General features: G+C 46.0%; 106 protein-coding genes and 1 pseudogene (2 of these 107 running past the window's edge). 84 read left to right on the forward strand and 23 right to left on the reverse strand.

Annotated elements, in window-relative coordinates; genetic code table 11:
* The 3 genes from cls to mscL form a co-directional block, all read left to right on the forward strand.
* On the forward strand, positions 1-832 hold the 3' portion of the coding sequence (cls, locus tag VJ374_RS03795) for a cardiolipin synthase (RefSeq protein ID WP_056059974.1). 620 nt of this gene lie to the left of the window's left edge; the window shows 832 of its 1452 coding nt (coding positions 621-1452); the start codon falls outside the window, past its left edge; the stop codon is at positions 830-832.
* 75 nt (positions 833-907) lie between these two features.
* Positions 908-1789, forward strand: a complete 882-nt coding sequence (locus VJ374_RS03800) for a Cof-type HAD-IIB family hydrolase (protein WP_329470211.1) — start codon at positions 908-910, stop codon at positions 1787-1789.
* A 12-nt stretch (positions 1790-1801) separates the two neighbouring features.
* Positions 1802-2194, forward strand: coding sequence for a large-conductance mechanosensitive channel protein MscL (mscL, locus tag VJ374_RS03805; RefSeq protein ID WP_035409394.1), 393 nt, complete (start codon positions 1802-1804; stop codon positions 2192-2194).
* Positions 2195-2245: 51 nt separating this feature from the next.
* Here the strand turns inward: mscL and VJ374_RS03810 are convergent, their stop codons facing one another.
* Positions 2246-4408, reverse strand: coding sequence for an ATP-dependent helicase (locus tag VJ374_RS03810; protein ID WP_329470213.1), 2163 nt, complete (start codon positions 4406-4408; stop codon positions 2246-2248).
* Positions 4409-4676: 268 nt separating this feature from the next.
* Here VJ374_RS03810 and VJ374_RS03815 point away from each other — a divergent pair, with 268 nt between their 5' ends.
* Complete coding sequence (locus VJ374_RS03815; RefSeq protein WP_290782421.1) at positions 4677-5153, forward strand: GNAT family N-acetyltransferase; 477 nt, start codon at positions 4677-4679, stop codon at positions 5151-5153.
* 49 nt (positions 5154-5202) lie between these two features.
* Here VJ374_RS03815 and VJ374_RS03820 read toward each other — a convergent pair whose 3' ends face one another.
* From VJ374_RS03820 to VJ374_RS03830, 3 genes are all read right to left on the reverse strand, one after another.
* Complete coding sequence (locus VJ374_RS03820) at positions 5203-6669, reverse strand: glycoside hydrolase family 32 protein (protein WP_056059984.1); 1467 nt, start codon at positions 6667-6669, stop codon at positions 5203-5205.
* Positions 6670-6755: 86 nt separating this feature from the next.
* Positions 6756-8339 (reverse strand): diguanylate cyclase domain-containing protein, encoded by a 1584-nt coding sequence (locus VJ374_RS03825; protein ID WP_035409390.1) that lies wholly within the window; start codon positions 8337-8339, stop codon positions 6756-6758.
* 26 nt (positions 8340-8365) lie between these two features.
* Positions 8366-8836, reverse strand: coding sequence for a GNAT family N-acetyltransferase (locus VJ374_RS03830; protein ID WP_052019076.1), 471 nt, complete (start codon positions 8834-8836; stop codon positions 8366-8368).
* A 152-nt stretch (positions 8837-8988) separates the two neighbouring features.
* Between VJ374_RS03830 and VJ374_RS03835 the strand changes: the two genes are divergently transcribed.
* Complete coding sequence (locus VJ374_RS03835) at positions 8989-9906, forward strand: ABC transporter ATP-binding protein (RefSeq protein WP_329470218.1); 918 nt, start codon at positions 8989-8991, stop codon at positions 9904-9906.
* Positions 9884-10627 carry an ABC transporter permease gene (locus tag VJ374_RS03840; protein WP_035409387.1) on the forward strand — a complete coding sequence of 248 codons (744 nt, stop codon included), beginning with the start codon at positions 9884-9886 and terminating at the stop codon, positions 10625-10627. Before VJ374_RS03835 ends, VJ374_RS03840 begins: the two co-directional genes overlap by 23 nt.
* Before the next feature lie 56 nt (positions 10628-10683).
* Here VJ374_RS03840 and VJ374_RS03845 read toward each other — a convergent pair whose 3' ends face one another.
* Positions 10684-11325: a YczE/YyaS/YitT family protein gene (locus VJ374_RS03845; RefSeq protein WP_329470219.1), complete on the reverse strand. Its 642-nt coding sequence runs from the start codon at positions 11323-11325 to the stop codon at positions 10684-10686.
* Between the two features lie 170 nt (positions 11326-11495).
* On the opposite strand from VJ374_RS03845, the gene VJ374_RS03850 reads away from it, so the two are divergent.
* From VJ374_RS03850 to VJ374_RS03915, 14 genes are all read left to right on the forward strand, one after another.
* Complete coding sequence (locus VJ374_RS03850; protein WP_290773549.1) at positions 11496-12059, forward strand: glycerol-3-phosphate responsive antiterminator; 564 nt, start codon at positions 11496-11498, stop codon at positions 12057-12059.
* A gap of 196 nt (positions 12060-12255) precedes the next feature.
* Entirely contained in the window at positions 12256-13080 is an 825-nt protein-coding gene (locus tag VJ374_RS03855; RefSeq protein ID WP_035409382.1) for an MIP/aquaporin family protein, read from the forward strand.
* Between the two features lie 30 nt (positions 13081-13110).
* Positions 13111-14601: a glycerol kinase GlpK gene (gene glpK, locus VJ374_RS03860; RefSeq protein ID WP_035409380.1), complete on the forward strand. Its 1491-nt coding sequence runs from the start codon at positions 13111-13113 to the stop codon at positions 14599-14601.
* A 133-nt stretch (positions 14602-14734) separates the two neighbouring features.
* Positions 14735-16390, forward strand: coding sequence for a glycerol-3-phosphate dehydrogenase/oxidase (locus tag VJ374_RS03865; RefSeq protein WP_329470221.1), 1656 nt, complete (start codon positions 14735-14737; stop codon positions 16388-16390).
* A gap of 146 nt (positions 16391-16536) precedes the next feature.
* Positions 16537-17217, forward strand: coding sequence for a DsbA family oxidoreductase (locus VJ374_RS03870; RefSeq protein WP_056059996.1), 681 nt, complete (start codon positions 16537-16539; stop codon positions 17215-17217).
* A 39-nt stretch (positions 17218-17256) separates the two neighbouring features.
* Complete coding sequence (locus VJ374_RS03875) at positions 17257-18246, forward strand: lipoate--protein ligase (protein ID WP_035409374.1); 990 nt, start codon at positions 17257-17259, stop codon at positions 18244-18246.
* 50 nt (positions 18247-18296) lie between these two features.
* Positions 18297-19184 (forward strand): glucose 1-dehydrogenase, encoded by an 888-nt coding sequence (locus tag VJ374_RS03880; RefSeq protein WP_035409372.1) that lies wholly within the window; start codon positions 18297-18299, stop codon positions 19182-19184.
* Between the two features lie 124 nt (positions 19185-19308).
* A complete protein-coding gene (locus VJ374_RS03885) occupies positions 19309-20856 on the forward strand; it encodes a fatty acid--CoA ligase family protein (protein ID WP_035409371.1) in 1548 nt (515 codons plus the stop codon).
* 66 nt (positions 20857-20922) lie between these two features.
* Positions 20923-21357, forward strand: a complete 435-nt coding sequence (gene mgsA / locus VJ374_RS03890) for a methylglyoxal synthase (RefSeq protein WP_029340960.1) — start codon at positions 20923-20925, stop codon at positions 21355-21357.
* 96 nt (positions 21358-21453) lie between these two features.
* On the forward strand, positions 21454-21609 hold the full coding sequence (locus VJ374_RS03895) for a hypothetical protein (RefSeq protein ID WP_290748659.1): 156 nt from the start codon (positions 21454-21456) through the stop codon (positions 21607-21609).
* A 134-nt stretch (positions 21610-21743) separates the two neighbouring features.
* Positions 21744-22406 (forward strand): response regulator transcription factor, encoded by a 663-nt coding sequence (locus tag VJ374_RS03900; protein WP_023467381.1) that lies wholly within the window; start codon positions 21744-21746, stop codon positions 22404-22406.
* A complete protein-coding gene (locus tag VJ374_RS03905; protein WP_035409370.1) occupies positions 22403-23785 on the forward strand; it encodes a sensor histidine kinase in 1383 nt (460 codons plus the stop codon). Before VJ374_RS03900 ends, VJ374_RS03905 begins: the two co-directional genes overlap by 4 nt.
* A gap of 110 nt (positions 23786-23895) precedes the next feature.
* Complete coding sequence (locus VJ374_RS03910) at positions 23896-24369, forward strand: competence protein ComK (RefSeq protein ID WP_035409368.1); 474 nt, start codon at positions 23896-23898, stop codon at positions 24367-24369.
* Positions 24370-24467: 98 nt separating this feature from the next.
* Positions 24468-24875, forward strand: a complete 408-nt coding sequence (locus VJ374_RS03915; RefSeq protein ID WP_023467385.1) for a hypothetical protein — start codon at positions 24468-24470, stop codon at positions 24873-24875.
* Positions 24876-24919: 44 nt separating this feature from the next.
* On the opposite strand, the gene VJ374_RS03920 is transcribed toward VJ374_RS03915, so the two are convergent.
* Complete coding sequence (locus tag VJ374_RS03920; RefSeq protein WP_029340963.1) at positions 24920-25261, reverse strand: hypothetical protein; 342 nt, start codon at positions 25259-25261, stop codon at positions 24920-24922.
* Between the two features lie 60 nt (positions 25262-25321).
* Positions 25322-25699, reverse strand: coding sequence for a truncated hemoglobin (locus VJ374_RS03925; RefSeq protein ID WP_329470227.1), 378 nt, complete (start codon positions 25697-25699; stop codon positions 25322-25324).
* A 138-nt stretch (positions 25700-25837) separates the two neighbouring features.
* Here VJ374_RS03925 and addB point away from each other — a divergent pair, with 138 nt between their 5' ends.
* The 9 genes from addB (at position 25838) to VJ374_RS03970 (ending at position 41388) form a co-directional block, all read left to right on the forward strand.
* Positions 25838-29269 carry a helicase-exonuclease AddAB subunit AddB gene (gene addB, locus VJ374_RS03930; protein WP_329470229.1) on the forward strand — a complete coding sequence of 1144 codons (3432 nt, stop codon included), beginning with the start codon at positions 25838-25840 and terminating at the stop codon, positions 29267-29269.
* Positions 29266-32817 (forward strand): helicase-exonuclease AddAB subunit AddA, encoded by a 3552-nt coding sequence (gene addA, locus VJ374_RS03935; RefSeq protein WP_329470231.1) that lies wholly within the window; start codon positions 29266-29268, stop codon positions 32815-32817. The genes addB and addA overlap by 4 nt, the downstream gene beginning before the upstream one ends.
* A gap of 198 nt (positions 32818-33015) precedes the next feature.
* Complete coding sequence (locus tag VJ374_RS03940; protein ID WP_035409361.1) at positions 33016-33393, forward strand: response regulator; 378 nt, start codon at positions 33016-33018, stop codon at positions 33391-33393.
* Positions 33374-35917, forward strand: coding sequence for a HAMP domain-containing sensor histidine kinase (locus tag VJ374_RS03945; RefSeq protein WP_329470234.1), 2544 nt, complete (start codon positions 33374-33376; stop codon positions 35915-35917). The genes VJ374_RS03940 and VJ374_RS03945 overlap by 20 nt, the downstream gene beginning before the upstream one ends.
* 84 nt (positions 35918-36001) lie before the next feature.
* Positions 36002-36382: a DUF1516 family protein gene (locus VJ374_RS03950; RefSeq protein WP_056060012.1), complete on the forward strand. Its 381-nt coding sequence runs from the start codon at positions 36002-36004 to the stop codon at positions 36380-36382.
* Positions 36383-36521: 139 nt separating this feature from the next.
* Positions 36522-37520, forward strand: a complete 999-nt coding sequence (locus VJ374_RS03955) for a class I SAM-dependent methyltransferase (protein WP_035409355.1) — start codon at positions 36522-36524, stop codon at positions 37518-37520.
* Positions 37521-37626: 106 nt separating this feature from the next.
* A complete protein-coding gene (locus VJ374_RS03960; RefSeq protein ID WP_035409353.1) occupies positions 37627-39117 on the forward strand; it encodes a phytoene desaturase family protein in 1491 nt (496 codons plus the stop codon).
* The gene (locus tag VJ374_RS03965; protein ID WP_035409351.1) at positions 39114-40595 is read left to right on the forward strand and encodes a phytoene desaturase family protein; all 1482 of its coding nucleotides are present in this window, start codon (positions 39114-39116) and stop codon (positions 40593-40595) included. Before VJ374_RS03960 ends, VJ374_RS03965 begins: the two co-directional genes overlap by 4 nt.
* Positions 40555-41388, forward strand: coding sequence for a phytoene/squalene synthase family protein (locus VJ374_RS03970; RefSeq protein ID WP_035409348.1), 834 nt, complete (start codon positions 40555-40557; stop codon positions 41386-41388). The genes VJ374_RS03965 and VJ374_RS03970 overlap by 41 nt, the downstream gene beginning before the upstream one ends.
* 421 nt (positions 41389-41809) lie before the next feature.
* Here the strand turns inward: VJ374_RS03970 and VJ374_RS03975 are convergent, their stop codons facing one another.
* From VJ374_RS03975 to VJ374_RS04005, 7 genes are all read right to left on the reverse strand, one after another.
* Positions 41810-43282, reverse strand: a complete 1473-nt coding sequence (locus VJ374_RS03975; protein ID WP_035409346.1) for a phytoene desaturase family protein — start codon at positions 43280-43282, stop codon at positions 41810-41812.
* Between the two features lie 15 nt (positions 43283-43297).
* Positions 43298-44374, reverse strand: a complete 1077-nt coding sequence (locus tag VJ374_RS03980; protein ID WP_056060018.1) for a glycosyltransferase family 2 protein — start codon at positions 44372-44374, stop codon at positions 43298-43300.
* Entirely contained in the window at positions 44371-45072 is a 702-nt protein-coding gene (locus VJ374_RS03985; protein ID WP_329470241.1) for a lysophospholipid acyltransferase family protein, read from the reverse strand. The genes VJ374_RS03980 and VJ374_RS03985 overlap by 4 nt, the downstream gene beginning before the upstream one ends.
* Positions 45041-45796, reverse strand: coding sequence for a carotenoid biosynthesis protein (locus VJ374_RS03990; RefSeq protein WP_035409339.1), 756 nt, complete (start codon positions 45794-45796; stop codon positions 45041-45043). The genes VJ374_RS03985 and VJ374_RS03990 overlap by 32 nt, the downstream gene beginning before the upstream one ends.
* A 136-nt stretch (positions 45797-45932) precedes the next feature.
* Positions 45933-46679 (reverse strand): CDP-diacylglycerol--serine O-phosphatidyltransferase, encoded by a 747-nt coding sequence (gene pssA / locus VJ374_RS03995; protein WP_174316042.1) that lies wholly within the window; start codon positions 46677-46679, stop codon positions 45933-45935.
* Positions 46680-46700: 21 nt separating this feature from the next.
* Complete coding sequence (gene ybaK / locus VJ374_RS04000; RefSeq protein WP_329470243.1) at positions 46701-47168, reverse strand: Cys-tRNA(Pro) deacylase; 468 nt, start codon at positions 47166-47168, stop codon at positions 46701-46703.
* Positions 47128-48510 carry an MATE family efflux transporter gene (locus tag VJ374_RS04005; RefSeq protein ID WP_035398439.1) on the reverse strand — a complete coding sequence of 461 codons (1383 nt, stop codon included), beginning with the start codon at positions 48508-48510 and terminating at the stop codon, positions 47128-47130. The genes ybaK and VJ374_RS04005 overlap by 41 nt, the downstream gene beginning before the upstream one ends.
* A 194-nt stretch (positions 48511-48704) precedes the next feature.
* On the opposite strand from VJ374_RS04005, the gene VJ374_RS04010 reads away from it, so the two are divergent.
* On the forward strand, positions 48705-49478 hold the full coding sequence (locus tag VJ374_RS04010) for an enoyl-CoA hydratase/isomerase family protein (RefSeq protein WP_329470244.1): 774 nt from the start codon (positions 48705-48707) through the stop codon (positions 49476-49478).
* Positions 49479-49546: 68 nt separating this feature from the next.
* Here VJ374_RS04010 and VJ374_RS04015 read toward each other — a convergent pair whose 3' ends face one another.
* Together VJ374_RS04015 and VJ374_RS04020 are read right to left on the reverse strand one after the other, a co-directional pair.
* Positions 49547-50698 carry a cation:proton antiporter gene (locus VJ374_RS04015; RefSeq protein WP_035409333.1) on the reverse strand — a complete coding sequence of 384 codons (1152 nt, stop codon included), beginning with the start codon at positions 50696-50698 and terminating at the stop codon, positions 49547-49549.
* Between the two features lie 140 nt (positions 50699-50838).
* Positions 50839-52626: a glycoside hydrolase family 13 protein gene (locus tag VJ374_RS04020; protein WP_290773507.1), complete on the reverse strand. Its 1788-nt coding sequence runs from the start codon at positions 52624-52626 to the stop codon at positions 50839-50841.
* 455 nt (positions 52627-53081) lie between these two features.
* Here VJ374_RS04020 and VJ374_RS04025 point away from each other — a divergent pair, with 455 nt between their 5' ends.
* The 7 genes from VJ374_RS04025 to VJ374_RS04055 all read left to right on the forward strand — a co-directional run bounded on the left by VJ374_RS04025 (position 53082) and on the right by VJ374_RS04055 (position 62832).
* Entirely contained in the window at positions 53082-54338 is a 1257-nt protein-coding gene (locus VJ374_RS04025; RefSeq protein ID WP_035409778.1) for an extracellular solute-binding protein, read from the forward strand.
* A gap of 126 nt (positions 54339-54464) precedes the next feature.
* Positions 54465-55820: a carbohydrate ABC transporter permease gene (locus tag VJ374_RS04030; RefSeq protein ID WP_035409329.1), complete on the forward strand. Its 1356-nt coding sequence runs from the start codon at positions 54465-54467 to the stop codon at positions 55818-55820.
* A 1-nt stretch (position 55821) separates the two neighbouring features.
* Positions 55822-56655, forward strand: coding sequence for a sugar ABC transporter permease (locus VJ374_RS04035; protein ID WP_035409327.1), 834 nt, complete (start codon positions 55822-55824; stop codon positions 56653-56655).
* Between the two features lie 22 nt (positions 56656-56677).
* Positions 56678-58201, forward strand: coding sequence for an alpha-amylase family glycosyl hydrolase (locus VJ374_RS04040; RefSeq protein WP_329470248.1), 1524 nt, complete (start codon positions 56678-56680; stop codon positions 58199-58201).
* 34 nt (positions 58202-58235) lie between these two features.
* Positions 58236-59267, forward strand: a complete 1032-nt coding sequence (locus VJ374_RS04045) for a LacI family DNA-binding transcriptional regulator (protein WP_056061891.1) — start codon at positions 58236-58238, stop codon at positions 59265-59267.
* A 225-nt stretch (positions 59268-59492) separates the two neighbouring features.
* Complete coding sequence (locus VJ374_RS04050; RefSeq protein ID WP_329470249.1) at positions 59493-61793, forward strand: glycoside hydrolase family 65 protein; 2301 nt, start codon at positions 59493-59495, stop codon at positions 61791-61793.
* A 187-nt stretch (positions 61794-61980) separates the two neighbouring features.
* Positions 61981-62832 (forward strand): YitT family protein, encoded by an 852-nt coding sequence (locus VJ374_RS04055; RefSeq protein WP_035409321.1) that lies wholly within the window; start codon positions 61981-61983, stop codon positions 62830-62832.
* Between the two features lie 51 nt (positions 62833-62883).
* Here the strand turns inward: VJ374_RS04055 and VJ374_RS04060 are convergent, their stop codons facing one another.
* Complete coding sequence (locus VJ374_RS04060) at positions 62884-63693, reverse strand: Cof-type HAD-IIB family hydrolase (protein ID WP_308101143.1); 810 nt, start codon at positions 63691-63693, stop codon at positions 62884-62886.
* 198 nt (positions 63694-63891) lie between these two features.
* On the opposite strand from VJ374_RS04060, the gene VJ374_RS04065 reads away from it, so the two are divergent.
* The 15 genes from VJ374_RS04065 (at position 63892) to VJ374_RS04135 (ending at position 76218) form a co-directional block, all read left to right on the forward strand.
* On the forward strand, positions 63892-64086 hold the full coding sequence (locus VJ374_RS04065; RefSeq protein ID WP_035409317.1) for a YjzD family protein: 195 nt from the start codon (positions 63892-63894) through the stop codon (positions 64084-64086).
* Between the two features lie 63 nt (positions 64087-64149).
* On the forward strand, positions 64150-65283 hold the full coding sequence (gene iadA, locus VJ374_RS04070) for a beta-aspartyl-peptidase (RefSeq protein ID WP_290786524.1): 1134 nt from the start codon (positions 64150-64152) through the stop codon (positions 65281-65283).
* Between the two features lie 13 nt (positions 65284-65296).
* A complete protein-coding gene (locus VJ374_RS04075; protein ID WP_035409313.1) occupies positions 65297-65785 on the forward strand; it encodes a thioredoxin family protein in 489 nt (162 codons plus the stop codon).
* Positions 65778-66557 (forward strand): phosphatidylserine decarboxylase, encoded by a 780-nt coding sequence (locus VJ374_RS04080; RefSeq protein ID WP_290753160.1) that lies wholly within the window; start codon positions 65778-65780, stop codon positions 66555-66557. Before VJ374_RS04075 ends, VJ374_RS04080 begins: the two co-directional genes overlap by 8 nt.
* A gap of 59 nt (positions 66558-66616) precedes the next feature.
* On the forward strand, positions 66617-67957 hold the full coding sequence (locus VJ374_RS04085; RefSeq protein WP_035409769.1) for an ArsB/NhaD family transporter: 1341 nt from the start codon (positions 66617-66619) through the stop codon (positions 67955-67957).
* 136 nt (positions 67958-68093) lie between these two features.
* Positions 68094-68678 (forward strand): YqeG family HAD IIIA-type phosphatase, encoded by a 585-nt coding sequence (locus VJ374_RS04090; protein WP_035409311.1) that lies wholly within the window; start codon positions 68094-68096, stop codon positions 68676-68678.
* A 143-nt stretch (positions 68679-68821) separates the two neighbouring features.
* Positions 68822-69931, forward strand: a complete 1110-nt coding sequence (gene yqeH, locus VJ374_RS04095) for a ribosome biogenesis GTPase YqeH (protein ID WP_023467421.1) — start codon at positions 68822-68824, stop codon at positions 69929-69931.
* Positions 69931-70719: a shikimate dehydrogenase gene (aroE, locus tag VJ374_RS04100; RefSeq protein WP_329470253.1), complete on the forward strand. Its 789-nt coding sequence runs from the start codon at positions 69931-69933 to the stop codon at positions 70717-70719. Before yqeH ends, aroE begins: the two co-directional genes overlap by 1 nt.
* A gap of 2 nt (positions 70720-70721) precedes the next feature.
* Entirely contained in the window at positions 70722-71015 is a 294-nt protein-coding gene (gene yhbY / locus VJ374_RS04105) for a ribosome assembly RNA-binding protein YhbY (protein WP_023467424.1), read from the forward strand.
* Positions 71012-71581 carry a nicotinate-nucleotide adenylyltransferase gene (gene nadD / locus VJ374_RS04110; RefSeq protein ID WP_290786518.1) on the forward strand — a complete coding sequence of 190 codons (570 nt, stop codon included), beginning with the start codon at positions 71012-71014 and terminating at the stop codon, positions 71579-71581. The genes yhbY and nadD overlap by 4 nt, the downstream gene beginning before the upstream one ends.
* A complete protein-coding gene (gene yqeK, locus VJ374_RS04115) occupies positions 71571-72146 on the forward strand; it encodes a bis(5'-nucleosyl)-tetraphosphatase (symmetrical) YqeK (RefSeq protein ID WP_056060051.1) in 576 nt (191 codons plus the stop codon). Before nadD ends, yqeK begins: the two co-directional genes overlap by 11 nt.
* Positions 72143-72490, forward strand: a complete 348-nt coding sequence (gene rsfS / locus VJ374_RS04120) for a ribosome silencing factor (RefSeq protein ID WP_023467427.1) — start codon at positions 72143-72145, stop codon at positions 72488-72490. The genes yqeK and rsfS overlap by 4 nt, the downstream gene beginning before the upstream one ends.
* Complete coding sequence (locus VJ374_RS04125; protein ID WP_035409303.1) at positions 72490-73218, forward strand: class I SAM-dependent DNA methyltransferase; 729 nt, start codon at positions 72490-72492, stop codon at positions 73216-73218. The genes rsfS and VJ374_RS04125 overlap by 1 nt, the downstream gene beginning before the upstream one ends.
* 229 nt (positions 73219-73447) lie before the next feature.
* A complete protein-coding gene (locus VJ374_RS04130) occupies positions 73448-74056 on the forward strand; it encodes a helix-hairpin-helix domain-containing protein (RefSeq protein ID WP_056060054.1) in 609 nt (202 codons plus the stop codon).
* Positions 74056-76218, forward strand: coding sequence for a DNA internalization-related competence protein ComEC/Rec2 (locus tag VJ374_RS04135; RefSeq protein ID WP_329470258.1), 2163 nt, complete (start codon positions 74056-74058; stop codon positions 76216-76218). Before VJ374_RS04130 ends, VJ374_RS04135 begins: the two co-directional genes overlap by 1 nt.
* A 36-nt stretch (positions 76219-76254) precedes the next feature.
* On the opposite strand, the gene VJ374_RS04140 is transcribed toward VJ374_RS04135, so the two are convergent.
* Complete coding sequence (locus VJ374_RS04140; protein WP_023467431.1) at positions 76255-76416, reverse strand: YqzM family protein; 162 nt, start codon at positions 76414-76416, stop codon at positions 76255-76257.
* Positions 76417-76516: 100 nt separating this feature from the next.
* Between VJ374_RS04140 and holA the strand changes: the two genes are divergently transcribed.
* Complete coding sequence (gene holA, locus VJ374_RS04145; protein ID WP_023467432.1) at positions 76517-77518, forward strand: DNA polymerase III subunit delta; 1002 nt, start codon at positions 76517-76519, stop codon at positions 77516-77518.
* A 12-nt stretch (positions 77519-77530) separates the two neighbouring features.
* Positions 77531-77974, forward strand: coding sequence for a GNAT family N-acetyltransferase (locus tag VJ374_RS04150; RefSeq protein ID WP_329470260.1), 444 nt, complete (start codon positions 77531-77533; stop codon positions 77972-77974).
* Positions 77975-78100: 126 nt separating this feature from the next.
* Here VJ374_RS04150 and rpsT read toward each other — a convergent pair whose 3' ends face one another.
* Entirely contained in the window at positions 78101-78361 is a 261-nt protein-coding gene (gene rpsT / locus VJ374_RS04155) for a 30S ribosomal protein S20 (RefSeq protein WP_023467434.1), read from the reverse strand.
* 232 nt (positions 78362-78593) lie between these two features.
* Between rpsT and lepA the strand changes: the two genes are divergently transcribed.
* From lepA to VJ374_RS04230, 15 genes are all read left to right on the forward strand, one after another.
* Positions 78594-80417, forward strand: a complete 1824-nt coding sequence (lepA, locus tag VJ374_RS04160) for a translation elongation factor 4 (RefSeq protein ID WP_056060060.1) — start codon at positions 78594-78596, stop codon at positions 80415-80417.
* A gap of 58 nt (positions 80418-80475) precedes the next feature.
* On the forward strand, positions 80476-81621 hold the full coding sequence (hemW, locus tag VJ374_RS04165; RefSeq protein WP_035409292.1) for a radical SAM family heme chaperone HemW: 1146 nt from the start codon (positions 80476-80478) through the stop codon (positions 81619-81621).
* A gap of 326 nt (positions 81622-81947) precedes the next feature.
* Positions 81948-82982 carry a heat-inducible transcriptional repressor HrcA gene (hrcA, locus tag VJ374_RS04170; RefSeq protein WP_035409289.1) on the forward strand — a complete coding sequence of 345 codons (1035 nt, stop codon included), beginning with the start codon at positions 81948-81950 and terminating at the stop codon, positions 82980-82982.
* A gap of 24 nt (positions 82983-83006) precedes the next feature.
* Complete coding sequence (grpE, locus tag VJ374_RS04175) at positions 83007-83564, forward strand: nucleotide exchange factor GrpE (RefSeq protein WP_023467440.1); 558 nt, start codon at positions 83007-83009, stop codon at positions 83562-83564.
* A 48-nt stretch (positions 83565-83612) separates the two neighbouring features.
* Complete coding sequence (dnaK, locus tag VJ374_RS04180; protein WP_056060063.1) at positions 83613-85439, forward strand: molecular chaperone DnaK; 1827 nt, start codon at positions 83613-83615, stop codon at positions 85437-85439.
* 132 nt (positions 85440-85571) lie between these two features.
* Positions 85572-86678, forward strand: coding sequence for a molecular chaperone DnaJ (dnaJ, locus tag VJ374_RS04185; protein ID WP_329470262.1), 1107 nt, complete (start codon positions 85572-85574; stop codon positions 86676-86678).
* 25 nt (positions 86679-86703) lie between these two features.
* Positions 86704-87651, forward strand: a complete 948-nt coding sequence (gene prmA, locus VJ374_RS04190; protein WP_056060066.1) for a 50S ribosomal protein L11 methyltransferase — start codon at positions 86704-86706, stop codon at positions 87649-87651.
* 4 nt (positions 87652-87655) lie between these two features.
* Positions 87656-88402, forward strand: coding sequence for a 16S rRNA (uracil(1498)-N(3))-methyltransferase (locus VJ374_RS04195; RefSeq protein WP_329470264.1), 747 nt, complete (start codon positions 87656-87658; stop codon positions 88400-88402).
* 5 nt (positions 88403-88407) lie between these two features.
* Positions 88408-89742, forward strand: coding sequence for a tRNA (N(6)-L-threonylcarbamoyladenosine(37)-C(2))-methylthiotransferase MtaB (gene mtaB / locus VJ374_RS04200; RefSeq protein ID WP_035409280.1), 1335 nt, complete (start codon positions 88408-88410; stop codon positions 89740-89742).
* A gap of 107 nt (positions 89743-89849) precedes the next feature.
* Complete coding sequence (gene rluF / locus VJ374_RS04205) at positions 89850-90545, forward strand: 23S rRNA pseudouridine(2604) synthase RluF (RefSeq protein WP_056060072.1); 696 nt, start codon at positions 89850-89852, stop codon at positions 90543-90545.
* A 47-nt stretch (positions 90546-90592) separates the two neighbouring features.
* Positions 90593-91474 (forward strand): EamA family transporter RarD, encoded by an 882-nt coding sequence (gene rarD / locus VJ374_RS04210; RefSeq protein ID WP_235513988.1) that lies wholly within the window; start codon positions 90593-90595, stop codon positions 91472-91474.
* Positions 91475-91490: 16 nt separating this feature from the next.
* Positions 91491-92375: an EamA family transporter RarD gene (gene rarD, locus VJ374_RS04215; protein WP_035409275.1), complete on the forward strand. Its 885-nt coding sequence runs from the start codon at positions 91491-91493 to the stop codon at positions 92373-92375.
* 75 nt (positions 92376-92450) lie between these two features.
* The gene (deoC, locus tag VJ374_RS04220) at positions 92451-93116 is read left to right on the forward strand and encodes a deoxyribose-phosphate aldolase (protein WP_035409273.1); all 666 of its coding nucleotides are present in this window, start codon (positions 92451-92453) and stop codon (positions 93114-93116) included.
* A gap of 137 nt (positions 93117-93253) precedes the next feature.
* Positions 93254-94228: a BMP family lipoprotein gene (locus tag VJ374_RS04225; protein WP_329470268.1), complete on the forward strand. Its 975-nt coding sequence runs from the start codon at positions 93254-93256 to the stop codon at positions 94226-94228.
* Positions 94225-95874, forward strand: a complete 1650-nt coding sequence (locus VJ374_RS04230; RefSeq protein ID WP_056060081.1) for a methyl-accepting chemotaxis protein — start codon at positions 94225-94227, stop codon at positions 95872-95874. The genes VJ374_RS04225 and VJ374_RS04230 overlap by 4 nt, the downstream gene beginning before the upstream one ends.
* Positions 95875-95937: 63 nt before the next feature.
* Here VJ374_RS04230 and VJ374_RS04235 read toward each other — a convergent pair whose 3' ends face one another.
* Both VJ374_RS04235 and VJ374_RS04240 read right to left on the reverse strand, forming a co-directional pair.
* Positions 95938-97146, reverse strand: coding sequence for a murein hydrolase activator EnvC family protein (locus VJ374_RS04235; RefSeq protein ID WP_329470269.1), 1209 nt, complete (start codon positions 97144-97146; stop codon positions 95938-95940).
* A gap of 373 nt (positions 97147-97519) precedes the next feature.
* The gene (locus tag VJ374_RS04240; protein ID WP_329471019.1) at positions 97520-98269 is read right to left on the reverse strand and encodes an SDR family NAD(P)-dependent oxidoreductase; all 750 of its coding nucleotides are present in this window, start codon (positions 98267-98269) and stop codon (positions 97520-97522) included.
* A 136-nt stretch (positions 98270-98405) separates the two neighbouring features.
* Between VJ374_RS04240 and VJ374_RS04245 the strand changes: the two genes are divergently transcribed.
* From VJ374_RS04245 to VJ374_RS04255, 3 genes are all read left to right on the forward strand, one after another.
* Positions 98406-98840, forward strand: coding sequence for a YkvA family protein (locus VJ374_RS04245; protein ID WP_035409261.1), 435 nt, complete (start codon positions 98406-98408; stop codon positions 98838-98840).
* 130 nt (positions 98841-98970) lie between these two features.
* Positions 98971-99534, forward strand: a complete 564-nt coding sequence (locus VJ374_RS04250; RefSeq protein WP_329470271.1) for a DedA family protein — start codon at positions 98971-98973, stop codon at positions 99532-99534.
* 13 nt (positions 99535-99547) lie between these two features.
* A complete protein-coding gene (locus VJ374_RS04255; RefSeq protein ID WP_056060084.1) occupies positions 99548-100180 on the forward strand; it encodes an HAD family hydrolase in 633 nt (210 codons plus the stop codon).
* 86 nt (positions 100181-100266) lie between these two features.
* Here the strand turns inward: VJ374_RS04255 and VJ374_RS04260 are convergent, their stop codons facing one another.
* Positions 100267-101325, reverse strand: coding sequence for a PTS sugar transporter subunit IIC (locus VJ374_RS04260; protein WP_056060085.1), 1059 nt, complete (start codon positions 101323-101325; stop codon positions 100267-100269).
* 187 nt (positions 101326-101512) lie between these two features.
* Between VJ374_RS04260 and VJ374_RS04265 the strand changes: the two genes are divergently transcribed.
* Positions 101513-102508, forward strand: a complete 996-nt coding sequence (locus VJ374_RS04265) for an NADP-dependent oxidoreductase (RefSeq protein ID WP_056060089.1) — start codon at positions 101513-101515, stop codon at positions 102506-102508.
* Positions 102509-102563: 55 nt separating this feature from the next.
* Here VJ374_RS04265 and VJ374_RS04270 read toward each other — a convergent pair whose 3' ends face one another.
* Positions 102564-102728, reverse strand: coding sequence for a hypothetical protein (locus VJ374_RS04270; protein ID WP_197026223.1), 165 nt, complete (start codon positions 102726-102728; stop codon positions 102564-102566).
* A gap of 287 nt (positions 102729-103015) precedes the next feature.
* Between VJ374_RS04270 and VJ374_RS04275 the strand changes: the two genes are divergently transcribed.
* The 11 genes and pseudogenes from VJ374_RS04275 to VJ374_RS04325 form a co-directional block, all read left to right on the forward strand.
* Positions 103016-105640 carry a glycosyltransferase gene (locus VJ374_RS04275; RefSeq protein ID WP_329470275.1) on the forward strand — a complete coding sequence of 875 codons (2625 nt, stop codon included), beginning with the start codon at positions 103016-103018 and terminating at the stop codon, positions 105638-105640.
* Positions 105637-106641: a class I SAM-dependent methyltransferase gene (locus VJ374_RS04280; protein WP_329470277.1), complete on the forward strand. Its 1005-nt coding sequence runs from the start codon at positions 105637-105639 to the stop codon at positions 106639-106641. The genes VJ374_RS04275 and VJ374_RS04280 overlap by 4 nt, the downstream gene beginning before the upstream one ends.
* On the forward strand, positions 106536-107852 hold the full coding sequence (locus tag VJ374_RS04285) for a glycosyltransferase family 4 protein (RefSeq protein ID WP_329470279.1): 1317 nt from the start codon (positions 106536-106538) through the stop codon (positions 107850-107852). Before VJ374_RS04280 ends, VJ374_RS04285 begins: the two co-directional genes overlap by 106 nt.
* A complete protein-coding gene (locus VJ374_RS04290; RefSeq protein WP_329470280.1) occupies positions 107849-109102 on the forward strand; it encodes a glycosyltransferase in 1254 nt (417 codons plus the stop codon). Before VJ374_RS04285 ends, VJ374_RS04290 begins: the two co-directional genes overlap by 4 nt.
* Before the next feature lie 278 nt (positions 109103-109380).
* Complete coding sequence (locus tag VJ374_RS04295) at positions 109381-110673, forward strand: nucleotide sugar dehydrogenase (RefSeq protein WP_329470281.1); 1293 nt, start codon at positions 109381-109383, stop codon at positions 110671-110673.
* Positions 110670-111470, forward strand: coding sequence for an ABC transporter permease (locus tag VJ374_RS04300; RefSeq protein ID WP_035409242.1), 801 nt, complete (start codon positions 110670-110672; stop codon positions 111468-111470). The genes VJ374_RS04295 and VJ374_RS04300 overlap by 4 nt, the downstream gene beginning before the upstream one ends.
* 11 nt (positions 111471-111481) lie before the next feature.
* Positions 111482-112222 (forward strand): annotated as a pseudogene (tagH, locus tag VJ374_RS04305) (teichoic acids export ABC transporter ATP-binding subunit TagH); the annotation flags it as partial.
* A gap of 115 nt (positions 112223-112337) precedes the next feature.
* A complete protein-coding gene (gene wecB, locus VJ374_RS04310) occupies positions 112338-113438 on the forward strand; it encodes a non-hydrolyzing UDP-N-acetylglucosamine 2-epimerase (RefSeq protein ID WP_035409238.1) in 1101 nt (366 codons plus the stop codon).
* Positions 113435-113920, forward strand: a complete 486-nt coding sequence (locus VJ374_RS04315; protein ID WP_035409236.1) for a hypothetical protein — start codon at positions 113435-113437, stop codon at positions 113918-113920. Before wecB ends, VJ374_RS04315 begins: the two co-directional genes overlap by 4 nt.
* Positions 113910-115298, forward strand: coding sequence for an MBOAT family O-acyltransferase (locus tag VJ374_RS04320; RefSeq protein ID WP_329470283.1), 1389 nt, complete (start codon positions 113910-113912; stop codon positions 115296-115298). The genes VJ374_RS04315 and VJ374_RS04320 overlap by 11 nt, the downstream gene beginning before the upstream one ends.
* A gap of 15 nt (positions 115299-115313) precedes the next feature.
* Positions 115314-115343 carry the 5' end (the start) of a DHHW family protein gene (locus tag VJ374_RS04325; protein ID WP_035409231.1) on the forward strand. 1143 nt of this gene lie beyond the right edge of the window, so only the first 30 of its 1173 coding nucleotides appear in the window; the start codon lies at positions 115314-115316; the stop codon falls past the right edge of the window.

Raw genomic sequence — 115343 nt, forward strand, 5'->3', positions numbered from 1 at the left:
TTTCCCGTCGACGATTGGTTTCGTTAATTTTCGCTTAAATAACCGCAATCACCGTAAATCCTGTATCATTGACGGTCGAATCGGCTACATTGGTGGATTTAACGTCGGTACGGAATATCTAGGTATCGATGAAAAGTTCGGCTACTGGCGGGATACGCATTTTCGCTTGAAAGGTGATGTCGTTCACGATCAGCTCGACCGTTTTATTCTTGACTGGAATCAAGCGAGTGACGTCTATACAGAAAAATCATTGTTCTACTACGGGACACACAGGGTTCAGAGTATATTACCGATGCAAATCGTCACGTCGGGTCCGGATTCCCGTTCAGAATATCTGAAGCTTGCTTTGATCAAGATGATCAATGAGGCAAAGCGGACGATTTACATTCAATCGCCTTATTTCATTCCAGACACGAGTTATTTAGATGCATGTAAGGCAGCTCTTCTGTCTGGAGTGGAGGTGCGCATCATGATTCCGAATAAGCCGGACCATCCATTCGTTTATTGGGCGACGACAGCTGCTGTAGGAGAGTTGTTGTCGTACGGAGCTAAAGTCTACACGTATGAACCTGGATTTTTACATGCGAAGACGATTGTTGTTGATGGAGAGATTGCTTCAGTCGGGACGACGAATATCGATGCACGAAGTTTCCGTTTAAATTTCGAAATGAATACAATCGTCTATGATCAGGAAGTAGCAATTGAACTAGAACGGCTCTTCTTAGCCGATTGTGATGTATCAAAGCTCATGACGGTCGAGTCGTATGTTGCGCGTTCAAGAATGATCAAATTCAAGGAAAGTATTTCGCGTTTGTTGTCACCGATTTTGTAAACCGTGTTTACGACCAGTCAAAATGTGAAAAATGGTATAGTGGTATGGAAATAGAAAAAGAGGAGAGTGAAGACGATGGCAAATCCAATTAAATTACTCGTATCAGACATGGATGGTACCGTTCTTTCGGGCAAACAACGAATAGAATCGGAGACGATTCAGGCAATTGAAGCAGCACGCGAACAAGGTGTCGAGTTTGCAATTGCAACAGGACGTAATTACTTAAATGCTAAAGAATTGACGGATGCCGCAGGAATTCATTGTCCGATCATTGCTTCAAACGGGGCACGTGTGATGACCGTCGATGGAGAAGAGTTGAGTGCGACGACTCTGACGACAGAACAAGCACAGCAAATTTACGGCATCATTAGCCAGTACGAAGTCTTCTTCGAGATGTTCTGTGATCAAGGACTCGTGACAGCGCAAGGAGCGACGATTGATGCAGCCTACGATTCGTTAAAAGAATTAAGTGAAGAAAGTGATCGGGCAAAACAAGTGCTTGATTTCTTCCACGATCGCTATTATGTCCACGAAGACGTCAAGATGATTGATGGATTCCGGTCATACATTCGTAATCAAGCGGGAAAAGTATTCAAGTTCATTTCGTTCTCATTTGATCAAGAATTGATGAAAACAATCTGGCAGGAAATCGAGCAGAAAGTCGAGGGTGTCTATGTCACGTCGTCAGGACACGATAACATCGAAGTCATGGCAGTCGGTGCCGATAAAGGAACGGCAGTTAAAATCCTCGCGGACCACCTTGGTGTGCCGATCGAACAAGTCGCTGTCATCGGTGATAATCTGAACGATCTTCCCATGTTTAAGGTTGCTGGAAAGGCGATCGCGATGGGGAATGGTCATGATGAAGCAAAAGCGATTGCGCATCATGTGACGAAAACAAACGATGAGCACGGCGTCGGATATGCGATTCAGCAATTGGCGTCCCGTGCTTGGTAAGGGGGACGTTTCATGTTTAAGGCATTTAAGGAGTTTGCTTTTCGAGGCAATGTGATCGATTTAGCGGTCGGAGTCATTCTCGGTGCTGCGTTCAGCGGGATTATCAAATCACTCGTCGACAGCGTCTTCATGCCGTTGATCGGTATCATCATCGGTGGTATTGATGTCAAAGGATTATCAATCATGGTCGGAAATGCAAAATTACAGTACGGTCAGTTCCTTCAGGCGAGTATCGAATTCTTATTGATTGCCTTTGCTTTGTTCATCTTCGTCAAAGGAATCACTTCGTTCCGGAAGAAGGAAGAAGTCGTCGAAGAAGAAGCGGTACCAACGACAGAAGAAAAGCTATTGACAGAAATCAGAGATGCCTTGATTCGTCAAAATGAGTCATCACCTAAAAACTGATATATACCAAAAGCCTGTCTCACATATTTATGTGAAACAGGCTTTTTTGGCTCATAAAATTTCGAGTAATGCATTTTCGGAGCAGACTTGTAACGAAAGCTGTTTTTTCATTCCTTGATCAAATGAAATTTCTAGCACGTCATCAACCAGGTGCAAGACGGTTCCGGGACCAAATGCTGTATGCGATACACGCATGTTCTCAGTGATCGGAAGTGGAGGAACTTTAGCTCGCGCTGCAATGGCAGGACGTTGGCGTTCTATTTTTCGTTTTGCGGAATCCGGTGTAACAAGACGATGAACGTCTTCGACGAATGGTGAGACATCGAACGATTTCGATTTAAAACGATAAGACAGGAGATGCAGTTCGTGTCGTGCCCGTGTCATCCCGACGTAAAACAAGCGTGCTGCTTCTTCCATATCATCGAGTTGTCCATTCTTGTACGCCTTGATCGTGTCAGCCGATGGAAGAATACCAGCAACGAGATCAATCATAAAGACGCGATCAAATTCAAGCCCCTTTGCACTGTGAAAGGTCGAAAGGGTGACCGCATTTTGATTTTTGTTTTGTTTCGCATCACGCATCAACTGTTCGAGATGCGCGATCCGCTCACGAAAGGCGAGTAACGTCGGTACATCACTTGCGATGTTATCGATCGTATTTAATGTCTCAAGCAGGTGATCGAGACTAAAACCGAGACTCTCACTCATTTTCCGCAAATTCTTTTCGTAGCCTAGTTCATGACGAATCAATGAGAGGGCAGCAGACGGTCGAACGGTCTGAATGGAAGCGAATGTGCGCTTCATTTGTTGAAGTTGTTTCTTTTGATAAAACTTCATCTCGATTTTGTTTATGAGTAGATCAAATACAGATTCACCCGAACCAAACTGTTGCAATTGAGCCAGTTGAGCTTTTGAGATATATCCGGCGAACTTCGTATGGATGGTTGCTAGAATCTCGATATCTGTTGGATCTTGTGCGAATGTCATGAAATTTAAAATATCCTTCAAAATCCAATGACTGAAGAATTTATGATCAACATCCTTAATGTAAAAAGGAATGTTTGCTTGATCTAACGCATTCATGACGTTGATCGAAGAAGCATTGTTGCGATATAAGATGGCGACTTCGCGGTAATTCGTTTCCGTCCGTAACTGATTCAATAAATAACGAGTCTGATCTTCATAAGTCGGTAGCGTCTCTAAGATAATTGGACGAACCGCAGCATTCTCCGTGAACATCTGTTTCGGATAACGTGCTTTATTACGTTGGATGAACTGATTGGCGACTGAGACGATGTCCTTTGATGAGCGATAATTTTGTTCCATGTAAAGAATCGTCGCATTCGGATACGTATCCTTGAAGTGGAGAATCTTGGATGCATCTGCGCCACGCCAACTGTAAAGCGTCTGGTCATCGTCCGCGACGACACAAAGGCGATTGTGGGGTAAGGCTAACTTTTCAACCAGTTGATGCTGAACGAGTGATGTATCTTGACTCTCATCTGTCAGAATATAATCGAAGCGACGTTGGTAATGTTGCAATAGACGACGGTCTTGTTCCAAAATCGTATTAGCATACGTCAACATATCATCGAAATCAAGTAACGGATGTAGAGGATCACGAGACTTGAATTGTTCATATGCGACGTAGATGTCAGGAAAGTGTTTGATCGTCGTCGGTACTGCCTTGATTTCTTTTAAAGAAAGAAGGCGATTTTTGACAAAGGAAATCATCCGTAACAACTCATCCATTTGATCATCGGTAATGACACTTCGATTAATTTCCTGGAAAATACGGCGCAGTAACATCCGTTTATGTGGCGCATTCGGATGTTGTTGATCCATCGGTCCTTCAATGATCGTATAGGAGAGGCGTTGTTGAGACGTATGGTCCCGGACGACTTGAAAAGCAAAACTGTGGATTGTCGAAAAAGCCGCTGTTGTTCCGATTAGTTCATGGAATAAATAATAAAATCGATCCGCCATCTCGCGAGCTGCCGCTTTACTGAAGGTTAGTCCAAGAATACGATGTGGTTCAATTTTTTTTTGTAAAATCAAATAGGCAATCTTAAAATTAAGGGTCGTTGTTTTTCCAGAGCCGGGTGAGGCGAGTAACAGCAACGGACCATGGTCATGTTCAATTGCCTGTTGTTGGACAGGATTCAATTGAATGCCGGTCAATCGCTCCATCTGTTCGAAAAAATCTTCATGCATGATACAGTTCACCTCGAGCGTTTAATTTCGTGTCCATTAAATCGAACTCTCCCTAGTGTAGCATTTTTAATGATCGGATTGGATTACTGAAAGACGAACCGTGGAATAAAGAGACAAAAGACTATTGGAAGCAATGTAAGAGGAGTGCCTTTAAAAGACTAGGCAAATGGACTCAAAAATATTAAAATGGGAATAGATGTAAGAGAGTACTCTCTTGTCCTGTACAAAGAGGGAAGGCGGAATGAGAATGTCTGTAGTGAAATTACACATGTATACAAATGAACATTATGAACAATGTGAGGCGTTCATTCTTCCGGAAGAACAAGTTCAGTTTACTTCTTTTCCAACGGATGTCGTTACGGATGCGGTTGCACATCCCGATAAGTTTCCGGTTGTTATTAAAAAAGACGAGCTCGTCGTCGGATTTTTTATTCTCCATCTCAATCCCCCTAAAACACACCGGACGGATGAACAAAGTGTCCTGTTACGTGCCTTTTCGATTGATGAACGGCATCAACATCAAGGATACGCGAAGGAAGCGATGATGCAGTTACCGGAGTTCGTTCATCATCATTTCCCGGAAGTCACATCGATTACACTTGCGGTCAATAAAAAGAATATCGCTGCAAAATCACTGTATTTCAAGACGGGATATGTCGATACGTTACAATCGGTCATGGGTCCAATCGGAGAGCAACATATTCTCGCCTTCGATTTAGAAAAGGAATCACGATTGAAGCAGTGAAGTAAAAAAGCATTTTCCTGATTATGTTCAGGAAAATGCTTTTTGTTATTTAAGATAAATCATAAATAGAGAGGTGGGCAGTCGCCTCACCAGAGAATCCGATACCTCGACTCGTTGCTTTTGGGAAAATACGTCCGCTTGCGACGGCTTCTCCATCATTGAGGAAAAGTTCGAACGAGGACCGGTCCACAAACAAACGTAATGTCTGCAAGTCTTTCGAAAGGACAGTCGATCGTGATGTACCAAATGATTCAGCAGGAACGTCCACACCCGAACGACTCCGGTCAATCGTAAATTGACGCGAAACGACATCATATTTAAATAGGGTTTCTTCTGTAGCGTCTTGACGAATTGAGAAGCGGAACGAATCCGACGACAGCTTCAAGTCTGTCATCACGAGTTCGAAAATCTCAGCTTCCGCAACCGTCACATCTTGCTCGAAAAGAATCGTTTCGTCAAATAAGGTTTCTTTTCGTAGCTGTGTCAGTTCATGGACAGGTCGTTGACGAAGTTGTCCCTGTTCGATCGTTAATTCACGTGGCAATGTCAAAGCATGTGCCCAGTTATAAATGTCAGAAGGATAACTAATGTCCGGTAAACCCATCCAACCAACAAGAATCCGTCGACCATCTGCCGCCTCAGTTGTTTGTGGCGCATAGAAGTCGAATCCGAAATCGAGTTCTTGGAAAGGTTCATGTGTGAATGTTAAGTTGGGTAAAGCTAACAGTTCCCCGATGAAGTAACCGGACTGGAAAATATTTTGATAGTTCGTACCATCTGGCTCAATCCCTTGAGGACTAAAGAGAAAGACGCCTTTTCCATTAAGCTCGAAATAATCAGGACATTCCCACATATAACCGAATGTCGGGTAGTTCGTCCGTAACTCACCGACAAACGTCCAGTGCTCTGCATCTTGAGACTGATAAATGACAGTACAACCTGTCAAGTCAGTGCGCTGTGCTCCAAGTATGCAGTACCAGATGCCCGATGCATCTTGAAAGACTTTCGGATCACGAAAATGTTCTGTATAGCCTTCAGGAACGGTTGGAATAGCAGGTGGTAAGTGTTTTTCAATCCGTCCATCCGAACGAAGGTGCCCAACGATTTGACTCGTATGGCGATTCCACTCTGCGTCCCGTTTGTTACCGGTGTACATGATGTGCACTTGATCATCTTTGATGAAGCCACTACCGGAATAAGCGCCGTGCGAATCAGGATCGTCATTTGGAATCAAGGCGGCCCCTTCATCGAACCAATGTACGAGGTCTTTTGATGTCATGTGATACCAGTACTTTAGACCATGAACAGGACCGAGTGGGAACCATTGATAAAATAAATGATAAAGACCGTCGTGGTAGACGAAGCCGTTCGGATCATTCAAAAGTCCGGTTGGAGGTTGGATATGGTAAGAAAATCGCCAAGGAGATGTTCTTACTTCTTCCTTCATCGCTTGGTATACGGTCGGATCGACATCCGAGAGGGGACGATATCGTGCTTCACGTGTCCATTGATTCATGCTGACAGCTCCTTGTTGAAAATTTATACGCTTCTCGTTCACCTTACGGAGGAGAACCGCGCTTGTCAATCCTCCGTTCCAAAAGGTCAATGAACGGACATACATCCTTTACCATCTTGCTTCGAACGATAGAGCGCTAAATCCGCATGGTGCATGACTTGCTCGAGCGATTCACCTGCTATCTGTTCAGCGAGTCCGATGCTCATTCCGATATGGACGGTCTGTTCTTCTAAATGATAAGGCATCGAGACATGGGCAATCCATTGTTCACCTAAGTGTTGTGCTTCTACTACAGACTGATGTGTTAAGACGATGATGAACTCATCGCCACCAAGACGAGCGACGAAGCCACCAGGTGGAAGTAACTGTTCGAGACGTTGACCGACCTCGATCAGGAGGAGATCACCAAGTGCGTGCCCATATGTGTCGTTAACTGCTTTAAAACCGTCTAAATCGAGACAAAGGTAGATGGAATGCGTTCCTATAGGTAATTGTTCGATGTATTGAGCAAGACCGTTTCGATTCGCAAGACCCGTGAGACTGTCACGTTGCGATAATCGTTCAAACGTCAGTTTTTCTTTTTCGGTATGCAGCAATCGACGAATCAGTTGCTGTAGGGCATCTGTCAATGTCTCGATTTCTCGGATTCCACGATGGTTCGGAAGTGATTTTGAAGGATCACCTTGCATTTGTTGTGCGGCATGCGTGATTTTTAAGAGTGGTCGAGTCAGCAGTTTCGCTAACATCCACCCAAGCAGAGCTGTAATGAGAGAGGCAATTAACCCAGCGATAAAAATCGTTTGGCGTAAAGCGTCGGCATCAGCGAAGGCAATCGATGTCGGTTGACGCACAAGAACCGTCCAACCTAGTCCATCATAGTCTTTGTAACCACGGCTCGTACTTTGGCCAGAGACGAATTCTTTCTCTTTCCAAAAAGCGGTCGCAGGAGCATTCGAAGTGAGCGTTACACTAGTAGGCAATGTCTTACCACTCCATCCGTTTGGTCCAAGCAAAATCGTCTTTCGATCTTGACTAACGATGAAGACATCGACTTTTTGGAGAGAAGAGGTAGCGCTCTGGAAACTTTGTTCAATCGCTTTAGCCCATTCGAAACTGAGATGTGTCGCGAGGACGCCGGAAAATCGTCCCTTATCATATAAAGGTGTACTTATATCGACAAATTGGAGTGGCTCACCACTTGGATTCGGCAATAATTTTGCGAGTAGGACGGCTTCATGAACATCACCGATGAATGGTTGCGATAATGCTTCTTGAAAAACAGGTCGTTCTTTGATCGATGTTCCTTCAAGAATCTGGTTCGTTGACGCAATGACTTTACCGTTCGCATCTAAACGACCAATCCAAGAAAAGTCGGGAATCTGTCGTTGTAACTCTTCTAGTGTCCGACGTGTTTCTACTTTTTGATCTGTTTGTTGAATCGTTGATAAAGAGCCGAGCAACTTCACTTCTGCATAGCGTGACCACATGTAATGATCGAGCTTGTCGGATAGTTGATGAGCAGTCGTTGACAGATTCATTCCGACTTCCGATTGGAGTCGGCTTGTCGCGTGTTGACTGATGAAGAAGGTCAACAACAGCGTCATGCTTAAAAATAATAGGGAAATCAATCCCGCTAACAGGATGTCAAAGCGAAGTGAGGGTCTGGACATTGTGTGATACTCCATTCATACGTTTCTCATTTGTTTTTGTTTGACTCATATACATAGACGTCTACTTGCTGTTTACGGTTCGAGATGCTCGTTCGTACATAGCGGAATCCATGTTTTTCCCAAAACCGTCGGGCTTTTACGTTATCAGGTAATACGGCGAGATGAATCTGTGACTCTCGACTTAAGAATTGATTGAAAAAGGCGGACAGTAACCGACTACCCGTTCCGGTGCCATGATGAGAAGCATCAAGTAAAAATAAACCAATCCACGTTGTACCGTCTTGCGGATGCTTTGGGAGGTAGTCAATCAGTAAGACAGGTTCTCCATCGATATACCCGATCAGCGATACAGTATCGGGATTCAAGAATTCCTCCTGTAAGATCGAATCAGAGAGTGGTAGCGCCCGTTCTTCTAGGCATGCATACTCTGGAACGCTTGCGTACAGTGATTGAACGATCGGAAAATGTTCACGTGTCATTTCTTCAAAAAGAATCATCTGAAGACTCCATTCCTTATTTAGTCTCAAATTTCTGCGTTAGCGGATTTTTATTTGGAATCAGATTACATATTTGTAAGAAAAGAAACTTTCGCAGGGAATTCACGTACACTATATAGCATAGACAAAATATGAATGAGGAGGAAGAGCAGATGTTAAAGATTGAAAATATCTCAAAGCGTCTCGGAAAAGAGCAAATTCTAAAAGACGTCAGTTTTGAGGTATCCCCAGGAGAAGTGTTCGGCTTCCTCGGACCAAATGGGGCAGGGAAGACGACAACGATTCGTATCATCACGGGTCTGCTTGAGCAGGATGCTGGGCGAGTCACGGTCAATGGCTATGATGTCGTAGAAGAGCGTTCGAAGGCATTGACGCAAATCGGAGCAATCGTTGAAAATCCAGCTTTTTATCCTTATTTAACAGGCAAACAAAACTTGATACATGCAAAAAACCTGATTCCAGGACTCGGACAAGTCGACTTTGACGCACTTGCTCGTCTCGTTGGTTTAGAAGGAAAGCTTTCGAAGAAAGTTGGAGAGTATTCACTCGGAATGAAGCAACGTCTTGGAATTGCTCGCGCGTTGTTACATAATCCGCGCGTCTTGATTTTAGATGAACCGACAAATGGTCTAGATCCGTCCGGGATCGCAGAACTTCGTGAGTATTTACGACAAATGGCGCGTGAGCAGGATATCGCAATTTTGATCTCAAGTCATATGCTGAGTGAAATGGAACAAATCAGTGATCGATATGCCATCATTGATCAAGGTGTCATCAAGTCGGTCGAATCGGTTCGTAACGAAACTGGAGCAAAGGTGGCACTTCGCGTCAATAAGGAAGCGATGACTGACGTACTTGAAGCCCTTCGCATCGCGAACTATCCATCAGAAGTACTTGATGAACAAATCATCATCACAGCACCAGAAAGTGAGTGTCCGGCGATTGCCCGACTTGTCGTGCCGATTGCTGACTTACATGAATTGACCGTCAAACGCTTGACGCTCGAAGAACAATTCCTGCAAGTAACGAAAAAAGAGGGGGATTCACATGCTTTCGCTCATACAAAATGAATGGATGAAATGGTGGACGACTAAAAAAGCGAAAATCGTCTTAGCGCTATATGTCGTCATTGCGGTTGGTATTATCATTGTGGCGAAGACAAATGATTTTGAGTTCACACGCTATGATTACTATTCCTTAACATTTGTGTTGTTGACCTCCTTATTAGGGATCATCACGATCGTCTTCACGGCAGAAGCTATCGGGAATGAAGTACGGTATGATACGATGAAACATCTATTAATGAGTCCATATTCACGAATGACGATTTATTTCTCGAAGCTGATCTTCTCGATCTTGATCATGTTATTCCAATTCGTGTTCATTGCTGCGATCGTCTACGCAGGCTCATTTGTGTTTTCAGAGGTAGGAGATCCGATCCTGTTCCGCGACACGATCGTTGAGGTCGTCAGTCCGATTTTTACGATATTTATGACGTTGTTCTTCTCATTATTATTCCGCTCGGTCGGTATGATCATTGGCTTTACCGTATTAGCGCAGTTCTTTACAAGCATTGCGGGAAGTCTATTGATCGGCTTTAAACCAGCGATTGCCAAATGGATCGTATTCATGCACTTGGACTGGTCGATGTATTTCAAGGATTCTGTTTCCTATGGTATCAGTGAAGCAATGGGAACATCTTTAACATTCTCCGTCTTGTTCGTAATGGCGCATATCATCGTCTTATTAGGCGCGTCAATTCTTGTTTTCCAAAGAAAATCCTACACGTAAAGAAAAGAGTTGCTCACGGACGAATTTGTCTGTGAGCAACTCTTTTCTTTGAGTATTTAAGAACTAGTTCGTTTAGGCGGACGAGCCGTAATCGGGAACAGTCGCTGAAACCATTCAATCAGCGGACCATTCAATATTAAGAAAATAAAAGTTCCGACTCCGATGCCGATCAATTGACGTTCAATCAGTGAAAAGAGACTGGCAATCAAAAAAGGAATCCCGAGACTAATCGTTGCTCCGATTGATGTACTTTTAAAGCGGGTGATGAGTGATTTCATCAAGTAATCTGGCGGCATCAACACGAAGCCGATCTGGAGATAAAGTGCAAGTCCAAGTGAAATCAACGGCATACCGATTAACATGTACAAGGCGCGCATCCATAGTCCTTGTGGTGTGTAGATCAATTGATGGATTGATAAGAAGAAATCAATTGCGGCGCCGAACAGTACGACGAGTGCGAAACTGAGGACGATCGTCCACCAACTGAAGCGGCTTCCAAGAGAAAGCGCTGCAATCAAGGCAAGCACATGTAAAACGATGATGGCCAGCCCGACAGTTAACGGTGAGATCGCCGCGACAGCTTCGCTTGCGGATGTCCAAGGTGCACTGCCGATCGAGGCGGTCACCATAAAGCTGTTACCTAGGGCATTAATTAAAATCGAGAATAAATAAATAGTGATCCGTTTTTGCTGACTCATTGACGTGCACAGACGGTAGGACTGCGCATTCACCTCCTGAAAATAAATCGTTTCGTTAAGCTATACCCTAATCGTAGCGCTCTTTTCACTTATTTTCATGAAAAGAGCATTGCCTAATACCTCAGTTTCACGACATACTTAGGACACATTACGAATCAGGGGGAGAACGCATGACATATTTTGGACAGAAGATCCTGCCTTCCGTTAGAAAATTAGAAGACTTTGAAAAGATGCTGAAGAGTCCATATGAGTATGGGGTCTTACTCGAAATGCACGTCTCGCGTTTAAAAGCAGTCTATGAGATGGCACATCGATACGATAAAAAAATGTTTTTGCATATGGATCTCGTCCAGGGGTTAAAAAATGATGAGTACGCGACGGAATATGTTTGCCAAGAACTGAAACCGTATGGCGTCATTTCGACGAAGGCGAGTGTCATCTTGAAGGCACGTCAAAAAAAGGTCAAGACGATGCAGCGTATGTTCTTACTCGATTCCAGTTCACTTGAAAAAAGTTATCAACTTATGGAACGCACACAACCTGATTACATCGAAGTATTACCAGGGTTGATGCCGAAGTATATTCAAGAAGTGAAGGAAAAGACAGGACGTCTCGTATTCGCAGGGGGACTGATTGATACAGTAGAAGAAGTCGAACAAGCGATTGAAGCGGGTGCCTCAAGCATTACGACATCGAATAAGGATTTATGGCGGCATTTTGAACCACACTCTTAATCGGATTGTGAGAAAAATCATTTGGAACGTTTGACAGCGTTTTCACCGATTGTTATAGTGATATCAAGTTGATACAAAGTGACGGAGAAAAGGGAGATTCACGTGTGAGTTCTACTTGAAGAAAATTCAAGTATGAGCTGACGTGGATCTCCTTTTTATGTTGCTTTTTTCACATAATAAAAAAGGAGGAACACTTATGTCACCTTTATTAGCAGAATTTTTAGGTACAGCCTTGCTAGTCGCGCTTGGAAATGGTGTTGGCGCAGGCGTTAGCTTAACGAAATCGTTCGCGAAGGACGCAGGATGGATCGTCATCACGTTTGCATGGGGATTTGCCGTAGCGATTGCCGCGTATGCCGTTGGTCAATTCAGTGGGGCACACCTTAATCCAGCAGTGACGCTTGGTTTAGCATTTGACGGCTCATTTGCATGGGCGGATGTACCAGGCTATATCGTCGCTCAAATCGCCGGCGGGATATTAGGTGCAAGTCTTGTTTTCGTGCACTACTTACCACATTGGGCGGAAACGAAGGATCCAGCAACGAAGCTTGGCGTCTTTGCAACGTCTCCAGCGATTCCATACACATTTGCTAATCTAATGAGTGAAATGATTGCGACGTTCTTACTTGTTATCGGGTTGTTATCAATCGGAGCGAATAAGTTCTCGGATGGTCTGAATCCTCTAATTGTCGGCTTCTTGATCGTCAGCCTCGGTATGTCATTCGGAGGTACGACAGGATATGCGATGAACCCGGCGCGGGACCTTGGTCCTCGTATTGCCCATTTCATCCTACCGATTCATGGAAAAGGATCATCGAATTGGGGTTACTCTTGGATTCCGGTTCTTGGACCAGTTCTTGGTGGAAGTCTTGGCGGATTGTTTTATCGTTCGGTCTTCACAGGAAAAGATACACCGGCTTTTTGGATTGTAGGACTTGTGACAATCATCATATTAGGCTTATGCTATAGATTCGGTGTTCGTCCGAACAAAACAACGTCAGTGAAGTCAAAGTCAGCTTAACTTATTTAGATACAAAAGGATGGGGAAGAGATGGAGAACTACATTTTGTCATTGGATCAGGGAACGACAAGTACACGTGCGATCCTGTTTAATCGTGCTGGTGAGATCGTACATTCAGCGCAACAGGAATTCACGCAGTATTTTCCAAAACCAGGTTGGGTCGAACACAACGCAAACGAGATTTGGGGAAGTGTCCTTGCGGTCGTGGCGACTTGTCTGACGGAAGCAAACATAAAACCGTCGCAGATTGCCGGCATCGGGATCACGAACCAACGTGAAACAGCCGTCGTCTGGGAAAAAGAAACAGGGAAACCGATTCACAATGCAGTCGTGTGGCAATCGAGACAAACGGCTGAAATTTGTGAAGCGCTTCGAGCAGCCGGTCATGCCGAGCTCTTCCGTGAGAAGACAGGTCTATTGATTGATGCTTATTTCTCTGGTACGAAAGTCAAATGGATTTTGGATCATGTCGAAGGAGCACGAGCGCGTGCTGAACGTGGTGAACTATTATTCGGGACGATCGATACGTGGCTCATCTGGAAATTATCTGGCGGAAAAGCACATGTGACCGACTATTCGAATGCGAGTCGTACGTTGATGTACAACATTCATGAATTAAAATGGGATGACGAATTACTCGACATCTTAGACGTCCCGAAAGCGATGCTTCCAGAAGTACGACCTTCTTCTGAAGTGTACGCAGAAACAGCAGGTTATCATTTCTTCGGAGAAGCGGTTCCGATCGCTGGTGCAGCGGGTGATCAACAAGCCGCCTTGTTTGGTCAAGCGTGTTTTGACACAGGAATGGCGAAAAACACATACGGTACAGGCTGCTTCATGTTGATGAACACAGGCGAAGAGGCTGTGAAATCAGATCATGGACTGCTCACAACGATTGCGTGGGGCGTCGATGGTAAAGTTGAGTATGCCTTAGAAGGAAGTATCTTTGTCGCAGGATCCGCAATCCAATGGTTACGAGACGGATTACGCATCATTGATGATGCAAAGGAATCAGAAGGATACGCAACGCGTGTCACGTCATCAGAAGGTGTCTACGTCGTACCGGCATTCGTTGGTCTTGGAACACCTTACTGGGATTCAGACGTTCGTGGTGCAGTCTTCGGTTTGACACGTGGTACGGAAAAAGAACACTTTATCCGCGCAACATTAGAATCACTCGCTTATCAAACACGTGACGTCTTATCTGCGATGGAGCAAGATTCAGGTATCGAGATGAAGACACTTCGTGTTGACGGTGGAGCGGTTAAAAATAACTTCTTAATGCAGTTCCAAGGTGACATCATTCAAGCGCCGGTCGAACGTCCGGAAATCAATGAGACGACGGCATTAGGTGCAGCCTACTTGGCAGGTCTTGCTGTCGGATTCTTTGAAAACCGTGAACAAATTGCTACACAATGGAAAAAAGAACGCCGTTTCGAGCCGAGTATGGCAAAAGAAGAGACGGATGCGCTTTATGGCGGATGGCAAAAAGCTATTCAAGCTACGATGTTGTTCAAATGATGTGATCTATGTTATAGTAAGGTCAAGTTAATAAACCGGTCGGAGAATATGGAGAGACCACAGCAACAGTTGACATAGTCAACGTGTTTGTTGTGGTCTCTTTTTTTTCGAACCTAAACAGGAGGAACTATTCATGGCTAACCAACCATTTTCAAGCAAAAACCGTGCAGATGTCTATAATCGATTAACACGTGAAGAACTCGATCTACTTGTCGTAGGTGGCGGGATCACAGGTGCGGGAATCGCCCTCGATGCGGCGTCACGCGGTATGAAGATTGGCCTCGTCGAAATGCAGGATTTCGCATCTGGTACATCTAGTCGTTCAACGAAATTAGTCCATGGTGGTCTACGTTATTTAAAACAATTCGAAGTTCAAATGGTCGCTGAAGTCGGTAAAGAACGTGCGATTGTTTACGAAAACGGCCCACACGTTACGACACCAGAGTGGATGTTACTTCCGATGCATAAGGGCGGTACATTCGGACCGTTCAGTACGTCAATCGGTCTTCGTGTCTATGACTTCTTAGCAGGTGTTAAACGTTCTGAATGGCGTACGATGTTATCTGCAAAAGAAACATTAGCAAAAGAACCACTCGTTAAACAACAAGGTCTTAAAGGTGGCGGTTACTACGTCGAGTACCGCACAGATGACGCTCGTCTAACGATTGAAGTCATGAAAGAAGCAGTCGAACATGGCGCACGTGTCGTCAACTATACAAAAGCAGAAGAAATCATCTACGATGCTGGAAAAGTCGTCGGGATGCGTGTGACAGACCTCTTGACAGGTGACGTGCATGAAATCCGTGCGAAAAAAGTCGTCAACGCGACAGGTCCATGGGTTGATGAATTACGTGAAAAAGATGGCTCGAAAGTCGGGAAACAACTTCGTTTGACAAAAGGTGTCCACGTTGTCATCGATCAATCGAAATTCCCACTCAAACAAGCGGTCTACTTTGATACACCAGACGGTCGTATGATTTTTGCGATTCCACGTGATGGAAAAGCATACGTTGGTACGACAGATACGTTCTTCGATAAAGATACAGCACATCCGAAGTTCACAGTCGAAGATCAAGACTACGTCCTAGACGCGATCCACTATATGTTCCCAGATGTTAAAGTAACAGCGGAAGATATAGAATCAAGCTGGGCTGGTGTACGTCCGTTGATCTATGAACAAGGAAAAGACCCTTCTGAAATCTCTCGTAAAGATGAAGTATGGCAATCTGAGTCAGGTCTCATCACGATTGCTGGTGGGAAATTGACTGGATACCGTAAAATGGGTGAGCACGTCGTTGATCTCGTTGCAAAACTCTTGAAAAAAGAAGAAAATGTTGCGTATGCACGTTGCTCGACGAAAAACATGCCAATGTCGGGTGGACATGTCGGCGGAGCAAAAGGATTTGCTGAATTCCTAAAAGCTCAAACAGCAACGAATGGTCTAACAACAGAGGAAGTTCAATTCTTAGCAAAACGCTACGGTTCGAACCTACCGAAAGTGCTTGAATATGCAACAGCATATGATGCTGCTACGACAGATCTTCCACGTTCTGTCTACGCACAACTTCACTATGGTATCGAACATGAAATGGTCGCTCGTCCGATCGACTTCTTCATCCGGCGTACAGGTGCTGTCTTCTTCGACATCGCTTGGGCTCGTGCTCACAAAGACGCGGTCATCGAAGAAATGAAAACTGTCTTGAACTGGACAGCAGAACAAACAGCTGCTTACACGAAAGAACTCGATATTGAGATCGAAGATGCAGCACACGCGCTTGTAACAGAATAAGCGATGAACGCACTAAAGAACCAAGATCAAAACGATCTTGGTTCTTTTTTCGCACATATTCGAATCGACCTGGGCGGAAAGATTGCAACTCTGTCTAGAGGCGACTATGCTTAATGTATGAAACTGCACAAAAGGAGAGAACACAGATGAAAGTAGAAGTATGGTCGGATTATGCATGTCCGTTTTGTTATATTGGGAAGCGTCGTTTAGAACAAGCAATTGCGAACGAAAAGTTGGATGTTGAGGTCGAATTCAAAAGCTTTGAACTTGACCCAGATGCACCAGCAGTGCCGACGCAAGGGTTATACGAAATTCTTGCTTCGAAATATGGGACGACTCTCGAACAAGCACGGAATATGTCGCAAGGTGTCGTTGATACGGCACGTCAGGAAGGCTTGCACTACGAGATGGATCGTGTCATCCCAGCCAATACATTCGAGGCTCATCGCCTGACTCAATTTGCAAAAAAACATGGTAAGATGAATGCAGTATCGGAAGCTTTGTTCACAGCTTATTTCATGAATGGAGAAGATTTGAATGACCCAGCCATTCTGACGCGGATCGCAGTAGAAGCAGGACTTGCTGAAGCAGATGTCACAGCGTTTCTCGCATCAAAAGAACTGGCGACAGATGTTCGAGAAGAAGAGGCGATGGCACAACAACTTGGTGTTCGTGGTGTACCGTTCTTCGTCTTCGACCGAAAATATGCTATTTCCGGCGCACAACCAGTAGAAGCATTCGAACAAGTCTTCACGAAGATCCGCCAAGAACAAACACTTGAAATCATCGCTGAAGGTGATGCGTGTGGTGTCGACGGCTGTAACTGATCACATTATGATTCCATCACAAAGGAGCACGAAACCCTTATGAAATTCATCTTCCATCCTGAGATTCGCGATGCGCGAATCAATCTCGCTGTCGAAGAATTCATCTTGAACAACCTGAACGTCAATGAAGAAGACTATTTCTTGTTTTATATCAACGGTCCATCCATCATCGTCGGAAAAAACCAGAACACGAATGAAGAAGTTAATTTGAAGTATGTCGAGGAAAACGGCATCCACGTCGTCCGTCGTCTTTCCGGCGGTGGCGCTGTTTATCATGATGAAGGAAACTTGAACTTCAGTTTCTTGACGAAAGATGACGGTGATTCGTTCAACAACTATAAAAAGTTCACGGAGCCGGTCGTGCAAGCGCTGCATAAACTCGGTGTCGAAGCGGAATTATCTGGACGAAACGATATTCATGTCGGAAGCCGGAAAATCAGCGGGAATGCCCAGTTCACGACAAAAGGACGGATGTTTAGTCATGGTACGCTGATGCTCGATTCGAACATCGAAGAAGTCGTCAATGCGCTTGTCGTCAGTGAAGAGAAGATGCGTTCCAAAGGCATTAAATCGGTTCGGAGTCGTGTCGCGAACATCTCGGAATTCCTGACAGAACCGTTGACGATGGAACAATTCGTCGATCATCTCCTTGCCTCGATCTATGAAGGGAAAGAGATTGAACGGTATATCTTAACTGAAGAAGACTGGGATAAAGTACGTGCCATCTCGGCAGAACGTTATGGCAACTGGGAATGGAATTTCGGAAAATCACCGAAATTCGATGTCATTCAAAAAAAACGTTTCCCGATCGGAACGATTGACTTCCGATTGAATGTCAAAAAAGGCATCATTGAAGAAGCGAAGATTTACGGTGACTTCTTTGGCGTCGAGGACGCGGAAGAAATCGCACGGGCGCTTGTAGGTACACGTTATGATCGCGCGTCTCTTCGCGAAGTGCTCGGTCGGTACGAATTGAAAAAATATTTCGGCGCCGTCGAACTTGATGAGGTGCTAGACGTTTTAGCGTAAGTCTTTATGGGAAAACTCCTTCTATCAACAGCATAGGGGGAGTTTTTTTCATGGGCTATAATAAAGATAACTTTTTAGAAGGTTCGTTGACGGACTTTATCGATTTTGAACAGATTTCAAAACAATTACCGAAGACGGAGGACGAACAACCGTTACCTTATTATGAGCGTGATGATTATAAGGCAGCAGGTAAGCTTGAAGGAAAGGTCGCAATCGTCACAGGCGGCAATTCTGGAATTGGTCGTGCTGTCTCGATTGCTTATGTCCGTGAAGGGGCAAAGGTCGTCATTGCTTTCTATGGCGATCAAGAGGGAGCAGAAGAAACGAAGGCGCGTCTTGAAGAATTAGGAGGCGAAGTCCTACTTTCTAAAGGAGATATTGGGGACGCAGACTACTGTGAAACACTTGTTCAAAAAACGATCGACCATTTCGGTCGCTTAGATATCGTCGTCAACAATGCAAGTATGCAAAAACCAGAAGATAGTCTGAAGGATATCACGGATGAGTCGATGGAGAAGACGTTCAAGACAAATATCTTCGGAATGATGCGTCTTGCCCGTGCCGCACTACCGCACCTTTCACTTGGTTCTGCCATCATCAATACAACATCTTCGACAGCATACGAGGGGAACGCATTATTGATCGACTACTCCGCTACTAAAGGAGCAATCGTTAGCTTCACGCGGAGTCTTTCAATGAATCTGGCAAAAGAGGGAATTCGTGTCAACGCCGTCGCGCCTGGTCCGATTTGGACACCACTCATCACGGAGACGTTCCCGGATGAATCAGTCAAGACGTTCGGTAAGAATACACCTATGGATCGCCCAGGGCAACCGGCCGAGATGGCATCTGCTTATGTCTTCCTCGCCTGTAACGATTCAAGTTATATGACAGGACAGGTCCTTCACTTAAATGGTGGTGTCATCGTTAACGGTTAAAAAGAAACTCGGTGAAAACGTTTCCAAAAAGTGTTACACTATCCATACGGTCGCTTTTGACTACGTATGGATTTTTTTTACGTAAAAAATGAATAGTCATTCATTCGAAAGGGGAATTTTGCTCATGCTTGGATTGATTCAATCCGTTGAGGAGACAGCTCGAACACATCCGGACACAACGGCGTATGTGTTTGAGGACACGCAAGTCAGCTATCGTGAGTTCGTCGAGAAGTTTCACCGGGCAGCCGGCGCGCTTGAAGCAAATGGAATTCGAAAGGGCGATCATGTTGCGCTTATCTTAGGGAACAGTCCATCCTTCCTAGTCGCGTACTATGCCATCATGAAACAAGGAGCTATTGCAATTCCAATCAATCCTACATACACGCCGGATGAAATCGGGTATATCCTGATGAACGGTGATGTGAAAGGGATTTTAGGCATTGCTCCGCTTGTCGAAGCTGCAAAAGATCGTCTCGTTCATTTACCGAACCTCAAGATTGTCGTCTCTGTTCCCTATGCGGATCAGGAAGGACCAAACGAAACACATCAACAAGTTACGTTCATCACGCTCGATCGCTGGCTCGAAATCGAACATCCATTGACAGACGTGACGAATGAACTGGATGACATCGCCGTCATTCTCTATACAAGTGGGACGACAGGAAAACCAAAAGGTGCGATGTTATCGCATCGTAATCTGACGTCAAATGCGCGCTCAATCGGAGATTATCTACACGTATCAAGTAAAGACCGGACACTTGCCGTATTACCAATGTTCCATGTCTTTTGTTTAACAGTCGTCATCAATGCTTCGCTCGCACATGGAGCCTCAATCATCATTGCTTCACGGTTTTCACCACAAGAGACGTTTGAGTTAGCGAAAAAAGAACAGGTGACGATTTTTGCAGGCGTACCAACGATGTATAATTTCTTACTGCAAACCGTGAAGGCACATCCGGAATACGCGACCTATTTTGAGTCAACCCGTCTATTCGTCTCAGGAGGAGCGAGTCTTCCAGTACCACTCCTTGAAGCGTTTGATCAGACATTCCAGTGTCATATCCTCGAAGGATACGGTTTATCGGAAGCATCGCCCGTCACTTGTTTCAATCCGGTCGATGGTGTTCAGAAACCAGGCTCGATCGGTACATCGATCGTCGATGTTGAAAACAAAGTTGTCGATGAACTCGGACAGGAATTACCAGACGGTCAGGTCGGAGAATTGATTGTTCGTGGACCAAACGTCATGACGGGTTATTACAAGATGCCAGAAGAGTCGCAAGCGACGTTACGCGATGGCTGGTTATATACGGGTGATTTGGCTCGTCGTGATGAAGATGGTTATTTCTATATCGTCGATCGCAAAAAAGATATGATCATCGTCGGTGGCTATAACGTCTACCCACGTGAGGTCGAAGAAGTGCTCTATCAGCATCCAAATATCATTGAAGCCGCTGTTATCGGCATACCGGACGAGGAGATGGGCGAAGCTGTCAAAGCATTCGTCGTTGTCCGTGAGACGATGACAGAAGAGGAGGCGCGGACATTCTGTGGCACATCACTCGCGAAATACAAATGTCCGACACAGATTGAGTTCATCGATCGATTACCTCGTAATACGACCGGAAAGATTTTACGGACCGTGTTGAAGAAGCAACCGACGAATTCATGAGTGTTTCAAGAACTTCAGGTTTCTGAAGTTCTTTTTCTGTGCATAGACAAGAAGGAGGGGATACGAATGAATATCGCATTGATCGCACATGATGAAAAAAAAGATGAGATGATGGGGTTTACACGAGCTTATGCTGCATTCTTCAAGAAAAATACATTGTATGCGACAGGAACGACCGGGCAACGGATCATGGAAGCGACAGATTTACATGTTCATCGCTGTAAATCTGGACCACTCGGCGGTGATCAAGAAATCGGAGCCCTCGTGGCGCAAGGAAAGATCGATATCGTGATTTTTTTACGCGATCCGCTAACGGCGCAACCGCATGAACCGGACGTCTCCGCACTCATTCGATTATGCGATGTGTACGATCTGCCGCTCGCAACGAATGTCGGAACTGCCGAAATTTTAATCAATGGACTTGAACAAGGACAATTCGATTGGAAGGAAATCATTCGAAAACGTCATGAACTAGAACAAAAAAAGTTTTTAGATGATTAATTTTGTGAGAACGCTTCTCATTTTCGTTTAAGCATGCTATAGTCAGTTTGAGGATGATACTGATTATCAATTGCGATGGAAAAGGTGGCGAAGAAAATGGAGATTCTATTAATGACGGGTGTAACAGTATTGCTAGGAGGCGGCGTTGGATTTTTAACGCACGTCGTGAAAATGGAACGACTTCAACAGGTGGCACCTGCGACTTCAAAGAACAAGCAAGTAGCGTATCCAGCGCTCCGTCTCGTCAAATAATAGAAAATTTATGACTTCGCCTTTCTTTTCTTTTGAAAAGAAAGGTTTTTTTGAATTATTATCCACTCTCCCATAATTTTGCGGAATTCCTTTGATACACTGAAACAAAGCACATTAGTCGAGGAGTGAGAGCCATGCATACAATCTATTTGGTTGATGATGAAGTGAACTTGAATCGTGTACTCGTAAAGTACTTGGAACAAGAAGGTTGGCAGGTTAAATCGTTTACATCTGGTGAGGCAGCTGCTTCTGCGATCGTAGAGAAGCCAGATTTGTGGATTTTAGATATCATGCTACCGGATATGGATGGTTTTCAATTGATTAAGCGAATCAAGGCGCATGATGAAACGACACCCGTCATTTTCATTTCGGCGCGTGATGAGGATATCGATAAGATCATTGGTCTTGAGATGGGATCGGACGATTATATTGCGAAGCCGTTCCTTCCGCGCGAACTGGTCATTCGTGTCAAAAAAATCTTAGCACGTACGTATGCGACACCGAAAAGTGGAGTCATTCAATACGGCGATTATATGATTTATCCTGAGAAACGAATCATCGAGGAGAACGGTCAAGAAATTGATCTAACCTCAAAAGAGTATGATCTACTGATTTTATTTGCGACACAAATCGGGACGCCGATGTCTCGCGAGCAGATTCTCGTCAGTGTCTGGGGTGACGATTATTTCGGTTCGGACCGCGTCGTCGATGATCTTGTCCGTCGTGTCCGTAAAAAATTATCGAAACTGGAACTCGAAACGATCTATGGTATTGGCTATCGCTTGGTGTCTGCATGAAAAATCGCAGTCTCGGATTTCAGATTTGGGCGATGTTTCTGCTCGTCATCGTCACATTATCTGCAGTCATTCTCCTTGTCATCCGCTCATCGATCGGAAATTTCATCGATGAACAGGTCTATTCGACGCTTGAGAATAGTGAGGTCTTCTTCTCGAAGGATGCCTCTGTCATCGAGATGCTACAAGATAATCCGATTGAATTCGATCGTCGAAAACAAGAATCTCGATCAGTTAATATCCTATTGCTATCTAAGAACGGAAAACTTTATTACGGTGGGGCACCGCAACAACTGATCAATCAGATGTACCGTGATGCAATTGATCAAAAAACAGTTACGGCAAAGTATACGACGCGTCTTGATAAAGAAGACGTTTATTATAGTATTCGTAAAATGGAAGAGAGCGGCGAAACCTACTATCGTGTCTCTTACGTCTGGGATGCTTATCGACAAGAACTGATTACACAACTGTTTTCAAAAATCGGCTTCGTCGTCATCATCGGTAGTATCTTTACGTTATTCATTGCCTTCTGGTTGGCGCGTCGTCTAACACATCCGCTCGTCGAAATCGAAAGAGCAGTCGGGAAAATCGCGGCTCAAAAGTGGGATACACCACTTCCGCTCGATCGTGGGGATGAAATCGGTCGACTGGCACGGTCTGTCGATGCGATGCGGATGGATCTTGAAAAGCAGGATAAGGCACAAAAATCGTTGCTTCAAAATATTTCACATGATTTGAAGACGCCAATCATGGTCATTCGAAGTTATGCTCAGTCCATTTCAGATGGGATCTATCCAGATGGTGATTTAACCGGCTCCGTATCGGTCATTGATGAGGAAGCGGAACGATTAGAGAAAAAAGTGGCGGCTCTTCTTTACGTCACGAAGCTCGACTATTTCGAGCTCGATCGTTCTACGTGGGATAATGTCGATATCGATCGGATGATACACCTGCTGAAAAATCGTTTTTCTGGAACGAAGTCACTCGAATGGCATGTTAGTGGAGAAGCGGGAATCGTCCTTGGTGAAGGGGAACAATTACGAGTTGCACTCGAAAACGTCATGGACAACGCGATTCGTTATGCTGAAACACAAATTGACATCCGACTGTCTGGGACAGCGGATCAGGTTCATATCGAAATTGAAAATGATGGACCGCCACTTGATGACTCTTCGCCCTTGTTTCATCAATTTTCACGGGGCAAAGAAGGGAAGTTTGGGCTTGGTCTTTACATTGTCAAAAGGATCGTTGAGCGTCATGATGGTACGGTAGCAATTGAGAATCGCCCTGCGGGAAATGGAGTCGGGAAAGTTTGTGTGATTTTTAATTTCCCACGTCACTTTATTGAACAAGAGGAAAAAAAGCCAGAAGAATTTTAAAAACGGGATCCTAGGATCTCGTTTTTTTCATTAGGAAATAATCGGTATACTCATGCAGAGTAGAAGGAAGTTTGATATAACCAATATAATTCAGGAAGGGAGTGAAGGAGATGTCATACCCAGTTACGGAAGAAACGTTAGCTTTGATTCCACGATATGGTCAATATGGTGAACCACAGACACTTGTCATCAAGGAGCATTCGGAAAGTATTTTAGAGGGTCATCCGATTAAGTTGATTGAAGAATCCTGTTTATATTTTGGTTCATCGATGCGTGGACGAATCGAAGCAGCGCGACATATTCTTGGTCCGAACCGAAAGACACCTGTTTTAGTAGATTGGCAGGCACAAACGATATTTTTTCCGACGACCGCAAAAGAAAAGGCGGAATGCATTTGGATCAATTTCAAGCAAATGAAGACTGTTCAAAAAAAGTCTGGAAAAGTACAGGTAGAGTTTCAGACAGGTCAATGTATTGATACGGACGCATCCGCATACAGCATCGAACGGCAACGAATCAAAACGTTGGAACTGGCGTATGAAATGCAACGGCGCTTCCAATTGCCGGAGTTTAAGAATCGATGAAAAGTGGAAACACATAACAGGAATCTTACTTATGTAAGGAGAAAGAAGTAGAGAGAGAAATCATAGGGAGGTGAAGCGGTAACTTTTACCGCGACACGATGAATGAATCATATGAATGGTTAAATCGCCGAAAATTGCAGCCTGGATTTGGTGCGACAGGTGGCAGACGCTTTATCAGTTCTCGCATCGTACGTCCGGAAAATACACCGGGTAAACGAATCAAAGGAATCAAACGCGCGCGACAACTAGTCGTCGATGATGCCGGAAATCGCCGTTGGGTCACGAAACGAATCGTTGTGACGGATGCTGCGAAGCATGTCACGATGAATCGTCGAACATCGATCGCCTTAAAAGAGACGAATGAATCGCGACTTGAACAAGTCAAACAAAAACTAGCATCTAATAAAAAAGTCTTACTTCCAATCTTGGCGGCAACAGGAATCGCTGTCGCAGGTGGCGTTCTTGCCTATGTCCTTCGTCGGAAGAAAAAACAATCCGATCAATAAAAAAGAAGCCGTTCTCCAGTTGGGAGGACGGCTTCTTTTATGTCTTAAAGGAATCGTTTCCGTAAAGAAGTCGAAAGTGCTTTGTCTGCGATTTCTTCTAGTTCCGTCAAGTTCGTCGGATCAAAGCTATCATTGTAGAACCGACCTACAAAGTCGACACGGTCGTAATCGAGTTCCTTGAAAATCAAGTGTTTATGATCGTCATAAAAAACGACACGGTAGTAATCAGAACCGCGTTCAAGGGTGACGAGACCTTTGATATGGTCCAATTTTTTTTGTTCTTCGGTTTGTTCTTCTTCGAGTGTATCGTCCTCGTTCGTCGATGCTTCTGCTTGCTCAATCGCATTCTTTACGAGTTCCGGTCGTTGTTCTTGTTCTTCCGTCATGTTATATCGCCTCCATTTATTATTTTACATGGAAATGGACAGATGAGAAAGAAAAATCCCTCAGTCCATCTGGTGTGCTTCGCAAACACGTAAGACATTCGTTGCGCCAATCCGTAATCGCTCGAGGAGTTGGAGTCGCGCTTCTTCATTTGGAATCGTATCAAGAGAAGCTATTTCCATCAGTTCCAACCAACGGATGGCATGCTCTTTTCGAATCGGCAATAGCCGGTGAATCATCGCTAAACTCGTCGGCGGTTGATTCGGATCGCGTGGACCTCCTGTCATTTGGGTCAAGAAGGCGAATTGTGCCTGTTCGACACGGTGTCGATCATCAGGGAATAACGGACGCAATAAGGAATCATGGTAGACTTGATGATAGAACGAATGAATCAAAGAGGTGAGTACTTGCTCGCCTCCAAGCATTTCATAGAGCGACAAAAATCATCACCTGCCTTACATTAGGATGTGTTCTGATTATAGCAAATCCATATCGAAAAGACATGCGTCGAAAACAGTACATTTGTTCTTATTTGTGCGATAATAATGATACATAAAAACGTAGAGGAGGTTTTCTTGATGAACCATATGCACATTGGTCGTGCTGGTAGTGGGAAAACGACACAATTGATTGAGCGCGTCGTACAAGAACTCGAGCAACGACCACTAGGCGAGAAGATGTATTTCATCGTTCCGGATCAGATGTCATTTGAAATGGAGCGTCGGATTGCGACAGATGAACGGATAGCAGGTCTTGTTCGTCTCGAAGTCATGAGTTTACGGCGCTTTGCGTTTCATATTTTACGCGATTACGGAAATCAAGCAATTCCATTTCTCGATGAGACAGGAACACAATTATTACTCCGACAGGTCGTCGAGGAATCAGAAGACGAGTTAAAGATTTTTAAGCGTACGAAAAATATGCCAGGATTTTTCCAAGGACTTGATGAACTCATCGCGTCGTTTAAACGCTCATTGATCGAGCCAGATATGTTGCGTCAAGTGAGTGATTGGTCTCTCGAACGGTCACCAAAATTGAACGACCTTGCGTTGATTTATGAGCGCTTTGCGGAACGAATCGTCGATAAGGCACTCCATGCGGATGATTATTATACGACGTTACTTGAGTTGCTTCCGAAAGCGCGACTGGATCAAGCGACGATCATCGTCGACGGATTTTATGAGTTTTCGCTTCAGGAACAACAAGTACTGCTTGCCTTGATGCAACAAGTGGCTGAAATGCATATTAGTTTTACAATGGACGCGGCGGATCCTTATGCAAAACAAACGTCTTTTGGTGTGTCCCAGCGTTGCTACATGCAGTTGATCGGGCAAATGCAGGAACAATCGATTCCGTACGAAGAAATCTTGTATGAACAGCCAATCAAATTTCAATCAGAAGGGCTACGGCATTTAGAGCAGGCCTTGTTAAAGCCAGGTTATCCATCTGTCGATCATGACGTTGACGGCTTTCAGATGACAGCTGCAGTCAACCGGCAAGTCGAAGCAGAATCAGCCGTGCGGAAAGCGATTCAACTTGTTCGACAAAAAGGGTATCGATTTCATGAAATGGCATTCGTCGTACGACATCTTGAACCGTATGCGGATCACTTGGAACGAGCCTTCCACATGTATGATGTTCCGTATTTCTTGGATCAACGTGAGTCGATGATCCATCATCCGCTCGTTGACTTGATTCAATCTGCTTTAGACATCGTGACATCGGGTTATCGGGAAGAAACGGTCTTTCGTTTACTGAAGACGGAGCTCTTACCGATTCCAGCAGAAGATGCGCGTCTAGCGCTCGATCGTTTCGAGACGTTCGTGCTCGAACGCGGCATCAAAGGGTCGATGTGGCAACAACCGTGGCAATTAAAGCGACGCTTAGCAGAGGAAGTTCGCTTAACGGAAGAGGAAATCGCGCAAGAAGAGGAATTGAATCATCTCCGTACGTTCGTCGTCGACTTGATTGAACCGTTACACCGTCGGTTAAAGCAGGCAAAGACGATGAGCGCGTATACGAAAGGTCTTTATCAATTCCTCGAAGAACAAAAAATTGCAGAACATTTAATGGAATGGCGCAAGCAAGCATTAGAGCAAGATCAGTTACTTGCTGCTCGGGAACATGATCAAGTGTATGAAGCGATTCTTCACCTATTCGAACAGCTAGAAGCTGCTGCGCCTGAGCATACTTTATCGACGGACTTGTTCGTCCAAATGGTCGAGACAGGACTTGAGAGTCTGCGTTTTGCACTTGTCCCCCCATCGCTTGATCAAGTCATTGCGACGGATTATGTGCGTGGACGATTGCAACGAGTGAAAGTCGTCTTTTTACTGGGAGCGAATGATGGTCTGATTCCGTTCGTCCAAGATCAATCGAAGTTACTGTCCGAAAATGATCATGACTTTTTACATGAACATGGTATTCCGGTCGGAAAAGCGTCCCTCGATGTGTTTGATGATGAACTATTTTATCTGTATCAAGGGATGATGGCTCCAAGTGAAGCATTGTATGTCAGTTATGCGCTTGTCGATGAAGAAGGAAAGGCGTTGCAGCCGGCGGCAATTACGAAACAATTGAAGCGGCAACTGTTGCTTGATCGTCCGATCAAAACACAGTTTGCGGAGGCTGGCGAACATGCACCGCAAGAACAACTCGATTTCGTGACGAGTCCCGATCGCGCGGCAGCAGCGACGGCGATTGAACTCCGCCGTTTGCAACGACGTTATCCGATTCAGCCAATTTGGTTTCAAGTATATAATTCACTTCTTGAAAACGGACAAGGACGCGAACGAATGGGTCTATTCTCAAGTGCCTTGTTCTATCAAAATCAAGCGGAAGCGTTACCGGAAGGGTTGGCGCATCGCTTATATGGCGAGTCTCTGCAAGCGAGCGTTTCGCGTTTTGAAACGTATAATGCTTGCTCGTATAAACATTTTGCTCGGTATGGACTTCGTTTACGCGAGCGAAAGCTCTATAAATTCGAAGCGCCGGACATCGGAAATCTGTTCCACGGCGCATTAAATGATCTGTCGCTCAGTATCAAAGCTTCCGGACGGCACTGGCGCGAGCTCGATAGTGAGACATGTGGAACACTTGCGAAGGAAGCTGTTGAAAAGGTGACACCAGAAATCCAGAATGCAATTTTGATGAGCTCAAGTCGATTTGGTTATATCAAGAAAAAGTTGACGGATGTCGTCGAACAGACCGCTAAGATGCTCGTCGAGCAGGCGAAGCGAACGGATTTTGAACCAGATCTATTTGAAATCAGTTTTGGGAATGCGACGTTTCCACCATTACGCTTTACGCTACCAGACGGAACGGAAATTGAATTCACAGGACGCATTGACCGTATTGATCAGGCGATGATCGGTGACCAGTTATACGTCCGTATCATAGATTATAAGTCGAGTGCACGAGGACTGGATTTTGCGGAAATCTATTACGGACTCGCCATACAGATGTTGCTGTATTTGAAAACAGTCGTGGAACAGTCAGAGTTGCTGTATCAACAGCAGGCAAAACCTGCTGGTGCGCTGTATTTCCATGTTAAAAATCCGATGCTACGAGGCGATTTATCTGCTGATGAAGCAGAACGTAATCGACTATTACTCGAGTCCTATCAGATGCAAGGCGTCATTCTCGAGAATGATGAGGTACTGCGAGCGATGGATCATATTGCATACGATGAACGAAAAAAATCCCCACTCGTCAAAGTGACCTTCACGAAAAATGGACTGCATAAATCACAGACGAAGGGTGTTGTACAAGAGGCAGATTTATCGGCACTGATGGATCATGCGTGGGAGGCATTAAAAGACAGCAGTCAAGATATCTATGATGGGGATATTGCAATCAATCCATTCGATTATCAGGAACGGACACCGTGTAGTTTCTGCGAATATCGTTCAGTCTGTCAATTCGATGAATCACTCGGAAATCAATATCGTCCATTAAAACCGATGTCTGAAAAAGAGGTACTGGAACGATTGAAGGAGGATGAAGAATGAGCGTGAGTTGGACGGAAGAACAACAACAAGCCATTTCAGCAAGGGGAGGACATATCTTAGTCTCAGCAGCTGCTGGATCAGGGAAAACAGCTGTCCTCGTCGAACGGCTGACGCAACGATTGATCGATCCCGAAGATGAGTTGTCAGCGGATCGGATTCTTGTTGCTACCTTTACGAATGCAGCAGCGCGTGAGATGAAAACGCGAGTCATTGAGGTCATGGATCAGCGTATCAAAGAGGCACCGGATGATCTGTATCTAAAAAAACAACGTCAATTAATGAACCGGGCACAAATTACGACGATCCATTCATTCTGTCTATCGATTCTACGTGAGAATTATTACCGGATCGGTTTGGATCCGGCGTTTCGGATTGCTGACGAATCTGAACTGTTATTACTGCAAGATGATGTCTTAGAAGCGGTCTTTGAGTCGTTCTATGCCTCTGAGGATCCGGGATTCTATGATTTGATCGATAGTTATACATCAGATCGGGACGATCAAGCGATGCTTTCGCTGATTTCAAATCTCTACCGTTTTTCTCGATCCTTACCTGATCCGGAAGCGTTTTATGCGCATTTAATCAATCAGTACGATCAACCAATCGATCCGGATGAGTCTCCGCTCATGCAACGATTGGTCGAACTGGAATGGGAGACGTTGTCGAATCTACTAGGACGTTATCGAGAACTTGCTTTTGAATTGGAACAGTCCGGATATACGGAAATGGGACAGATGATGCGACAGGATATCGCTCCTTTTGGAGTACTTGAAACGTCAGTACGGCAATGGTCGATGGTTGCTCTTGCGTTTCAAGCAGTAGAATTCGGTCGTTGGAAAAGTCCGCGCGGAGATGAAGGCATCAAACCGTTCCAGACAGAGCGGACACGACTCGTTGCAGAATTCAAGAAAATGAAAGAACTGTTTGTCCAAAAAACAGGTGTCGATTACTTGGAGGATTTACGATCACAGCTCCGACATGTAGAAACGATTGTTACACTCGTGCGTCAATTCGCAAATGATTATCTCGAAGCGAAACAACAACGTGGAATTGTTGATTTTTCGGATCTTGAACATTTTGCATTAGAGATCTTGACGGAAGAGGGACAACCGTCGGATGTGGCAAAACTTCTAAAAGAACGCTTCGTTGAGGTACTGGTCGACGAATACCAAGATACGAATGAAGTCCAGGAACGCATCATTCAACTGGTTTCGAAAACGGACGAGGCAACAGGGAATCTATTCATGGTCGGTGATGTCAAACAGTCCATTTACAAATTTCGACATGCAGAACCAGGATTGTTCCTGGAGAAATTCAAACGATTCCAGCAGACCGACGTCGGAACACGCATCGATTTAACAAAGAACTTCCGCAGTCGCCTCGAGGTGTTGGATGGAACGAATCAAATCTTCCGCCAAGTCATGGATGGGACAGTCGGAGAAATTGATTACGATGAAGCGGCGCACCTTCGACTCGGTAATTTAAGTTATTTAGAATCAGAGCAAGTCGACCCTGAATTACTCTTGATTGATCCGCTTGATAGTGAAAAAGAAGAAGTTGAAGCACGAGCGATTGCAACACGAATTCTAGAACTCGTCGACTCTAAACATCCACATCTGATTTACGATGCGAAATCGAACCGATTCCGGACATGCGAATACCGTGACATCGTCGTCTTGGCCCGTTCGCGCGGCAAGCGTGTTCAGGCACTCGTTGAAGTACTCGAACAGTATGAGATTCCGGTCTATGCAGATACGACGGGCGGATATTTCCAAGCGACGGAAATTCAAATCATGATGGCGTTACTCAAGACAATCGATAATCCACTTCAAGATATCCCGTTCGCCAGTCTGTTACGATCGCCGATTTTCGGTGTGGCGGATCGTGATCTAGGGCGGATTCGAGCAAAACAAAAAGAAGGAAGCTTTTATGAGGCGGCACTCGCGATGGCGACAGAGGAATCAGCACTTGGTATTCGAATAGACGAGATCATCCGTCAGATTCAAGCATGGCGAACCGAAGCACGTGGGAGTGCGCTTCCTGCCTTCATTCGATCATTGTTTGATCAGACTGGCTATTTTGAGTATGTCGGCTGTCTCGCTGGAGGCAGAAGTCGTCAAGCTAACTTAAATGCCTTATATGAGCGGGCAAAGCAATATGAGACGTCCGGTTATCGTGGGCTATATCGTTTTCTACGCCTGATCAATCGGTTGATCGAACGAGGAGAAGACTTCGCAGAAGCCCGTTCGCTTGGAGAAGACGAGGACGTCGTTCGAATCATGACGATCCACCAATCAAAAGGACTCGAGTTCCCCGTGACGATTGTCAGCCAATTGACGAAGCAATTCAACAAACAGGATCAAATGCAGGCCATTCAGTTGCATAAGACGTATGGCATTGCTCTAGACGCCATTGATCCGATTCGTCGTTTGCGATCTGGAACGCTATTGAAGGAAGTCATCCGTCGGGAAATGGATCGCGAGATGAAGGCAGAAGAGATGCGCGTCTTGTATGTTGCGATGACTCGAGCGAAGGAAAAATTGATTCTCGTCGGGACAGTCAAGGATTTAGAAGATCAAATGGTGGCCTGGCAGATGACGCCACTCGACGAAGTCTTACTACCTGAAAATGACCGGCGCCAAGCGAAGAGTTATGCGGAATGGGTCGTTCCCGCAGTCTTACGCAGTAGTTTACTACGTCCGGATGAGACGAACTGGTCGATTCGCATGATGTCTTTAGAGGAGTTAGCACCGTATCAAGAAATCTCAACACTCGTGGAGCAACTCGAACACGTCCAAAAGCTTGAAAAAATTGATGTGCCCGTCAATACGCACGTCAAAGAAATCGTTGAATCGGCATTTTCGTATCAGTATCCGCATCTACTCGCGACAGAGACGGCAGCGAAACAGACCGTTACGGAACTGAAGCGCGCGGAACAGTTGGAACGCGCAGCATTTGAAACGACGTATCGCCAGACGACGTATTACCGAACGCCACAATTCCTTGGACCTGTACTTAGTGGAGCGGAACGAGGAACGGTCCTACACCTAGCGATGCAATTATACAAACCGGATACAGCGATTTCAGAACAGATCGATCAATGGGAAACGATGGAACGAATCACACCTATCGAAGCGACGACGATGCGGGAAGCAACACCACAGTTGCAAGAGTTCCTAGACTCCGAGATCGGACAATTGTTCAGCGAACGACTACGGACAAACCACGTCTATCGAGAGTTACCGTTTACGTATAAAATCGGAGCATCACGTTTTCGGAAAGACTGGACGGGTCCAGTGGATGACGCAGTCATGCAGGGAATCGTCGACTGCTTGATTCAGGATGGGGAGTCATATATCTTACTCGACTATAAATCGGATCAAATCGTTACGACGGAAGTCGGACAGACACCTGCTGATGTGTTACGTGAACGGTATGCGACTCAATTGAATCTATACCAAGAAGCATTAGAAGCTATTCTTCATATTCGAATCTCGCGGAAAGTCATTTATGCTTTTGCTTTAGGAGAAACGATTGATTTAGTTTAATTTTACGACTGAGACCTCTCTTGTCCTCCTACTTCAGGTAGAGGCGAGGGAGGTTTTAGTATAGTTCGAAAGAGGGATGAGGAATAAAGGAATAAAATCAAGGTATGGAGTGATTTCCGTTTCTTATTGTGAAAAAACTGTGTAAAATAAAGAAGATATGTCACTTTAATGATGGATAATTTTGGGAGGTTTTAATAGATGGCACGTATTTTATTAGCAGAAGATGAAGATGTCTTACGTATGTTGGTACTTGATACACTAGAAGATGAAGGATATACGATTGATGAAGCGACGGACGGAGACGAGGCATATCAAAAAATCATGAACACGGAATATGACCTCGTTCTGTTGGATTACATGATGCCTGGGATGACAGGAATCGAAGTCATCGAAAAAGTTCGACAACATCCAGATAAGCAACACTTGAAAATTATGATGTTGACCGCTAAAAGTCAACAATCTGATCGAGAGCGCGCGGAAGAAATCGGTGCAAACTACTTCTTTTCGAAACCCTTTAGTCCTCTTGAGTTGATTGATGTAGTAGGAGGAATATTGAGTGATCACCAAGTGGATTAATCGAAAAATCGGACGCCAACTTATGGCATCCTTTTATGTCGTATTAGCTACATTGATGATTTCATCATTGATCGTCTACAACTACACGGATACGAAATTGCAAGCGACACGGGCGAAATTAGAAGACATCCGAGATCGCAGTGCACGCGCAGGGGCTCTATGGGAAGAATGGCAGGATGTTCAATTCAACATGCGTGGCTATGCCTTGATGGGAAATGAAGAATTGTATACCCAAGTTATGGCTCAACAAGATAAGATTGCTCAGCAAACGGATTGGTTCGAAAAAAATGCAATCTACGATCAAGGAAAGGCATTCGCCCAGTCCTCGAGAGAACTATATCAATACTATTTCGATGCAATCTTGCCGCTTGTTCAATCCTATGTCAAAGCGAAAGAGTCAGGAGATATTACAGAATCCTTCTTGAAAGGAACGACGCTAGCTGAATTGCCACTCGGTCAAAAGTTGTTAACTGAAGGAAAGATTCAGTTAGATAGTCAAGGAAACATCGATGTATTATCAGAGATTAATAAAAGTGAACTGGCACTCGGCGGTTATCGTGAATTTTTGGAAGATTGGGCACAACGGACAAGTGATCAATTGGAGCAGGAAATCCGAACGACGCAACTGATTTGGTTAGCGAATATCGTCGTTTTGATCGCTGTTTTGATCTTCTTCATCTATCCATTCATTCGTCGCATCACGATTGAATTATTGTCTCTCGTTAAGAACAGTCAACGGCTTGCGAATGGTGAAGATGTTTTAAGCGTCAAAGTACCGAATCGTAAAGATGAGATTGGTATTTTAGCACTATCGTTTAATCAGATGGCAAGTTCGATTTCTGAGAATAAACAGCATCTATTGGCAAAAAATGAAGAGTTGCAAGCCCAGCAGGAAGAATTACAAGCGCAGCAAGAAGAATTGCAAGCACAACAACAGGAACTTGAAGAAGCATTGGAACTGACGATGCGCAATGAACAACACCTTCAGTACCGGAATGATCTGACAGAGACGCTCGCGGCACGTGAATCGTTGACCGCTTATCCGGAAATCATCGAGAAGCTCGTCACGATCACGGATTCTGAAATTGGTGCATTAGTATTCGTCGATGAGGAAGAGAGTTATTCCGTCGTCACCTATGGTATGACGGATGAACTGGCAGAGCAGTTACTTCAAAACGATGCGTCACTGTTAAAACGAGCAGAATCACTCAAGACACCAGTTCACTCCTCTAAACAAGTCGTGAGCAATCATCCGTTACCGTACCCGTACTATATGTATGAAACGGCTGTGCCGATTCTCGATCCAACCGCAGATGATATCATCGCGTATATCTATCTGGTCCGTTACCGCGATCAGTTTACGAATGAACAGATGCGGGATGTCATGTCCTTCTCTCGTCAATTGTCGTTATCCCTTCTCCGGATGCGTTTGTTTGACGAGATGACGAGAGAAAAAACGAAAACGGAACGGATTCTCGATTCAATTCGTGAAGCGGTCATCTATCTTGAGCCAGGGAAAGAAGAGGTTTTCGTCAATCGACCACTGTACGATCTATTCCCGGAACTGCGATATGGTGTCCAGGCGGAACAAGAAACACTTCAAACATGCTTAGAAGTCATTCAATCCGTCGTCGATGAACCGGAAAACTTCAGTCGATATGTTGATTCAGTTCTTCGGGGAGAATTACCGACAGATAGTCTACAGTTCTCGATTAGAAACGAAACGGTATTCATTCAATTTTATGTCGAGGTGATTCACATTCATCAGGTGCATAAAGGAACGATGCTTGTCATGCGGGATGTGACGAAAGAAACCGAAATGGATCGTTTGAAATCAGAACTCGTTTCGACTGTATCTCATGAACTTCGAACACCGCTTTCTTCGATTTATGGTTTTACAGAGCTCATGCTCAATAGAGATATTGAAGAATCGCGCCAAGATCGATACTTACGGACGATCCATTCCGAAACAGAACGTCTTGCGAATCTCGTCAACGATTTCTTAGACGTCCAGCGCATGGAGTCAGGTACACAATCGTACAAAAAGACATCTGTGAACATTCATGCGATTGCTGAAGAAACGACACACTTTTATGCGGCTTCGACACAAGCCCACCGGATTACGTTCCGTCACGAAGGAAATCAGTTGCCTGTCATTGAAGCAGATGAAGAAAAAATCAGACAGTTACTCAATAATTTATTGAATAATGCGGTGAAATACTCACCATCTGGTGGTGCGATTGATGTCGTACTCACGACATCACGTGATCAAGTCATTCTTCAAGTTCGGGATGAGGGAATCGGGATTCCGAAACAATCACTCAGTCGTCTATTCGAAAAGTTTTACCGCGTCGATAACTCGGATAGTCGGAAAATCGGTGGTACGGGCCTTGGTCTAGCCATCTGTAAAGAAATCGTCACCGGTCATGGGGGAGAAATTCATGTGGAATCGGTCGTAAGAGAAGGGAGTCTTTTCACTGTCAAAATCCCACTCGTTCAGTCCACACATGTGACAATCTCCTGAATAAACCATATAGCAACAAAATAACACTAGGTGTTCGTACGGAAATCAGATACGATGAAATAGGAAAAGAAAGGAGGAAATGAAATGCCAATCACAGCATTCGTTCACACACACGTCTTACTTTGGGTACTTTTATTGGTTACGTTCTTCGTCGCGTTTTCGATGTACAAGAACAATAAGAAAGCCGCAAAAGGCATTCATATGGCGTTCCGTCTTCTGCTTTTATTGACGTTCGCGACAGGTCTTTACCTGTACATTAAAATCATGGGGGTGTCTGAAAATCCAGATCCACTCTACCATGCGAAGATCACAGCAGGTCTTTTGACGCTCATCTTCGGAGAATTGACACTCGTTCGTGTCAAAAAAGGAAAAGCCTATTCCGGTTTCGTCATCGGATTCATCGTGCTTGTCCTTGTGACAGTATTCCTTGGCTATTCGCTTCCATACGGTATGAAGTTTTTCTGATTTTATGCGAAATCAAAGAGTCCTTTTCGACCTTTTGGGTCGAAAGGACTCTTTTTGTCGTGTCTGCTAGTAATTTTTGTTTACAAGTGGTTGTTATTTGGGAAAAGGGATGTATTACACAGTAGAGAGGGGAACGCTTGTGGCACAGTTGAAGGAATGGACGAAGGTCTTCCGGGCACGGAAATGGATGAAACGCGCAGAACCGGTGTTACCACTCTGGCATGGATACATCGGTTATAAATATGGGTTATTCGATGCTCTTCAATCGGGAGCGACGCAGGCGGAAGCGCAACTACGGATGCGACGTCCGCTGACACAGGAAGCGTTATCCCGCTGGTTTGAGGTTGGCGTAGCTGTCGGTCATTTAAAGAAAAAAGATTTACGTTATACGGCGACGCGTCATGTATTGCCAGAACTTTCTCAATCAGACGATCGTAGTATCGGTTTTATGTTATCTGAGATGATGGAGCTACATTTACCCGCCTTGTTCTCTTATCCACAATTCCTAGAAGAGGGGCAACAGAAAGTCTTTAATGGAGAAGAACATGGCGACATCGTTGCCGAAACGTCGGCACTTGTCGAGACCGTTGCTTTCCCGGCTGTACGTCATATCATTCGAAGTCGCAATCTGACATCACTGCTCGATATCGGCTGTGCCTATGGCGGTTATCTTCGCAAAATTCATGAAGCGTTACCTGAATTGCGGCTCGCTGGAATCGATATTGAAGAGTCGGTCATCGCCGAAGCGAGACGACGAGATACGAGTGGAGAGATTGACTTCGTCGTCGGAGACATCAAAACGTTTGACGTAAAAGAAACGTATGATGGTGTCATGATGAATAATATTTTGTATTACTTCCCACAACCGGAACGTCTTGCTTTACTAAAAGGGGTACGCCGTTTTGTCAAAGATGATGGAACAGTCATTCTCGTCACTCCACTTCGTGACAGTTCACATGGTGCACCGTTCTCAGCAGCATTCAATGCCTTTATGACACTGCATGAGAATTTGTATCCATTACCAAGCCAGGAAGAATTGAAAGAAGATTTATCGAAAGCTGGGTTTGGAAATATTTCGATCACACCATTCTTAAAAGAAGGTGCTTGGTATATCGTGACTGCAAACGCCACTTCCTAAGCGAAGTCTGGCGTTTTTACAGTTGGAAGACAGTTCAAATTTGTCGCTCTTACTATGTGCTTAGTATAATAGTTGAAACGATGAGAGATAAAAAGGAGAGATTTGGGTGAAGCGACGCGTAGCAGTGATAGGAGCAGGACCAGGGGGACTTGCATGTGCCTTGTTATTAGCAGGAAAAGGAGTAGACGTCACCGTTTATGAAAAACAACCGCAAGTCGGTGGACGAACTTCTGCCGTCAAGCTAGGTGAATACACATTTGATCGAGGACCGACTTTTCTTAATATGCCGCATATTTTAGAAAACGTCTTTCACGAAGCCGGTCTACGGTTAGAAGATTATTTAGATCTAAAGGCACTTGATCCGATGTATACACTCTATTTCAAAGGTGGAACAGAACAGTTTACGATGACGACGGATCGGGACCGGATGAAAGAGACGATCGAGCGCCACTTTCCGGGAAATGGGGAAGGGTACGATCGATTCATGGCAGAGCAAGCGTTAAAGCTCGGTAAGTTGATGCCGATTCTACAGACACGTCATGACCGATTAACGGACTACTTGTCACCGCGTGTCTTAACAGCACTTCCGCGTCTCTCACTCGGGCGATCACTTTATGATGTCTTGTCCGACTATTTCACGAGCGAAGAACTGAAGTATGCCTTTACGTTCCAAGCGAAGTACTTAGGGATGTCGGCTTGGGAATGCCCAGGAGGTTTCTCCATCTTGTCTTACATGGAACATGCATACGGTGTCCATCATCCGATTGGTGGGATGCACCAGGTGCCACTTGCGATGCAACGTGCCATCGAAGAACTCGGTGGAACGGTTCAGTTAGGTACAGGCATCAAGCAATTGATCTTAAACGGCAAAGTCGTCGAAGGGGTCATCCTTGAGTCAGGTCAGCATGAGTTATTTGATGAAGTCATCGTCGGTGCTGATTTCGCACATGCGATGAATCACCTTGTACCGGAAGGAGTACTGAAAAAATGGTCCCGACCAAAAATTGATCGCAAAAAATTCTCGTGTTCGACGTTTATGTTGTATCTTGGCGTTAATCGGACATTCGATGCGCCACATCACACGATTTATTTTGCGGAAGACTACGAGAAAAACGTTCGCGAGATGACGCAGACTTTAGAATTATCCGATGATTTTTCATTTTATGTTCAAAATCCATCCGTTCTTGATCCGACACTAGCACCTGAAGGAAAGTCCGCCATGTATGTGCTAGTTCCGGTTCCGAACAACTACTCGGAACTCGATTGGTCGATCGAAGGACCAAAATTACGTCGACGTGTTCTGGATACGCTTGAAACGCGTTCACCGTATCAAGGGATTGAAGCGGCAATCGAAGTCGAAGAGATGTTCACGCCGGACGATTGGGAAGCGATGGGGATCCATCAAGGAGCGACGTTTAACCTTGGGCATCAGTTGACACAGATGATGTATTTCCGACCGCATAACCAGTTTGAAGAGCTGGATCACTTGTATCTTGTCGGGGGAGGCACACACCCAGGGAGCGGCTTACCAACGATCTTCGAATCCGCGCGTATTACGGCAGAACTCGTGCTCAAAAAAGAAGGGGTGCGGACATGAAAATAGGATTCGTAGGAGCAGGCGTCGGAACACTGCATGCAGCACTTTTGCTGACAGCAAGACATCCGGGAGTCGAGATTACGATTTTTGAAAAAGAAGCGCATGTCGGTGGTCGATTACGATCCGTCGATTTTGAATCCGGTGGACGCATCGATGAAGGTCCGACAATCGTCCTGATGCCAGGTAAGTTGAAAGAGCAGTTGGCAGAAGCAGGCGTGACGGGAGTAAAACTCGAACGGGTGGATCCATTGTATGACCTTCACTTCGACGACGGGACCGTCGTTACGAAAGTATCTGATGTCGTGGACCAAGCCATTGCGATCGAACGCCAATTCGGCGAAGGTCGTGGATTTTATGAATTCATGCATCAAAAAGAAAAGGATTATAAGACGAGTGTATCGAAATTTTTAGAACGTGGTTATCGTCGGAAAACGGAGCTGTTGCATCCAGAAATGATGCGTCCATTATTACAGATGCACGCTTTAGAGACAGCGCATGATCATTTGAAGCGATACTTCAAGAGTAAATATTTGCGCATGGCATACAGTTTCCCCACATTTTATATCGGAGGAAATCCGTATACGACACCATCCATCTATGGTTTGATTCCATACCGGGAACAAGCAGAAGGTGTCTGGTATGTAAAAGGCGGTTATTTCTCGCTTGCTGAACGCATGTATGACACATTAGTCGAACGAGGTGTCCGGTTCGTCTTCGAGGCACCCGTTGAACGAGTCGTCGTTGACCAAGGACAGGCGAAGGAAATCGTCTTACAAGGTGGAACACATGAAGCATTCGATCAAATCGTACTAAATGGAGAATTTCCATTAATGGAACGTCTTGTGGAAGGTAAACAACCTAAAACATATACTCCTTCAGGCGGGACGCTATTGCTGTATTTCAAGATGAAAGGGAAAGTTGACTTACCGGTGCATCGATTTTTGATGCCGAATGACTTGGAACCACTCATGACAAACATCTTTAAAAAAGGACGATTACCTGAACATCCGGCAGTCTATCTGTTCCATCCGAGTCAGATTGATCGTAGTTTAACAGGAACGGACGATAGCGTCGTCTATTCATTAATTCCTTCTCCTCGTGGCTATGGTGTGAAAGATTATGAAAAAGTAGACTTCGTCGAGACCGTACTCGAAAAAATCGAGCATCATCATCCGGGATTTCGGGAAAAGATACAAGAAATGAAGATTCGTACACCGAATGATGCACAGGCATTTGGACTATACGAAGGTGGCAGTTTTGGAATTGCTCCGACGATTCGTCAATCAGCTGCCTTAAAGACACAGGCAAAACCATATCCAGATATCGATCGACTATATGCCGTCGGTGCATCGGTGCATCCGTGTGGAGGAGTACCAGTCGTCATGATGGGCGCAACGATACTCGTAAACCGAATGGAACAAGAGATGGGGTGGAAACATGAATTCAGTGACGATCCAGAACGCGTATATCAAATGTGAGGAAGTCATTCAGTCCGGGTCTAAAACGTTCTATAAAGCCTTTTCACTCTTACCAAAAGCAGATCGACAAGCTGTTTATGCGATTTATACATTTTGCCGGTTCCTTGACGATACCGTCGACGAATCGGATACACCAAAAGAAAGTTTAATGGCTTTTTTGAATGAATTCAAACGATTCCGCAATGGTGAAGTACTAAATAAACCGTTATGGATTGCGTTAGCAGATGTATTTGAACGTTACGAAATGGATGAGACACCCTTTCTCGAGCTCGCGGAAGGTATGCGTTGGGACATCGAGAAAAATCGTTATCAGACGCTTGAGGAGACAGAGCAATACAGTTATTACGTAGCGAGTACTGTCGGTTTAATGTTATTGCCCATCCTTGCACCGCAACAGCCTGATCTCCGTAAGTCTGCTATTGATCTTGGAATCGCGATGCAATTAACGAATATTTTACGAGATGTTGGTGAAGATGCAAAACGCGGGCGCATCTACTTGCCTCATTCATGGATGGAGACATACGGTGTCACAGCGGAGTCGTTACTCGCTGGTCGCCCTTCAGGAGACTTTATCGGTCTCTGGGAAGAAGTTGCACTTCGAGCAGAGCATCTGTATGATGCGGCGATTCCATCGTTTGATTGGTATCCGCGGGAGAGCAGACGCGCTTTAAAGGCAGCTGCCTTCTTATACCGTGGTATCCTCGATGCGGCACGGGATAATCATTACGACGTCTTTACGAAACGGGCGTACGTCAGCCGTTGGCAAAAGATGAAGTTGCTCGCAACGATTTAATACAAGACCATAGAAAAAAGACCTTGGCGGGGACCAAGGTCTTTTTTCTATGGTCTGAGACCGGGGAGTCTCAGATTACTTCTACACCAGAGCGAACATCTGGACTACGAGATAGGTCTGTTTCGACCACGGGGATGGTCTTTTCTTTATCGAGCTATCTGTGGACCATTCGGATGAGACGATCTAAGGGGGAACGTCGTAAGTCATGCGAATGGACACACGATGAGTCACGTGATGAAATGGGTGGGTCCCATTTGATTTCGCTGGTTAGAAAAAGTAAGTTCTTCAACGCTCTTGACTCGGGGAAGTCACCTTGCGCTTGATTGAGGATGTGGGGTCAATCACTACCTCTTGAACTCGAAGTAATCGTATCAAATCTTAGTTGTCCGTACAAGTGATTGATATGCAATTCACATAACGTTCACAGGGTAGCGGCGACAGCAGAGACGATTCGTTCACTTGCTAGTTTTCCTGAAAGCGTAACCATTGGACTACCACCACCAGGATGCGTTGATCCACCGGCAAAAAACAAATTGTGAACATTCTTTGAACGGTTGCTCGGACGGAGGAAAGACGACCGGATGCCATTGGATGACAAGCCATACAACGAGCCGTGATAAGCAAAGAAGGTTTGTTCGATATCCTGTGGTGTGACCCGTTGTTCGTAGACGACATCTGATGAAATATCAATTCCAAACGACTGCAACCGTTGATTGATCAGTTGATCATACGTATCAAAATCAATCGCATGTCCAGTATCTGTCGCAGGCGCGTTGACGAGTACAAACAGATTGTCACCCGCTTGTCCCATTTCTGGGGCTGTGACGGAAGAATTGGAGATATAGATCGTTGGTTCCTCCGCATAACGTTTTTCATCAAAAAGTGCTTTGAACTCTGCTTCGTAATCTGAAGAGAAGAAGACGTTATGATGAGCCAGTCCTTCGATTCGACGTGAGAGACCGATGCAACGGACATAGGCAGAAATGGACGGTTCGACTTGAGCAGGCGTCGGGTTTTTAAAATCAGGTCGTGCGGTTTCTGAGATCAGACGTGGATATTGTGTCAACAAATCACCGTTCATGACGACGAAGTCGACGGGTAGATACTCTAAATGATTCAATTCGATTTCCGTTGCTTGTCCGTCGACGACTTCGATCTGTGTCACCTCATCTCCAAGTCGGAAGACGACACCGAGTTCTTTTGCACGTCGAGCGAATCCTTCTGCGATTGCTGTATTGCCCCCATTCGTGAAGTAGACGCCGTCATTCAATTCTAAATGAGCGATTAAACTGAAGGTAGCAGGTGTTTGATACGGACTGCTCCCGATATATGTCGCATAACGATCAAGTGCCTGAATTAACTCTTTATCCTTAAAGTAGTGTTTATGCAGTCCATGGAGACTTTGAAAGGGATGCACTTTTAGCATGTCACGCCAAAGGGAAGGGCGGACATATGAATCGATATTTGTGAAAAATTGTCGTTTGGCGATCGTATGCAACTTCGCGACTTCCTCTTGGTAACCGGTAATATCGTTTTTCGCCAATTGACCGTTCGTGAAACGATCTACTTCTGTTCGCATCGCTTCTCGCCCAGACGAAAAGGTTAACGTGCGTCCGTCTGAAAAGTGATTGATCGTATGGCGCTCGAGTTTCGTAAATGTAAAGTATTCATCGGGATCTGCTCCGGACTCGAGAATGACAGACTGAAAGACTTCCGGCATTGTGATCGTATTCGGTCCGAAGTCGAAGCGATGTCCTTCTGTGACGATCGGCATCATCTTGCCGCCAATATGTGCATTACGCTCGACGACAGTGACACGAAACCCTTTTGCCGCTAATGAAATGGCGGCGCTGAGTCCACCAAGACCGGCTCCGATGACAGCTATATGTTTCATACTATTGATTCCTCCTTATGAATAGGTTCGACCCTTCCATGTGATTTCCCGTTTCCTAAAGCTTCGAATCATCGCACTGGCTAGCAAGATGACATAAAGGAGTACCGCCAGTGGATGAAGCCACCAAACATGTCGGATTTGTGCCGCACGATCGATCCGGAATCTTGCTAAGTAAAGAAGAATCAGTGCGCCACCCATCTGCCAGGATGGGTGAAGGATGAGATAAGGTAGGACACTTGCTTGAATCAAGTAAAAGAGTAGAAAGTATGATCCGACGACGTAGGAATCGTTCATCCCACGAAAGACATTCTTTAGAAAACCTTGCCAGACCTCTTCATTCGTGGCGTACATGTCGCAAGAAACAACTGGGGCGACTTCGACAAGTGTCGTTGTCCATCCATGTCGTTTAAATGTACGACAAAGCTCTAGGTCGTCTACAAGAGCCGTTCGAATGCTGTCATGTCCACCGACTTGTTCGTAAGCATGTCGTTCGACGAGGACGACCATTCCGTTCGCAGCGGCAAAAGCCGGATGTTTCACCTTGCGAAACGGAATCGGAAGATGCTGTGCGATAAGAACATGTTGTATCGGAATCAAACACTTCCCGAGAAACGTCGGTACAGGAAATGACGGAAAACCAGAAAGGAAAACGGCTCGTTCTGTTCGTAACGTTCCGTATAAGCGACAAATTGCATCAGGTGTCAGTGTCACATCAGCATCGAGAAATAATAGATAGTCCTCTGTCGTTCGTCTCGCGAGTTGATGACACGCATGGACCTTTCCTGCCCAGCCTACTGGTAAGGGAAGACCATCAATCACCGTAAAACGATTGTCTTGACCAATCCGATCGAGCAATAACTCACGCGTCCGATCGGTCGAACGATCTTCATATAAGTAGACGTGCATACCTGATGTCAAAGCGGGTTCCAGTGCGTCTAATAATTTTCGTACATTGCGCTCCTCGTTACGTAACGGGATGCAGATTGCTAGACTATCTGGTTGAACGGCATCCGTTAATCGAGGTAAAAAAGCTAAATTGACCCATGTGTAGAGACAGACAGCTAGAGCGAGGAAAAAAAAGAACCAACTCATGACCGAAGTGCCCGTAACCAGCGCTCCGTTCGCGCAGGGAGTGGTTCCCTTCGTTTTGAGATACAGCGATACAAATCAACACGCTCTGCCATCGCATCTGCTCGTATGTCGTCATATAATGCTGTTAGCTCTACTGTCAGACGTTTTACTTGGACACTGGATCGTTCGTCAGACAATGGATAAAAGCGACGCGTCCTTACATAGACATCCGGTTGCTGTTCATGTCCGTACGAATAGTAGAAGGCGACGAGAGACACGGTATCCGCATGACGCATTAATTGCGTTGCTCCACTTGCTAAGTGCATCGGTCGTTCTTCTTGATGCCGTTCCTCACCTTGAGGAAACATCCAGACGCTGCTTCCGTTTTGGAGTCGTGCTTTTGCATATTGAAGGCTTTTCTTGATATCAGAGAACGATGTCCGGTCGACAGAGAAAGCTCCGAGACGGGAGAAGAACGGGAAACGAGCAAGCCCTGCTTGATCAATCATGACATAGGGGTCGTGATGGAAACAGGTCTGATCCAAATGAAAAAGAATCATACCGTCCCACCAAGAACTATGCGTAGCAAGCATGAGACCAGGGACGGGTAGATCGTCTGCTCGATATAAGACACGGTGGAAATGACGTCGGATCAAAGCATGATCAACATACGCATGAAATAAGGATTCAGCTAATTTGCTTTTGTTTGCTTCTTTCAACGATAACCCCTCGTTTCACAATGAAATAGACGATGAACGCACTTAAGCTGACCAAAGTGACGCCATAGAGACCAGCAACTCCTGCTGTTACACCGAATAAAGTGTGCAACATCAAAAAGAGATACTGATTGTTTTGTTCGAGTGCGGCATCCGTCGCTTTGACTTGATAGCGATTGATGAAAAAGGAAAAGACGAGCGCCGTTCCATACCACCCGAAGAAATTCTGTGTCGGAATATCGTAATACCAGCCACCGTCTTGCCAAAGCCAATACGATTTCACGTTAGCAGCAACAGGATCGATCGCTAAATCGAGCCAAACGGCAAACAATGGAACGAGAATCAGTGTACTATAGCGAAATGAGAACAAACGGGAGAAAGCGAGACTCGCACCCATGACCGACAACCATGCAGCCCCAATCGTAATCGGCACACCTAATAACTGGACACCGAAATCCGACTCGTAACGATATGTTCCGAACGGCCAACCGGTATGGACCCCAATCGACTCAATGATGATCGAACCAAAAAAGATGAAGGGGATGACAAGACGTCCCTTCGGTAAGACATGCCAAAAATAGAGAGCTGCGTATAAGCCGGAAGCGAATAAAAAGACGGCATTGGCCCACTCGAGCCAAGGGGGAAGTAACGAAAAACCGACTAAGATCAAGCCAATGGCGAACCAAATCGAAAAGAAAATCCAAAGACGTTTATGAAACTGCTCCATGCGTGACATTCCTCCATTTCCAAAATAGCTTCTGTCATAAGTATACCCATATATCTTGAAAACGAGCGAGGGAGAAGCGGTCTTATAAAAAAAGTGGTCCGGCTTCTCGCAAGAGAAACCGAACCACTTCCTATCATCATCCGTTTGAATGTTGTTTTTGCTTCTTCTTTTTGATAAATGAGAAAAGGAGAAACGCGATATACAAAGGAACAGCAACGAACCAAAACGTCGACCACTCATTGCTACGCGCAATCATGACATACGTCACGTACAGCAACGTAAAGGTGATGACGAACGTATGGCGCGGAACGGGAATGTCTTTAAAGCTTGGAATCTTGACACGACTGACCATCAAGAAGGCAAGACCTGTGAAGACAAGTGGGACCATCAAGTCGTTCATTCGTCCGCTAAACAACGTGACGACAGCCAAAATACCACCTGCCGCTGTAATCGGTACACCTGAAAAATAAGCAGATGCCACATTCGTTGCCGATAAATTAAACCGGGCAAGACGGAATGCGCCGAACAACGGGAACAGAGCAGAGATTAGTAAACCAACTTCTCCGAATTCATAGAAATACGTATAGTAGGCCATCATTGCAGGTGCGACACCGAATGTCACGATATCTGCTAATGAGTCCAGTTCTTTTCCGAAGTCGCCTGCTACACCAAGCATCCGAGCAAGACGTCCGTCCAGACTATCAAGCATCATCGCGATGACGATTAGTAAGGTGGCATTTTGAAAATCACCTTTTGCTGCCATGACGATGGCTAAAAAACCACAATACAGATTTCCGAACGTAAATAGGTTGGGTATTGAATTACGAACACGATCTTTCCACAAAATGATTCCTCCTGCCACTTCATCGATACTACTCATCATACCATAATTAGGAGATGGAATTCAGCCGTTCGTAAAGAGAATCCCCTGAGTGAAAGATAAAAAATCATGAGGATTCAATCGAACTTGATGTCCACGTTTTCCAGCGGATATGATGATGAATGGTTCATGGATAGCACGATCCGATAAAAGAACCGGAAAATTCTTCTTAGCACCGATGGCAGAGACACCACCTCGAATATAGCCAGTCAGGAATTCTAACTCCTTCATCGGAACAAGCGCGACTTTTTTCGAATGCAATGCTTTAGCCGCTGCCTTTAGAGAGAGTTCTTCTTCCCCCGAAATGACGACGAAGACATATTTATTTTCGACCATTTTCAAAACAAGGGTTTTAAAAATGGTCGAAAGGGGGTAATTAATCTTTCTAGCGGCGGCTTCAGCAGATAAATCATCAAGATCAACAGAATAAGTGAGGGATTCAAAGTCAATCTTAGACTGCTTCAGAAGCCTCTCGACGTTCGTTTTGCTCATGTGTTTCTCCTTTGACGAGTGAGTATTGAACCCATTTCCGTCCGTGCCAACGTTTCATGGCGAAAATGCCACGGAACCATTCGTCAGCAGAGAAGGCAATCCAGATTCCAAGTAAACCGAGACCGAAACCAAGACCAAGTGTATAACTTAGGACGACCGCGATTCCCCACATCGATAGAATACCGATGGCGACAGGGAAACGAACATCTCCTGCCGATTTAAGAGTTCCCATCAGTACGATGTTCATTGCGCGACCTGGTTCAAGAATGACACTTGCCCAGAGTAGTGGGATACCGATTGCAATGATTTCAGGACTCGATGTGAACGCTGATAGAATCGATGAACCGAATGAAGCAAGAGCGACAGCTGAGATGAAGCTTGCGAAAACAGCGATCTTCAATGTTTTCACAGCACGTCCGTATGCTTGTTCAAATTGTTGAGCACCAACTTGGCGTGCGACGAGTAATTGAGTTCCTTGAGCGATGGCAAGCGTAAATAGGAAACAAAGCATCGTGATGTTTGATACATAAACACGAGCAGACAACGCTGCTTCACCAATTGTTGCGATGAATCCTGTGATGATGAGTTGTGAGAATTGATACGAGATCCCTTCACCAGCAGATGGGATTCCGATGTTCATGATTCGTTTCACATCCTCACGATTGAAATGAATCAAGTCTTTTACTGTAAAACGTAAAGAAAGTTTGCGGTAAACGACAAAGAACAACACAAGGACAGCGATTGTCCGGGCGATGACGATCGACCAAGCGACACCAGCAACACCGAGAACGGGAATGCCGAAGAGTCCAAGAACAGCGATGACGTTACCAAAAGCACTAACGAAATTCATGAGTAGCGTGACGTACATAGCATTTTTAGTGAATCCATGACTCCGAAGAATCGCACCCAGTGTCAGTGAGATGGCTTCTAAGAAAAGGAACAAACCAACGATCTTAATGAACGTTTCGCCATAAACGAGGGTCTCTCCTTCTAATGAGAAAAATCCAAGAAGTTGTCTTCCGAACAAGACGACGGTCAGAGAAACGATGAGACCGGTATACAAGTTAATTGCAAAAGCGGATCGAGCAGTTTGGCGAGCATTTTGTGTCTTTCTTGCACCAAGATACTGACCAATGATGATCGTTGCACCGACCGATGTGATATTGAATAAAATGATGAAGATATTCAAAATTTGATTGGATACGCCGACTGCCGCAGCAGCGCTATCCGAGTAATAACTTAAAATCAACGTTGCAATGATTCCGAGACTCATATGCAGTGCGATTTCAATGAATAATGGCCACGTAATGTGGAATAAGCTTGGTTGCTTGACTGTTTTCATAAAATAAATCCCCTTTGTTTCATAAAACGAATAGTGTTTCTTTATCTTTTTGAAACTATACGCCTTCAATTTTCATAATGAAAGAGGGTTTTTTGTCTTTCATCGAAAAAATAGAGATTTAAAAGGATTTTCATAAAATATCACGAATACATCATAATGAACAATCATTCATTTTTAAAAGGTAGGGGAATCCGATGAAACGAGAACTGAATTATGTCGTCAAGGATCAGATTGCGACGTTAACGCTCGCTCGACCGAAACAATTGAATGCATTAACCTCGAATTTATTAGAAGAACTCGCAGACGCTTTAGAAGAAGCAAATCAAGATGAAGAAGTACGAGTCATCGTCTTGACTGGTGAAGGACGCGGTTTTTGCGCAGGACAAGACTTAAAAACTGTCTCTCCTGAGCTCGACCATGGTGAATATCTAAAGCAGTATTACCATCCTGTCGTTTGGGCAATCGCTAAATCGAAAAAACCGACGATTGCTGCCATCAATGGTGTAGCGGCAGGTGCCGGTTTATCATTGACGCTTGCCTGCGATTTCCGGCTCGTCCACGCTGAAGCGAAATTGTCGCTCGGATTCATCAATATCGGTCTTGTCCCGGATGCAGGAGCTCCGTATTTCTTACCTCGGCTAATCGGTGCAGCAAAAGCAACGGAGCTTGCGTTACTCGGTGATACGATATCAGCAGACGAAGCCGTTTCGCTCAATCTTGCGACACGAAGCATCGAATCAGAGAAATTTGGAGAAGAGGTCACAGCTTTTGCTCGTCAGCTAGCGAATCGTCCGACGAAAGTGATCGGGTACATTAAGCAGCTGCAAGCAGCGAGTTATGAAAATAATTTGGAGGAAATGCTCGCTCAAGAAATCGTCTACCAGTCACGTGCTGGAAAAACGGAAGACCATCGTCATGCTGTTGAATCCTTCATCGAAAAAAAACGCCCTGTTTTTGTCGGACGATGAATCGAAGAACATAGGAAGAACATATATAGAAGAAAGACGTCGGAAACGCACGATGCGCCGACGTCTTTTTAATTCAATTTCTTTTTGATTTTTCGTGCGGTCGCATGTGTACGGTTCGTCAATCCTGTAGAGATACGGAATAGTAAAATTCCAAGAAAAGCAGAAACAAAAATGTATATCCCAGTCAATGTCACGAATGCACCACTAGCGAGCGTGATGAAAAGTATCGAAAATTCACCACGTGGACCAAGACAGAAGCCAGATTCGATCGCATGATAATTCGATAAACCAAAGGACCTTCCGCCGAGGTAACCGACTAAGAATTTAGAGACGACTCCCCAAATGACAAGAGCGAAGAAAAATAGATCAATCGGTAATCCGTCAGTCAACTCAAATGACATTCCGAACGTGATAAAGAACAATGGTAATAATAAGTCTTGAAACGGAGTGACTAGTCGTCTAAGATAACGCGTCTCATCCAGTTCGGTTAACAGAATACCGATGATAAAGGCGCCAAGTACTTCTGACAATCCGAATAAAATACCGATACCGGAAAATAACAAGATTAACCCGATGATTCCGATGCCGGCATCAGGATGACGGTAGAGTGAATCGACGAGACGTTTCCGTCTTCGGATGAATAACGTCATGATGATTAAAGCAATGAAGAAGAAGGCGAACCCTAAAAAGATGATGCTGATTTTGGCAACCGAGAACGTCTCAGTCCCTAAAACGAACGGGGCCGTCGTCAGTAGGATCGGTGCCATCAAATCTTCGAAGACGAGTAAGGACAGCACGAAGCGATTCACATCCTGATGTTTATCCGGTTCCCGATCGAGCAGTCGAGCTGAAATCGAAGAACTCGTCGCATACAAGACACAGCCGATCAAAAACGATTCGGCGATGGAAAAACCGAACGATAAAGTCAACAGGATTGTTCCACCAAACGAAAGTAGAATATCGATGACTCCTGCTTTCCAAATGGAACGGAGCTGAATCAGCAAGTCCGCCACTGAAAATTTTAGGCCGAGTAAAAAGAACAGGACGATGATGCCCGCTTCTCCTCCGAGTTTCAGTTCTTCGGGAGGATCGTAATAAAATCCAAGGACGATTCCAATCAAGATGAAGGCCAGAATACTCGGGATGTGGAATCGTTCACTCAAGTAACTGATCGTAAACAAGCCAATGAGGATGAGACCGGCGTAAAAGAAAATTTCCATGGAGGATGTCCTCCTTTCTGTACCCTATACCCTAATTCGATGGCATTCATTAACTTGTTTTTATCTTGGAGAACGGATACAGAAAAAAGCCTGTACACAAAACTTCTTTTTAGAAGGTGGGTGTACAGGCTTTTAGGTGGTTATAAGACTTGAACGATCGTTCCAGAATACGCGGGGAGAGAAACATCAAGTGTCTGCTGGTGCGTGTTCGTCAATAAATCAAGTCCTCGACCAGCTTGTGGAGCGGTCAGCGAAACAGGAACATCTGAATTGTTGAAGTAGATATAATACAATCCTTCCGGGCTCATGCGACGCATGATGATCGTATTCGTCTCATCATTCGCATGAACGAAAGAAATGTGACCTTGGTTCGCAAGCGTCTTATGCTGCTTTCGAAGCTGTAACAAGTGTCGCGTATAGGCGAATAACTCCTGATCCTGCTCCTCTGGATCCCATGGCATGCATTTCCGACAGCCTGGATCTTGATCGCCATCGAGACCGATTTCATCACCATAATAGATGACGGGACTACCCGAGAACGTCAACATCGATAACAAGAGAAGACGAAGCTTTTGTTTGTTATTGCCAGCACGCGTCAACGCACGTGGTGTATCGTGTGAACCGATTAAATTAAAGGTCACTTCATTGACATTCATCGTGTTTGAGAACAATACATGCGACATATCGTTCGCATACGAAGTTGCTTTAGTCTTATCTAAAGCAAAGAAATTCAAAGCGGCATTCGTAAATGGATAGTTCATGACGGCGTCAAACTGGTCACCGAGCAACCATTCCTGTGAGTCATGCCAAATTTCACCAAGGATATACGTGTCAGGGTTGACTTCCTTAACGACTTGACGGAAATCACGCCAAAATGCGTGATCGACCTCGTTGGCGACGTCGAGTCGCCAGCCATCGATTCCGAATTCCTCGACCCAATAGCGGGCGACATGGAGTAAGTATGACTTTACTTCATCGTTCTCGGTATTGAATTTCGGCATCTCAGGTACGAAAGCAAATGTATCGTAGTTCGGTAGCGGTTCGGTCACGAGTGGGAAATCGCGCAAGTGGAACCATTCCTTATATGTCGAATGACTACCATGTTCACGGATATCAGCAAAGGCTTTATGGTGGAAGCCAGCGTGATTAAAGACGGCATCTAGCATGATGCGAATACCATGTGCATGTAACAAATCAACCATTTCCTTGAATTTTTCTTTAGTGCCGAACTGTGGATCAATTTCTAAGTAATCAATCGTATCGTATTTATGATTCGATTTCGCCAAGAAGATCGGACAGAAGTAAATGCCAGTAATACCGAGCTCAACAAGGTAGTCGATATGATCGATGACACCCTGGAAATCTCCACCGAAGAGATTCGTCGTCGTTGGTGCCGTGCTGTTCCATGGAAGTGTACCAGCCGGATCGTTCGTCGTATCGCCATTTGCGAAGCGGTCTGGGAAGATTTGATACCAGACCGTATCCTGGACCCAATCCGGTGCAGTGAATACATCGACTGCATTAAGGAAAGGAACGCAGAAATAATATCCAGTGTCATCGAGTGGTTTTTCGTCGAACCATCCACGTTCTGTAAAGACTTGACTTGTCGCACCGTCATGGAGACGGAAACCATATCGTAGACGACGGAAGGGTGGAACGACATCGATGAACCAATAATCATATAGTTCATCAGAGCCACTACGCTTCATCGGCGTTTCGAATGTATTCCAGTAGTTTGATTTCGAGGGATCGAAGTTCCAGTCGGCGGCATCTGGGTTTTCAGTATGCCAATCATACGGATCGCCCCAAATCAAATCGACGCGATCAACGTCATTTTTTTTTGTTTGTAAACGGATGTGGATCGTTCGCTCGTCATACTTATAGACGAAGGGAGACATCGCACGGTGAAACACAGCTTCTTTGAACATGGCAGTCACTCCTTAACGCAATCGCTTGCATCGTATTGATTATATCTTCGACCTAAGAATAGTAAAGCGCTTTCTTAAAGTCAATTGCAATCCCATGAAATCAAGGATTCCTGATAAAAGTCGAGAGTATGATGCAATCGTTTGCATCATGTTGTGCAAACGATAAAAATGAAAACGTTTTCTTTTTGTTTGCTTATCCAACCTAGCATTTGATTCAAATAATGAAATCAGAAATAAAAAGTTTTTGAAATGTAAGAAAATAATTGATTAAAAGGTCTTGTCAAAAGGATTTTAGATTGTATAATAAAAATGTAAAGGTGATGCAAACGTTTTCATAAAACGCTTACAACCATTTGGTTGTTATCATGGGAAAATGGTTGTGCCTTTATGCAAACGTTGTGCATTAAAACGTATCATTCATAAGTTAACTTGGGGAGGAAATTTCAATCATGGAAATGAAAAAATTCGTAGCAGGTCTTTCTGTATCTGTCATGGCAATGGGTGCACTTGCAGCATGTGGCGGTGGATCAGATTCTGATTCTTCATCTTCAGAATCAGGCAGTAAAAAACCATCTAAAATCGTCGTCTGGGAAGATACAGACAAAGCTGAAACGACAAAAGCGGCAGCTAAAGCGTTCGAAGAAAAAGAAGGCGTGAAAGTCGAAGTCAAAGAAGTCAAAATGACGGATCAGCAAAAGAAAGTAGCACTTGATGGACCAGCAGGTAAAGGACCAGACATCATGCTTCTTCCTCACGATCAAATTGGTACAGTCGTTGACCAAGGGTTGATTGCTGAACTTAAAGACGGAGAAAAAGCACTTGAGCCGTTCCTCGATACTGCAAAATCAGCAGTAACGTTTGACGGGAAAGTCTACGGATATCCGAAAGCCATTGAAACACCAATCCTCCTTTTCAATAAAGATGAACTAAAAGAAGCACCAACTTCGATGGATGACTTATACAAACTGTCTACTGAAAAGAAAAAAGATGGTAAGTACGGATTCCTTGCTCTGTGGGACAACTTCTACTTCGCATACGGTCCAATCGGTGGATACGGCGGTTATGTCTTCAAAGACAATGGTGGCAAATTGGATCCAGCAGATATCGGCTTGAACAATAAAGGTGCCGTCGAAGGAATGGATTACATCGGTAAATGGTATAAAGAGGGTCTCTTCCCGAAAGGTCTCATCGGTGGTGGCGGTGGTCAAGCCATGGACCAACTCTTCGGTGATAAAAAAGCCGCAGCTGTCATGAACGGACCATGGGCTGTTGCAAGTTATAAGGAAAAAGGTATCAACCTTGGAGCTTCGGAACTTCCAAAACTTCCAAACGGTGAACCGATCAAAACTTTCGTTGGTGTAAAAACATACGCAATTTCAGCATACTCAGAAAATGCTGAGTGGGCTGAAAAGTTCTTGGCTTCTCTCACTGGTAAAGATAACGCGAAAGCAATGTTCGAGAAATACAACGAGATCCCACCAGTCACTGAACTTCAAGAAGATGCAACAATCAAGGACAATGAAGTCGCAGCAGCAGTCTTCGCGCAAGCGAAAAACGGTGTACCTATGCCGAACATCGCTGAAATGGGTCAAGTTTGGGAGCCGATGGCAGCAGCACTTCAACTTGTTGCAACGAACAAACAAGACGCACAAAAATCAGCAGATGATGCTGTCAAACAAATCAAGCAACAAATCGAAGCAAACAATCAATAAGCGTAAGTGGAACGCATGAATCCATGACAAAGAGATAAAGAGAGGGGGATCTTGGATTCCCCCTCATCTTTATGGTTGGAAGAGAAGCCTGAGGTCAGACATGACCTTTGGAAAGGAGAACGGACGATGGCTGCGATTGCAACACCACACCCGACGAATCCAACGCCTGAAAAAAAGACGAACCACCGCAAGATTGCGGCGCTGATGTCGATCATTCCAGGAGTAGGACAACTATACAATAAACAATTCCTTAAAGGCGCGACATTTTTTATTGTCGTACTTTCATATTTCCTCGTTAACTTTGAACTGTTCTTCAAAGGAGCCGGAAATGGTCCTGGCGATCGCGGAGCGATCTGGGGCTTGATTACACTCGGTGAGGTACCAGGCGTAAGGGGGGATCACTCGATCTTTCTAATGGTCGAGGGCATCATTGCCTTGATTTTACTTGTCTTTGGTATCGCCATTTACGTCTGGAACTTTATCGATGCGTATCGAATCGGTAAGTTACGTGACATGAACCTCGAAGTACCTTCCTTGAAGATGCAACTACGGAACTTCCGCGATAACGGGTTCCCGTACGCGATGTTGATTCCTTCACTAGTACTTTTAGTGTTCACGGTCGTCTTACCGTTGATCTTTACATTCTTGATTGCGTTTACGAACTACAAATTCAACAACTCACCACCAGCGAAGCTGGTCGACTGGATCGGCATCCAAAACTTCCTGAACATTTTCACCGTCGATATTTTCCGTGATACGTTCGTGAGCGTTCTTGGTTGGACGCTTGTCTGGACCGTCGCTTCGACGACAGGGGTCATCGCAATTGGAATTGGCCTTGCAGTCTTGCTGAATCAAAAAGGACTCAAAGGAAAACGTTTCTTCCGTTCGATCTTGATTCTTTCATGGGCAGTACCAGCGTTCATCACGATTTTGATCTTCCGCTCGATGTTCAATGAAACTTTCGGTGTCTTCAATACGACATTGTTACCAGCGATCGGTCTTGAGAATGGTCTCGACTGGATGACGGATCCGACGTATACGAAGCTTGCCTTGATTGGTATTCAGTGGTGGTTAGGATTCCCATACATCATGACGCTGACGACAGGAATCTTACAGTCGATTCCTGAAGATCTTTATGAAGCGGCGACGATTGACGGAGCAACAGCAGGCGAGAAATTCCGCCTAATCACGTTACCGATGATTCTATTTGCAACGGCACCAATCTTAATCACGCAGTATACGTTCAACTTCAATAACTTCAATATCATTTATCTCTTCAACAATGGTGGACCGGCAGTACCGGGACAATCAGCAGGTGGAACGGATATCTTGATTTCATGGATTTACAAATTATCGCTCGGCTCAAATCCGCAGTACGGATTCGCAGCAGCCATCACGCTTGTGTTGTCGTTCTTCATCATGACGATTGCCGTCATTCAGTTCAAGCGTTCAAAATCATTCAAAGATGAGGATATGATCTAATATGAGAAAACAAAACCGAATTAATATGGCGTTGTCATATCTCATTTTGACGATCGCCTCCATCATTATCGTCTATCCACTTCTTTGGGTCGTGGGTACCTCACTGAACCCAGGGAAAAGCATTACATCGGATATCTTCCCAAGTAATCCGACATTAATTCACTATTTCGATTTGTTTGATCCAGCAAAAACGGATTACGGCATGTGGTACTTGAATACGATTAAGATCGCCGTCATCACGATGGTGGTATCCGTCGCTTTGATTACGTTAACAGGATATATTTTTTCACGTTATCGCTTTGTCGGTCGGAAAAATTCACTAATCCTATTCCTCGTGTTGCAGATGGTACCGCAATTCGTTGCAATCATTGCGATTTATGTCCTGCTTAATATGTTAGAATTATTTGATACGCATCTGGCGCTTATCTTACTCTATTCAGGTGGCGCGATTCCAATGAATACGTATCTTGCCAAAGGATATTTTGATACGATTCCAAAAGAACTTGATGAGGCGGCACGGATGGATGGTGCCGGTCACTTACGAATCTTCTGGCAAATCATCTTACCGCTCGCAAAGCCGATGGTCGCCGTCATCGCGTTGTTCAACTTCATGGCTCCATTTAACGATTTCATCTTAGCATCGCTTGTGCTGCGTTCTCCTGAGAAACAGACGCTTGCGGTCGGGTTGTATAACATGGTGTCAGAGCAGTTCGACAACAACTTTACGTTATTCGCGGCAGGTGCCGTATTATCAGCAGTTCCAATCGTTCTTCTTTTCTTCGCATTCCAGCGTTTCTTCGTTTCTGGTTTGACAGCTGGTGGAACGAAAGGATAATCATAAGGGGGAAATCAGCGGCATGAGACGAGGCATAATGCTTCTCCTCTTGCCGCTTCTCTTGTCTATCGGACTTCAACCGATGATCGGGGAAGCAGCAAGTTGGGAAAAAGAACGGATGTATTTCATCATGGTTGATCGGTTCGAGAACGGAGACCCGAGTAATGACCGAGAGGCGGATCCTGAGAATCCAAAAGCCTTCCAAGGTGGAGATTTAGCAGGGGTGACGAAACGTCTTGATTACATCAAGAAAAAAGGCTTCACATCAATTTGGTTAACACCAATCTTTAAGAACCGTCCAAATGGGTATCATGGATACTGGACGGATGATTATTACGAGATTGATCCGCATTTTGGAACAAAAGAAGAGTTCAAGCGTCTCGTCAAGGAAGCGCATGACCGAGATATCAAGGTCGTTCTCGATCTTGTCGTCAATCACTTAGGACCGAATCACCCAATGGTCAAAGAAAAACCGGACTGGTTCCATAAAAATCAACCCATCATGAACTGGAATAATGCGTCGGAAGTCGAAAATAATTGGTTATTTGATTTACCAGACTTCAACACGGAAAATCCTGAAGTTGTGAATTACTTAATTGATGTTGCGAACTACTGGGTCGATGAAACGGGTATAGACGGTTATCGACTGGATACGGTTCGCCATGTGCCAGCCGCATTTTGGAAAACATTCATTCCTGCAGTAAAGGAAAAGCATCCAAACTTATTCTTACTGGCTGAAGTGTTTGACGGAGATCCGCGAAAAATTGCCTCCTATTCAAAATTAGGCTTTGATTCCGTCACGAATTTCCCGTTTTATTATGGGGTTAAGGACCAGTTTGCCCGCAAAAATGGTTCAGCGGAAGAACTCGATTCAGTTTATAATCGAGATACTACGTTTAATCCGAATGCTAAAGGACTTGCAACTTTCGTTGACAATCATGATGTCAAACGTTTCATCACGGAAGCGAAGATTAGTGGCGCAAAAGAAGAGGAGCGTCAACTTCGATTAGCGCTGTTTGCACTCTATGCTGCTCCAGGTATGCCAATCGTCTACCAAGGAACAGAGGTAGCGATGCCAGGCGGTGAGGATCCCGGAAACCGGATGATGATGACATTTGATCAAAACAAGAAGATGCAACAGTACGTAAAAACGTTGAATGAGATGCGCGAGGACTACCCAGCGTTTGCCACAGGGAAGCAACGCTTGATCGCAAAAACGGATCATATGGCGGTCTACTCACGGGAAACCAAACAACAACAAGTCGTTTATGCGATTAATCTTGGGGAGAAAAAAACGAGCTTACGTGTATCTGCGAAAGAAATCGGTAATGATCAGCGTTTGAGAGGTCTTTTATTCTCAGACTTGGTGCGTCAAGATGGTGACGCGTATGAGATCACGCTCGATGCAAGTAGCGCAAATAGCTACGTCATCGAAAAATCACAAGTCAATTGGTGGTCGATCGTCGCAATCGGTGCAATCGCTCCAATTTTAGCGCTCATACTTCTTCTCGTTCACCGTAAACGGATGCAACGTCAAACGAAATAAAATACTTAAGTAGGGGAAATGTGAGGTGAAGGGGATGCAGGTAACAATCAAGGATGTAGCACGGGAGGCAAATGTCGCACCCTCGACGGTGTCACGCGTCATCGCGAACAGTTCGCGTATCAGTCAAAAGACGAAAGAACGGGTACGACAGGCGATGGATGAACTCGGATACTATCCGAACGTTCATGCGCGCAGTCTAGCGAATCGGACGACACAAGCGATTGGTCTCGTCATGCCGAGTGCCGCAACAAAAACGCTTCAAAATCCATTCTTTTCGGAAGTCATTCGAGGGATTAGTACAAAAGCGCATCAAAATGGATATTCGCTTTATATGACGACAGGTGTCTCGGAAGAAGAGGTTTACGAAGGTGTCGTCTCGATGGTTCAGGGTCGCCGCGTCGATGGTGTCGTCGTTCTTTATTCCCGAACGGATGATAAAGTCGTTCAATTTTTGCAAGACTCGAAGTTCCCGTTCGTCGTCGTCGGGAAACCATTCAGTGATTCGTCGCACGTCACGTATGTCGATACGGATAATTATCTGGCAGGTCGAGAGGTAACGAAGTATTTACATCAACTCGGACACGAGTGCATCGCATTCGTAGGTGGCGCACAGGACTTAGCCGTGACGCAAGAGCGTGTCGGCGGATACAAGACGGCTCTCATGGAAGAGGGCATTCCAATTCAAGAGTCTTATATTGTCAGCGCACCATTTATGACGACAGGAGGGGCTGAAGCAGTCAAACGACTAATGTCACTTGAACACCCACCGACCGCTGTCGTTGTCAGTGACGACATGATGGCACTTGGTGTCATGAGTACGCTCAATGAGATGGGCATCAGTGTACCAGATCAAATGGCTGTCGTCAGTTTCAATAACTTGTTCATCGCAGAATTCTCAAGTCCACCGTTGACTTCTGTCGAAATCAATATCTTTGGACTTGGCTTTGAAGCAACGAATTGTTTGATTGAACAAATCAATGAAGATGCGACGCCTTATGGGAAACGCGTCATTGTCCCACACTATCTTGTCGTCCGTCAGTCTTGTGGCGGAAAATCCGAAGCATGAAACGAAAGTCTATGTTTAAATCGACGGGTTTAATCATAGACTTTTTTTGATGCAAGAGACATCTATTCCTAGTAAAAGGAAGCGGTTGCAGAAAAAGAAATTTATTTTCGTGCAAACGATTGCATTGAAGCTTTTTATGTGTACAATAAAGAATGTAGAGTACAGATGAAACGCTTACATGATCAGGCTAGCTGACATGTTTAGCATAAAAGGAGCGACTTGACGATGAAACGACTTTTTGAGGTCAATGAGTGGAAAATTACAGAGCTTGGTTTTCATCCAGAAGATAATCGACTAGCAGAATCGATGACATCGATCGGAAACGGTCATATGGGAATGCGCGGTACATTTGAAGAAGAGTACACAGGTGACACACATCAAGGCATGTATGTCGCAGGTGTTTATTATCCAGATAAGACACGTGTTGGTTGGTGGAAAAATGGTTATCCGGAATACTTCGCGAAAGTACTCAATGCTGTCAATATCATGGGCTTAAAAGTATCCGTTAATGGAAAAGCAGTTGATTTGAACACGTGGGAAGTCGTCGACTTCAAACGCGAACTCGATATGCAACACGGTGTGTTGTCACGGACGATGCTGTTGAAACATGGGGAAGAGGAAATAAAAGTTGAATCCAAACGTTTCTTCTCGATTGTCGATAAAGAAATCGCAGCCTTGCAATATACGGTAACACCTGTCAATTTCGAAGCAGAGATCATCATTGAATCGTATCTCGATGCGGATGTTGAGAATGAAGACTCAAACTATGATGAGAAGTTCTGGCTTCCCGTTGAACACGGAATCGAAGAGCGTTTTGGTTACGTCACGTCGAAGACGAAAAAGCTTGATTGGCATGTGACAGCAGCTATGATCACGGATGTCGAAGGCGCACGTTGTGAAGTCGTTGACGGCAATACGCAGTATGTCGCGAATCGTTTTACGAAACAAGCAGTAGTCGGAGAAGGTGTCACTGTCGAGAAATTCGTTGCGCTCGTAACGAATCGTGACTATGACATCGACGCATTACTGGAACAAGCGATGAAACGGGTTCATACCGCTTTCGAATCCGGATTTGATACATTACTTGCGACACATGAAGCAGCGTGGTTGCATCACTGGGAAGAAGCAGACGTGAAGATTGAAGGAGATGTCGAAGCACAACAAGGGATTCGATTTAATATCTTCCATATGTTCCAGACATACACAGGCGAAGATTCACGCCTTAACATTGGACCGAAAGGATTCACGGGCGAAAAGTATGGCGGTGCGACGTATTGGGATACAGAAGCGTACTGCTTGAACTTCTACCTCGCGACGTCGAAGCCGGAAGTGGCTTGGAACCTACTCAAATATCGGCATAATCAATTACCGCAAGCAAAAGAAAACGCGGATAAGAATGTCGGGATGAAGGGTGCGCTTTATCCAATGGTGACGATGAATGGAGAAGAGTGCCACAACGAGTGGGAAATTACGCATGAGGAGATTCACAGGAACGGCGCGATCGCGCATGCGATTTATAATTACACGAACTACACGGGTGACACGTCGTATCTCGGACAATACGGATTTGAAGTGTTAGTCGAGATTGCTCGTTATTGGGCAAGCCGTGTCAATTATGTGGCGCATAAGGATGTCTACATGATTCTTGGGGTGACGGGACCAAATGAATACGAGAACAACGTGAACAACAACTGGTATACGAATCTGATCGCAGCATGGTGTCTCGAATATACACAGACCGTTCACCGTCATCTAGCACAAGAAGAACCAGAACGTTTGCAAGAACTCATGCATCAATTAGCGTTGACGGATGAGGAACTGGCGAAGTGGGCAGATATCGACGCGAAGATGTATTATCCAAAAGATGAAGCAGCTCCTGGTATCTTCATGCAACAGGATGGCTTCATGGATAAGGAACAAATTTTGGTCGCTGAACTCGATCCAAAACATCTTCCGCTGAACCAGAATTGGTCTTGGGACCGGATCCTTCGCTCTGTATTCATTAAACAGGCAGATGTCCTGCAAGGTCTCTACTTCTTGACGGATCGCTTCAGTCTAGAAGAGAAGAAAGCGAACTTCGATTTCTATGAACCACGTACGGTTCACGAATCATCATTATCTCCATGTATCTACTCGATCATTGCAGCGGAAGTCGGCTATGAGGAAAAGGCAGTTGAATTGTACCAACGTTCGGCGCGACTTGATCTCGATAACTACAACAATGATACAGAAGACGGATTACACATCACGTCGATGGTTGGATCTTGGATGTCGATCGTCCATGGATTCGCCGGATTACGGGTAGCGAACGATACGTTGTCCTTTAAGCCGATGTTGCCAAAAGGCTGGACGAGCTATGCGTTCCGGATGCAGTGGCGCGGTCATCATATCCATGTCCATGTTCAGCCAAACGCCGTCGAAATCACTCAGACGGAAGGCGAAGCAGTCAGCTTAAACGTTCATGGAACGACTGTAGAAGTTCCGGCAGGAGGAAAGATTACGGTGCCTGCTTCGATGACAGTATAAAACGATGAAAAAGAACCGATGCCAAGTCGGTTCTTTTTTTGTGTAACACGAATTAGAGGACACCTTTGTCACAAATGAAAACGCCATCATGAAAAAGAACATCAATCTTTGGAAATCTTGACTATCCGGCGACATTTGAATGTGCTAAAGTGTTTCAAGATAGTTATGAATGAGAGGAGAACGGCGTGTGACAGCTGTAGTAAAGGAAAGTATGTTAAAAGTGATCGTGGCTACGATTGGAGGATTCGTCATTGCCGTTGCCATGAACTGGTTTTTGATTCCAAGTGGTGTTTATTCGACTGGATTTACAGGACTTGCCCAAATCTTGACGCAAGTCCTTCAAAATACAGCGTTCGCGTTTGGTGAAAACGTTTGGTTCTTAGCGCTGAACTTACCTTTGATCGTGCTTGCATGGATCATGTTAGGTCGGAGTTTTACAATCGTCACGTTGATTTCGGTTCTGGCAACGACGATTTTTATTGGTCTTATTCCTCAATATGCTGTCATACCAGGTGATCAGACACTGAATGCAGTGTTTGGAGGGGTCTTGCTTGCGATTGGTACCGGTATCACGATTAAATTCGGTGCTTCAACGGGTGGGTTTGATATCGTCGCCCTCATCTTTGCCCGTTTCTCCGATCGCAGTGTCGGCTTATATCTGTTCGTCTTGAACTTTTTGATCGCATTATTGGCAGGTGCGTTGTTCGGCTGGTCGACTGCCTTATATACGATCGTCTTCATCTACGTGACTTCTAAGGTCGTCGATGAGATTCATACAAGTAACCAACGCTTGACGATTTTTATTGTCACGAATCATGCGGATGACATCACGACGGCTCTGCATCAGCACATCATTCGTGGAATCACGCAGATTCCTTCGATCGGTACGTATTCACGAGCTGAGAAAGCGACGTTGATGATGGTCATTGAGCGTCACGAATTGCGGGATATCGAACGGATTTGTCGGGAAGCGGACGAGACAGTATTCATCAACGTCGTCGCGACGGACTCGGTCGTTGGATACTTCCGAAAAGGATAATGAAAAAGGCACTTGCTCTGCGATATGCAGCAAGTGCCTTTTCGTATCTCTTCATGCGAGTCCTAAGACATGTTTTAAATAGTACGCGATACCATCGTCCTCGTTTCGCTTCGTCGTGCCATTTGCCAGGTGTTTTAAGGCAGGGATGGCGTTTCCCATTGCAACACCATGACCAGCATACTCGATCATTTCCAAATCATTTTCCTCATCACCAAACGCGACGATCTGTCGGGAATCAATCCCGAGATGATGCGCGATGTGAGCAAGACCGACCGCCTTACTTGTACCTTTTCGCATCACTTCGACCATGAATTCAGGTTTCACCCATTGACGATTAAGTACTGTCTCAGCATGGACACCGGATAGTTCGGAACGAATCTCATCGACATGTTCTCCTTTAGCATGAATCAAAAGTGACGTTGGTTCGTGAAGAAGTACTTTTCGTAAATCTCCCGTTGTGACCGACAAGGCGTGATCGGTATAAAATTCATAGATACCGACAGGATCATATTGAAAATAGACATGATCCGTGACTTCACAAACGATATTTTGTGTCTTTGTTTCAGCGACGGATTCCAAAATATGTTGGACGGTCTTGAGTGGAATTGGATGGTGCTGGACTTCAAAATGAACATTCTGCGGGTGATGGACGAGACCACCGTTAAAATTAACGATCGGTGTCGTCAAACCGAGCTGTTCGTAATATTTCCTGGCGTGACGAAATGGTCGTCCGGTTGCGATGACGACTTCGTGACCGTTTGCACGTGCACGTTGAAGCGCAGCGATGTTTGCCACACTGATCGTTTTATCATCCTTTAAAAGGGTGCCGTCGAGATCGACAGCAATTAAGTGACGAGTCATGATGAAATCCTCCGCTTTCTTTTCGTTAGTTCTACTGTAGCATACGAAGTGACAGTCGCCTGTATGAATTGATGAAGTTTTTCAAGGAAAAGAAAGCGTTTGAAAAAAACGGAGAAAGGCTGTTGCTTAGATTAAAAAATGGTATACTACAAATCGTAGGACAACACTATAGTACGTTATGGAAACGGAGGGGAAATCATGCGTTTTCTCGTTACATTCTTTTGGTCATTCTTACTCGTGAACACAGCCGTGTTCATCGTATCAGCGGTTGATGCAGTATCGTATAGCTTTGGATTCGCGACAGCGATGTCTGTCGTCACTTCACTTGTCGTCTTCGCACTCGATGCCGTCAATGAAGATTTAGGTCTTGGTCAAGGGACTAAGGCAGAATAAGGAAAAGCGAGATATCGTCACTTGGACGATAGGCTCGCTTTTTGTCTTAAGGAGGAATGAGCGATGATCGTTATCGAACAGGTCATGTGGCAACAGATGCCGCAAAATATCTACATAGCAGGAAATCAGATCATCGGAATCGGTTCCTATACCATAGATGAAGCACTGATTACACACCGGATTGATGGTCGCGGCAAACGGCTAGTTCCTGGTTTCATCGATGGACACTTACATCCAATTGGTGGAGGAGGGGAAGGCGGATTTGCGACACGAACGGCTCCGTTGACTGTTCGTGACATATTCGAAGGCGGTGTCACGACAGTCGTCGGATTGCTCGGAACAGATGGCTGGACGCGAACCGGAATTGATCTACTGGCACACATACGAGGATATGCCGCATCCGGTATTCGTCCATTTCTCTTGAGCGGAAGTTACATGGTGCCACCCGTCTTCCTGACACATTCGACAGGGCATGATATCGTCCTCATCAATGAAGTGATTGGCATCGGAGAGATTGCCATCAATGATCACCGATCGACACAGCCGACTGCCCATGAACTCGCGCGGTTAGCATCAGAGGCTCGAATCGCCGGCATGGTCAAAGGCGTGTCGGGAACGATGAACGTCCACATCGGAGACGGGAAACAAGGGCTTGATTTATTACATGAAGTGATTGAAACGACTGATATTCCAATAGGGCAATTTCTCCCGACGCATATCAATCGGAGTGAACGGATTTTTGAGGCGGGACTCGCTTGGGCGAAACAGGGCGGACGAATCGATTTCACGACGTGTACGACAGAAAGCTTCGTTGATGAAGGAGAGATTCCGGCAGGGCAGGCTGTTGCCCGTGCTCTAGCAGCGGGAATCCCACCCGAGCAGATCACGATGTCGAGCGACGCTGGTGCAAGTCTTCCGGCGTTTGATGATGCAGGTCGATTAGTGCGAATCGATACAGGAAAACCATCTTCCTTGATGCAAGCCGTGCGCGATGCAGTAGAGCATGGTGTTGCTTTTGATCAGGCAATTTCGACGATCACGCGACATGTCGCGGATGCATATGGCGTTCCGGGTGGGCAGGTAGCGACCGGAGAACGTGCTGATCTGTTACTGATTGATGACGCTTTGCAAATCGATACGATTCTTGCGAATGGTCATGCTATAATGATTCAGAAAAAATGGCTTATACCAGAATGACGGAGGGATAGACGTGTCAAAGAAGTCGAAACGAAAAAACACGAAAAAACCGCAATCCAAAGCGAACTGGATTACAGCGGGAGTCATTGCCTTGATCGTATTGGTTGGGGGATTACTGCTCGTCTTCACGGATCGTGATGATTCCGCATCGAAGAATGGCAATCTAACAGCTACACAAGTCTCGGATAAAGTAAAATCCGGTGACGAATTCTATACGTATTTCTATCAAACGGGATGCGTGCACTGCGAAAAAGTAAAACCATATCTTGTTCCGCTTGGTGAAAAACAAGACATTCCGTTCGAACAAATCGATCTTGCTTTCGAACAGTCAGCTTGGGACACGTTTGGCATCGAGGGTACACCGACGGTCGTTCATTTTAAGGACGGTAAGGAAGTCGGACGGGTAGCTGGTGAACAAACAGAAGACAGCTATAAAGAGTTCTTTGCTGGAAAAGAAGTAAAGGATTCAAAAGAAGAATCGTCCGGTGATCTCAATGATTAAAAAATGGTTCTACTCTCGCGTGTTCGAGTTAAATGGACACCCGCTTGTTGCCAAACAGCTGAAACGGTTTGCGATGAGCCGGGTCAGTCGTCCGTTCATCGGTCCGTTCGTTCGGGCATATGATTTGAATATGGCAGAAGCGACTCGGAATTTAGAAGCGTATTCGAGTTTACATGACGTTTTCATTCGTCATGTCAAACCGGAAATGCGACCAATTGATCAATCAGAAGGCGCATTCGTCAGTCCGTGTGACGGTATGTTGTCTGTCGTTGACGACTTGACGGCTGATAGCCGCTTTACCGTCAAAGGACAATCGTATACGGTATCAGAGTTACTCGGTTCCCATCACGAGGCGCAACAATATGTCGGGGGACGTGTGATGATCTTTTACTTGAGTCCGCAAAACTACCACCGTGTCCATGTACCGATGGACGGAACGATCCGGACCAGTTATACGCTCGGTCGGGATTCGGCACCGGTGAATGAGATCGGTCTCACACATGCGCTTCGTCCATTGACACGGAACTATCGTCGCGTGACACGTATCGTCCAAGGAAAACATGCACTTGAACATGTCATGGTCGGTGCACTCAACGTCAACTCAATCGTTCGGACAAACGAAGCAAAGGAACTTCGTCGAGGAGATGAGTTCGGATACTTTTCTTTCGGTTCAACGGTCGTCCTGATCTGTCCGAAAGATGCATTGACATTAGATACACAAGCGATTGGACCAGTTTTAATGGGGCAACGCCTCGGACAATGGCATTCATGAGAGCGAGGCGCCCGTTCGGGGCGTCTCCTTACGTTTAGGAGGAATGAATCATGCCGGCAATGGCATTAGCAGAAATCGGAAGTACACAGGTCCAGACATATATCGCACTTATCATTTTTTTAGTGACCTATGGCTTCATCATCAGTGAAAAAGTAAGCCGGGCGATCGTCGCTCTACTCGGAGCGCTCGCGATGGTCATCGTCGGCATTGTGGATCTCGAGACTGCATTATTTGAATACATCGAGTGGGGAACAATCGTCTTATTAATTGGGATGATGATTCTCGTTACGATTGCCAATCAATCTGGATTGTTTGAATATATTGCGATTCGTGCAGCGAAGACAACAAAAGGCGACCCAATCAAAGTGTTGATTCTATTATCCGCATTGACGGCACTTGGATCTGCCTTTTTGGATAACGTCACGACAGTCTTATTGATTGTCCCAATCACTTTCTCGATTACAAAGATACTTAAAATCGCACCGTTTCCGTTCTTGCTCGCCGAAGTATTATTTGCGAACATCGGTGGGACGGCGACCTTGATTGGCGATCCACCGAACATCATGATCGGTGCCGCGAATCCACACTTAACGTTCAATGCCTTTTTGCTGAATCTTGCACCGATCATCCTGATCATTACGGTCGTGACGATCGGCATTCTGTACTTCGTCTTCCGGAAGCAACTGCATGTCGAGGCAGAAGATCGACAAAAATTGATGGAAATCGATGAAAAGAGTTATATTGTCAGTCGAAAACTCGTCACGCGGAGTAGTGTCGTACTCGTTAGTACGATTGCACTCTTCGTATTGCATCCGATGCTTGATCGAATCGGACTCCATCTCGAAGCACCAGCGATCGCAATTCTTGGAGCGACCGTCCTGATGTTGCTAACAATTGAAAACGATCATCAGCTAGAAGGAATCTTTGCACGTGTTGAATGGACTACGATTTTTTTCTTCGCCGGACTATTTGTACTTGTTGGTGGAATTCAGGAAGCCGGTATCATTCGATATCTTGCGGAGAAGACGATTGATTTGACAGGCGGTGACATTCAGACGACAGCAACTGCTGTTCTTTGGTTGTCCGGTATCGCGAGTGCGACGATTGATAACATTCCGTTTGTCGCGACAATGATCCCGCTCATCAATGATGTCGCTGCTGGGATCGGACTTACACCAGCAGATGCGAAAGTGGATGTTTTATGGTGGTCCCTCGCACTCGGTGCATGTCTCGGTGGTAACGGGACATTGATCGGTGCATCGGCAAACGTCATTGTCGCGGGTCTTGCGACACGACAAGGTGAAAAATTCACCTATATGCGCTTTTTGATTTACGGAGCACCGATCACGATTGTGACGTTGATCCTATCCCAACTCTATTTGTGGATTCGGTATTATTAAGAAAACGGGAGGTTCGCCTTCCGTTTTCTTTTGTGCGTCGCTCTTGCTACCTGATTGTGCTATAATCGAACGATAAGAGCATAACTGTTTCTTAAACTTAACTATAGAGCTAGACCATTATCTGGAGGTTTTATTCTTGTTCAAACGACTTTATCCGAAACATTTCGTGGCTTCGATCTACGATATCGACCTTGAAATGCTCAAACGAAACGGTGTCAAAGCTATTTTGACCGATCTTGATAATACGCTCGTCGCATGGAATATCGCAGATGCTCCAGACGAATTGGTTGCTTGGCTGGATATGGTGAATAATCAATATGGTTTTGACGTCATCATCGTATCGAACAATAACGGAGACCGCGTTAAGAAGTTCGCGGATCCACTCGGACTGCATTATATTGCGCCTGCTCGAAAACCGCTTCCTATCGGGTTTAAACGGGCATTGACGGAATTCGGCTATCACGCGAAAGAAGTCGTCTTCTTAGGAGACCAACTCTTCACGGATGTACTCGGTGCAAACTCCGTTGGAATCGAAGTCATCCACGTTCAACCCGTCGTTAAGACGGACGGTGTCGTCACGAAATTCAATCGCCTGATGGAACGTGTCATTTTCCACCGGATGAAACGCAAAGGAATCTATAAATTGACACAACGCGTCAAGGAAGATCCTTCTGCACTGAAGCATCCGATCGAAACACTTCGTCAGGATAAGCAACAATAACCCTGTCAGATCGGTAGATGAAAGGGAAGGCAGTAGTCGCAACATGTACGGCGAGAGGTCGGAAGTTACGCTCTTGGAGTAGCGAGCAGGGCGCTACGGTGAAAAGAGAAGGGAAATCATTCCCGCATGCGGCTCAACATAATATGATCGAAGAAATCCACTGCGCTGGTTGTGGTGTCGCCATTCAAACGGAAGACACAAAAGCACCAGGATACGCACCTAAATCTGCACTTGATCGTGAAATGGTCATTTGCCAACGTTGTTTTAAATTAAAGCACTACAATCAAATTCAAGATGTATCTTTATCCGACGATGATTTCGTTAAAATCTTAGACGGAATTGGTCAAAAAGATGCACTTGTCGTTAAAATCGTTGATATCTTCGATTTTAATGGAAGCTGGTTACCGGGATTACATCGGTTTGTCGGAAAAAATGATGTCTTACTCGTCGGGAACAAAGCCGATTTATTACCGAAGTCATTGAATCCGAACCGTCTCATGAACTGGATGCGTCAAGCATCGAAAGAACTTGGATTACGTCCAGTTGACGTTCATCTGATCAGTGCGAAAAAAGGTCACGGGGTCGATGAACTCGCTGAGAAAATCGATTATTATCGAAAAGGACGCGACGTCTATGTCGTTGGTTGTACGAATGTCGGGAAATCGACCCTGATCAACCAAGTCATCAAACGTTTCGGTGAAGAGGATGAGGCCGTCATCACGGTCAGTCACTTCCCAGGAACGACACTAGATTTAATCGACATCCCACTTGACGATAACTGTAACCTGTATGATACACCGGGGATCATTAATCATCACCAAATGGCTCACTACGTTGATGCGAAGGACTTGAAGCTGATCACACCGAAAAAAGAGATCAAGCCGCAAGTCTTCCAAATCCATCCGCAACAGACGCTCTTCTTTGGAGGTCTTGCGCGATTGGACTATATGGAAGGGAACAAGCGTTCATTCGTCATCTATATGTCGAACGAATTGAAAGTTCACCGGACGAAGCTTGAAAAAGCAGACGATCTATATGCGAACCATAACGGTGAGCTGTTGTCTCCGCCGAACGAAAAGACGCGTGAGATGCTACCTCCGCTCGTCCGTCATGAATTCAGTCTTCGCGACAACATGAAGACGGATATCGTCTTCAGTGGACTCGGGTGGGTTGCGGTTCATGGAAAAGGTGGACGTGTCGCTGCTTATGCCCCGAAAGGTGTCGCTGTATCTTTACGTGAGGCGCTCGTCTGATGCGCTTTGCCGTCATCGGTCATCCGATTGCCCATTCACTTTCACCTGAGCTGCATACAGCTTGGCTGGAAGCGGCTGGGCTTTTCGGCTGTTATGACCTTATCGATGTAACGGAGCATGAATTGCCACGAATCATTACGAAATTACGTACACATCAGCTAGATGGAATCAATGTGACGATTCCCTATAAGACAGCAATCATTCCGTACCTGGATCGGCTGGAGCCGGCAGCTCAAAAAGCGGGTGCCGTCAACACGGTATACTGGAAGAATGGGCAGTTGATTGGTGCGAATACAGATGGAATCGGATTCGTCCGTGCGTTGACAGAACGTCGTCCGTCATTTCAAAAGACACTTGTCCTTGGTGCGGGCGGTGCAGCACGAGGAATCATTGCTGCGCTACCGGGAGATGTGACGCTCACGAACCGCACAGAAGAACGCTCTAAGGCGGTTGCCGATGAATTCGGAACACACGTTTTGCCATGGCACGAAACATTTGATTTAACGAGTTACGACGTCATCATCAATACGACCTCTGTCGGGATGGCGCCACATGTCGAAGCACGTCCGATTGAATTGACAGAGACGAACGCTTTGATTTGTGATATTATTTATCGACCGACGCCGACCCGTCTATTACGTGAAGCGACTGAAAAAGGTCTCGACACACTCGACGGCGTCCCGATGTTCGTCTTACAAGCGGCTGAAGCATTTGAACGTTTCACCGGACAAGCACCTGATCTCGCACTTGGCGAGCAGGTGATACGAAAGCAATTGGAGGAATTTTAATCATGTTAACAGGTAAACAAAAACGTTTTTTACGCGCGACAGCTCACGATTTAAACCCGATTTTCCAAGTCGGTAAAAATGGAGTCGGTGAAGCGATGTGCGCTGATTTGATGGATGCGCTCGAAAAGCGGGAGCTCTTGAAAGTACAAGTACTACAAAATTGTGCGGACGCACCAAAGGATGTCGCACAAGAACTCGTCGCAGGAACGAATGCTGAACTCGTTCAAGTCATCGGAAAAGTCATCGTTCTCTATAAAGAATCAAAAGAGAACAAGACGCTCGAATTGCCACGATGAAAATCGGACTGATGGGCGGAACGTTCGACCCTCCGCATATCGGTCATCTCCTGATTGCCGAACAAGCGCAGGAACAACTCGAACTTGATGCGGTCTGGTTTTTACCAGCGAATGTACCACCGCATAAACAACGTACTGTCACAGACGCAACTAAGCGTCTCCGTCTTGTAGAAGAAGCAATTGCATTGAACCCTGCCTTCTCTGTCTCTGCGATTGAATTTGAGCGAAAAGAACCTTCCTATACGTATGATACGATTCGTGCACTCAAGCACCGATACCCGGAGCATGAGTTTCTGTTTCTGATCGGCGCAGATTCACTCGTTAGTCTCGATACGTGGTATCAAGCTGAACGGTTATACGAGGAAGTCGTCTTTGGTGCCGTCGCTCGACCGGGAAGTCGGTATTTGATTCCGTGTGGTGCCCGTGTGAAAGCGGTCGATATGCCATTATTAGAAATTTCTTCGACGGATATCCGGCAACGGGTCGCGCGCGGACGGAGCATTCGCTACCTTGTACCGGAAGCCGTTCGACAACGGATTGAGGAGTGGAATCTATATGCGCCTTGAAGAAGCACGTCAAATCATTGAAAACACATTACCTGAGCGACGCTATGTGCATACGTTAGGTGTCGTCGAGACGGCACGACACTTGGCTCTTAAATATGGTGTTGACGAAGAAGAAGCAACACTTGCTGCCATGCTCCATGATTATGCAAAATACCGCGATACGAATGAGATGCGTTCGATTGCCGTTGAATTGAATCAACGGATCTTACTCGACTATGATGACGAACTACTTCATGCGCCAGTGGGTGCGGAGCTTGTGCGTCGAGAACTTGGTCTTGATTCAGACGTGATTTATCAGGCCATCGCGAATCATACAACAGGGGCACCTGGTATGCCGTTGCTTGATCAAATCATCTTCGTCGCGGATGCGATTGAGCCGAATCGTAGTTATTCGGGTGTCGAAGTGCTTCGTGAAGTAGCCGAACAGGATTTGACGGACGCCGTCATCGCAACACTCAGTCAGACGATTCATTTTTTATGTACAAAACAAGCTATCATCTTCCCGCGAACGATTGAGACCTATAATGCCTTCGTCGCGGCCAAACGAAAGGGGACCGTCCTATGACAGTCGAACAAGAATTACAATTAATCGTAAATGCCATCGACGATAAACGTGCTGAAGATATCGTCGTCCTGAATATGTCGAGCATCTCACCAGTTGCCGACTATTTCGTCATCTGTGAAGGAAATTCAGAAAAACAAGTACAGGCGATCGCGCGTGAACTCAAAGAAGTCGCGCACGAACATAACCTGCCGATCAAACGCCTCGAAGGATTCGATGCGGCACGTTGGGTGTTGGCGGATCTTGAAAACGTCGTTGTTCATGTCTTCCACCGTGACGATCGTGATTACTATAACCTCGAAAAACTATGGGCAGATGCTCCAAAGGTTGAAGTCGAGGTCAACTAATGGCATACGAACAGTTCGCCTACATCTATGATGAATTGATGCAAGACGTCCCTTACGATCAATGGGTTGACTGGGTCAAAGCATACGTTCCGATTGGAAGTACGATTGCTGATATCGGATGTGGAACGGGTACGGCGACGCTTGCATTAGCAGCCCACTATGAGATGCTCGGGATCGATTTATCTGAAGAGATGCTCGAAGTCGCGCAGGAAAAAGCGATGGAAGAAGGATTGACTATTCAATTCTGGGCGCAAGACATGCGCGAAATCGAATTGCCGACACCTGTCGATGCCGTGACGATCCTATGCGACTCCTTGAATTATCTCCAGACGGAAGAGGATGTCAAACAGACGTTTACGCATGTAGCAGCGATTCTAAAGGAGGGTGGACGTCTCTTATTTGATACACACTCCCCTTACAAAATGGAGACGCTGTTCAATGGGAAGACGTACGCGACACATGCGGAACAAAGCTCGTATATCTGGTTCGCGGATCCTGGTGAAGCGCCGCTTTCTGTCGTCCATGAACTGACATTCTTCATCGAGGAGGAGGATGGTCGCTATGAGCGTGTCGATGAAACGCATCATCAGCGGACGTATCCTCCGGCACAATACGTAACATGGTTACGCGAAGCCGGATTCCGGGTTCTCGCGGTCACAGGCGATTTTGGACCGGACGCTCCTTCTGAGACAGTCGAGCGGATCTTCTTCGTTGCCGAAAAAATGTAAAAGTGATTTCATCCGTCTTCTTTTAGCGATACACGTTCGTGTTGCTTGAAGGAGACGGATTTTTTTGTTCGTGAAACAGATGCTAATTCAAAGTAACGGTATGGATGGTAGGACTTTCATCCGACGAAACACCGCAGGATCGTGCTGTAAAGAATGGTTAGTGCGTATTCCTTCGTTTCCTGAAGTCTGTAGTGACCTGTTAGAGTCGTGGGAAAAGGAGGGATTCGTCTTGACCGTTCCACGTTTGCAACAGATAGCAGGTCTCGTCGTCGTCCTGCTGCTCATCATTTTATTGTTCGTACCATTACCCTCTTGTTCAAATGAAGCGATGGTCGATCAACCGTCCTTAACGGATAAACAACAAGAGGCAAAAGCAGAGCCAGCAGAAAAGGATACCTCGATTCGTGACAAACTCATCATGGTCGACGTAAAAGGAGCAGTAGAAGCGCCTGGACCTTATCAATTCCATTTGGGTGATCGAGTGAAGGATGCAATCGAAAAAGCAAAGACGACTGCGAAAGCTGACATTCGACAAATGAATCTCGCGGCACGTCTCATTGATGGACAGGAAGTCATCGTGCCGGTAAAAAAGACGAAAGATCAGTCGAAACCAACGAAACGCTCAAAAGCAGAGATACCGAAAGGATTGATTGACCTCAATGCGGCAACGGCGGAACAGTTGATGGAGGTTCCGGGAATTGGTCCCGCCAAAGCAGAAGCGATCTTAGCCTATCGTGAGGAGAAGGGGGGATTTGCGACATATGAATCACTCGGAGATGTGAAGGGCTTTGGGGAAAAGACGTTAGAATCGCTTAAATCCTACCTGATCGTCTACTGATGCCACTTCATGTGCTGTTCGTCCTCTTACTCATCGTTGCCATCAAAGAATCGATTTGGTGGTTAGTGCTCCTCATGCTCTTCGCTGTCTTGAAATCATGGTCTTTTTCAATCGGTCGTCTCTTTTTTCTGTTCATTCTGAGTTGCCTATTCATCGGAATGGGTCATCTGTCACCTGAACCGCATGACGTCTCGTCTGTTGACATCTTGTCAGGGAAGCGTAATGGGGATCGAATTCGTTATGAGGCAGAGAGTAACGGTCAATCGGTTCTATTGACGGCAACGATTACGGAAGAAGAAACAGGATACGAACGAATCGGGCACTCCTGTCGCGTAAATACGGAACCGCTCGATGTCCGCCAACAATCGAATGCTGGAGGGTTTGATGAACAGCAATTCATGCATACACATCGTTACGCTGGAAAGTGGGAAGTCCGTTCATTTGATTCCTGTCATCCGACACCTGGGTATGCGGCAGAAGGAAGACGGGTACGTGAAGTATGGTTAAAGCGGATCGAAGAATTGTTACCACAAAAGCAAGCATTCTACGTCGAAGCGCTTGTGTTTGGTGAGGATCGACTAATGGATCAAGTGACGCTCGAACGGTTTAAGAAATTCGGCTTATTACATGCAATCGTCATCTCAGGATCACATATCGCTTTTTTAGTATTTAGTCTGCTGTATGTCTTACGAAAAATCAGAATGACAAAAGAAAAACGACTCGATATCGTTCTTATCTTACTGCCGATTTACGGATGGTTGACGGAGTGGAGCCCTCCAGTCACACGAGCTGTTCTTGTCGCGATCATTCTGTTGCTCGGTCGTCGTTTCCACAAACCGTTAGATCCGGTGGAGGTCATTGCAGGGGTAGCGGCTTTTCAATTGGCGATTCAACCGACTGTCATTTACGATATCGGATTTCAATTGACGGTCGGACTGACGCTGTTTCTTGTGCTGTCGAGACGACTAATGGGTTCGGTTCGTCGTCCTTGGAACTGGCTGCTGATCAGTGCTTGGGCACAGTTTGGAACACTCCTCTTTTTGCAGGGTATTGAACAGACGACTGTTTCAATTTGGTCGCCATTGTTGAACCTATTGATTGGTAGCTGGATTGAATGGGTGATTCTGCCGGGATCGTTCATTCTCGCGACACTTCCGTTCTTACCGATTCGTTCAACGTTTCAGATCGCGCATCAGTATGCGATTCAATGGATGGATCAAGTGTTACGACTGGCGGAGGATTTACCGTTGGCGATGGTTGCCGTTCCGGCATTTTCTCCGATCGTCTTGACGATCGTCGTTGTCGGAATGGGAATCGCTTGGTTCATTGCTGAGCGGAGATGGTGGGGGCATGGTCTCCCGTTGATCCTTTTACTTGCGGCATGGGGCTACACGGAGTGGCGCGCACCTGAGCAAGTCACGTTTTTAGATGTTGGGCAAGGCGATAGTATCGTGCTTGAGAAAGCAGGAGAGACATTCGTCGTGGATAGCGGTGGCGTTTATCAACAAACGACGCATCCACTGCTCCGTCCGTTTGATCCAGGTAGTCATATCGTCGCTCCCTTTTTATTCACACGAGGAGAAGCCGAAATTGACGGTCTGATCGTGACACATGCTGATCACGATCACGTCGGTGGACTTCTAGGTGTACTGCGCCAAGTTCGCGTGAAAACCATTTATTTAGGTGCATATGACAACATGGATGAGAAGCGAAATGATTTGATTCGTTCCATCGAAGCCACTGGAACGCGTGTTGAGTTCGTTCAAAAGGGACAAACGATTCGTCCTTGGTTACAGGTACTTGCACCAACTGGACGAAAAGAAGAAGAAAACGATCGGTCTATCATATTACTCGCACAGATTGCCAAGCAACGTGTTTTACTGACAGGCGACGCTGGACTAGCAATCGAAGACGAGTTAAAGATTGGTCCGATCGATATTCTAAAAGCAGGTCATCATGGTTCGAACACGTCGACCGGTGAAGAACTCTTACGAAAGACGAATCCGAAGATTGTCATCTTGTCAGTCGGACGAAAAAATCGATACGGGCATCCACATCCGGACGTCCTCGAACGAATCGGGACAGATCGGATCGTCTTTCGAACGGATGAGGACGGGAGTGTAACTTGTTCTTCAGCGGGCTGTGAACCTATGATAAAATAAAAAAACAGCAACCCCCCAAGGTTGCTGTTTTACTGATTATAGACTTAAGAACTTAATTGCGACACCGATGATGAACAAGACTGCGAAGAAGCCGAATGATGCACCAAAACCAACGGCAGAGTCGAGCGCATCGTTGCGTTTTGATTGAATATCGTTCTCGAACGCGTTTTCACTTGGTGGGCGTACTGAATGTGCCATGCTGCATTCCCCCTTAATAGATTCCGCTTCTAGTATAGCGGAATAAAAGAGGATTATCTATGATGAAGTTAAGAACAAACTGTGAAATGTGGTGGGAATGATGAAAACTCCTTGGCTCGTCAACGGAAAATTAGCGAATTTATACTTATTATATGGAACGGAACGACATCTGTTAGAAGAATGGGAACGTGAAATCGTGAAAGCGGCTCTTCCGGACGGAGAACGCTTTGATTATATGAAAATCGATTTGAACGACCAACCGCTTGATGCGGTGCTTGATGAAGCAGAGACGGTGCCATTCTTGAGTGACTACCGTGTCGTCGTTGCAAAACCTGCAACGTTTCTGACAGGAGCAAAAGATAAAAAACAACATAACCTCGAACGGTTAGCAGATTATATCCTACAACCGGCAGACTATGCGGTCGTTGTCTTGATTGTCGAAGCAGAAAAGCTCGATGAACGAAAAACCGTCGTTAAACGATTGAAGGAGCGCGCGACGGTGCTGGAGGCGAAAAAACCGACGACCGAAGAGCTGTTCCGCTTCGTCCTGGATGCCGTCAATGACAAAGGGTACCGGATGGAACGTCCGGCGATCGAGCGGCTTATTTTCCTGACTGCTGAGATGTGGGGGACATTAGCGCACGAACTGGAGAAGTTGATGTTGTTCGCAGGAGATCGACCGACGATCGAAATCGAGGATGTCGATTTGTTGGTTCCGCGGACATTAGAGGACAACGTTTTTCAATTAACGGACTACTTGATGAAGCGTCAACTCGAACCAGCAATCCGTTTGATTCGCGACCTTGAAAAACAGGGACAGGAAGTGTTGGCCCTTCTTGGGCTGATGGCACGCCAATACCGGATGATGCTGTTATCGAAACGATTAGCAGAACAAGGATACGGAGAACGACAAATCGCATCGAAAGTCGGAGCCCATCCCTATGCGATCAAATTGGCATTACAATCTGCGAAGCGGTTTACCTTTGCGCAGCTCGAGCAAGCACTCATCGCCATCACGACCACGGATGAAGGCATGAAGACGGGGCGCGGTGATAAGAAGATTCTATTCGATGCGTTGATCGTTCGCTTAGCGACACTATAGAGGAGGAGAATGATGATGGAAGTCCAGCTCATAACAGCAGAAGAAGTCATCCCATTACGGCATGAAGTGTTGCGTCCGCATCAACCACGTGAAGCGTGTGTTTATCCAGACGATGCGCGTGCCTCGACGTTTCATCTCGGCGGGATAAAAGCACAACAAATTGTCGCGATCGGTAGTTTCTCGGAACAATCACATGCACAAGCGCCAGGAGCGACGTACCAACTTCGTGGCATGGCGTCGAGTGAACAAGTGCGTGGTGAAGGATATGGTCGGGCGCTGATCGAAGAAGCCCGTCGTCTCTTGAAAGAACGACAAGTGACAGCTTGGTGGTGTAACGCCCGCGTTACGGCCCTTCCTTTTTATGAGCGTCTTGGACTAGAACGTGTTGGAGAACCCTTCCTCATTGAAGGAATTGGTATTCACTATGTCATGATCGACCGTCTAGACGACAACTAAGACAGCAAATGGCGGACGAAGGAATCGTTTCACACGAGTCCTTCGTCCGCCATTTCAGATCATATAAAAAATCGCCACTGGAGATACCTCCTAGTGGCGACCCATCACCGTATTCTTCGGAAAGAATTAAAGTGCGTTTACGAGTTTAGCGAGACGTGATTTGTCACGACCAGCTTTGTTGCTGTGGATGAGACCTTTAGCAGCAGCTTTGTCGATTTTTTTAGAAGCTGTAGCGAAAGCAAGGACCGCTTGGTCTTTGTTACCTTCAGCTGCGAAAGTTTCGACTGCTTTAATCGCTGAACGCATTGCCGATTTACGTTGTACGTTAGCGACGCGGCGTTTTTCAGCTGTTTTAACGCGTTTGATTGCTGATTTAATGTTAGCCATGGATGATTCACCTCCAATAAAACTCATTCGAGATTTATATTCGCATATCTGCAGTTATCGTTCAACAGAACAAACACAATTGTAGCAAACGTTTTTCTTAAAAGCAATACGACGTCTAGGGAATCTTCACATTTTGTTTTTCGGGTAAAACAAAACGAGATAGTACAGTGAAGCGCTTTTTGGTATAATGAACCGTATGTACGTTTGAAAATAAGGTAAGGTGACTCTAAACATGACGAATGAAGACCGTTTAAAGCGGCAGAAGAGTATTCGTAACTTCTCGATCATTGCCCATATCGATCACGGGAAGTCGACACTCGCTGACCGAATTTTAGAAAAAACTGGCGCGTTGACATCGCGCGAAATGAAAGATCAGACACTTGATGCCATGGAGCTCGAACGTGAGCGTGGCATCACGATTAAACTCAACGCTGTTCAATTGAAGTATACAGCAAAAGACGGGGAAGATTACATTCTTCACCTCATTGATACACCGGGACACGTCGACTTCACATATGAAGTCTCGCGTTCACTGGCAGCTTGTGAAGGGGCTGTCCTCGTCGTCGATGCGGCGCAAGGAATCGAAGCGCAGACGCTTGCGAACGTTTACTTAGCACTCGACAACGATCTCGAAATCCTCCCGATCATCAACAAAATCGATTTGCCTTCTGCAGACGTCGAACGCGTCCGTCAAGAAATCGAAGATGTCATCGGACTTGATGCGTCTGAAGCCGTTCCGACATCCGCGAAAGCCGGAATCGGAATCGAAGAAATTCTCGAACAGATCGTCGAGAAAGTACCAGCTCCGACGGGTGATCCCTCTGCACCGCTTGAAGCATTGATCTTCGACTCGTACTATGATGCGTATCGTGGTGTCGTTGCCTCGATTCGAGTCGTCAACGGAACAGTTAAGGTTGGCGATAAAATCCGAATGATGTCGACAGGTAAGGATTTCGAAGTCCTTGAACTTGCTGTTGCAACACCAAAACCATTACGTCAGCAAGAATTGACAGTTGGTGATGTTGGAACGTTGTCGGCCTCGATCAAAACGGTCGGCGATGTACGTGTCGGGGATACGATTACGCTCGCGAAACAGCCGGCTGCTGAAGCACTGCCAGGATACCGAAAAATGAATCCGATGGTGTACTGTGGACTCTATCCGATCGATGCTGCGAAATACAATGATTTACGAGAAGCACTTGAAAAACTGCAACTCAGTGACGCGGCGCTCGAATTCGAACCAGAGACTTCACAAGCACTCGGATTCGGATTCCGTTGTGGATTCCTCGGGATGCTCCACATGGAAATCATTCAGGAGCGGATCGAACGTGAGTTCAACATCGATATGATCACGACGGCACCGTCCGTTATCTATCACGTGACGACGACAGCGGGTGAAGTCTTGCATGTTGATAACCCATCGAAGATGCCGGATCAGCAAAAAGTTGAATTCATTGAAGAGCCGTTCGTTAAGGCTGCTGTCATGACACCGAATGATTACGTTGGTGCAATCATGGAGTTGTGTCAGAAGAAACGCGGAACATTCGTCGATATGCAATACATCGATACGACACGTGTCAAAATCACCTATGAATTGCCGTTATCTGAGATCGTCTACGATTTCTTTGATCAGTTGAAATCGAGTACAAAAGGATATGCGTCACTTGATTATGAATTGATCGGCTATCAACAGTCGCGTCTCGTCAAGATGGATATCCTTCTTAATAACGAAAACGTCGATGCGCTCAGCTTCATCGTTCACCGTGACTTCGCGTACGAACGTGGAAAGGTCATCGTTGATAAGCTGAAGGAATTGATTCCGCGGATGCAGTTCGAAGTGCCGATTCAGGCAGCAGTCGGAACAAAGATTGTCGCGCGTTCGACGATTAAAGCATTACGGAAGAACGTTCTCGCGAAATGTTACGGGGGAGACATCTCTCGGAAACGGAAGTTGCTCGAGAAGCAAAAAGAAGGTAAGAAACGCATGAAGATGGTAGGCTCAGTAGAGGTACCGCAAGAAGCCTTCATGTCCGTTCTATCTATGGACGAAGATTAAACAGGTGGGGGGCGCTTGCGTCCCCTTTTTGGTTTTTATAGAGAAAGGATGAGGCGAAATGGGAATACGCGCCGCATATGTCCACATCCCTTTTTGTGAACATATTTGTTACTACTGTGATTTCAATAAAGTCTTTTTAAAGAATCAGCCCGTCGATGAATACCTCGATGCGCTTGAACGCGAAATCGAACTGACGCTGAAACAATATCCGACGGATCATCTCGAGACGATCTTCATTGGTGGTGGCACACCAACTGCTTTGAATGAACCACAGATGCAACGTTTAATGGAAATCATTCAAAAGCATTTGTTGCCACTAACAGGTGACGATTTAGAGTATACGGTCGAGTCGAATCCGGACGGTGTATCGGAAGAGAAACTTGATATCATGAAGACAGGTGGTGTCAATCGTGTCAGTTTCGGTGTCCAATCGTTTGACGATGGTTTGCTCGAACGCATCGGTCGAACGCACCGGGAAGCGAAAGTCGCGCAGACGCTCGATGCAGCAGCGAAACGATTTAATAACATCTCCGTCGACTTGATGTTCGGATTACCGAATCAGACACTCGATCAGGTCCGCTACGACGTTACTCGGGCGCTACAATTACCGATTACGCATATTTCATCCTATTCATTGATTTTAGAACCACACACGGTTTTTGCGATTCAAGAGCGAAAAGGAAAACTACCGCTACCGACGCAAGATCTCGAGGCAGAGATGTATCAAGTGATGATCGAAACGATTGAAGCAGGTGGTTATGCACAGTATGAGATCTCGAACTTCGCAGAAGTTGGAAAAGAGAGTCGGCATAATCGCGTCTACTGGGAAAACGATGAGTACTACGGATTTGGTGCAGGCTCACATAGCTATATCAATCAGACGCGTCGTGCGAACATCGCACCGATTCCGCACTATATCAAGGCGGAAGGGTTACCGGTTCGAAAAGAGACGCCGTTGACGAACGTTGAGCGGATGGAAGAAGAGATGTTCCTCGGTCTTCGAATGAAGGACGGCGTATCGCTCGAGCGTTTCCAGGAGAAGTATGGAGTAGCGTTTAAAGATGTATTTGGTGAAGTCATGAAACGGTTGTTGCCAAACGGTCTCGTCGAGCAGACGGAGACACATATCCGTTTGACGCCAGCCGGAATTCCGCTAGCGAACGAAGTCTTTGCAGAGTTCATTGGTGAAGCGCAAGTACAATGACATAAGAGTAGCTGAAATCAATGAAAATGAGAGAATCGGTGTTTCCCAAATGTGGAACACCGCTTCTCTCATTTTTTCGACTTCCTTAAAAAATACGCAGTCGTTCCGATGACCGCGATGAACAGCCAGACAAAGACTCCCGCCATTGCCAATAATTCAATCATCCGATTCATCCTTTCCGTTCTTTGTTTCACTGTATCGCAGAATGGGAAACTGTTCAAAGGGTCACGCAATTCGGTTGACATCGGGCGGACAATTCCTTATAGTAAAAGATGTAATTAGCACTCGTTAAAAGTGAGTGCTAACAAAATAAGGTGGTGAAGAAGGTGCTGACGGATCGTCAATTGTTGATTTTACGTGCAATCGTCGATGATTATATCAAGACTGCTCAACCCGTCGGCTCACGGACGCTCTCAAAACGAGACGACGTGACGTTCAGTTCCGCGACCATTCGTAACGAGATGGCGGACCTCGAAGAGATGGGTCTGATTGAAAAGCCACACACTTCCGCAGGACGGATTCCTTCCGAACTCGGATATCGTTTTTATGTCGACCATCTGATTCGTCCGGAAAACATCACACCAAAAGAAGCACAGGCATTGAAGTCACTCTTTGCCCATTCCGTGAATGAGAATGATCGGTTGATTCGGCACACAGCAGACCTGTTGAGTGATTTAACCCATTACACGACACTTGTACTTGGACCAAAAGAAGACGGACAACGACTGCATCATCTAGAATTAATTCCTCTTGCCGAGGGTCGTGTCGTCATCGTTCTCGTCACAGAGACGGGACATGTTGAACACAAGACATTGCAATTGAATCAAGCGTTGTCCCAGGAAGCAGCGAGCCGACTGATGGAACGTCTGAACCAGACGTTGCGCGGTACGCCGCTCTCAGCCTTACGCAGTCGTCTGCTTGAGGAAATCCGTCGCTTCCGTTCAGAGCATTCTGAGCAGACGGTATTGCTCTCGAAAGCACTTGATCTCGTCTTGACGGATCAAGAGGAGCGACCGTTCATTTATTTGGGCGGGAAAGCCAACATGTTCGATCAGCCTGAATTTCAGGACGTCGCAAAACTACGACCTGTTCTCGAACTGATCGAACAGCAAGAAGCTGTTCTCGATTTCCTACGACCGAATCTCGATAATCAAATCTTGATTACGATCGGGAGTGAGAACAATATGGATGCATTAAAAGATTGTAGCGTCATCCGGGCCCATTATTCGGTCGACGGTGTCTCAATTGGGACACTCGCATTGATCGGACCGAAACGGATGGATTACAACCGGGGAATCAACTCGATCATCCATCTACTTCAAGCATTCCAAACCGAATTGCATAAGAACAATTTGGATTGAATATAGAAAGGGGCTCGATTCAGAGTGGAAGAAAAAGAACAGAATCAAAACCTCCAACAAGAAGAAAACGTGACAGAGCCGACTGAAACCGTCGAAGTCACAGAAGAAGAAGTCATCCAAGCGGATCTCGTCGAAGACGAGAAGCCGGACTTCGAAGCACAACTCGCAGAAGCAAAAGCTTCAGAATTACGCCTCCGTGCGGATTTTGAGAACTTCAAGCGTCGTAACCGTGTCGAAGCAGAGAACCGCGCGAAGTATTCTTCACAAGCGATCGTCGAAAAGCTGTTGCCACTCGTCGATAACTTGGACCGGGCGCTCCAAATCGAGACGGAAAACGAGGAGACGAAATCTGTCTTGACGGGTGTCGAGATGGTAAAACGTCAACTCGTCGAAACGCTTCAAAATGAAGGCGTCGTCGAGATTCCAGCTGTCGGTGAAGCGTTCGATCCGAACTTACACCAAGCGGTCGTTCAAGAAGCGAGCGAAGAACACGAGTCAGGTGTCGTCATCGCTGAATTCCAAAAAGGGTACAAATTGCACGATCGTGTGATTCGTCCGAGTATGGTTAAAGTAGCTGAGTAATCAGCCTGTACTTCATTATTCCAATCATTGAAAGCGAGGAAATAGATCATGGCAAAAATCATCGGTATTGACTTAGGTACAACGAACTCATGTGTTGCAGTAATGGAAGGTGGCGAACCCGTCGTCATCGCTAACGCAGAAGGAAACCGTACGACACCATCTGTCGTCGCATTCAAAAACGGTGAGCGTCAAGTAGGGGAGGTTGCAAAACGTCAAGCAATCACGAACCCGAACACGATCATGTCGATCAAACGTCATATGGGTACAGACTATAAAGTAGAAGTTGAAGGCAAAGACTACACACCACAAGAAGTCTCTGCGATCATCCTTCAAAAATTAAAAGCGCAAGCAGAAGACTACCTCGGTGAAAAAGTCACAGAAGCTGTCATCACAGTACCGGCTTACTTCAACGATGCAGAACGCCAAGCGACAAAAGACGCTGGTACAATTGCTGGTCTTGATGTAAAACGGATTATCAACGAGCCTACAGCAGCAGCGCTCGCTTACGGTCTCGAAAAAGGCGAAGATCACACGATCCTCATCTATGACCTTGGTGGCGGTACGTTCGACGTGTCGATCCTTGAGCTCGGTGATGGCGTCTTTGAAGTAGTTTCAACTGCAGGTGACAGCCGTCTTGGTGGAGATGATTTCGACCAAAAAATCATCGATCATCTCGTAGCAGAATTCAAAAAAGAAAACGGCATCGATCTTGCTCAAGACAAGATGGCGCTTCAACGTTTAAAAGATGCAGCTGAAAAAGCGAAAAAAGATCTTTCAGGTGTTTCTTCAACACAAATCAGCCTTCCGTTCATCACAGCTGGCGCATCAGGTCCACTTCACTTGGAAATGACGCTTTCACGTGCGAAATTCGATGATCTCACAGCAGATCTTGTTGAACGTACGATGGAACCAACACGCCGTGCTATGAACGATGCAGGTCTGACACCAGACAAAATCGACAAAATCATCCTCGTTGGTGGTTCAACTCGTATTCCTGCAGTTCAAAAAGCAATCCAGGACTTCACTGGTAAAGAATCGTTCAAAGGAGTTAACCCGGATGAAGTCGTTGCCCTCGGTGCAGCGGTTCAAGGTGGCGTATTGACTGGAGACGTCAAAGACGTCGTTCTTCTCGACGTAACTCCACTCTCACTCGGTATCGAGACAATGGGTGGCGTGATGACGAAATTGATCGATCGTAACACGACGATCCCAACTTCAAAATCACAAGTCTTCTCAACTGCAGCAGACAGCCAACCAGCTGTTGATATCCACGTCCTTCAAGGGGAACGTCCAATGGCAGCAGATAACAAAACGCTCGGTCGCTTCCAGTTGACGGACATTCCACCAGCACCACGTGGCGTGCCACAAATCGAAGTTAAATTCGACATCGATGCGAACGGTATTGTTAACGTTTCTGCAAAAGATCTCGGAACAAACAAAGAACAGTCAATCACGATCCAATCATCAAGCGGCTTGACTGAAGCGGACATCGAGCAAATGGTCAAGGATGCAGAAGCAAATGCGGATGCAGACAACAAGCGTAAAGAAGAAGTTGAATTACGCAACGAAGCAGACCAACTCGTCTTCGCAACAGACAAAGCGATCAAAGATCTTGGTGAGCAAGTCGCTGACGCTGATAAAGAAAAAGCAGAAGCTGCAAAAGAAAAAGTAACAAAAGCTCTCGAAGGAACAGACATCGAAGCAATCCGTGCTGCAAAAGACGAATTGTCGACAGTCGTTCAAGAGTTGACACAAAAAGTCTACGAGAACATGGCACAGCAACAAGCTGGCGCTGAAGGCGCACAAGCTAGTGGTCAAGACGACAATGTCATGGACGCTGAGTTCGAAGAAGTTGACGAGAAAGACAACAAGTAATTCATCCGACCGATTTTTCGGGCGCTAGAGAGAGCCAAAGCGTATCCGCGCTTTGGCTCTTTCCATGTCGCACGAAGTTCGGTAAAATCAAACAGTATGAAATGAATCGGAATAGAGAGAGGAAGACTGCACGTGGAAAAACGCGATTATTATGAAGTACTAGGCGTCGCGCGCGATGCCTCATCAGCGGAAATCAAACGCGCCTACCGAAAGCTTGCCCGGACGTACCACCCGGACGTCAACAAGGAAGCCGATGCGGATGCAAAATTCAAGGAATTATCGGAAGCGTATGAAGTGTTGTCCGATGACAATAAACGAGCACGTTACGACCAATTTGGTCACCAAGATCCATCACAAGGTGGCGGTGGATTCAGTGGAGCTGAAGGATTTGGCGACATCTTCGACATGTTCTTCGGTGGCGGACGTCGTCAAGATCCAAATGCCCCACGTAAAGGACAGGACTTACAATACGTTGAGGAAATCGACTTCATGGAATCGGTCACAGGCGTCGAGAAGACGATCACGATCCCAGTCGAAGAAGATTGCAGTACATGTCATGGTTCGGGTGCTAAACCAGGAACACATCCAGAAACATGTAAACGATGCGGTGGTTCGGGGCACATCAACGTCGAACAAAACACGATGTTCGGTCGTGTCGTCAACCAAACAACGTGTTCGACATGTCATGGCCGTGGACAAATCGTCAAGGAGCCATGTGAAACATGTCGTGGAGCTGGTCGTGTCCGTAAAAACAAAGATGTCCGTGTCAAAATTCCAGCAGGGATCGACAATGGGCAACAAATTCGTTTAGCAGGCAAAGGGGAAGCCGGTGTCAACGGTGGACCAGCAGGTGACTTGTATGTCGTCGTCCGTGTCGCAGCACACGAACTGTTCGAACGCGTCGACGATCATATCGTCATGGATATGCCACTTACATTTGCGCAAGCAACACTCGGTGATGAGATCGAAGTGCCGACCGTTCATGGCAAGGTCAGTCTGAAGATTCCAGCGGGCACACAGACAGGATCACGTTTCCGTCTCCGCGGAAAAGGGATGCCGAACGTCCGGTCCGGTCACCATGGTGACCAATACGTCAACGTCGTCGTCATCACACCGAAGAATCTGACGGAACGTCAAAAAGAACTATTACGGGAATTCAATGAAATCAGCGATGAAAAAGGTGTCGAAGAGCAACACGAAGGTGTCTTCAGCCGGATCAAGACATTCTTTACAGGGTGATCACTACAGAGGAGCGTGACAAGAAATGAAATGGTCAGAGATCTGTGTCCATACGACACAAGAAGCCATCGAAGCAGTTTCAAACATCTTACATGAAGCGGGAGCAAGCGGAGTCGTCATCGAGGACGTCGAAGATTTCGAGATGATGTCCCACCGCGAAGATAACTTCGGTGAAATTTGGGATGAGACGAAACGAGATGAGTACCCGACTCAAGGTGTACTCGTGAAGGCATATCTTGCAGAAAGCAGCGATTTGACGGACACGATCAAAGGCATCGAACAGGACATCCAACAATTGACGAACTTCGGTCTGTCGATTGGCACGGGTGCTGTCACGCTGACTCAAGTAGATGAAGAAGACTGGGCACATTCATGGAAACAATTCTATAAACCGGTCAAGATCAGCCGCCACCTGACAGTCGTCCCGATGTGGGAAGACTACACGCCACAGCCGGGTGAAAAGATCATCGAGCTCGATCCAGGCATGGCGTTCGGAACGGGAACACACCCGACGACGGTTCTTTGCATTCAAGCAATCGAAAACTACTTGCAAGAGCAAGATCGTGTCGTCGATGTCGGTACAGGATCCGGTGTCTTAGCGATTGCAGCTGCGAAGCTTGGGGCAAAGGATGTCTTTGCACTCGATTTAGACGAAGTCGCTGTCAAATCAGCGACGGAAAACGTCGCTTTGAACAACGTCAGTGAGCAGATCACGGTCCGTCAAGGCGATTTGATGAAGGAATTGAGTGAGCCGGTCGAGTTGATCGTCGCGAATATCTTAGCGGAAGTCATCCTCCTCTTCGTCAAGGATGCCTATACGCTGACGTTACCAGGCGGGCATTTCATCGCTTCCGGTATCATTAGTCAGAAGAAAGATATGGTCGTACAAGCGATGCAAGAAGCAGGATTTACGATCGTCGAGACGACGAAGCTTGAGGACTGGGTCGCAATCATCGCGAAACGGGAGGCATAAGCGCATGCAACGGTATTTCGTCGAGCCTTCGATGCGTCAGGGAGATGTTTTTCATCTCCCGAAAGATGATGCACACCATATGAAAAACGTCATGCGGATGGAAGTCGGCGGAGAGATTCTCGTGCTCGATGGAACAGGTCTTTACCGGTGTCGCCTTGAAGCACTCGAGAAACAGGTAGCTTCTGCCCGTATCGAAGAGACGCTACCGATCGAGACGGAGCTACCGATTCGTGTGACGATCGCCCATGGATTGCCAAAAGGCGATAAGATCGAACTCGTTGCCCAAAAAGCAACGGAACTCGGGATCCATCATCTACGGATTTTCGAAGCCGACCGTTCCGTCTCGAAATGGGATCAGAAGAAGGTTCCGAAAAAGATTGAACGACTCGAAAAAATCGTCAAGGAAGCAGCGGAACAATCGTACCGTGCCCACTTGCCGACGGTCGACTTCGTGGCGTATGATGAAGTCTTACAGGATGCATCGAACTATACGGCTTGTCTGGTTGCCTATGAAGAATCAGCGAAACAAGGGGAGGCTTCCGTCCTCGCTACGACGCTTGCTGGACTGCAAGAGGGAGATTCCCTTCTTGTCGTCATCGGACCTGAAGGTGGGTTCGCTGAAGCAGAAATCGCACGTTTGACGGATGCCGGTTTTAAACAAGCCGCTCTAGGGCGCCGCATCTTACGGACGGAAACGGCACCATTTTATGTCCTTTCCGCCGTCTCGTATCATTTTGAATTGAAAGGGTGAACGAAATGGCAACTGTTGCCTTTCAAACGCTTGGCTGTAAAGTCAACCATTACGAAACAGAAGCTGTCTGGCAACTGTTCAAGGACGCTGGTTACGCACGCGTTGATTTTGCTGATCATGCGGACGTTTATGTCGTCAATACATGTACGGTCACGAATACCGGAGATAAGAAAAGTCGCCAAGTCATCCGACGGGCGATTCGCCAAAATCCGGATAGTGTCATCTGCGTAACGGGCTGTTATGCCCAAACATCTCCTGCTGAAATCATGGCGATTCCTGGCGTCGATGTCGTCGTCGGAACACAAGATCGGCATAAAATGATTGGATACATTGAACAATTCCGTGAAGAACGCATGCCAATCAATGCGGTCGGAAACATCATGAAAGCAAAAGTCTATGAAGAACTGGATGTACCGGCCTTTACGGACCGGACACGGGCTTCTCTGAAAATTCAGGAAGGCTGTAACAATTTCTGTACGTTCTGTATCATCCCATGGGCGCGTGGTCTCATGCGGTCTCGTCAACCAGAAGATGTCTTGAAGCAAGCACAACAGCTCGTTGATGCGGGTTATAAAGAAATCGTCTTGACGGGCATCCATACAGGTGGCTACGGAGAAGACTTAAAAGACTACAACTTAGCGAAATTACTTAAAGCACTCGAATCCGTCAATGGACTCGAACGTTTGCGGATTTCGTCGATCGAAGCTAGTCAAATCACGGACGAGGTACTTGATGTCCTGAAGGATTCACCGATTGTCGTTCGTCACTTGCACGTTCCGATCCAGTCGGCTTCCGATACGGTCCTTCGCCGGATGCGCCGGAAGTATACGATGGCAGAATTCGGGGAACGGATTACGCGTTTGAAGGAAGTCCTGCCTGACTGTGCGATTACGTCAGATGTCATCGTCGGTTTCCCAGGTGAGACGGAAGAAGAGTTCATGGAAACGTTCAACTTTATCAACGATCATAAGTTCAGTGAGTTGCATGTCTTCCCGTACTCAAAACGGACAGGAACACCCGCTGCGATGATGGATGATCAAGTCGAGGAATCAATCAAAGAAGAACGCGTCGCGCGTTTGATCGCTTTATCGGATCAACTCGCAAAGGAATATGCTTCGAAATACGAAGGGGAACTGCTTGAGATCATTCCGGAAGAATTCTCGGAAGAAGCAGGCGGTCGTCTCGTCGGTTACACAGATAACTATTTGCGTGTCGCAATCGAAGGCGATGAGTCGATGATCGGACAACTCGTTCGTGTCAAAATCACGAAAGCCGGTTATCCGATGAACGATGGTCAATTCGTTCGCATCATGCAGACACTTAAAGACGCTGTAGTCTAATCGAAAGGGCAAAGGGAACCTCTGGTTTTCTTTGCCACTTTTTTTGTTTTCATTTCAGGAATGCGCTACACTGAATACAGTTCAATTAAGGAAAGAGGATATTATTCATGCGAATCAACAAATTCATTAGTGAAACGGGCTTTTGCTCAAGGCGTGCTGCCGATAAATTAGTCGACGCAGGTCGTGTGACGATCAACGGTCTGACGGCAGAACTCGGCTCGCAAGCTGAAGAGACGGACGTCGTCGAAATCGACGGTCAGCCACTCCAAACGAAACCAAAACCCGTCTACATCGTCTTAAATAAACCGGTCGGCATTACGTGTACGACGGAGCTTGATATCGAAGGAAATATCATCGATTTCGTTAATCATCCGAAGCGGATTTTCCCGATCGGTCGTCTCGACAAGGATTCAGACGGCTTGATTCTTTTGACGAATGACGGTGATGTCGTCAACCGGATTCTCCGGGCAGAAAACAATCACGATAAGGAATATATCGTGACTGTCGATGCCCCGATCACGGACACATTCATTCAAGGAATGGCGAGTGGTGTTGACATTCTTGGTACAACGACGAAGGAATGTATCGTTGAACCACTTGAGACACGGACATTTCGCATCATTTTAACGCAAGGGTTAAATCGTCAGATTCGTCGAATGTGTAAAGAGTTCGGCTACCGGGTCAAACGGCTGCAGCGCGTCCGGATCATGAACATCGAGCTTGGCGATTTACCGATTGGTTCTTGGCGTGATTTGACGGAAGAGGAATTACGCGAATTGTTTAAGACGCTTGACGCACAATAAGGTTCAATGAAAGTCGCCACTGGCGGCTTTCTTCATACATAAGGGGGATGACCGTGGATAAACGGGGTATGAGTGCGACATTCGTCGCCTACGTGATTGGTGGACTGTTGCCAATCTACAAAGTGTTTGCTGCTGGAATTCCAGCATGGACGGTCGTTTCAATCCGGATTTTAAGTGCGTTCATCTTCGTGACACTATTGTTACGCTTGACGAAGAAGTTTCAATTCGTTCGTCACCTGTGGCAAAACAAACGCCAACGTTATACCGTGCTTGCGGCAGGTCTCGTATTAGGTGGGAACTGGTCACTCTATCTGTATGCCATCGGAGAAGGGTATATCGTCGAGTCGTCGCTCGGGTATTATATCAATCCGCTCGTCAGCGTCTTGTTCGGTTTGATCTTTTTTAAGGAACGATTAACGCGTCCACAAATCATCGCGATTGTATCAGCAATCACTGGTGTGATGATTTTAACGCTCGGTTATGGTCAATTTCCGATCATTGCCTTTTCACTTGCCATCTCGTTCGCATTTTACGGTGTGCTGAAGAAAAAGGCGGCAGCCGAGCCATTATCGGGATTATTTTTAGAGACGCTCGTCACGCTCCCGTTCGCTCTCTTGACGCTAGGCGTGACGGATAGTCAACCGCTTGCGATGCCGACGAGTGCACTGCTTGCAATCATCATGCTCGGAATCGCAACAGCAGTTCAATTGATGTTATTTGGATACGGGATGCCGAAAATCCCGTTCGTTTACGTCGGAATTCTGCAGTACATTGCACCAACGTTAACGCTACTCCTTGGAATTTATCTATTTAATGACGTCTTTACGACGATTCACTTCATCGCTTTCCTGTTCATTTGGATTGCCGTTGCTTTGTTTACGATCAGCGGTTTATCAGCAGGAAAGATACGGATGAAGAAGGTATCATAACGAAAGAAGGGATTATGTGAATCTACCGGGATTTTTTGCGACGCTTGTCGCATATATCATTTGGGGGCTCTTACCGCTTTACTGGAAGATGCTCGCTAATGTACCGAGTGAAGAGATACTAGCGCACCGGATCATCTGGTCGTTTCTATTTCTACTCATCTTACTGTCGTTTCAAAAAGCACTTGGAAAATGGAAGACGGCATTGCGTGATCCGTTCACGCGCCGACTCTTTTTCTTAAATGGACTGATCATCAGCTTGAATTGGTTCATCTACATCTGGGCTGTCAATCATCAATTTATCGTTGAGGCGTCGCTCGGCTATTACATCAATCCGCTCGTCAGCATCGTCTTTGGTGTCTTCTTCTTTCAAGAAAAGCTCTCACGGATTGAATGGATCTCGATTGTCCTTGCGACGATCGGTGTTCTGATTTTAACGATTGGCTACGGCGAATTTCCATGGATCTCGATTGCGCTTGCCTTAAGCTTCGGTTTTTACGGCGTCGTCAAAAAACGTCGTCCGCTTGAATCAACGGTCAGTCTGACACTTGAGACGATGGCGCCGCTTCCACTGGCTTTGATCTTCCTCGGATATTGGCAAGTACAGGGAACGTCTTCGATAACCGAATCTGTCGGTACGATGACTGGACTCATCTTAACGGGGATCGTCACCGCTGTGCCACTTTTGTTATTTGGATTCGGGGCACAACGAATTCCATTCACATGGGTTGGATTCTTGCAATTCGTTGCACCAACCTTATCACTTGGACTCGGTGTTTTGCTCTATCATGAACCGTTTACTAAAACACATATGGTGGCGTTTACATGTATTTGGACAGCAGCGATTGTCTTTACGCTCAATGGAGTCTGGATTCGAAAAAAACAGCTTCGAAAAGTCGCGTAAAAAGATAGAAGTCAGACCTCTTGCGTGATAGAATAATATCAGAGTCAAAGGGAAGCCTTAAGGAGGATAACAATCATGAATTTAGCAGGAATGATCGACCATACGGCACTGAAGCCAGAAACATCACGTGCTCAAATCGAAACACTCTGTAAAGAAGCATTAGAATACAAATTCGCAAGCGTCTGCGTTAACCCGACATACGTCGCGTTAGCATCAGAACTCTTAAAGTCAGATGATGACGTGAAAGTATGTACAGTCATCGGGTTCCCACTTGGAGCAAACACGCCAGAAGTAAAAGCATTCGAAACAAAGGATGCCATTCAAAACGGTGCAACAGAAATCGATATGGTTTTAAACATCGGCGCACTAAAAGATGGAAATCTTGAGTTAGTAGAACGTGATATTCGTGCAGTTGTCGAAGCGGCGAACGGTACGCTCGTTAAAGTCATCTTTGAAAACTGTCTTCTTACAAAAGAAGAAATCAAAACAGCTGCTGAACTTTCAGTTAAAGCAGGTGCTAACTTTGTGAAAACATCAACTGGTTTCTCAACAGGTGGTGCAACAGTCGAAGATATCCGTCTCATGCGTGAGACAGTCGGTCCTGATATCGGTGTTAAAGCGTCTGGTGGCGTTCGTGACTTCGAAGGTGCAAAAGCAATGATCGATGCAGGTGCATCACGCATTGGTGCTTCAGCAGGAATCGCAATCGTTACTGGTGGTACGTCTGATAGCGACTACTAAGAATATGTCACATGTCCCTCTTTTTTAGAGGGGCATGTTTTTTTGTTGTGGGATTATTCTGAATTTGGATTTTGTATTAAAAAGTCAGACATCGCTTCCGATAATCAGATGTAGAATGTCGGAAGGGTGTGGAATGAATGAAACGATGGAGTGGAATCATACTGGCATCGACACTAAGCCTTGCAGGATGCGGTAGTGTCATCGATGATCCAGAACGGGCAGTCAAGGAGCGAAAGGAAATGGCGGTCGTCTTATCGGATGTTGGTCTTGGCGATCAATCATTCAGCGATGCAGCGATGAGCGGTATGGCGTTGTTACGGGAGAAGGAAGGCTGGTCGATCGATTACCGGGAATTAAACGAAACGAAGACCTATAAAACAGCATTTGAAGCGTTAGCGAAAAAGAAGCCGACCGTTATCGTCGGACTCGGCTACATGGGGCAGACAGATCTTGAGACCGTTGCTAAAAAATATCCGAAACAACAATTCGCCTTGATTGATGCCGTCTCGACGTTACCGAACGTACTCTCGGTTACGTTCAAAGAGGACGAAGGAAGCTACTTAGCGGGTGCCGCTGCAGGAATCCAAACCAAGACGAATACGATTGGTTTCGTCGGTGGGATGAAGTCGCCTTTGATTGAGAAGTTCGAAAAAGGATACATAGCTGGCGCTAAAGCCGTCAATCCGAAAACAAAGGTACTCATCGAATATGCGGAGGACTTTGCGGCGCCCGAAAAGGGACGGACGCTTGCAAACGAAATGATGCAGAAAAAGGCAGACGTGTTATATGCAGCTGCTGGATTAACAGGGAGCGGCGTCCTTGAGGCAGCGCAAACGAAGGGGAAAAAAGCTATCGGTGTTGATAGCGATCAGACCCCGATCGCGCCTGACGCCGTCATGACGTCGATGCTAAAACAAGTTGATCTTGCGATTACGAAAATCGGACAAGATGTGGATGCAAAAGGACTCCAATCTGGACAAGTCGTCCTTGGTGTCAAAGAAGGGGCAATCCAGTTGGCTCCAATCCGTAATACGAACTTTACGGACGGGGAACGAAAAAAATTAGAGCAGCTGCAACAAGATGTGCTCGAAGGTAAGGTGACGATCCAATGACGTTACGGAAACGATTTTTACTCTCAACATTAGTGACGATTTTGAGTGTCGTCATCTTGATGGGATGGACCTTGTTCCAACTCCGTCAAATTCAATCCTATAACGAAGACTACGGGAAACAACTCGTTGAAATTTCAGAACTCGAAACGAAGCTCTTATATGAACAGGCAGCATGGAACCGACTGGCAAGCCAACCGTCTGAGAGTCAGGCGGAGCAGGTTCAGGCTCTTAGTAGGAAGAACGAGCAAGCTTTGAATCAGCTACAGAAGACATATTTGATTCCAGCGTTTCAAGAAGAGTTGAACCGGGCGGATATGAAGTATAAGACGCTCGCTGCAAAACGGACGGAACTGACGGACGCGGTGAATCCGATTGACATTCGCTCCCATGCCGCACGAATTGAAGGTGTCCTCAGTGATCTCTATACGTTACATACGAAAAATGGGGAGTTTTATGATGTCTTACAACGTGAGGCAAAAGACGAGACATTGAATTTGACGCGGACCGTCCTAATCGCGACATTCCTCCTCTTGATTGGTCTAGCGTTATACAATTGGTACTTCGCACGTAGTATCACGCGACCGATCAGCCGTGTCGTCCGGACAGCAGAGCAAATTTCGGATGGAGACTTGTCACAGGAACTGGTCGTATCCGGTCGAAAAGATGAGATTGGTCGACTCGAGACGGCTGTTGCGCAGATGCAAGGAACTTTACATGAGGTCATCGGAACGATCAGTCGTTCGTCGAACACGATTCGTCAAATGAGTACGGAAGCGACGACAGAGAACGCGAACATCGTCGAAGTTTCTGGTAACATGACCCATGCGATTAATGAGATGGCGAGCGGTACACAAACGGTGTCGGATGATATCCAGACAACGGTCAGTACGATGGCTGATATGCAACAACTCTTCGAGGAGAGCGAACAACGCGCACAAACCGCTTATGCAGAAGGACAGGCGGCAGATCACGTGATGGTTCAAAGTAGTTCTGTCATGGAACAACAGGCTACTTCATTACGCGCGTCAACAGAACAAAATCGTGAACTCGGTCAGAAATTAGAAGGTTTCCTTGAGCAAACGCAACAAATCGAACAGATGGCGCAACTCGTCGCTGGAGTCTCTGCGCAGACGAACTTATTGTCACTCAATGCGGCAATCGAAGCGGCGCGAGCAGGGGAAGCCGGTCGTGGATTTGCCGTCGTGGCGAGTGAAGTTAAAAAGTTAGCAGATGAGACACACGAAGCGACGCGTTCGATCTTCTCACTCGTCCGTTCGATTCGCCAAGACGGCGCTGTTTTACAAGAAGCACTCGTGCAAGCGGAGCGGGAACAGACGAACCAGGTCGAGAATTTTACACACGTCCAACAAGCATTCGGTGAGACGCGTCAAAAAGTAGCGAGTGTGACCGAAACACTCGATTATGTGACGAAACAACTCGTACATTCGAAACAACAAGCCCGCCATGTCGTTGGTCAAGTCAGTACAGTTAGTGGTGTCATGGAAGAACTTGCAGCCGGAAATGAAGAAATCGCTGCTTCGATGCGCGATCAACAGGCATCGTTCGAACAGATTCATCAATTGATGCAAGAACTCGAGTCGACGACGACGTCGCTTGACAGTCAGACACATCAATTCAAAATTTAATGAACACAGCAAAAGTGCACGCATTCTCAGGAAGAGAAGGCGTGCACTTTTTCTTGAATCGACTTAGAAGAAGCTTTCTGGATCGAGCTCATTCGTCCGTCCATTCGCATCATACTGGTATCCACCATCGTGGATTTCAAAATGCAAGTGTGGACCAGTCGAGTTACCGGTGCTTCCGAGAACACCGATTTGCTGTCCTTGTTTGACTTGTTGTCCCTGTTTAACGTTCAAGGCATTCATATGGGCATACACGGTCGTATACGTTTTTCCGTCGATATTATGAGAGATATAGACGTGGTTGCCGTAAGGACCACCGGAACTTGCTAAGATGACTGTTCCATTTGCAGACGCAACGATTGGCGAGTTGAGTGGACCAGCGAAGTCGGTTCCATTGTGGTACGCATAACCATTACTTCCGCTTGCTGCACCCATTCCTTGCGAAACAGAGCCTTGAGCAGGTTTGATGAATTTACCTTTTGCTTTTGAGATGACTTTCGTGCTGGCCTTGCTAACAGATGCTGGCACTGCCGATTGTTTTGCAGCTTTTGCTGCAGCTGCTTTCGCGGCACGTGCTGCAGCTTTTTCTGCCTCTTCCTGTGCCTTCAGTTGGGCCGATGCCTCTTTCAGGCTAAGGATACTGGATTCGATTTTTTTCTTTTGCGACGTCAGACGTTTCAGAAGTGCTGTTCGCTTTTGTTTTTCTTGTTTTAATTCACGTTGTTTCTTTTTTAAAACATTACGATCTTCAATCAAGTCTTGGCGTGTCTGCTTCAGTTCTTCTTTCGCAGCTGCCAGTTCTTTTTTGTTTGATTCGTAATCTTTTAATAAAGAAGCATCACTTTCCGCGATTGTATTGAAGGCGTTGAAACGGCTAATCATATCACCGACATCTTTTGCGCCGAAGACGGCTTCAAGCAGTGGGGCGTTATCGGCTTTCGACTGACGGACCGCTAGACGATCACCGAGCATTTTTTCTTGTTTCTTGATTTTTTTTTGCAACTTCTCGATCTTATCTTCTAATCGAGCAATCTGTTTCGTGTTTTCGTCGATTTTCTTTTGATTCTCGACGACTTGTAATGTCAGCCCATTAATCTGTTGATCCAGGGCGTAGACTTGTTGCTGTGCTTTAGATAATTGATTATTTTTTTGAGACAACGCCTCGCGTTGCTTCGATTGTTGTTGCTGGTTTTGTTGTTGCTTTTCTCTATATGAACTTGCTGCGTCGACGGGAGTTGTCGTCATGAGCGGACTTGCGAGTAAAGTGAGTGTCATGAGCGATAGCCCGAGTGACTTTCCGAAAGGTCGTTTCATAAACTAAGCGTCATTCCTTTCCCTTGTGAAGTGTTACCTATCCCACTCTAACAAGAAAATCAGAAAATCCACTTTACAATTCTTTTAAAAAAATACAAGAGAAGCTAGCAGAAAGTATGAAGAATTTATGAAAATAATGATGCGTGAACAGAAGAATAAATAGAATATGTTGATATGAAAGGAAAAATCATTATGTAATTGATTGATTTCCGAATGATGTTAGAAGATATATTTTTGTAACATCGTATAAATAGAAGGTTTATTAATGTTTGAAAAAGGTATAAATATAGTTTTTGTGAAATGAAAAAGTGCCCCGAAAGGCACTCCATCCGAATCATTCTTCATAAATCATCTTTCGTGTCATCCCACCGTCTAGGACCAGTGTTTCGCCCGTCAAGAAATCGTTATCCGGGTGTGTTAGATAGAGAGCCGCACGAGCGACATCACTTGGTTTTCCGACGCGACCAGCTGGATGTTGACTATGATCTTCAGGTGATAGTTCTTGATAGTCACCGGTTTCAATCCAACCAGGAGCAATCGCGTTGACGAGAATTCCGTCTTCTCCGAGTGAGACAGCAAGTGCATGGGTCAGAGCAAAAATGCCACCTTTCGTCGATGCATAAGATTCTGTATGCGGTTCCGACATGAAGGCGCGGGTCGAAGCCAGGTTGACGATCCGACCACCACTTTTACTTTGTTTCAAATAAGGTGTAGCGGCCTTAGTAGTTAAAAAGATACTACGCAGGTTCGTATGATGAACCCGATCCCATTCCTCAAGTGACAATTCGAGTAAGGGTTTTCGAATCATGATACCGGCGTTATTGATGACGATGTCGATACGACCAGTATGTTCAATCGCTTTCTCAATCAACAGTTGAACGTCTTTTTCGTGTTGGATATCGAGGTGATAGAAGTAAGCCGTCCCACCATCTTCTTCAATTTGTTGAACTAATTCGTCTCCTGTCATCTGATCGATGTCAGCAAGAACGACATTTGCGCCATGCGAAGCGTAGGTGCGGGCGAGTTCTGCACCAATGCCATTCGCGGCTCCCGTAATGATGACGGTTTGATTAACATGATTCATAAAAATCATCCTTTCTGTAACGCTTCTCTCCCTTTTTTACCGTTCCATCATATCCTGAAACCTGACAGGATTATCATCCGTAGGAACAGGGAAATAGAAAAGCGTCGAAGTTACTTTAGAATGGGGGAAAATAGGAATGAAATTCTCGAATCAACAATTAGAAAAACAACAAAATCAATATGCCGAAGATGCAAAAGATTATATTGATCGCCCGAAAAAGACGAACTCGCTGTTACAACGAGCAACTGCAAAGGTAAACGGGAACTCTCGTTTGTCCGTCGTCTTTTCACCGTTGACGTTGTTCGTCGATATGATTCGCGCGTACCAGTCAGGTGAATACCGTAACATTCGTCGTACGACGATCTTAAAAGTAATCGGCGCATTGGTTTATCTCGTGTCACCAATTGACCTCGTACCTGATTTCGTACTCGGATTTGGATTTGCAGACGATATCGCGGTCATCCTTTTCGTCACGAAAACAGTCTTTGAAGAATTGACACGTTTCAGCGACTGGCAAGATGAACAACAAAAACGTCGTACGCAACCATTGCAAAGCGAGGATGCGTATTGATCAAATAGATGATCCGAGCGACTTCACACAAGAAGTCGCTCTTTCTGATGTAAAAAGAGCCGTTTCCTGTACGCCCTCTTGAAATTTCGATACACTAGAAATAGTTGGTAAAGAGAGAGGGAGGGCGAAAATGGGACACCACTGGATGGAATCATACGGTTATATCGGGATCATGATGACGCTCATGTTTCCATTCATACCGAGCGAAGTACCGCTCGCGTATGCAGGATATCTCGTGCATACGGCACAGGCGAATCTGCTATTCATGGTGTTCCTTGCTGTAGTAAGCTTCGTCATTAGTCAGAACCTCTTTTTTACGATTGGACAGTTCGGGAGTGAACGGTTATTGAATCGTTTATTCAAATGGTTTCGGATTTCAGAAACAAAAATGCTCCAGTTTCAGACGCAAATGGAGACGAAAGGACGCTATATTCTTCTTCTTTCTCCGATGTGGCGTATCGGATTTGCGATTGGTGCCGGTCTAACTGGTGTTTCACGCTGGACGTTTACCGTCGTGACGACGATTGCCTTTTTCCTCTGGTCGACGCTCTTCATTTGGGGCGGGAAAGCTGTTGGTCATGAATGGCGAAAATTGCATCACCTCAATCATCCGATAGTTTGGATTGGTTTAGGCGTGTTGATTACGGTTGGCTATTTGATTCAGAAAAAGAGAAAAGCAAAAAAAGAGATGTAAAAGGAGTGGGAACATGGCAATTATCTTATTCGATATTGACGGTACATTGATTGACTCAACGGAACAAATGACAGAAGCAATCCATCGGGCGATGGAGGACATGCCGCATCTTCCAAAACCTTCGCAAGAAAGTGTTCAGGCAAGCTACGGTCTAGCAGGAAGCGCCTTTTGGCGAAAAGCGATTCCGGAAGCCTCAGAAGAGGATATTCGGTTAATCCGTAAAAAGAGACATGGTCATCTAGAAGCAACGATGGTTGAACAGAACGTCTTGTTCGACGGAATTCGATCATTATTGCAAGCTCTTGTTTCAGCGGGACACACGGTCTCAACTGCAAGTAATTGCGGCAACCATTATCTAAACCTTGTGCTTGATAGTCAGGAAATCCGCTCGTTCTTCACAAGTCCGAAATGCTTGGAATCCGTCAATGGAAAAGAAAAATCGGATATCTTACGCGCTCACCGCGATGAGTTTGGAGAAGGATCTTACTGGATGATTGGAGATCGGTCTTCTGATGTCGAAGCGGCTCGTAAGGAACATATGCCGGTCGTCTTATGTCAATATGGTTTTGGTACGCCATCCGAGTGGAATTCGGCAGATCATGTCATCGAGACACCGCTTGATTTGTTAACAGTGATTGAAAAATAAAGAAGTAAGAAGCCAAGCTAGACACGTCGATTTTTTCAGACGGTCGGCTTGGCTTTTTTGTGGTTAAAATATCAATCAAGATGCACTTACTCGAAATCAAGTCGGTACGGTTCTGCGCTCATCCATGGACGGAACTTCCGGAAGAGTAGATGGAACAATAAACAGAGAATAATGGGTAAGACGATAAAAAGACCAAGCACGAATGTCATATTGAAGAGCGTCCATCCTCCTGACATCAGGTGTAGCGCATTGATTGGACCGATTAAACCAGACATTCCAAATCCGGCACTAAACGGTGTACCTTGAACACCGAGCATTCCAGCTAATGCACCAAGGATAGCGGCACTACACATGACAGGTAGAATCATCAATGGATTACGAATGAAGTTCGCCATCTGAATTTTAGGAGAACCGAGAAAATGAGCAATCGACGTTCCGCGTGAATTCGCTTGCCAACCGGCAATCGCAAGACCAAACCCAGCGGCACAGACACCTAGATTGGCAGCTCCGGCAGCAACACCCGATAAACTGATCGCGGTTGCAATGCCGACCGTCGAAAGCGGAGAGACGATGAGAACGGAAAAGGCGACCGCAATTAGAATGCCCATCAAGACGGGTTGAAGTGCCGTGAAGTCTGAGATGACATGTCCTATTGCTGTTGTGATCCGTGTGACGAACGGATACGTCAGAACACCAATTCCACCGGCACCGACAATCAAAATCGTTGGCATGACAAGGACCGTATATGTTTTGAAGCGTTCACCAATCAATAAGACGATTGCTGTTGCAATAGCTGCCGTCAAACCAGCATTGATGACATCACCTGTACCGACGAAAACGAATGTCGCATCCGCACGGGTCGCAACACCTGAGCCGACGACCGTCGCGAGTCCAATCGATGTGGTGGCGATCGGTGTTACTTTAAATTGCATCGCTACGGCGACACCAATCACCATTGGTAAAAGTCGCATCGCGAGTGTCGTTGCGTCCAAAACGTGTTGGGCACCAGAAACGTATGGCAATAATGCCTTAGCGAGTTCACCGAGTAAGGCTCCTGGAATAAGGGCAACGAGAATTCCAATACTGAGACCGTTTAAAACATGCACTGCAAATTGACGTGGCTGACGCAAAATAGATGAATCCACAAAATCCTCTCCTTATGTAACGCTTTTGTGCATAACAGTATAAAAGTTATGAATTGTGTTTTATCTTACGGTAAGAACAGAAGGACGTCAAGAAAAAGTTAGAAAATTCCAAACGAGCAAAGGATTCGTCTTTCAGAAACGGAATTGTTACAGTGAAGAAGTATATTGAATGAGGAGGTCATGAATCATGTCAGAACAACGTATCGTATTGGCGGAACGACCAAACGGAAAACCAACAGGGGAAACATTCCGTTATGAATCATTTGAGTTAGCAGATTTACGAGAAGGGCAAGTCGCACTGGAGTCACTCTATATCTCAGTCGATCCATATATGCGGGGACGTATGAACGATACGCGTTCTTATTCGCAACCGTTTGAGATTGATGAACCGATTCACGGGGGTGTCGTAGCGCGTGTCATCGAGTCTAAAAGTGAGGCGTTCAAGTCAGGTGATGTCGTCGTGGGGATGCTCGATTGGGCAACGAAAGCAGTCGTCGATGCGAAAAGTGTCCGTAAAATCGATGAGCAGATCGCTCCAATCTCAACAGCGCTCGGTGTTCTCGGAATGACAGGGATGACGGCGTATTTCGGGTTGCTTGATATCGGGAATCCACAGCCAGGAGAAACTGTTGTCGTATCGGCAGCAGCAGGGGCTGTTGGATCGATCGTTGGTCAAATCGCTAAAATCAAAGGTGCACGAGTAGTTGGGATTGCAGGAAGTGACGAAAAGTTACAGCACTTAAAAGCAGATCTTGGTTTTGACGAAGTCATCAACTACAAAACGGAAGACATCCGGAAAGCATTAGACCGGACGTGTCCAGACGGCATCGATGTTTATTTTGAAAATGTCGGTGGAGAGATCGGCGATGCGGTTCTGGATCGGCTTAATCCATTCGCGCGGGTACCGGTCTGCGGCGCTATTTCTGGGTATAACGCACAACAGGACATCGGTCCACGTGTTCAATCGAAATTAATCATTGCGCGTGCGCGCATGCAAGGTTTCTTAGTGGGGGATTATGGCAAACGATTCAAGGAAGCGGCTGAGCAACTCGGTCAATGGGTCAGTGAAGGGAAATTACGATATGAAGAGACGATCTTTGAAGGCTTCGATCGTGTACCAGATGCTTTCCTCGGATTATTCGATGGCTCGAACACAGGGAAACTATTAGTAAAAGTTAAGTAATACGCCAAAAGAGGTTGCGGAATTATTCCGCAACCTCTTTTTTATGGCATGAGATTCATGAATCCTTTTGATCGCGCTTGAGTTCTTCTGGATCTGGATCCGGATGTTGTGTTTCCGCAGGTTTGATTCCGGGATCTGATGTCTCAGCTGGATCAGGGTCCGGGTGAAGACCAACGTCTGCCTTTTCATCTGGTAAATCATGATTTTTTTCGTTTAACATGTCCAGTCATCTCCTTTTATCAGTACGTAGTAATGTTTCCCCGTTTTTTAAATCCAAAACAATGAGAGTGCATAAGAGTCGTTTTCGAAAACGCGTAAATGATTTCCACGGACAAGAAAGCGAAACCGGTCGATTTCCTAGGAAATACAGGTTGACTGAAATGGAATGTAAGGAAAATCCAAAAAAGCTTCACTAAGTCTTTACAAAAACCTTGCAAGTCCTTCAAGTAGCCTTTGAATTGCTTCCGTAGACTAAAAAAGAGTTGAAAAGAGGAAGGGTGTTTACGTGTGAGTGATCAAAAATGGAAACGACAAATCATGCAACAACTAAACTGGGTTCGCGAAGAGAAAAAGCGGCTCACAAGCGAGACGACAGCAAGTAAAGAGTCACTCGAAAAACTTCGTCAGCTGGACGTCTTGCGTCTGCCAACGGTTCGAACTTCTAAAAACACGACGACACGTTATCAACAAAATAGCCAAGCGTCATTACTAGATCAATTGGATGTCTCACATATTCCGGTACGGACGACGACGCGTTATTATGAAAAACGACCAATCGAGATGGCAATCGTCTGCTCGGAATTCATGTATGCCTATTATGAAGATGCCGTTCATCTCCATTATGTCAATGCGAACACATTCGAAGAAGTTTTCGAGCGCGAGATTGATCTCTTTTTGGTCGTATCTTCGTGGAAAGGATTACGAGGGGATGATTGGAAAGGTGTCGCCACACCAAATTCAAAGAAACGCCAACGGTTACTTTCGATGATGCAGGAAGTCAAAGCTAAAGGAATTCCAGTCGTCTTTCAATCGACGGAAGACCCGAGTAACCATGAACGGTTTCAAGACGTGGCTCAAGCTGCCAATTATGTCCTGACTTCAGATGAGGCGATGATTCCTGAATATCGTGTTTTATGTGGACATGATCGAATCATGGCGATGCCGTTTGGAGTCAATCCATTGATTCACAATCCGATTGGAGCGACACGTAGCCGAAAGAAGGGCGTTTTATTCGCCGGTAGCTGGATGGCGAAATATCCGGAGCGTGTGAAAGATACGGAGATGTTGTTTGATGGGGTCATGCAGTCTTCGCACGAACTCGATATCGTGGACCGGAATTATCATCTCGACTTACCAGCCTATCAGTTTCCGGAACGCTATCAATCACGGGTCGCACCAGCGATTCCTTATGATGCCTTACAACAAGTCAGTAAATGTTATGACTGGGTCCTGAACCTAAATAGCATCAAATATAGTAAGACGATGTGTGCCCGTCGCGTCTATGAATCGCAAGCACTCGGTAATTTGATCCTGTCGAATTACAGTATCGCCGTCAACAACGAGTTTCCGAACATCTTCACCGTACATGACGCACAGGAGGCGACGGCGATCGTAGAACGCACATCGCAAGAAGAAATCGAACGTTTACGAGCAGAAGGACTTCGTGCCGTCATGACGGAGCATACAGTCTTCGAACGGATGGATCAGATTCTAGCGTTCATTGGACGAGTACCTGAAACACGAAAACATCGTTTACTAATCGTTGTCGCTCAGGATGGGGAAGTCATTCGTGACGTGATCAATCGTCAAAGTCTCACACCAGACGAAATCGTCTCAGCGGATGCATTGACGGAGCAAACCTATGATCAAGCGGATCTCGTTGCTTGGATGGATGGGAATGAATCCTACGGTGAATATTATTTAGAGGACCTCGTGAATGGCTTTAAATATAGCGATGCCAGCATTGTCCGAAAGGGGAGCCAACATCCATATCATCTACATGAGATGAGCGGTAGCCGAAACGGTGCGGTTATCTGGCGGTCAGATATCGGATATGACGCGTTTCAAGCAGGTGAATTGAACGGAAAAACGCTGTTGCTCGATCAATTTGAGTGGAACGAGCAGACAGTAGTTCCGACGGATCACACACCGCAACTGTCGGTCGTTGTTCCCATCTATAACAATGGGAAACATCTCACGTATAAATGCTTCGCCAGTCTAACACGGATGGATCGATTCATGGAGTCAGAGATTTTACTCGTAGATGATGGATCGACGGACATAGAGGCACGTCAAGCCGTAGAACGTCTCGCGCGACGTTATGGCAATGTCAGAACCTATTTCTTCGAGACAGGTGGTAGTGGTAGTGCTTCGCGTCCTCGCAACAAGGGAGTCGAAATGGCACGAGCTGACTATGTGACGTTCCTTGATCCAGATAACGAGGTACTCAGCGATCGTTATGCCTTTTTGCTTCAGGAATTAGAGAACGATCCATCACTTGATTTTGTAGCGGGTCATATGAAAAAGCTTGCCGAGAAGACGAGTATCATTGCCTTACCGACGATTCGTAAACAAGGACGAACGGTTTGCGAGGATCCGAAAGCTTTTCTATTGAAACATCGGTTTGCGGTACAAAGCATTCAAGCACTCGTCGTCCGTCGTACCTTCTTGCTTGAACATCAATTGGAACAGGTCGTCGGTGCGGTCGGTCAGGACTCCTTGTTCTTCCAAGAATTGATGCTTCGCGCGAACCGTGTCTTACTCGTCAATCGAGTTATCCATTATTATTACGCAGCCGTTGCAGGATCAACCGTGAATGCATTGACGGTGAAGTTCTTCGAACGAAGTGTCGTCCGAGAGCGGGCACGAGCTGAGAAATTCGCTCGTTATGGAGTGCTAGAGGAATACAAGGAAACTCGATTCGAGCATTTCTTTGAGCATTGGTATCTTGTCAAATTACGCTACTGCAGTGATAAGGATTTTGCACCGAGTGTCGCATTGTTGCGAACAATCATCGGATTCTATGAACCGATCACGTTGACGAACCCATTGATTCGTCGATTCATGGAGCTTGCAGATCGCCAGGAGACGGATCGACTTCAACATCTATTACTCGAGGAGGTGCAGAAATGACGGCATCGATGAAAACAGCACGACCAAAAGATCAAATCCGGGCTGCCTACTACGATCAGTTAGGCGGTGGATTCGGTAAAAAAGTCCGCGCACGTGTGCACTGGATCGTTCGACAAGCAAAAGGGGAGCACATTTTAGATATCGGTTGTTCCGGTGGAGTTGTTCCGATTTTGCTCGGACGCGAAGGGAAACATGTCGTCGGGATCGATGTATTACCAGAAGCGATCATCGAGGCCAAACAAGCGTTACTGGAGGAACCAACATCCGTAAAAGAAAAAGTGGAATTACATGAAGCAAATGTCATGACGTACACACCTGACATTCAATTCGATACAGTCTTGATGACGGAAGTACTGGAGCATATCGGGGAGCCGGAACGCTTCATCGCCCGTGCCGTCTCCTTCATCGCACCAGAAGGACGACTCGTCATCACAGTCCCATTTGGAGTGAACGATTATGCGGATCACAAACGGACGTATTATTTAAACCGACTGCTTGAACAGTTGACACCCTTCGGTAAAATCGAGACGGTCGAGCGGATTGATAAGTGGCTAGGGATCACGATTCAAGTCTATCCGGAACCTCGAGAGGGTCGAGCCATTTTACCAGCGGAAGTCGAATGGCTCGAAGACGCCTTTGAAGAGGTGGAACGATTGCATCTTGCAACGATCATTGATTTAAAACGCAAGCAACAGAATCTAGAACGAAAAGTACAGCGGTTAGCGGAACAAACAGATTTATTCGAGCAAGCACAAGCGGAATCACTACGTCATGAACAGCAATTACAGGAACAGCGTGAACAATACAAGATGCTCGAAGAACAATATGCTGAACTGCTTGATCGGTTCGAAGCGTCATTGGTGACAAATCTGGAATTGCTGGAGGTGAATGCATCATGGAAATCAAAATACCGCTCACTCGCGCGATCAAAGCTCGGAAAAATCGTCGTCCGCTACTGGAAGTTCCGACGTCAACTAAAGCAGCGCCGGAGTCGTCGATGAACGTCTTGATGATTTGTCAAAATTTCTATCCGGAAATCGGGAGTGCGGCAAACCGAATGAAGAATATCTTCAAGCGGATGGAACAAGCGGGAAGTGACGTCCATGTGTTGACGTCAGAACCGCTCTATCCGACGGCAGAACTCTATACGGACTCGATGTTCTGGGATGAACCGAGCCTGGACACGGCACATGTGACTCGTATCCAACCGCGTGACGTCCGGGCGACGAATAATTTATGGCGGCGCCTTCGCTTGTTCGTGGAACAATTCGTACTTGCGGTGAGAGAGGTTCGACATGATCCAAAATCCTACGCCTACATCTATGCGACGACGCCGTCCATCTTCATGGGGCTTGTCGGGGTCGTCGCGAAACATGTCAAAAAGGCTCCTTTGATTCTTGATGTGCGTGATTTATGGCCAGAATCGTTGATTGGCGTCGGCATTACGAAATCGCGTCTCTTATTGACTCCGCTCTACTGGCTTGAAAAGTGGATGTATCGACAGGCGGATCAATTGGTCATCAACAGTGAAGGTTTTCGATCGTATATCGAAGGACGGGGCATTGCACCGGAAAAAATTCATTATATCCCGAACTCGATCGAGGAAAACGAGTGGTTAATCAAACGTCGAAAAGTATCGGAACAAGTTCGCGTCGTGTATACAGGGAATATCGGACTCGCACAAGATGTGTTCTTGTTGCTTGACGTCGCACAGGAACTTCAACAAGAACAGGATATCTGCTTTCAAGTCGTCGGTTATGGTTATCACAAGCAAACGTTCGAACGACTCGTTAAGGAACGAGGATTGACGAATATCGAGTTTCTTGACGCGATGCCACGCTGGGATGCATTGAAACAACTCGCGAAGAGTGACATTGCCTTTGCGACACTCGTCGAGAGTACAGCGTTCGATACAGTGACACCAGGCAAAATCATCGACTACATGGCGATGGGCTGTGCCATCGTCGGTGCGGTATCCGGTCATGCGGCGCATGTCATCGAAGAAGCAGGAGCTGGATATGTCTCGATCCAGCGTAAAAAGGAAGAAATCGTTGCACAAATCCTTGAGTTATCTAGAAATCCAGAGAAACGTGCAGCGATGGGACGGGCAGGTGTAGATTACGTCCAACGCCATTTCGATTGGGAACAGAATGAACAGCGCTTGTTTGAAGCAATCAAACAAACGCAGTCACGAAAGGCGGTCGCAGAATGAAACGCATTGGAATGTTTGTTTGGAATCCTTTTACGAATGACGCCCGTGTCTTACGTGAATGTACGGCACTCGCCGAAGCAGGACACCGCGTGGATCTATACTGCTTAAATGACGGCGCACTTCCGGAAGTCGAATTTCCGATGCCGGGGTTTCGCGTCATTCGAATCGACCGGACGCCACCTTTTGCAAGGTGGCTCCCGTTCTTTCGCAAACGAAAAAAACGGACACTTGCTATCGGAGTGATTGGTGCGCTTCTTGCACCATGGCTCATTCCCGTGATGATCGTGCTCTTTTTGCTCATGCGAAGTCGATTCATCCGTTACACCCTATACAACAGTTTTGGCATTCTTCGCATGACACGTGCTGCCCGGAAGCATAATTACGACGTCATGCATGCGAATGATGTCAATACATTACCGCAAGCGATTGGGGCGGCGCGTGGTACAAAAATCGTCTATGATTCGCATGAAGTCCAGACCGATCGGACAGGTTATGGTAGCATGCAAGGGAAACTAGAACGGTGGTTGCTTCACTTCGTCGACCAGACCATCGTTGAAAATGACACGCGTGCAGATTATCACCAGAAGTTATACGGAACACGACCATCCGTCTTACACAATTATCCGTTTTACGAATCAGACGTTCCGCAACCGCGACCGTTGCGAGAAGAGTTAGCACTTGCATCAGATGAGCCGATTTTATTATATCAAGGTGGAATTCAGGAAGGTCGTGGACTAGAGCGGCTCATTGAAGCAATGCCGTTCATCGATCGTGGAACATTGATTTTCGTTGGAGATGGAAAATTAAAAGAAAAACTGATGCAACTGGCTGCGCAATCATCGGAAAAGTCTCGTATCCGCTTCATTGAGAAGGTTCCGCTTGCTGAACTACCAAGCTATACGGCAGCGGCGACTGTCGGCTTTCAGGTCCTTCAAAACGTCTGCTTCAATCATTATTCCGCTTCTTCGAATAAACTATTCGAATACATGGCAGCGTTAATTCCTGTCATCGCGGCAGACTTACCGGAAATCCGTCGTGTCGTCGAAACAGAAGGAATCGGTTTGATCGTCGATGTCGAATCGCCGCATAGTATCGCCGAGGCGGTCAATCGTCTAGTGAAGGATAAGAGCTTGCGCGGAGTGATGCAGGAGCGAGCAAGCGTAGCAAGGAGACAATACAACTGGGAGCAAGAAAAAGGCCGACTTCTTGCTGTCTATGACTCGATTTTCATGGAATCTGGGACAAAATAAGAAAAATAGTCAACGACTCGAAGGGAAATCCACGTGGAATGAAGGTGGATTCTTGACGGGTCGTTTTGTTTGATATGAATGGCAACGAAGTATTCGTGAAAGCTTCATAAGATTTACAAAAACAATAGAAAACGCTGGAAATGTAAGGTCTGTGAAGAATGGTTTAAGAGATGGTTAGAAGCATTGGAAAGCAAAGGAAATGTCGTTATGGTCTAGTTACAGCCAAGCCACAGACCGTTCGTTGGCTAGTATGACTAACTCGATGGAGGAATGACAAAATGAAACTTTGCACAATCGGACTAGGATATATTGGATTACCTTCTTCGGCGATGTTCGCGGATCACGGCACGGATGTCGTCGGTGTCGACATCGATCCACACATCGTCAATCTTCTGAACACGGGAACGATTCATATTGAGGAACCAGGACTCGAGGATGTCATCAAACGAGTCGTCGCTAACGGAAAATTCCGAGCGACACTTACGCCAGAACGGGCCGATGTTTTCTTAATCGCCGTCCCGACGCCGAACTTGAACGATACGTATAAATCATGTGATTTAAAATACGTCGTGTCAGCCGTCAACAACATGTTGCCGTTCCTCGAAAAAGGAAACGTCGTCATCGTTGAATCGACGATCGCGCCACGCACTATGGACGATCATGTTCGTCCACTGATTGAAGAAGCCGGCTTTACGATCGGTGAAGACGTCTATGTCGTTCATTGCCCAGAGCGTGTGTTACCAGGGCAGATCTTACACGAGCTCGTTCATAACAACCGGATCGTTGGAGGATTGACACCGGCATGTGCAGAGGTAGGAGCAGCCGTCTATGAAACATTCGTTCAAGGAGAAATCGTTCGGACCGACGCGAAGACAGCCGAAATGTCGAAATTGATGGAAAATACGTTCCGTGATGTCAACATCGCACTGGCAAATGAATTGACGCAAGTATGTCACCAGCTTGAGATCAACGTCTTAGATGTCATCGAGATGGCAAACATGCACCCACGTGTGAACTTGCATCATCCAGGACCGGGTGTAGGTGGTCACTGTCTCGCAGTCGATCCGTACTTCATCGTCGCAAAAGTCCCATCACTTGCACGCATCATTCATACGGCACGACAAACGAACGTCCAAATGCCACAATTCGTCGCTGAACAAGCCGCTCGTCTCGTCGGTTCACGTGTTCGTCCAAAAATCGCTGTCTTCGGTGTGACGTATAAAGGAAATGTTGACGATATGCGCGAGAGCCCAGCTGTCGAAGTCATTGAACAATTGCTCGATCGTGGACTCGATGTCGCGGTCTGTGATCCACACGTCGAGCATTCCATCTCGACACGCTTTGAACTCGTTGATGAAATCGAAGCGATCCAAGACGCCGATCTAGCACTCGTCTTAGTCGACCACGATGAGTTCAAACAATTCGATTCACGTCGTTTCGCAAACTACATGCGGACACCGTTACTCTTCGATACAAAAGGAATCGTCCGTGAACTCGATGCGGTCAAGGTCCTCAACTTCGGTAACTTGCATACGCACCGCGTGACGGAAGTGGATGCAAAAGCAATATGAACGCGTTACGAACGATTGGAGGGGAGCTGAAAGATCATCTGTATCTGATCTTTCGGCTGTCACTCTATGAAACAAAAAGTCAGTATAGCATGCAGTATTTAGGTTGGTTTTGGGAGATCATGACGCCACTCCTCCAGATCGGGGTGTACTGGGTCGTCTTTGGTTTTGGAATCCGTGGTGGACATCCTGTCGACGGAATTCCATTCGTCTTTTGGCTCGTTAGTGGACTGATCGCATGGTTCTTCATCGGAAGCACGATTCCAAGTGGATCACGGTCGATCTACGGTCGGGTCGCGCTCGTCTCTAAAATGCATTTTCCGTTGAGTACGATTCCGGCATATGTCATTTTGGCTCAATTCTATCGACACCTTGCGATGATTGCCCTGACGATCGTTTTAGGAAGTGCATTTGGTTACTTCCCAGGATGGCATACGCTCGAGCTGTTTTATATCGTTCCAGCCGGCGTCATCTTTCTTTATGCCGTCTCGTTGTTATTGTCGGCTCTTGCTACGATGATCCGAGACGTCCAGAACATGGTGACATCCGCGATAAGGATGCTGATGTATTTAACGCCGATCATGTGGATTCCCCCAGAACATTCACTGTTTAAGATGCTATTGATGTTGAATCCACTCGTCTATTTGATTGAGGGGTACCGCTCCGCCTTGATCGGAACCGGTTACTTGATGGATCACATCTGGTATGGCGCTTATTTTTGGAGTGTGACACTCGGTATCCTGCTCGTCGGAGCAGCGGTCCATATTCGTTTCCGACGCTACTTCATTGATTATGTATAGGAGGAAAGACGATGAGTCACGTCGTGTTTGAGAACGTTTCAAAACGGTACATGCTCTATGAGCGTCCAATCGATAAATTAAAGGAAGTGCTCTTTGGAAAAGTGAGCGGAAAATCCTTTTATGCGCTCAAAAATGTCTCCTTCTCTGTTGAAGAGGGAGAAATCGTGGGTGTCGTAGGCATCAACGGTAGTGGGAAATCAACGTTATCCCATTTACTTGCTAACGTCACACCGCCTACGTATGGATGTGTCACGCTAGGAGGAAAATCAGCACTGATTGCCATCTCAAGTGGATTGAACAGTCAACTGACAGGTCGCGATAACATCGAGCTCAAAGGATTGATGATGGGACTGACCAAACGGCAAATCGAGGAGATCACACCGGAAATTCTCGAATTCGCGGATATCGGAGAGTTCATCGATCAGCCAGTCAAAACCTATTCGAGTGGGATGCGGGCACGTCTCGGTTTTGCTATCTCGATCAATATCAATCCGGATATCTTGATCATCGATGAAGCCTTATCTGTCGGCGATCAAACATTTACGGAGAAGTGTCTCGATAAGATGCGCGAATTCCGGGATCAAGGAAAAACGATTTTTTTCGTCAGCCATTCTTTGAATCAAGTCAAAAGCTTTTGTACGAAGATCCTTTGGCTGGAATACGGTGAAGTGCGTTTATTTGGTCCAACGAATGAAACACTCGCGGAATACAATAAATATTTATATTGGTACAAACAGTTATCCAAAAAGCAAGCCACTCACTATGTTTCGAAAAAACGAACCGGTCGAATCGGTGACATTGAGCAACAGATGAGAGGCGAGACGATCGAACGATCGTCATGAAATGAGATAGGGGATGAAGTAGTAGATGAAACGTGTCATGCTCGTATTCGGAACACGACCTGAGGCCATTAAGATGGCACCTGTCGTAAAAGCACTTGAAAACCGCCCAGACGTCGAACCGATTGTCGTCGTAACGGCGCAACACCGGGAAATGCTTGATCAGGTACTCGAATTGTTCCAGATCACTCCGGACCATGACTTGGATTTGATGCGTCCGCGTCAAACGTTAGAGGAGATGACGGCACGTATTCTGAATGCGATGCGTCGTGTCCTCGAAAAGGAACAGCCGGATCTCGTTCTTGTCCATGGGGATACGACGACGACGTTCGCTGCTTCGTTAGCGGCATTCTATCAACAGATTCCAGTCGGTCATGTCGAAGCAGGACTGCGGACATATGAAAAGTATGCACCGTTTCCGGAAGAGATGAATCGTCAATTGACAGGTGTGTTGGCGGATTATCATTTTGCTCCAACCGAACAAGCGGCGATGAATTTACGTGCTGAGAACAAACAGACACCAATCATCGTAACGGGTAATACGGTCATTGATGCACTTAAGACAACCGTTTCTGCTAGCTATACGCATCCTGTTCTGACACGACTTGAGAAGTCGGGGCGAAAACTCGTCTTGCTGACGGTTCATCGTCGTGAGAACCATTTACAACTGGCAACGATTTTTGAAGCGATTGAACAGTTGGCAAATGATCATCCGGAAATAGAAATCGTTTATCCAGTCCATCCGAATCCAGTCGTGCTAGAAGCAGCAGCTCGCCTAGAGCATCATCCACGGATTCAGTTGATTGAGCCGCTTGATGTCTTTGATTTCCACAACCTGGCAGCTCGTGCTTCCTTCATCCTGACAGATTCAGGCGGGATTCAAGAAGAAGCGCCTTCACTCGGTGTTCCCGTTCTTGTCTTACGGGAGACGACGGAACGACCTGAAGGCGTCGAAGCAGGAACCTTGAAACTGGTCGGTACGAATCCAGAGCATATCTATGCGATGAGCCATCAATTATTGACGGACGAAATCTTCTATCAATCGATGGCGCAAGCCGCGAATCCGTATGGCGATGGACAGGCAGCAGAACGAATCGTCGATGCGATCATGAGTGAGGTACCGGTATGAATAAGGAGCTGACCGTCGCGAGCTATCAGTTTTTTCCGTTCGGTACTCAGGAAAAGATTTTGCTCGAAGATGCAGCGCCGGGGGTGTGTTTTGATTTTCAGGATGCGATAGCGACTGACAAACTGTATCTGCAACTGTTCGATCAAGGCTTTCAACATCCGCCTTCAAAACTGTATCGAAAAGATGCTGAACTGATAGGTGACATCATTCAGGTAACGTGCCGTTTTGAAGTGGCGGAACCATGTCTCGTTCAAGTATTTAAGATGCAGTATGGGCAAAAGAAGCGGATGGTCTCTGAGACGGAGCATCTGACGTTGACGAATGAGACGATCGTCCAGTTCGAGATGGAGCGTGTGCCAGGAGCGGTTTATTTCAAAATGGCCTGGAAGTTTTTAAACGAAGGGAGCTTCCGGGTCCATCTCCGCGAACTCGCCATCGCGCAATACGTCAAGGCAGAGGAGGAAGCAACCTATGCTGTTTAGTTCGACGATTTTTTTATTTTTGTTCTTGCCGACAGTACTGCTCGTGTACTACGTGTTGCCTCGGACATTCCGTAACGGCTGGCTGTTAGTTGCCAGCCTGTTCTTTTATGCATTCGGAGAACCACGCTTTGCCTTACTGATGCTACTCAGCGTCACGATCAATTACTTCTTTGCCTTATTCGTTGATTTCTACCGGCAACGTGTCGGAGTGAAGTGGATCATGTTCAGCATGATCGTCGTCAACCTTGGATTGCTCGGTTGGTTTAAGTACAGCGGATTTTTCGTCCGCTCCGTCAACGAATCGTTTGGTCTGAGTTGGTTCGTTCCAGAAGTCGTCTTACCGCTTGGAATTTCCTTTTATACATTCCATGCGATGAGTTACGTCATCGACATTTATAAAGGGAAGGAAGCGGTGCAAAAGAATCCACTCGACCTCGCCCTTTATATCGCGTTTTTCCCGCAACTCGTCGCGGGGCCAATTGTCCGCTACAACACGATTGCGAGTCAGATCGAGTGTCGTCAAGAGACGGTATCTGATTTTGCACGTGGTGTTCGCCGCTTTACGATTGGTCTATCAAAAAAATTGATTCTTGCGAACGGATGTGGTCAGGTCGCAGACGCTGTTTTTAATATGAAAGACCTTTCGATGGGGCTAGCATGGATTGGAATCATCGCTTATGCCTTACAGATCTATTTTGATTTTTCGGGCTATAGCGATATGGCAATTGGTTTAGCACTGATGTTCGGATTTCATTTCTTGGAGAACTTCAACTACCCATATATTTCAAAATCCGTGTCAGAATTTTGGCGTCGATGGCATATTTCGCTCGGCTCTTGGTTCCGCGACTATGTTTATATTCCGTTAGGGGGAAACCGTGTATCGCCGTGGCGGCAGTATCGAAATCTGGCGATCGTCTGGATGTTGACGGGCCTTTGGCACGGTGCGAGTTGGACATTCGTCGCGTGGGGCGCATATTACGGAGTTTGGATCATGCTCGAGAAGGCATTTCTCGGGAGATGGCTCGAGCGTATGCCTGTCGTCTCGACAGTCTGGACGCTCATCCTCGTGCTCGTCGGTTGGGTCTTTTTCCGCTCAGAGACGTTTCCAGAAGCCGTTATGTATATTCAAGCAATGTTCGTACCGGATGTGCTATGGGATGAACGGGCGAGTTACCAACTTGTTCAGAACGGAGTCCTACTACTTGTCGCGTGTATCGCTGCGACACCGATTCCGAAGTATCTCGGAGAACGTGTCGTCGTCTCTCTCGGGAAGATCGGAACAACGATGCAGTATGGGTACGCCATGTTGATGTTGTTCCTTGCGACATCGGCACTCGTTGCGAGCACGTTTAATCCGTTCATCTATTTCCGGTTCTAAAAAGGAGGACTATCCATGGAGCAGCCATTGATGAAAACGCAACAG

Source organism: Exiguobacterium sp. 9-2 (genome assembly GCF_036287235.1).
In the GTDB taxonomy this organism is placed as follows: domain Bacteria; phylum Bacillota; class Bacilli; order Exiguobacteriales; family Exiguobacteriaceae; genus Exiguobacterium_A.

What these genes read in the sequence shown, in the direction of transcription:
- VJ374_RS03800 (WP_329470211.1), top strand. Translation starts at nt 908, where the DNA reads ATGGCAAATCCAATTAAATTACTCGTATCAGACATGGATGGTACCGTT.
- mscL (WP_035409394.1), top strand. Translation starts at nt 1,802, where the DNA reads ATGTTTAAGGCATTTAAGGAGTTTGCTTTTCGAGGCAATGTGATCGAT.
- VJ374_RS03810 (WP_329470213.1), bottom strand. Translation starts at nt 4,408, where the DNA reads ATGCATGAAGATTTTTTCGAACAGATGGAGCGATTGACCGGCATTCAA.
- VJ374_RS03815 (WP_290782421.1), top strand. Translation starts at nt 4,677, where the DNA reads ATGTATACAAATGAACATTATGAACAATGTGAGGCGTTCATTCTTCCG.
- VJ374_RS03820 (WP_056059984.1), bottom strand. Translation starts at nt 6,669, where the DNA reads ATGAATCAATGGACACGTGAAGCACGATATCGTCCCCTCTCGGATGTC.
- VJ374_RS03825 (WP_035409390.1), bottom strand. Translation starts at nt 8,339, where the DNA reads ATGTCCAGACCCTCACTTCGCTTTGACATCCTGTTAGCGGGATTGATT.
- VJ374_RS03830 (WP_052019076.1), bottom strand. Translation starts at nt 8,836, where the DNA reads ATGATTCTTTTTGAAGAAATGACACGTGAACATTTTCCGATCGTTCAA.
- VJ374_RS03835 (WP_329470218.1), top strand. Translation starts at nt 8,989, where the DNA reads ATGTTAAAGATTGAAAATATCTCAAAGCGTCTCGGAAAAGAGCAAATT.
- VJ374_RS03840 (WP_035409387.1), top strand. Translation starts at nt 9,884, where the DNA reads ATGCTTTCGCTCATACAAAATGAATGGATGAAATGGTGGACGACTAAA.
- VJ374_RS03845 (WP_329470219.1), bottom strand. Translation starts at nt 11,325, where the DNA reads ATGAGTCAGCAAAAACGGATCACTATTTATTTATTCTCGATTTTAATT.
- VJ374_RS03850 (WP_290773549.1), top strand. Translation starts at nt 11,496, where the DNA reads ATGACATATTTTGGACAGAAGATCCTGCCTTCCGTTAGAAAATTAGAA.
- VJ374_RS03855 (WP_035409382.1), top strand. Translation starts at nt 12,256, where the DNA reads ATGTCACCTTTATTAGCAGAATTTTTAGGTACAGCCTTGCTAGTCGCG.
- glpK (WP_035409380.1), top strand. Translation starts at nt 13,111, where the DNA reads ATGGAGAACTACATTTTGTCATTGGATCAGGGAACGACAAGTACACGT.
- VJ374_RS03865 (WP_329470221.1), top strand. Translation starts at nt 14,735, where the DNA reads ATGGCTAACCAACCATTTTCAAGCAAAAACCGTGCAGATGTCTATAAT.
- VJ374_RS03870 (WP_056059996.1), top strand. Translation starts at nt 16,537, where the DNA reads ATGAAAGTAGAAGTATGGTCGGATTATGCATGTCCGTTTTGTTATATT.
- VJ374_RS03875 (WP_035409374.1), top strand. Translation starts at nt 17,257, where the DNA reads ATGAAATTCATCTTCCATCCTGAGATTCGCGATGCGCGAATCAATCTC.
- VJ374_RS03880 (WP_035409372.1), top strand. Translation starts at nt 18,297, where the DNA reads ATGGGCTATAATAAAGATAACTTTTTAGAAGGTTCGTTGACGGACTTT.
- VJ374_RS03885 (WP_035409371.1), top strand. Translation starts at nt 19,309, where the DNA reads ATGCTTGGATTGATTCAATCCGTTGAGGAGACAGCTCGAACACATCCG.
- mgsA (WP_029340960.1), top strand. Translation starts at nt 20,923, where the DNA reads ATGAATATCGCATTGATCGCACATGATGAAAAAAAAGATGAGATGATG.
- VJ374_RS03895 (WP_290748659.1), top strand. Translation starts at nt 21,454, where the DNA reads ATGGAGATTCTATTAATGACGGGTGTAACAGTATTGCTAGGAGGCGGC.
- VJ374_RS03900 (WP_023467381.1), top strand. Translation starts at nt 21,744, where the DNA reads ATGCATACAATCTATTTGGTTGATGATGAAGTGAACTTGAATCGTGTA.
- VJ374_RS03905 (WP_035409370.1), top strand. Translation starts at nt 22,403, where the DNA reads ATGAAAAATCGCAGTCTCGGATTTCAGATTTGGGCGATGTTTCTGCTC.
- VJ374_RS03910 (WP_035409368.1), top strand. Translation starts at nt 23,896, where the DNA reads ATGTCATACCCAGTTACGGAAGAAACGTTAGCTTTGATTCCACGATAT.
- VJ374_RS03915 (WP_023467385.1), top strand. Translation starts at nt 24,468, where the DNA reads ATGAATGAATCATATGAATGGTTAAATCGCCGAAAATTGCAGCCTGGA.
- VJ374_RS03920 (WP_029340963.1), bottom strand. Translation starts at nt 25,261, where the DNA reads ATGACGGAAGAACAAGAACAACGACCGGAACTCGTAAAGAATGCGATT.
- addB (WP_329470229.1), top strand. Translation starts at nt 25,838, where the DNA reads ATGAACCATATGCACATTGGTCGTGCTGGTAGTGGGAAAACGACACAA.
- addA (WP_329470231.1), top strand. Translation starts at nt 29,266, where the DNA reads ATGAGCGTGAGTTGGACGGAAGAACAACAACAAGCCATTTCAGCAAGG.
- VJ374_RS03940 (WP_035409361.1), top strand. Translation starts at nt 33,016, where the DNA reads ATGGCACGTATTTTATTAGCAGAAGATGAAGATGTCTTACGTATGTTG.
- VJ374_RS03950 (WP_056060012.1), top strand. Translation starts at nt 36,002, where the DNA reads ATGCCAATCACAGCATTCGTTCACACACACGTCTTACTTTGGGTACTT.
- VJ374_RS03965 (WP_035409351.1), top strand. Translation starts at nt 39,114, where the DNA reads ATGAAAATAGGATTCGTAGGAGCAGGCGTCGGAACACTGCATGCAGCA.
- VJ374_RS03970 (WP_035409348.1), top strand. Translation starts at nt 40,555, where the DNA reads ATGAATTCAGTGACGATCCAGAACGCGTATATCAAATGTGAGGAAGTC.
- VJ374_RS03975 (WP_035409346.1), bottom strand. Translation starts at nt 43,282, where the DNA reads ATGAAACATATAGCTGTCATCGGAGCCGGTCTTGGTGGACTCAGCGCC.
- VJ374_RS03980 (WP_056060018.1), bottom strand. Translation starts at nt 44,374, where the DNA reads ATGAGTTGGTTCTTTTTTTTCCTCGCTCTAGCTGTCTGTCTCTACACA.
- VJ374_RS03990 (WP_035409339.1), bottom strand. Translation starts at nt 45,796, where the DNA reads ATGGAGCAGTTTCATAAACGTCTTTGGATTTTCTTTTCGATTTGGTTC.
- pssA (WP_174316042.1), bottom strand. Translation starts at nt 46,679, where the DNA reads ATGATGAGTAGTATCGATGAAGTGGCAGGAGGAATCATTTTGTGGAAA.
- ybaK (WP_329470243.1), bottom strand. Translation starts at nt 47,168, where the DNA reads ATGAGCAAAACGAACGTCGAGAGGCTTCTGAAGCAGTCTAAGATTGAC.
- VJ374_RS04005 (WP_035398439.1), bottom strand. Translation starts at nt 48,510, where the DNA reads ATGAAAACAGTCAAGCAACCAAGCTTATTCCACATTACGTGGCCATTA.
- VJ374_RS04010 (WP_329470244.1), top strand. Translation starts at nt 48,705, where the DNA reads ATGAAACGAGAACTGAATTATGTCGTCAAGGATCAGATTGCGACGTTA.
- VJ374_RS04015 (WP_035409333.1), bottom strand. Translation starts at nt 50,698, where the DNA reads ATGGAAATTTTCTTTTACGCCGGTCTCATCCTCATTGGCTTGTTTACG.
- VJ374_RS04020 (WP_290773507.1), bottom strand. Translation starts at nt 52,626, where the DNA reads ATGTTCAAAGAAGCTGTGTTTCACCGTGCGATGTCTCCCTTCGTCTAT.
- VJ374_RS04025 (WP_035409778.1), top strand. Translation starts at nt 53,082, where the DNA reads ATGAAAAAATTCGTAGCAGGTCTTTCTGTATCTGTCATGGCAATGGGT.
- VJ374_RS04030 (WP_035409329.1), top strand. Translation starts at nt 54,465, where the DNA reads ATGGCTGCGATTGCAACACCACACCCGACGAATCCAACGCCTGAAAAA.
- VJ374_RS04035 (WP_035409327.1), top strand. Translation starts at nt 55,822, where the DNA reads ATGAGAAAACAAAACCGAATTAATATGGCGTTGTCATATCTCATTTTG.
- VJ374_RS04040 (WP_329470248.1), top strand. Translation starts at nt 56,678, where the DNA reads ATGAGACGAGGCATAATGCTTCTCCTCTTGCCGCTTCTCTTGTCTATC.
- VJ374_RS04045 (WP_056061891.1), top strand. Translation starts at nt 58,236, where the DNA reads ATGCAGGTAACAATCAAGGATGTAGCACGGGAGGCAAATGTCGCACCC.
- VJ374_RS04050 (WP_329470249.1), top strand. Translation starts at nt 59,493, where the DNA reads ATGAAACGACTTTTTGAGGTCAATGAGTGGAAAATTACAGAGCTTGGT.
- VJ374_RS04060 (WP_308101143.1), bottom strand. Translation starts at nt 63,693, where the DNA reads ATGACTCGTCACTTAATTGCTGTCGATCTCGACGGCACCCTTTTAAAG.
- VJ374_RS04065 (WP_035409317.1), top strand. Translation starts at nt 63,892, where the DNA reads ATGCGTTTTCTCGTTACATTCTTTTGGTCATTCTTACTCGTGAACACA.
- iadA (WP_290786524.1), top strand. Translation starts at nt 64,150, where the DNA reads ATGATCGTTATCGAACAGGTCATGTGGCAACAGATGCCGCAAAATATC.
- VJ374_RS04080 (WP_290753160.1), top strand. Translation starts at nt 65,778, where the DNA reads ATGATTAAAAAATGGTTCTACTCTCGCGTGTTCGAGTTAAATGGACAC.
- VJ374_RS04085 (WP_035409769.1), top strand. Translation starts at nt 66,617, where the DNA reads ATGGCATTAGCAGAAATCGGAAGTACACAGGTCCAGACATATATCGCA.
- yqeH (WP_023467421.1), top strand. Translation starts at nt 68,822, where the DNA reads ATGATCGAAGAAATCCACTGCGCTGGTTGTGGTGTCGCCATTCAAACG.
- aroE (WP_329470253.1), top strand. Translation starts at nt 69,931, where the DNA reads ATGCGCTTTGCCGTCATCGGTCATCCGATTGCCCATTCACTTTCACCT.
- yhbY (WP_023467424.1), top strand. Translation starts at nt 70,722, where the DNA reads ATGTTAACAGGTAAACAAAAACGTTTTTTACGCGCGACAGCTCACGAT.
- nadD (WP_290786518.1), top strand. Translation starts at nt 71,012, where the DNA reads ATGAAAATCGGACTGATGGGCGGAACGTTCGACCCTCCGCATATCGGT.
- yqeK (WP_056060051.1), top strand. Translation starts at nt 71,571, where the DNA reads ATGCGCCTTGAAGAAGCACGTCAAATCATTGAAAACACATTACCTGAG.
- rsfS (WP_023467427.1), top strand. Translation starts at nt 72,143, where the DNA reads ATGACAGTCGAACAAGAATTACAATTAATCGTAAATGCCATCGACGAT.
- VJ374_RS04125 (WP_035409303.1), top strand. Translation starts at nt 72,490, where the DNA reads ATGGCATACGAACAGTTCGCCTACATCTATGATGAATTGATGCAAGAC.
- VJ374_RS04135 (WP_329470258.1), top strand. Translation starts at nt 74,056, where the DNA reads ATGCCACTTCATGTGCTGTTCGTCCTCTTACTCATCGTTGCCATCAAA.
- VJ374_RS04140 (WP_023467431.1), bottom strand. Translation starts at nt 76,416, where the DNA reads ATGGCACATTCAGTACGCCCACCAAGTGAAAACGCGTTCGAGAACGAT.
- holA (WP_023467432.1), top strand. Translation starts at nt 76,517, where the DNA reads ATGAAAACTCCTTGGCTCGTCAACGGAAAATTAGCGAATTTATACTTA.
- VJ374_RS04150 (WP_329470260.1), top strand. Translation starts at nt 77,531, where the DNA reads ATGATGGAAGTCCAGCTCATAACAGCAGAAGAAGTCATCCCATTACGG.
- rpsT (WP_023467434.1), bottom strand. Translation starts at nt 78,361, where the DNA reads ATGGCTAACATTAAATCAGCAATCAAACGCGTTAAAACAGCTGAAAAA.
- lepA (WP_056060060.1), top strand. Translation starts at nt 78,594, where the DNA reads ATGACGAATGAAGACCGTTTAAAGCGGCAGAAGAGTATTCGTAACTTC.
- hemW (WP_035409292.1), top strand. Translation starts at nt 80,476, where the DNA reads ATGGGAATACGCGCCGCATATGTCCACATCCCTTTTTGTGAACATATT.
- dnaK (WP_056060063.1), top strand. Translation starts at nt 83,613, where the DNA reads ATGGCAAAAATCATCGGTATTGACTTAGGTACAACGAACTCATGTGTT.
- prmA (WP_056060066.1), top strand. Translation starts at nt 86,704, where the DNA reads ATGAAATGGTCAGAGATCTGTGTCCATACGACACAAGAAGCCATCGAA.
- VJ374_RS04195 (WP_329470264.1), top strand. Translation starts at nt 87,656, where the DNA reads ATGCAACGGTATTTCGTCGAGCCTTCGATGCGTCAGGGAGATGTTTTT.
- mtaB (WP_035409280.1), top strand. Translation starts at nt 88,408, where the DNA reads ATGGCAACTGTTGCCTTTCAAACGCTTGGCTGTAAAGTCAACCATTAC.
- rluF (WP_056060072.1), top strand. Translation starts at nt 89,850, where the DNA reads ATGCGAATCAACAAATTCATTAGTGAAACGGGCTTTTGCTCAAGGCGT.
- rarD (WP_235513988.1), top strand. Translation starts at nt 90,593, where the DNA reads ATGACCGTGGATAAACGGGGTATGAGTGCGACATTCGTCGCCTACGTG.
- deoC (WP_035409273.1), top strand. Translation starts at nt 92,451, where the DNA reads ATGAATTTAGCAGGAATGATCGACCATACGGCACTGAAGCCAGAAACA.
- VJ374_RS04225 (WP_329470268.1), top strand. Translation starts at nt 93,254, where the DNA reads ATGAAACGATGGAGTGGAATCATACTGGCATCGACACTAAGCCTTGCA.
- VJ374_RS04230 (WP_056060081.1), top strand. Translation starts at nt 94,225, where the DNA reads ATGACGTTACGGAAACGATTTTTACTCTCAACATTAGTGACGATTTTG.
- VJ374_RS04235 (WP_329470269.1), bottom strand. Translation starts at nt 97,146, where the DNA reads ATGACACTCACTTTACTCGCAAGTCCGCTCATGACGACAACTCCCGTC.
- VJ374_RS04240 (WP_329471019.1), bottom strand. Translation starts at nt 98,269, where the DNA reads ATGAATCATGTTAATCAAACCGTCATCATTACGGGAGCCGCGAATGGC.
- VJ374_RS04245 (WP_035409261.1), top strand. Translation starts at nt 98,406, where the DNA reads ATGAAATTCTCGAATCAACAATTAGAAAAACAACAAAATCAATATGCC.
- VJ374_RS04250 (WP_329470271.1), top strand. Translation starts at nt 98,971, where the DNA reads ATGGGACACCACTGGATGGAATCATACGGTTATATCGGGATCATGATG.
- VJ374_RS04255 (WP_056060084.1), top strand. Translation starts at nt 99,548, where the DNA reads ATGGCAATTATCTTATTCGATATTGACGGTACATTGATTGACTCAACG.
- VJ374_RS04265 (WP_056060089.1), top strand. Translation starts at nt 101,513, where the DNA reads ATGTCAGAACAACGTATCGTATTGGCGGAACGACCAAACGGAAAACCA.
- VJ374_RS04270 (WP_197026223.1), bottom strand. Translation starts at nt 102,728, where the DNA reads ATGTTAAACGAAAAAAATCATGATTTACCAGATGAAAAGGCAGACGTT.
- VJ374_RS04280 (WP_329470277.1), top strand. Translation starts at nt 105,637, where the DNA reads ATGACGGCATCGATGAAAACAGCACGACCAAAAGATCAAATCCGGGCT.
- VJ374_RS04285 (WP_329470279.1), top strand. Translation starts at nt 106,536, where the DNA reads ATGGAAATCAAAATACCGCTCACTCGCGCGATCAAAGCTCGGAAAAAT.
- VJ374_RS04290 (WP_329470280.1), top strand. Translation starts at nt 107,849, where the DNA reads ATGAAACGCATTGGAATGTTTGTTTGGAATCCTTTTACGAATGACGCC.
- VJ374_RS04295 (WP_329470281.1), top strand. Translation starts at nt 109,381, where the DNA reads ATGAAACTTTGCACAATCGGACTAGGATATATTGGATTACCTTCTTCG.
- VJ374_RS04300 (WP_035409242.1), top strand. Translation starts at nt 110,670, where the DNA reads ATGAACGCGTTACGAACGATTGGAGGGGAGCTGAAAGATCATCTGTAT.
- wecB (WP_035409238.1), top strand. Translation starts at nt 112,338, where the DNA reads ATGAAACGTGTCATGCTCGTATTCGGAACACGACCTGAGGCCATTAAG.
- VJ374_RS04315 (WP_035409236.1), top strand. Translation starts at nt 113,435, where the DNA reads ATGAATAAGGAGCTGACCGTCGCGAGCTATCAGTTTTTTCCGTTCGGT.
- VJ374_RS04320 (WP_329470283.1), top strand. Translation starts at nt 113,910, where the DNA reads ATGCTGTTTAGTTCGACGATTTTTTTATTTTTGTTCTTGCCGACAGTA.